Origin of the sequence: Methylobacter sp. BlB1, assembly GCF_015476545.1 — a bacterium.
Taxonomy (GTDB): domain Bacteria; phylum Pseudomonadota; class Gammaproteobacteria; order Methylococcales; family Methylomonadaceae; genus Methylobacter.
Map to the genome: position 1 here is coordinate 1 of NZ_JADMKV010000015.1, position 85,764 is coordinate 85,764.

Consider the following 85,764-nt stretch of genomic DNA (forward strand, 5'->3'; position numbering starts at 1 on the left):
TGGTGAGCCCTTCGGCTGCGCTCAGGACAGGCTTGTCGAACCATGAATGGCTTAATGACTTGGCATTGGCTGTTGGAATGCCCGGATAGCGCAAAGTCTGATAATTGAGCCTGCATTTTTGGAATGAACCGAATGCAGGGATAGAATTTTCCGTACAGACAATTAACGCTTTATCCTGACTGTGCCGCGTCAATGAGCCGCAACATTGGCAGAGCGGTTATAACAGTGCAATTCCGCAGTGATGACGTTAAAATGAGCATCAATATAGTCACTAACGCTTATCCGCAGCGAATTTCTACCTTAAGATTAAAGAATGAAAATAATCCCAACAAAAATTCCCGATGTATTTATCCTGGAACCTAAAGTATTCGGCGACCAACGCGGCTTTTTTCTGGAGAGCTACAACCAGCAGAAATTTCAGAATGCAACTGGCATAAAAGCGGCTTTTGTGCAGGATAATCATTCCTGCTCGGGCAAAAACGTCTTAAGAGGGTTGCATTATCAGGTAAAGCACCCGCAGGATAAGCTGGTGCGCGTGGTGCGGGGCAGCGTATTTGACGTGGCCGTCGATTTGAGAAAATCATCATCGACATTCGGCCATTGGGTCGGCGTCGAGTTAAGCGAAGAAAATCACCGGCAATTGTGGGTGCCCGCAGGTTTTGCCCATGGCTTTCTAGTGCTGTCCGAACAGGCGGACTTCCTGTATAAAACCACCGATTACTACGCGCCGGAATATGAGCGCTGCATCCGCTGGGATGATCCCGACATCGGCATCGCATGGCCGGAAGACTGTGTGCCCAGTCTTTCCGCCAAGGATCAGCAAGGCGTCTCGTTCCGTGAAGCCGAGGTGTTTGCATGAAAATCCTGCTGACAGGCTGCAGCGGTCAGGTAGGCTGGGAGCTGGCCAGAGCCTTATTGCCTCTTGGCGAGGTCATTGCCGTCAATCGCTCGCAGGCCGATCTTTCCGATCCTGACGGGTTGCGCCGTACTGTTCAGAAGCTTAATCCGGATGTTATTGTCAACCCGGCCGCTTATACGGCTGTCGATAAAGCGGAATCAGAACGGGATCTGGCATTCCTGATCAATGCGGAAGCGCCCCGCGTGTTAGCCGAAGAAGCGGCGAAAAATGCATCGCTGCTGATTCATTATTCCACCGACTATGTCTTTGATGGCACCAAGCATGCGCCTTATACGGAAGACGATGCCGTTCATCCCGTCAACGTCTATGGCCAGAGCAAGCTGGCCGGCGAACAGGCGATTCAGGCAACCGGAGCGGATCATCTGATTCTCCGCACATCCTGGGTCTATGCGGCCAGAGGGCAGAATTTCCTGAAAACCATTTTGCGCCTGGCGGCGGAGCGCGAAGAATTGAATATCGTGGCCGATCAGATCGGCTCGCCCACTTGGGCGCGCCTGATCGCCGAAACCACGGCGCATGTGCTCAGGCAGTCCCTGCTTGAAAGACAGCAAGGCGGCTTCAGCTCAGGCATTTACAATCTGACCTCGGCGGGTGAAACGTCCTGGCATGGCTTTGCTCAGGCGATCGTTGAGATCGCCCGTCAGCAAGGAACGCAGCCATTAAAAAACCGCATCATCAATCCGATACCGACGACGGATTATCCAGTACCGGCCAAACGCCCGCTCAACTCGCGGCTATCAACAAACCGCCTGGAGCAGCGTTTCGGTTTGAAAATGCCAACCTGGGACAATGCGCTGAGGCTTTGCATGGCTGATATGGTTTAAAAGCAGAAACTGTAACTTGAATATTGATGTCAGTAGTAGGGTGGAGTTTAAGCTGTAGGGTCGAATTCATTCGACCTGGGACGTGCGTTAGGTTTTCCTGAAGGCGGTAGGTTTTTGTCGAGTGCGAATACCCGCAAGGGGCACAAGTGAATTCGCACATACGCGTGCATAGCATCGCTTTCATGTGAAACGAAGACCGGCTTTAAAACGTGTTGCTAGTAAGTACGGTAAAAAGCGGGAAAAAATACGGCCCGAACGCAACACAGTTAAGTAAAAAAATTAAGATCACGGTAAGTTCACCATGAGATATTTGCCGTGAGTTGACTTTGGAACAGAGCAATTAAACATAACATATGAAAATATTAGTCACTGGAGGTGCCGGGTTTATAGGCTCGGCTCTGGTTCGTTATCTGATCAATGACACCGAACACAGCGTTATCAATGTCGACAAGCTCACCTATGCGGGCAATCTCGAATCGCTCAAATCGATAGAAGCCAATGCGCGCTACCATTTTGAACAGGTCGATATCTGCGATGCCGCCAAAATGGAGCAGCTATTCCAGCACTATCAGCCCGATGCGGTCATGCATCTGGCGGCCGAATCCCATGTAGACCGCTCCATCGATGGTCCGGCCGCCTTCATACAAGCCAATATCGTCGGCACTTATACGTTGCTGGAAGCCGCACGCCAATACTGGCAGGCAATGGCTGACGCGCAAAGGCAAGCGTTTCGTTTTCACCATATCTCGACCGACGAAGTCTACGGTGCCTTGGGCGAGACCGGGCTTTTTACCGAAGAAACCGCCTATGATCCAAGCTCGCCCTATTCGGCCAGCAAGGCCTCATCGGACCATTTAGTCAGAGCCTGGCATCGGACTTATGGCCTGCCGGTGATCGTCACCAACTGCTCAAACAATTACGGGCCTTTCCACTTCCCCGAAAAACTCATACCGCTGGTGATTCTGAATGCCATGGAAGGCAAGCCGCTGCCTGTCTACGGCAAGGGTGATCAGATACGCGACTGGCTTTATGTCGAGGATCATGCGCGGGCGCTTTATAAGGTCGTGACCGAAGGCAGCGTAGGGCAGACCTACAATATCGGTGGTCACAACGAAAAAACCAATCTTGAAGTCGTCAAGACCATCTGTGGCATTCTGGATGACTTAATGCCCGATCACCCCGGAAACATAACGCGCTATGAAGAATTGATCACGCATGTAACGGACCGTCCCGGACATGATAAGCGCTATGCCATCGATGCGAGTAAAATCAATAAGGAGCTCAATTGGGCGCCGAAAGAAACCTTTGAAACCGGCATCAGGAAAACCGTGCAATGGTATATCGATAATCCAGCCTGGTGGCAAAGCGTGCAGGATGGCAGTTATCGGCGCGAACGGTTAGGCTTGGGTACAAAGTAAAAAAACAGACAACTCTGAATCACTACCGACAGGAAACATAGACCATGAAAGGAATAATATTGGCAGGTGGCTCGGGAACGCGCTTGCATCCCGTTACCTTAGGCATCTCAAAACAACTCTTGCCGGTTTACGACAAGCCCATGATTTATTACCCGCTGAGCATTTTCATGCTGGCGGGCATACAGGAAGTGCTCATCATCTCAACGCCGCAGGATATCGGCCGGTTTGAGCAGCTATTAGGCGACGGCAGCCAATGGGGCATGCAGCTTGAATATGCTGTCCAGCCCTCGCCGGACGGCTTGGCCCAGGCTTTCATTATCGGCGAGAAATTTATAGGGAATGATCCATGCGCATTAATACTGGGAGACAACCTGTTTTATGGGCATGATTTGGAGAAACTGCTGAAACGCTCGGTGCAAAAGACAAAGGGCGCAACCGTTTTCGCTTATCCCGTGCAGGATCCGGAACGTTATGGCGTTGTTGAGTTTGACGGTGAAGGAACCGCCGTCTCGCTGGAAGAAAAGCCGCTTAAGCCCAAATCCCGCTATGCGGTGACTGGCCTTTATTTTTACGACAATCAGGTCGTGGAGATTGCCAAATCGATAAAGCCTTCGGCCCGCGGCGAGCTGGAAATCACCGATGTCAACCGCTGCTATCTGGAGCAGAACACCTTGTCCGTGGAGCTGATGGGCCGCGGCATGGCCTGGCTGGATACCGGCACGCATGAGTCCCTGCTGGATGCATCGCAATTCATACAGACCATTGAAAAACGGCAGGGGCTGAAAATAGCTTGTCTGGAAGAAATTGCTTGGCGCAATGGCTGGATTGATGATGACAAGCTCAGGCAGTTAATGAAGCCGTTGCTGAAGAGCGAGTATGGTAATTATCTGATGAGGCTGCTTGAGAAGTGAGTTTGTTGATGGCAATGTTTAAAGACGTTGCTGTTACTGAGCTTGCTAATCCTGCGAAATATCCGGAGTTCAAACTTTTATAGTTGAATTTCCGGAAATTCGTAGAATTTGGTTTGGACGCTACGGTTAGCGCAACCGTCAATTCAAAGGATTATGCTCAAGTGAAGCTGAATGGTCTTCGGTTTCCACGGGCACGAGTTCATAACCTTCAAGTGTTACGTCATCTTCTGCGCCAACATACACACGGATTTCGATGTCTTCTACGGGCGCATCAAGCTGAACCTGCCCTTCTGCCAGTAATCCACCGTCATGTATGGTCGGGTGCAATGTAAATTTTCCATATTCAATTGTGCCCTTGCCTGATACCACATCAACCCAGGTGGAAGATGTCATATTTCCTTTTCCGCGAACAAGAAGCTTATAGTTTCCAGCCTCCATCGAAACACGAGGGCCAAAATGAAGGAAACCAGCCCTACCAGTACTTACTAGTTTACCTTTTTGCACTGTCCCAACATGCGAAGGCGTTGTTGAAACGAAGCTCATTCGCTTTAAACATTCAGGCAACAGACACAACTTTTTATTAATAATAGATTCAAAGACTCCTTGCTGAGCCAAATGAGCAATTTCTGGTTTCAGACGTACTACTACATAAAAATCTCGATTTTCAATGTGAACACCTTCAGAACTGTTGAGCCTCGCCAAGGATGGTCCAAGTGCATCTTTGAACTGAACAAGATATGGCGATTGATGTGATTCCCATAGCATTTCGATATAAGGAAGGAGGATAACAACATCAGCTTCATTTTTAGCGAGTAATAGTAGAACCCGATCAGCAAAGCCATAATCTACGCTCTCCTTTGGAAATTGATGCATTATTTCTGGCCAATGCGATCTTGCTTCTAGCAGATTTTTATCCCCACCAATATTAAACGTAACAATGTTTAATTGAGAAGCAACATAGTTCACCAGAAAATCATTTCTCCAAGGGAGAAAAGCTACTTTTTCGTGTGGAGAAACTATTTTCCGCATCTCTTCTATCAGTTCAGCATCAAGGCTGAGAAACTGCTCACGATGTTTAATATCGCTTTTCAATTTCTGCGGCAAATTGGGAAGGTTAAGAAAGGTAATTACACTAATTACTAAGGCTGCGCCAGCGCTTATCGTTCTTTTGTTATCGCTCGACATTGCGAGGACGATTAACATCCAAGCACTAAAAACGCCCAACGCCCCCCACCGGTAGCTTGCTCTCATGTTCTTGAATCCCGGAAGATACTCTGAAAGCAGAGCCGACCCCGTTGGTGCTATAGAGTATTTCTCTGCCATCATTACACCGACCTCCTCTCCAATGGGTTTTACCGAATTCACTTTAAGAGAAGGTCCAAGCGCCATGTAGAAACCAAAAGCCGCAACAAGAATTAATCCGATAGTAATTTTTTTTTTACCAAAAATATAAAAGGCCGCCCAAATTGAGCCAATAATAACAGGAATTGAAAAAGAGGTTGTCCAAACCGAAGCATCACCGAAAAAAACATCCTCTGAGCGTGGAATGCTCCAACCAATGAGATCAGGCAACCAATGTATACCTTCAGTTGGAATCAGTAGAAAAGTAAGATCGACTCCCCAGCCTCTAAAAAAATCTATTGGCACTTGCTCAAATTGCGTTTTTCCTATATAGAACGTATAAAGCAAATACGCAATAACCAAACTAAAGAAATGAATAGGAAACGAGAACCATATCAGTCTTCGTCTGCTCCCTTTCTCACTTATGAACTGCCAAACGCCCAATAGACTGACCCCAACGGCAAACATCATGAAACTGTAGCCGTCCATGAAGATAGAAATTAAACAAAGTACCAGATAGAAAAACGTTTTATTCACGATATTCCACTTTGTGAGCTTCCCTATCTGATATTTGGGATCAAAGAGATATAGTGCTGCAAGAAAATAGAATGAGAATAAGCTTATTCCGGTAGAAAGCATCGAATAATGAGCATGGGCCCAAATAACCGGCATTGTCATCCAAGAGATTGCTCCTAATATTGATAGCTTGGGGTGGACTGAAAAATATCGACCAATCTTGTATGCTGAGATAAAAGCAATAGATAGCCACAACGCAACCATTAAAGAATAAGCATCGGCTGGGTGAAGACCGAGCTTAATGAATACTGCCACAGGCCAGGCTCCGGCGAGGCCAAATGCAATAGCTGCAGGTTCGGGAGCGCCAAAGTTTCGCGCATAAATATTAAAGATCCCTTCATTCAAGAATGATTGGGAAAATCCAATAACCCAAGCAGCCTGTGCAAAAGTAGGCATTGAAAAAAAAGGTAGAGCCCCTTGCACTAATAAGATAAATAACAAGGCAAAGATAAACAGCAAAACTTCTCCTTTCTTAAACTTACTTTCAATAACTTGACTCATAACTACTAGAGCTTGGTTTTATAAATGTCGCAGTCAAAAAATAAAGAAAATCCCCTGCCACTGTTACTATCCGTCCTAACACTATCGCCAGTAACAAATCAGCCTCTGCCACTGCACCCTTGAGCAGAAACAGCAACACCAGCTCCCGTACTCCCACCCCGGCCGGAGCGCCCGGAGTCACCAGTCCTGCAAGCCAGGCAATCACATAAGAGCCACATAAAACGGAAAAAGTGGAAAAGGTGACGACAGCAGGCGCAACAAGAAATAAAGCTCCCATGAACACTGTGCCTGATATCGTCAGGAAAAAGATTTGCCAGATGAACGTTGCGCTGGCTGCCGGCGATAGCAGCCAGCGCAACGTGATGATGCCCATTACTGTTATCAAGCCAAACGCCTCTGCCGAGACGGGCACGGGTAATGTCGGCCATACCAGCGGCGTGGCAAGGACTCCGAACAGCGCGCCGGCTGCGGCAATCAGTCCCAATTCCCACAGCGTCGACTTGGCCAGCGCGCCGGCCGGCAGACCGGCTGCCATGCCCAGGGCTTGCCGGCCGGCTAGGTGAAAGATGTTGCCGGGTACATACTTGGCAAGCTGCGACAAGCCATAAGTCTTTACGGCCCATTTTCTCTCAACTTCCATATTGAAAAAAGCCAGCAGATGCCACCACGCCTGAGCCAGCAATACATTGGCTGCGCCGTACACGAGTGCAAGCAGGCCGATCAGTGACCAGGCGGTTGTGTCAAAACGGGTGAGATCAATTTGTTCCATATAGGTGTTCAGCCGCATAAAGACGAACACCACGCCGAGCAAACCCAGCGATCCACCTATAATGTGGAGCCAGCGTTTCAGGGAAAAATGCATACAGGGCAGTCTAATGTTTTACTCGGCAGAGCAACATGGTCCAGGGTAGCGGCGTTTTGACTTCGACGATATCGAAGTAATGGCCTACGAGATCAATGAATGTCTTGGCAGACCAGTGCTGAATATGGCCCGGTGTATTGCCCAGGCTCGTCAGATACTTTCCCCTGGCCAAATTGAGAGCACACCAGATCGGTTCGCGAGGCACGCTTAAAATGACATAATCGGTTGCGACTCGCTGAAGTGCGGCCAATCCGGCCTCTGGTCGCTCAAGATGCTCAAGTACCTCGCAGCACACAATCAGGTCGGCGCTATCGTGTCCCGGCTCTATGTCATAAATGCTGCGAGCGGCAAAAATGCTGGGCGATATGCCCCGGTTCTTTGCGTTTTCATGCGCAAGGCCTATAACCTTTTCAGAGAAATCACTGCCGCGCGCCTTGATGCCCTGCTGGTTCCAATCCAAAACCCAGTAACCTTCACCGCATCCGATCTCATGGATGGTTTCTGGCTTCACTTTGATAACCAGACTGGAAAGCGCGTCGGCAAATCCTTTCATGAGCCAGCGCACGACAGGATTTTTTGATCCATACTTATCGTACGCATTGCCTACCACGATTCCGTCTTCTTGCAGTCCGCCGGAAATTTTCATTTTAATGCTCCTTACGAGGATAATGTTCTGTTGTCCGATCGAGTCCCGCGTCAGCTTCTCCTCCTGACTTCAGCCTGAACCGGACATCCTCCAGCAGTTTGCGGTTCGCCGCCAGCAAATCGGCCAGGAACGCCACCAATATGGCTTGAAATCCCATCGCCAGCAAGGCACCGGCCAGAATCAGGGACTGAACGTGTCCTGCGCCCTCTCCGCTCAGGTAATTCAACAGGAACCGCAATCCGATCAGGAAGCCCGCGCCAAATAGTATCGCGCCAATCGTCCCGAAAAACCGGAACGGCCGGTATATGATAAAAATACGAATGATAGTGGCAATGCTGCGCTTGATGTACGAGGGAATGCTTTTTACCAGTCGCGAGGGGCGCAGATCCTCATTCACTCGAACGGGCACCGAGGTGATGGCCATATTCTTCTGGCCGGCCTGGATGATGGTTTCCAATGTATAGGTATAGTTGTTGAACACCATCAGACGTTGTGCGGCGGTGCGGCTTATGGCGCGGAAGCCGCTGGGAGCATCGGGGATGTCGGTATTGCTGGCTACGCGCACCACCCAGCTGCCCAGCTTCTGCAGCATCTTCTTGATGGGTGAGAAATGTTCTATGGTTTCAATCGGGCGCGCGCCGACCACGATATCGGCCCGATGTTCAAGAATGGGTGCGACCAGTGCCGGAATATCGTCGGCGTTGTACTGGTTGTCGGCATCGGTATTGACGATGACATCCGCGCCCAGGCGCAGGCAGGCGTCCAGTCCGGTCATGAAGCCGCGCGCCAGGCCCTGGTTGCGGGTATGGCGTACCACATGATCCACGCCGCACTCACGCGCGACTTTGACGGTATCGTCCTGACTGCCGTCATCGATAATCAGCCATTCGACAGTATCAAAACCAGGGACTGTGCGGGGCAATGCCGATAGCGCTATGGAAAGAGTTTTCGCCTCATTGAAGCACGGGATTTGAATGATTAATTTCAACGGAACTACCTTGGTTTTTTATTGCTTTTGTCAAATACAGCCGTTAATCATAATATACGGGAGAATGTACGTCATTCTTTTCATACGATTTTAATAAAAGGGTATCTTTTGCGAAATAGGCGGCAAATAGCTCCTGGGAGGCAGTAATTATGGGTATTTTAGAATGATGCGTTTTTTATGGTGAGAGTGTAAGGTATTAAAGGTCGCCTGACTTTGGGTGTTTGTTTATGATGAATGCACCGATGCCTGAGCTGTTCAGTGTGACATTTATTAGCTTATTGATCCTGTATATCATTTGGCAAAATTATAAAGATTGCAGATATTGCAGATATTGCAGATATTGCAAACACAGAATCCATAGAACAAATTTATTGCGTATGCCTCTTTGTAATTGTAAAGTTTTTCTAACAAATAATCCGCTCCGTTTTTTAATTGAGGCAATCCTGTTTCACAGCCTCAGGGTTATTGCTCGCTTTCTTCTTCTAAAGGTATAATGCAAGGTCCTATCTGCCGCTGCTTTTGGGTTTCAATATTTCTCAGTCGAATTTCACAGTTAAATTCATTACTTTGGTTGGAAATGCTCGACTTGTAGTATTGATGGAAAATCAATTAGTTAAGCGCCATGTTTTATGTGCCGTGTGGGGTGCAGACATTGCAGAGCCATCTAAAAATTTAGAAAAAAATGGGTTTAAAAATAATACCAACGATACTATGTGGCGGTGCAGGATCACGTCTTTGGCCTGTTTCCCGTGAGTCGCATCCCAAACCCTTCATTCGTCTGGCCGATGGGCAAAGTCTTCTACAGAAGGCTTGGCTGCGCGGAGCAGCGTTGCCGGGAGTGGCCGAAGTGCTTACGGTTACCAATCGCGATCTTTTCTTCAAAACCGAGGACGAGTATCGCCAAGTGGCCGGCAGCACTTATAAACATCTTGGCAATAGCTTCATCCTGGAGCCCTTTGGCCGCAATACGGCTCCGGCTATCGCCGCAGCTGCGCTGCAAGTAGCGAAAACCCATGGGCAAGACGCTCTTTTGCTGGTGTTGGCCGCCGACCATCTGATTGTTGATCAGCCGGCTTTTGCCGAGGCCGTGGCGCAGGCCAAGCAGCTTGCGCAGCAGAGCAAGCTTGTCACTTTCGGCATTCGGCCCGAAGCACCTGAAACCGGCTACGGTTATATTGAAGCCGAAGGCAATGCCGTCCTGCGTTTTGTAGAGAAACCCAGCCTCGATAAAGCCAGGGAATATGTCGAATCAGGTCGCTATTTCTGGAATTCCGGTATGTTCTGCTTTGCCGCCGGTACGCTGATACGTGAAATGGAACAACATTGCCCGGCGATATTGTCCGCTGTCCGCGCCTGCATGGAGCAATCCCGCAGGGCCGAAGGCAAAGGCTTTACGCAGGTCGAGCTCAATCCGGAAGCCTTTGATCCGGTGCCCGACGATTCCATCGATTATGCCGTGATGGAAAAATCCGGCAATGTCGCGGTCGTGCCCTGCAGCATCGGCTGGAGCGACATCGGTTCCTGGAGCGCATTGGGCGATCTGTCCGAGCCCGATGCGCGAGGCAACCGCATTGAAGGCGAAGCGCTGCTGCATGATGTGAGCAACTGCTATATCAAAAGCAACGGGCGCATTATCGGCGCCGTGGGCGTCAACAACCTGATCGTTATCGATACGCCGGACGCGCTGTTGGTTGCGGACCGCGATCGTGCCCAGGATGTCAAACATCTTTATGCCAGCCTTAAAACCCAGGGCCACGAAGCCCATAGACTTCACAGGACCGTATATCGTCCCTGGGGAACTTACACCGTTCTGGAAGAAGGGCCGCGCTTCAAGATCAAGCGCATCGAAGTCAAGCCGGGCGCCAGTCTCAGCTTGCAATTGCATCACCACCGCAGCGAACACTGGATTGTGGTCAGCGGCATGGCGAAAGTGGTCAATAGTGATCAAGAGCTATTGGTCAATACTAACGAGTCTATATGTGTTCCAGCCGGCCACAAACACCGCCTGGAAAATCCGGGAGTAGTCAATCTGATCATGATTGAAGTGCAGAGCGGTGAATATCTGGGCGAGGACGATATCGTCCGTTTCGATGATAAATATGGTCGGGTTGCATCATGAAGTTACCTTGTTTTAAAGCCTACGACATTCGCGGGCGTTTGGGCGAAGAGCTCAATGAAGAAATTGCCTACCGCATTGGCCGCGCCTATGCGCAACATCTAGGCGCCAAGCGGGTTGCTGTCGGAGGCGACATCCGCCTCACCAGCGAGCCTCTCAAGCAGGCTTTGGCCAATGGCTTGATGGATGGCGGCGCCGATGTGATCGATATCGGCATGACCGGCACCGAAGAAGTGTACTTTGCCGCGTTCCATCTGGATGTTGACGGCGGCATCGAAGTGACCGCCAGCCATAACCCCATGGATTATAACGGCATGAAGCTGGTGCGCCGCGATGCTCAGCCTATCAGCGGCGATACGGGGCTGAAGGCTATTCAGGCGCTGGCCGAAGCTAATCAGTTCGAACCGGCAGCTACACGAGGCATGCTGACCCGACAATCCATTCTCGCTCCCTATGTAGAGCATTTGCTGACCTATATCGATACCGCCGCATTGAAACCGCTTAAATTGGTCGTCAATGCCGGCAATGGCGCGGCCGGCCATGTTATTGACGCGATAGAGGCGGTATTCAAGCAGCAAGGCGTGCCGGTCACGTTCATCAAAGTCAATCATCAGCCCGACGGCACTTTTCCGAACGGCATTCCCAATCCCTTGCTGCCGGAAAACCGCGCCGCGACGGCGCAGGCTGTCAAAGCCCATCAAGCCGATATGGGCATTGCCTGGGACGGTGATTTCGACCGCTGCTTCTTGTTCGATGAAAACGGCGAATTTATTGAAGGCTATTACATCGTCGGAATGTTGGCGGCCGCTTTTCTGGCTAAGCACCCCGGCGAAAAAATCATCCATGACCCGCGCCTGACCTGGAATACGATTGACGTTGTGACGTGCGCAGATGGCATTCCCGTCCAGTCCAAAACGGGGCATGCCTTTATTAAAGAACGCATGCGCGCTGAAAATGCCATTTATGGCGGTGAAATGAGCGCTCATCACTATTTCCGTGATTTTGCCTACTGCGACAGCGGTATGATACCCTGGCTGCTGGTAGCCGAATTGATCTGTCATAGCGGCAAACCTTTATCGCAACTGGTGGGTGAACGGATTCAGGCCTATCCGTGCAGTGGCGAAATCAATTACACAGTTGCCAATGCCAATGCGGCGTTGCAGGCAGTACGCGATCACTATGCTGATGCGCGTGCGCTGGTAGACACGACTGACGGGCTCAGTCTGGAATTTGCCGATTGGCGACTTAATTTGCGCAGTTCAAACACTGAACCGCTGCTGCGCTTGAATATTGAAACCCGATCCAATCCATCAGCCGTACAGGAACGGCTTGCTGAAGTTGAATCACTTATCCGGAAAAACGCTTGATGTTCGGAATGCTGTCTGCCGCTTGGCGTTATCGCTTTTTTATTTTTTCATCCATTAAAACCGAATTACAGACTAAATTCATACGCAGTAAATTGGGCGGCCTTTGGATGATTCTGCACCCGCTTTCGCAGGTGCTTATTTTTGCCTTTGTGTTGTCGGCCGTGTTGTCGGCCAAGCTGCCCGGCATCGATAACCAATATGCCTATGCCATCTATCTGATGTCGGGCACTTTGGGCTGGTCTTTGTTTGCTGAAATCGTTAACCGCTGTCTGACGCTGTTTATCGATAACGGCAATCTCCTCAAAAAGTTGGTATTTCCGAAGATTGCCTTGCCGCTTATCGTTACCGGCAGTGCTTTGGTCAACAATACTTTACTCTTTGTCGCCATTTTAGCGATTTTCGGTGCGCTGGGGCACATACCCGGCGTAGAGGTTTTCTGGCTGCCTGTGCTCATGGTAGTCAATATCGCACTGGCGCTCGGGCTGGGGCTGGCCTTGGGCGTGCTCAACGTCTTTATGCGCGATATCGGACAGATCGTGCCCGTCATTATGCAATTTCTGTTCTGGTTCACCCCTATTGTTTACATGGCAAATATTATCCCGGAAGAATACCGGAACTGGCTTGAGTTTAATCCGCTGATCCCCATCATCACGGGCTATCAGAACATACTTTTATATAACCATGCGCCCGATTGGGCCGGTTTAGGCGTAATTGCTCTTATTGCTGCGGGGCTGCTCGCTTTTGCCCTGCTTTTGTTTCGTAAAGCGAGCCCTGAAATGGTGGACCAACTATGAGCGGTGAACTGCACGTACAAAATCTGGGGAAGTCCTACCGCCAGTGGGGCAGCGAATGGCGGCGGATGGCTTCGTGGTTTTTTCCATTCATCGCGCCACGCGAAGAGCACTGGGTTCTCAAAGATGTGAGTTTTTCCATCGATCCCGGCGAAGCCGTAGGCGTCGTCGGTCAGAATGGCGCCGGCAAAAGTACCCTGCTGAAACTCATTACCGGCACCACCAGCCCCACGCAAGGCCAAGTCCAGCTGCGTGGGCGCGTGGCAGCAATCCTGGAATTGGGCATGGGCTTCAGCCCCGACCTGACGGGGCGGCAGAACGCCTATCACTCCGCCGGGCTTATGGGATACAGCCAGGCAGAAATCGAACGTGCAATGCCTGAAATCAAGGCATTTGCCGAAGTAGGCGAATATTTTGACCAGCCTGTGCGCACTTATTCCAGTGGCATGCAAATGCGCGTGGCGTTCAGTGTGGCGACGGCTTTTAAACCTGATCTGCTTATTGTGGATGAGGCGCTGTCAGTGGGCGATAGCTATTTTCAACATAAAAGTTTTGACCGCATGCGTCAATTCAAGGAAGAGGGCGTTTCCATCATGCTCGTCACCCACAGCATGGGGGATATCCGCAGCTTGTGCGATCGTGCCATTCTGCTGGATAAAGGGCGTGTGCTCAAAGACGGTCAGCCTGACGAAGTTGTTGATTATTACAACGCGCTTATCGCCGAAAAAGAAAACGCCAATCTGAATGTCGAGCAGCGCCGTGAAAAAAATGGCTGGCTGCTGACCAAAAGCGGTACGGGCGAGGCACGTGTTAAAAAGCTTCAGTTGCTGGATGCCGTTTCGGGTGACGAGTTAGCCGCTGCCCAAGTCGGGCAAGCCGTGGAACTGCGGTTAGAAGCATCCATTCGTATGGATATACCCAATCTGGTGCTCGGTTATATGATTCGCGATAAACAAGGCCATGTAATATGGGGCACCAATACATGGCACACGCGCCAAATACAACAGGATGTCAAATCTGGCGAGACAATTGTCTTCAGATTGCCTTTTACTTGCACCTTAGGGCCGGGTTCTTACTCTGTATCTCCGGCATTGGTCAGCTCTGATACACATCTAACCGACAACTATGAATGGGTGGATAACCTTCTTGTGTTTGATGTAATCAATGTCAATCAAGAGTATTTCATCGGTAGTAACTGGCTTGATGCTCAGTTTTCCATCTCTCGCCAGCAAGAGGAATATGCTCAATGAGTTTTGTCTCATATGCCCAAAATTTTGAAGACGTGATGCTTTGGCGTGCGCTCAAACACGTGCAAAATGGTGTTTATATTGATGTGGGAGCACAGCATCCCGTGATTGATTCTGTCAGCAAAGCCTTTTATGAGCATGGTTGGCGCGGTATTCACATTGAACCTGTTCCCACCTATGCCGAGCTTTTGCGAAAAGACAGGCCTGACGAAACGGTGTTGCAAGTGGCACTGGCAGATGCCGAAGGTGTGCTTGAGCTTAATGTCATACCCGATACGGGCCTAAGCACCGCCGTGGATGTATATGCACAACGCCATCAGGTTGAGCGGGGGTACGAGTTACAACAGATCCAAGTGCCGGTAATGACGTTGAAAGTAGCAACGAAGTCGGTGGTAGGTAAGGATGTTCATTGGTTGAAAATCGATGTTGAAGGGCTTGAAGAAAAAGTACTCAAAGGCTGGGACAGCAAAACTTTGCGACCTTGGATAATGGTTGTTGAAGCAACCATTCCCAATTCACCAGAGACTGACTATGCAAGTTGGGAGCCTATTCTAACAGCAGCCGACTATCAGTTTGTTTACTTTGACGGGCTCAACCGTTTTTATGTAGCTAAAGAACATGTCGAGCTCATCGAAGCGTTTTCTTGCCCACCCAATATATTCGATGATATTGAACTTACTGGAAATTCAATACTGTGTCATGGTTTGACGGTATCACATCAGACAAGGGAAAAAGAATTAACTGCACAAGCCGATGCAGCTAACGAATACAATACTAAGCTGCAAGCCCATATCCAATGGCAACAAAACCAGTGTGATGCAGCCAACGAATATAATATTCAATTGCAAACTCATGCCCAATGGCTTCAAAACGAATGGAATGCTGCCAAACAACGAATTGAAGATCTTAGCAGGAACACGGGGCAATTAGCAGCAGAGCTCAATACTATTAGGGAACACAATGCGCATGCTGAATGGCTTCAACAAACTGAGCAGGCAAAAGCTGCAAATCTTGCTGCTGAACTTAATGCCGCCAATGAACACAATACTCAACTACAAGCTCGTGCCCAATGGCTACAAAATGAATTAGATGCGGCTAATTCCAAAATCAGTGAGCTTAACCAATTATCTCATCACTGGTGGGTTATAGCTGATCGGCTTAGCCAGGAACAGAAAAGCATTTATGCCAGCACATTCTGGCGCATCACTTGGCCATTGCGCAAAATAATGCAAATCGCCAAGTGGTCACTGACTTTGCCTGTACGTACGATGAAATGGTTCATCCGTTTACCTAAGCGTTTGGGTAAACCACTGATGGTATGGGCCATGCGCAGGATCCTCAATAATTCTGATATGAAAAACCATGTGCTAGATACACTTGCCAAATATCCCTTGATCAAACAACATCTGCGATTATTCGCCATAAGAGCAGGTTTGATAAATGATGAGACTGCTTCTGACGAACAAATTAATATTGAGGTTGTATATTCACTAGACATGGAAGAAGAATTAATAAATAACCTCTCGCCTAGCGCGGCTCGCATTTATGCTGAACTCCTCAAAAGATCTATTGACGCGAGGAAAAACTGATGCGCATCGCAATTGATATGCAAGGTGCTCAAGGAAACAATCAACGGCGTGGTATTGGACGTTATACTCTCTCTCTGGTTCAGGCTATAGTCCGTAATCGTGGTAGTCATGAAATATTTCTCGCACTTAATGGGTTGTTTCCTGAAAGTATTGAACAGATACGGGCCGCATTTGATGGATTACTGCCGCAAAAGAATATTCGCGTCTGGCAAGTGCCAGGCCCAGTGCGCAGTTTGGGTAGCGGAAATGATTGGCGCCGCCGCACTGGCGAGCTGGTACGTGAGGCTTTTTTAACCAGTCTCAAACCGGATCTTGTCCTGATCAGCAGTCTGTTCGAAGGTCCGGCCGATGATACAGTGACCAGCATCGGTACGTTGAGTAGTTCGATACCAACGGCAGTTATCCTGTATGACTTGATTCCACTGATTCAGCGCCAGCCTTATCTGGAAAATCCGGTAGTTGAGGCTTGGTACGAGAATAAGCTTGGCCATCTGCGTCGCGCCAACTTGCTGCTTGCCATTTCAGAATCATCTCGGAAAGAGAGCCTCCATTACCTTGGCTTTCCGGCTGAAGCATGCATCAATATTTCAGCGGCTGCCGACTCGCAATTTCAATCGCAACAAGTCGACTATAAGCGAGAGCAGGAAGTTCGCCAGCGTTACGGATTACATCGATCGTTTGTTATGTATACCGGAGGTATTGATCATCGCAAGAATGTTAAGGAGTTGATTCGAGCTTACGCTAAATTATCTAAGCCATTGCGTGCTAGCCACCAACTAGCGATTGTTTGCGCCAATCTGATGCCCAATAGTCGAGCTGAACTGGAAAAGATAGCTAAAGAGCAGGGACTGAAGAATGATGAGCTGGTGCTGACTGGATTTGTATCCGAAGAAGATTTGCTGACACTCTATAACCTCTGCAGAGCCTTCGTATTTCCTTCATGGCATGAAGGATTTGGCTTGCCTGCGTTGGAAGCTATGTCCTGTGGACGGGCAGTGATCGGTGCCAATACTTCCAGCCTTCCGGAAGTGATTGGCCGGGATGATGCACTGTTTGACCCAATGAGCGATACGGCGATTGCTGACAAACTCACGAAAGTATTGACTGATGACGACTTCCGGGCAGAGCTGGAGCAGCACGGCCTGGAGCAGGCCAAGCGATTTTCCTGGGATATCAGCGCCCAACGGGCAATTGCTGCATTTGAGGCACTACATGCTAGAAACATCAGTCAAGCATTGACTGATGTTACATTCGCTCGCCGACCCAAGCTGGCATATGTCTCGCCATTGCCGCCAGTGCGCAGCGGGATTAGTGACTACAGTGCCGAGCTTTTACCCGAGTTATCACGTTACTATGATATCGACGTGATCGTGGCACAGGATCTCGTATCTGATCCGTGGATAAAAGCCAACTGTACATTGCGCAGTGTGGAATGGTTCAAGGATCATGCAGACCTTTACGGTCGGACGCTCTATCATTTTGGCAACAACTATTTCCACCTGCATATGTTTAACTTGTTGGAGACGGTGCCAGGTGTCGTTGTTCTGCATGATTTCTTCCTATCTGGTGTAGTAGGCCACATGCATTTCAGTGGTCGTGAGTCTGGCTCTTGGATTAAGGCTCTTTATCAAAACCATGGTTATCCAGCTTTGCAACAGCATTTTGATTCCTCAAATACTGCGGAAGTACCTTGGCGCTATCCGTGCAACTTGGATGTGATTCAAAAAGCGCTGGGTATGATGGTACATTCTGAAAATTCTCTACTACTTGCAAAAAATTGGTACGGTGAAGGCGCGGCTGACGATTGGGCCGTTGTTCCGTTGTTGCGCGTTCCCGCTTTTGATATTGATAGAGCCGAAGCTCGCCGCTTGCTGAACTTGGGCAATGATGATTTTGTGATCTGTAGCTTTGGCTTGCTCGGACCTACTAAGCTAAACCATCGCTTGCTCAAGGCATGGTTGGCATCGACTTTGGCGAAAAACTCCAATTGCGTGCTGGTGTTTGTGGGTGAAAATCATGGTGGTGAATATGGTATGGAACTAATTGCCACAATTCGCCAAAGTGGTCTAGATAACCGTATTCGCATCACCGGTTGGACAGATACCACTACTTTCCGTCATTACCTCGAGGCAGCCGATGTGGGAGTGCAATTGCGTACTCTCTCACGTGGCGAAACCTCAGCCACGGTACTGGACTGTATGAATTACGGCCTGCCAACCATCGTTAATGCTAATGGTTCTATGGCTGATCTTCCCGATGATGTTGTGTTCAAGTTGCCAGATGAATTTGAAGATGCTGAGTTTGTTCACGCGTTAGAAAGTTTGTGGAAAAATACGGTCGAACGTAATAGCTTAGGCGCAAGAGCACAAGAGCATATCCGCACTCGGCACGACCCGCGTACCTGTGCAGCCAAGTATGCTAGAGCCATTGAATCCTTTTATTATCGTTCTGCTACCGATAAACATGCTCTAATTCAAGCTATCACTGGTTTAGATGAAAAACCAAAGAATGATGTAGAGTTTATAAAGTTGGCTGATTGCATAGCAAAAAACTTATCACCTACGCCATCACAAAAACAACTTTTTGTAGATGTGTCTGAACTAATTCAGCGTGATGCCAGAAGTGGCATTCAGCGCGTAGTACGTAGTGTTTTAAGAGAACTGTTACAGAATCCACCAGAAGGTTATCGTGTGGAGCCCGTTTATGCTACTTTAGAGCACGGTTACCGTTACGCGCGTCAATTCACATTAAGATTTTTGGAGTGCCCTGATAGCGTTTTATCCGATGGCTTGATCGAATATCAGAATGGGGATATTTTCTTAGGTCTCGATCTTCAGCCACAAGTTATTCCCGCACAAAGGGCATTCTACCAACAATTGCGCCGAGATGGAGTGTTAGTGCAGTTTGTGGTGTATGATCTTTTATGTATTTTATCGCCACAGTTTTTCGGTGAAGGGGCTCTAGAGGGGTATCAACGTTGGCTGGAAGTAGTGGCAGAAAGCGATGGTGCAATTTGCATTTCAAAATCGGTGGCAAACGAGCTGTCCGACTGGCTTGAAGCGCATGGGCAAAAAAGATACCGTCCATTTAATATTTCTTGGTTTCACCTAGGCGCTGATGTAAAAAGTTCTGTTCCCTCAGGCGGTCTGCCTAATAATGCCGATACAGTGTTGAACTCATTGTATAACAAGTCTAATTTTCTGATGGTAGGTACTATTGAGCCGCGTAAAGGTCATGCTCAAGTAGTCTCCGCTTTTGAAAAATTGTGGGTTGAGGGTATGGATATTAACTTGGTCATCGTTGGTAAACAAGGCTGGATGGTAGAAGCTTTAGTAGATAAACTGCGCCATCATGCTGAGTTAGGTAAGCATCTGTTTTGGCTGGAAGGTATCAGTGACGAATATCTTGAAAAAATCTACGCAGCCTCGACTTGCTTGATTGCTGCTAGTGAAGGAGAAGGATTTGGGCTGCCCCTCATTGAAGCTGCGCAACATAAATTGCCTATTATTGCACGGGATATCCCTGTATTTCGTGAGGTAGCTGGCGATCATGCATTCTACTTCAAAGGCCAGAAGGCTGATTCTATTAAAAAGGCACTTGTTTCATGGCTGAGTTTGAATGCCCAAGGCAAATCGTCAAGTGCAGAAGGGATGAAGTGGTTGACTTGGAAAGATAGTGTACAGCAGCTTATGGCCAAGATTTTGCCTACTTTACAGGTCAAGAATTAAACAAGACTCAAAAATATTATTTATACATCCTAATTATCAACAACGGGACGAAACGGATATCGAAATATTGCACGCGATACTCAAACTTGCATCACACAGTGAGCTCGTTTTTACGGATAAAAGTGATTGATTATTAACTCGCTGCGAATGCCAGGAAACATTACTGCACAAAAATCAAGGAGATTAGGAAATATGAGTAATATCGCTACACCATCTTTGAAAATTGCGGTTGTAATACCAGCTTATAAAGTTGGCAGTCACATTTTGGGGGTAATAAATAAAATTGGCCCGGAGGTGAGCCGTATTTATGTTGTCGATGATTGTTGTCCTGAGGGATCTGGGGCGCAGGTTAAGGAAACTTGTACAGACGAGCGAGTTAAGGTCATTCGAAATTCAGAAAATCAAGGGGTAGGTGGTGCGGTAATAATAGGCTACAAAGCCGCGATTGCTGAAGGAATGGATATTATTGTTAAGGTAGATGGTGATGGTCAAATGAATCCAGATCTGATCTCAGATTTTGTGGCGCCGATTGCAGGCGGCGAGGCCGACTATACCAAAGGAAATCGCTTCTTCGATCTGGAAGAAATTCATGTGATGCCGAAAATGCGCTTATTTGGCAATGCAGTATTGTCCTTTATGACCAAGCTTTCGTCTGGCTATTGGGATTTATTTGATCCAACCAATGGCTATACGGCGATTCATAGGGATGTTGCCCGACATCTTCCGTTCAGCAAGATTAGCCACCGCTATTTTTTTGAGACCGACATGCTCTTTCGGCTTAACACGCTACGTGCAGTGGTTGTGGATATACCGATGAATGCGAAGTATGGCGATGAAGTTAGCAATCTAAAAATATCAAAAATTATTGGGGAGTTTTTGTTCAAGCATATTCGAAATTTCGCGAAGCGAATTTTTTATAATTATTACCTCAGGGATATGTCGATAGCGTCGATTGAATTGCCTTTAGGAATAATTATGCTGGTCTTTGGGGTTGTGTTTGGAAGTTATCATTGGATAACCTCTTCGCAAGCGGGAGTAGCAACTCCGGTCGGCACGGTTATGCTTGCGGCACTGCCTGTAATAATAGGCCTTCAATTTATTTTGGCTTTTTTAGCATATGACATTTCTACCACTCCTCGACGCCCTTTACATCGCAATAAAAATCAACAATATCTTTGACAATTAAACAGGTTCTTCAATGTCTTTATTACAGCTTGTGTTCATCCTCTTGACAGTGCTGGCACTGTCTGCTGGTCAGATATTGTTCAAAATGGCTTCAAGCAGTTTTGAATTTTCCATTGCTGGATTAGCTGCTAGTCTTCTAAATATCAAGCTTATTGTTGCGCTAGTAGTGTATTTTTTTGCCACAATTATGTGGCTTCTTGTACTCAAAGTTACCCCACTACGAGTGGCATATCCTTTTGTTGCTTTAGCTTTCTTCATTGTACCGATACTTGCCCATTTTTTGCTGAATGAGAATATAAGCTGGAATACCTTTGTTGGAGCCATTTTGATAGCACTTGGTGTCTGGGTTTCTGTATATCCAGGGCTTCCTCTTCTCATTAAAAAATTTGCCAGACTATGGTTTTTTTGAGTGGAAAGAAGGTAAGCGGTAATGATGGAATCGGAAGAGATGAGCTTTGGGAGTATTTCTTGCGTTGTTTCAATGCAAAAAACATTGAGAGGATGTGTGCTTAAAATAAAATCAAACCTTAGCAGTGAAATTAGAAAAAATTTCCTAACTTTTGCTGTTTGCTTAAGCATAGTATTTGCTGCTCTTTTATTTAGGAACTGGAATATTTATCCTACTGTATTTGCCGATGAATATATCTATAGCAAATTCTCTAGACTTTTACCGCTCTCGGATTCAACAATTCCGGGCTATGTATATTTAGCAATATACAGTATTACCAATACGTGCGGAGATGGTTTTCTCAGTTGTGCGAGAATATTAAATGTCCTATTTTTTGTTGCGGCCGCGCCTTTTATTTATCTAACGGCCAGACGGGCATGCACTAGAGGTATTGCGTCAGTTATTGCATTTCTGTCCCTATTGGGGCCAATTAATAGTTATACGGCGTATTACATGCCAGAAGCGTTATATTTCTTTTCCTTTTGGCTCTTCACATGGTTTGTCTTGCAGTTAGATAATTCGTCTGATTCAATGGCATGGAGCTTGGGGGGAATACTATTAGGCCTTTCTGCACTGGTTAAGCCCCACTCTCTGTTTTTCTTGCCTGCAGTCGTGATATATATCTTATATGTCAGCAGAAAAAATGGAGGTGACTGGATTCTGCAGGCATTCAGGAATGCCTTCTTTTTTATTGCCTTTGTTTTTTTTACGAAATTATTATTTGGTTATTTTCTTGCCGGTAAGTCCGGAATTACTATTTTTGGCCCTATGTATAGTTCAGTAGCGAGCTCTACTACATCAAATTTTCAGCGCTACCTAGAACTATTCAATGTATCAGCTGAAATTCTCAAAGGGCATGTATTGGCAATTTCCTTAATGTTTGCTATGCCGATCGCTTTCGCGATTAATTCCTCATTTAATATGATAAGCTCTAAAGCAGAAGTAAAAACAGATCAAAAAATTACGTTTTATACCCTTGCGATTCTGGCTAGCCTTATTTTAGTTACTTGCCTTTTTACAGCTTCGGTTGCAAATACTGGACCATACGAGACGGCCGCCCGTCTTCATATGCGCTACTATAATTTCATGCTACCCTTGTTACTCATAATTGCTACTTCCCAGTTGTCTTTAGAGCCAATTAATGGCACGCTCAAATGGAGGGCGATTGCTGCTTTTCCAATCGGCGCTACGATTTTATATGCTGTTTATACCCATTTGATGCCCTATACACCGAGCCTTGTTGACAGCCCAGAATTACGTGGTTTTACTTCTAATTCGACTGTCTTTCATGTTTTGAGCGGAATATCTTTTGTCGCCCTTGCTGTATGGATTTACGATGCTCGAGCCGGTGCTAAATTTTTCATCTATTTATTTATGCCGCTTTCGGTGTTTTTTTCAACAACATATGTCAATCAGGAACTTAGACAGAGACTTATCCCTGATGTTTATGACAAGGCGGGAATATTCGCTAAACAGCATTTATCTAATGAGGAAATTTCGAAGCTATTGATTGTTGGTTCAGATCTATCTGGATTGTTCCGCTCACTGTTTTACCTTGATAGTACGCAGGCCTCATTTGAGGTAATTCCTGAAGGAACAAGCTATGAGTTATCGAAAATTCCGGTTGGCAAAGAGTGGGTTTTGGCTATTGGAGATCATTTATCGCGAAAAGAAATGCCCCTCCAATTTCCAATGAATGGTTTTACTCTGGATCGGATAGTTATTGTTGATTTCAAAAAGTCTTCATGGCCAGGCGTTATTACAAAAAGTCGTGGATTGTGCTCTGCAGAGGGATGGGGGCGATGGTCAGCAGGTGAGACTGTAGCTCTTGAGTTTGCAATGCCTTTGCCAGAAAAATTTGCGATTCAACTAGTGGCGCGCGCATTCGGACCTAATGTTGGAAAAGAATTTATGGTCCATGTAGGTGGAATTACAAAAAACTTTAAGTTGAATGCCTCACATGAAAGAAGGGTGATTGAGTTTGTTAACTCTCAAAAAGATAAAACTATTAAATTTGATATTCCATCTCCGGCTTCGCCTAAAGATTTGGGTTTGAGTGCCGATGAGCGAAAATTAGGTATTGCTTTTACTGAATTAAGAATTGTTCCTTTATAAAGTTGGATGTAAAGATGTCTAGTAATAAAAAATTAAAGAAAGCGGTTATTACAGGAATCACCGGTCAAGATGGTGCTTATCTGACGGAGTTACTGTTGGAAAAAGGCTATACCGTCTACGGCACTTACCGCCGCACCAGTTCCGTCAACTTCTGGCGCATAGAAGAACTGGGTATCCAGAACCATCCCAATTTGCATCTGGTGGAATATGATCTGACGGATTTGGGTTCCAGCATCGCGCTGGTGCAGAAGGTGCAGCCGGATGAAATTTACAACCTGGCAGCGCAAAGCTTTGTCGGTGTGAGTTTTGAACAGCCTAGCGCCACGGCCCAGATTACCGGCATTGGTGCATTGAACTTGTTGGAAGCCATTCGTCTGGTTAATCCGAAGATCCGGTTTTATCAAGCGTCCACATCCGAGATGTTCGGTAAGGTTCAGGCCATTCCGCAGGTGGAAGATACCCCGTTTTACCCGCGCAGCCCTTATGGTGTGGCCAAGCTCTATGCGCACTGGATGACGGTCAATTACCGCGAAAGTTATGACATTTTTGGTTCCAGCGGCATTTTGTTCAACCATGAAAGCCCTTTGCGCGGCCGCGAATTCGTCACGCGCAAGATTACCGATTCAGTAGCCAAGATCAGCCTGGGTAAGCTGGATGTTCTGGAACTCGGCAATATGGATGCCAAGCGCGATTGGGGCTTCGCAAAGGAATATGTGGAAGGCATGTGGCGTATATTGCAGGCCAATGAGCCCGATACATTCGTGCTGGCGACCAATCGCACGGAAACCGTGCGTGATTTTGTACGCATGGCGTTTAAGGCGATTAGCGTAGAACTTGAGTTTAAAGGCCAGGGCGATGAGGAATATGCTGTGATTGTAGCTATCAACTCTGACTCCGCTCAAGGCGAGAAGGCGTTACAAGTAGGACAAACGGTGGTGCGCGTTAACCCTAGATTCTATCGCCCTGCCGAAGTGGACTTGCTGATCGGCAATCCGGCCAAGGCCAAAGCCAAGCTGGACTGGACGCCTAAAACCACGCTGGAGCAGTTGTGTCAAATGATGGTGGAGGCTGATCTGCGCCGCAATACACAGGGGTTCTCATTTTGAGGCTGCTGGTCACGGGCGGACAGGGTTTTACCGGGCAGCACTTTGTCAAGGCTGCCCGTGCCTGTGGGCACGAGGTTATTACTCTGCAAGCCGATCTCAAAGATCGCGAAGCAGTACGGCAGCAGGTAGTTGAAGCAGCGCCGGAAGCCGTCGTTCATCTGGCTGCGATCAGCTTCGTCGGGCACGCCGATGCCAGTGCGTTTTACGATGTCAACGTGATTGGCACGCTGAATCTGCTGGAGGCTCTGGCCGCCCTTGCGCAGCCGCTACGCAGTGTCTTGATCGCCAGCAGCGCCAATGTGTACGGTAACTGCGAGCGGTCACCCATTACGGAAGAGCAAGCGCCGGCGCCGGTCAATCATTACGCCATGAGCAAGCTGGCCATGGAGTATATGGCCAGAACTTATCTCGACAGGCTGCCGTTGTTTTTCGCGCGGCCTTTTAACTATACAGGCCCGTTGCAGGCCAAGTCGTTTGTCATTCCCAAGCTGGTCGCGCATTTTGCGCAGAAGGCAGAGGCGGTTGAGCTAGGCAATCTTGATGTGGAGCGCGAGTTTAACGATGTGCGCTTTGTCTGCGAAGCCTATTTGCGATTGCTGCAGAAGGCTACTCCCGGCGAGGTCTATAACATCTGCTCCGGCAAGCCGGTAACGCTCAAATCCGTGATTGAGCTGTTGGGCCAGATCACGGGTCATCAATTGCAGATCAACGTAAACCCGGCCTTTGTACGCAGCAATGAGATTCACCGCTTATGCGGCAGCCCGGCAAAGCTGGTCAGTGTTGTAGGCGATATTTCATCGCCGGCCTTGGTTGATACGCTGCGCTGGATGTTGGTCGAAAGTTGATGAAGGTTATTGTATCGATTGACCCGGTACGATTCCCTCTGACAGGCATTGGGCGTTATACTTTTGAATTAGTGCGCCACCTTGCTAAGCTGGACGATGTCGGTGATCTGAGGCTGCTGTCCGGATCCGGTTTTGTGCCGTCTCTGCCAGCGGCGGCAGCGTGTGTTGACGATGGCAGAACGTCGCTGGTCAGGCAGTTAAAAAAACATCTGCTGAAAAGCCACACAGTAGTGGATCTGGCCAGTGGTTTCAGGAACTGGAGAAGGCAGCGCGCTTTGCTTGGGCTTGAGGATTTTGTCTTTCATGGGCCTAATTACTATCTGCCCAGGTTTGCCGGCGTCAATGTCAGCACTTTTCATGATCTGTCGGTGTATAGTTGGTCTCACTGCCATCCGCCGGAGCGTGTACGGTTCATGCAAAAACAGATTGCGATTTCATTGCGGAGGGCCGACATGTTAATTACGGACTCGGAATTTACCCGGCAGGAAGTCGCGCAGCATTTCTCCTGGCCGCTCGATAAAATTCGCAGCGTATCGTTGGCCAGCAGTCCGGAGTTTTATCCTCGCAGTCAGACCGAATGGTCTGCAACAGGTGCTCGCTATGGTTTAACCATGGGTGGATATACGCTTTTTGCAGGGACCATAGAGCCCCGTAAGAATCTGGATGTCCTGCTCGATGCTTATGGGTTACTGCCTCTGAACTTGCGGCAGCGATGGCCGTTGGTTATGACGGGCTATCAAGGCTGGCAAAGCGAAAAACTGCATGAACGCATCAAGGCGGCTAGCCGTGAGGGCTGGGTACGTTACTTAGGCTATGTGCCTGCCGAGGATTTGCCCTTGCTTTATGCCGGCGCCCGTCTGTTTGCATTTCCTTCGCTGTATGAGGGTTTTGGCTTGCCGATACTGGAGGCGATGGCTTCCGGAGTGCCGGTGGTCTGCTCAAATGCTTCTTCCTTGCCCGAGGTCGCGGGCGATGCGGCCGGCATGTGCGAAGCAATGGATGTGGATAGTCTGTCGGGACTGATCGCGGCAGGGCTGGAAGACGACATCTGGCGTAACAGTTCGATTGAAAAAGGACTGGCCCGGGCCGATGGATTCAGTTGGCAGCGTTGCGCCGAAGAAACGGTTGCAGTTTACCGTGAAGCAATCAGTGCCAGATCTTAGCTTCTAAAATAACGTAGGAACAGTTGCTGAAATACCGTAATGAAAAAAGCAGTTGCTGATCTGGCACAGGGATGTGATAGGCTATGACCATATAGCATTGGCTATCTGCACTACATTTACATAGATAGCTGTCACCGGTTTCTATTTTTGCGAGTTAATCGATTGCAACAGGCGTTTTAATGAAAGTTCTTCATGTTTATAGAACTTATTTTCCCGATACCCAGGGCGGTCTGGAAGAAGTTATTCGGCAGATCTGCCGTAATACCAAATGCCATAATGTGGAAAGCAGGGTTTTTACCCTAAGTCCGCAATCGGGGCAATCTGTCATATCGAGAAAAGAGGCCGATGTTTACCGTTTTAACCGGACCTTTGAAATTGCTTCATGCAGTGTGTCTATCAGTGCATTGTCAGGCTTCAAGCAATTGGTGGAATGGGCGGATATTGTGCATTATCATTTTCCCTGGCCTTTTGCCGACTTGCTTCATTTGTTAGGGCAAGTCAAGAAGCCCTCGATTGTTACTTATCATTCCGATATTGTCAGGCAGAAGGGTTGGTTAACGTTATACCGTCCCTTAAAGCAGTATTTTCTTACGCACGTTGACTGTATCGTTTCAACCTCGCCCAATTACTTTGCAACGAGCGATGTCCTGGGGACTTTTTCCGAAAAAGTGGAGATTATTCCTATCGGATTGGATGACGCCAGCTATCCGGTTGTAGATGCCGAACAGATGGAATCCGTTCGGGCGCAATGCGGGGAAGGTTTCTTTCTATTTATAGGCGTGCTTCGTTATTACAAAGGACTGCGTATTCTGCTTGAAGCCATTAAAAATACGGCATTGCGGGTCGTCATCGTCGGTTCGGGACCGATAGAGAATGAATTGCGGCAGCAGGCCAATGAACTGGGTTTAGAAAATGTCCAGTTTCTGGGCTACGTCAGCGATGAAGAAAAAGTCGCACTGATTCGATTATCAAGAGCAATTGTTTTTCCTTCTTATCTACGCTCGGAAGCCTTTGGCGTCACTTTGCTGGAAGGCGCCATGTTTGGCAAGCCCCTGATTTCTGCGGAAATCGGCACAGGCACCAGCTATGTCAATAGTGACAAGGAAACGGGTTTTGTAGTGCCGCCATCCGATTCAAGACGGTTACGCGAAGCCATGGAAAAACTGGATCAGGATGAGCAGCTGGCTAAACGCATGGGACAAGCGGCACGAGAAAGATATGAAAAATTGTTTACTGGGAAAAGAATGGGTGAACAATATGTGCAGTTGTATAAGAAATTGCTGGCCGAAGTGGTTTACGCCAAACCAGAGGCACAATCTAAAATAATCTAGGCAGGGTAAGTGTCAGACATCCACCAAGAGAACTACATGTCATTTTATCAAGGTTTCAACCACAATACCGGCAGTCAGGCGGCGGATCTGGGTATTGAATTTACAATCAACGGTATCATCTGCTTGATTCAGGCTATACCTTTGAAACAAACCGGGACATGCCCATGAATCCATATGCCGTGCAATCCGCATCACCCAAGGCGCTGGCACGAAGCCTATGGTGTAACCGGCAGCTTATCAGGCAAATGACCGTGCGCGAAGTAGTCGGGCGCTATAAAGGTTCTGTCATGGGACTGTTTTGGTCGTTTCTCAATCCCGTGTTCATGCTGGTGGTATATACCTTTGTTTTCTCGGTTGTCTTTAAAGCCCGTTGGGGCGTGGGAGGCGCGGAGGAAACCAAAACCCAGTTTGCCGTGGTGTTGTTTGTCGGCATGATTGTGCATGGGCTGTTTGCCGAAGTGCTCAATCGCGCGCCTGGCTTGATTCTGGCCAATGCCAATTATGTCAAAAAGGTGGTGTTTCCGCTGGAGATATTGCCTATTGTCAGCATGGGAGGGGCGCTGTTTCACAGTTTGGTCAGTTTGAGCGTGCTGCTTGCCGCGTTTGTTATATTTAACGGCTATCTGCATTGGACGGTAATTTTCATTCCATTCGTATTGCTGCCTCTGGTTATCCTCGCCCTGGGCCTTGCCTGGATGCTCGCTTCTCTGGGGGTATTCCTTCGGGATGTCGGGCAAACCATCGGCATCATTACCACGGTAATGATGTTTTTATCGCCGGTGTTTTTTCCTGTTACGGCCTTGCCGGAACAATACCGTCCCGTCATCATGGCCAATCCGCTCACTTTTATTATCGAGCAGTCGCGTGATGTGCTCATTTGGGGACGATTGCCTGATTGGACCAGCTTGGGTGTGTATATGTTAGTCGCTAGTGTTATAGCCTGGGCAGGTTATATCTGGTTTCAAAGGACCAGAAAGGGTTTTGCCGATGTGCTCTGATCTGCGGGATGTCGTTTATTCACTGACGCTACACAACGGTAGGGGTAGGCATTCCGGCGGGGCAAAATGCATAAGTCCTGATAGTCTCTAATTTAATGGCAGTGATATACTTCACAATTGCACAGATAGGGCAAAGTTATTCTGTGGGTAAAGTGGCTACTATTTGAATAATGGTGGCACTCTAATCAATCGAAGCTCACTGCATCAGTGAGCAAGATTTGACAATTAATTAAATAATCAAATTATTCCTGCAAGACAATGCAGCGGAGAGAAGTTCGAGGTCGATGAGTAACCAACTTGATGCTGTGACCCTGGTGACTGTCAATTATAATGCGGGCGATATGCTTTTGAGCTGTATTCGTTCCGCGGCAGGTCAAGTCGGGGAAATCATTGTTGTGGATAATGCTTCCTCCGACCAAAGCCTGGCGAACTTGAGCGCCCAGGATGAGTTGTTGGGAACCGTCAAAATTATCCGGAATTCACGAAATCTGGGATTTGCCGCAGCTTGCAATATCGGAATGCAGGCTGCCAAAGGCGACTACATATTGTTTCTTAATCCGGACTGTGAGCTTAATCCCGATGCCATTCAAGCCATGCTGGACGTGTTCCATGAGTGTGCCGAGGCCGGCATGGCAGGCGGATTGCTGATTGGTCCCGATGGCAGGGAGCAGGGCGGCGGAAGGCGGGCCATTCCCACACCTTGGCGCTCTTTTGTAAGAGCCTTCGGTTTATCTCGATTTGAGCACCGCTGGCCAAAACTGTTTTTTGATTTTCATCTGAATAAGCAGCCGTTGCCGGTTCATCCTGTCGAAATAGAAGCTATCTCCGGGGCTTGCATGCTGGTCAAACGCAAAGCGATTGAAGATGTCGGGTTGTGGGATGAGGCATATTTCCTGCATTGCGAAGATCTGGACTGGTGCATGCGCTTTCGTCAGAAAAAATGGAAGATTCTATTTGTGCCGGATGCGCACGTGGTTCATCACAAGGGCATGTGTAGTCGCTCGCGTCCCATATTTGTGGAATGGCACAAGCATAAAGGCATGATGCGCTTTTACCGTAAGTTTTTCAGCCATCAATATCCAAGGCCTTTAATGTGGCTGGTCGGCGCGGGTATCGGCCTGCGGTTCAGCATGCTGGTTGTTTATTTTACCAGTTGTCATATTGTGCATCGTCTGAGGTTGTTGAATGGATAAGCAGCAAGTAGGGATTATTGGTGCGACCAGCTTTGTCGGAGAATGTCTCCTGGATAGATTGGCAGGGCTGGATGTCGAGATGACGGCATTTTCGCGCAAACCTCAGAAAATCACCCCTGATCGTCATGCATCAAAACTAAGTTGGCGTGTTTTAGATGAGAACGCGGCCGATCCGGTGGCCACGCCTTATTCTGTTGAAACGCGAGCAATTGAAAATTGGGTCAGCCTGGGACCTATCTGGGTTTTGCCAGCGTTGTTTCCGATGCTGGAAGCCTATGGTATTCGCCGTATCGTGGCGTTGAGTTCAACCAGTCGCTTTACCAAAAAGACATCCAGGGATGCATCGGAGCAGGCGCTGGCCGAGCATCTGATCAGTGGTGAAGAAAGCTTGAAAGCTTGGGCTGAAAAACAAGGCGTGGAATGGGTCATTATCCAGCCGACCATGATCTATGGCTATGGCAAGGACAGGAACATTGCCAGGATAGCGCATTTTATCGAGCGCTTCGGCTTTTTTCCCTTGCTTGGCAAAGCTACAGGCAAGCGGCAGCCGGTGCATGTTGAGGATGTCGTTGATGCCTGCTGTTCGGCGCTTTTTTCAGAGCGGGCGCTAAACCGCGCTTATGTTGTGTCGGGTAAAGAACGGCTGACTTACCGGGCAATGGTTGAGCGCATATTTTTATCAATCGGAAAACCGCCTGTTTTGTTGTCGCTGCCATTAGGCGTGTTTCAATATGCCGTCATGTGTTTGCGGGTCCTGCCCCGATTCAAGTCGCTGACCGTTGAAATGGCGTCTCGCATGAATCAGGATATGGTTTTCGATCATGAAGAGGCGGCACAGGATCTGGGGTTTAAGCCTAGAGGTTTTTTAGACAGCAAAGGCTGACGGCTCAACGGGTTATCAACCCAAGGTTGCGCTTGCTCTGGATCCTTGGCTTTGCCAAACTTCGGCGTACCCATAGCCGCTATTCGGGCCAGGCATGGCAGTCATCAAACGAATGGATGTTGTCCATTCAGCCTGAAAATAGTCCAATTTTTGATATAACATCTTAAATAGCAATGAAATTTGTCTTTTCGCTGGGTGGATTGACCGCTCTGAATCTGGCTATTGCCATGGCCATCCAGTGGCTGGTTTTGGTCTATATCGGCCCAGGCGCCGATACCGATGCTTATTTTTCGGCGCAGATGCTGACCTTAATTCCTCTGACAATTTTCAGCGATATCCTGATCAGGGTATTGGTGCCTTTGTTGATAGGGTTAGCCGGGGAAAATTTGACCGCGAACGTAACATCTTTGTTGTTACAGTCATTTTTTGCCTTTGCGGTTATAGCTGCCATGTTGAGCTTGTCGGCTTATCTGTGGGTTCCGCTATTGTCGCCGGGACTTTCGAAGCAAGCGCTCGATCGGGCGATTGAAATGGCTGAGGTGATGTCAGCTACTCTGGTTTTTGGCGGACTGACGACGGTGTTGACATCGGCTTATCATGCCGAGCAGCGGTTTATTTATCCGGAATTGTCACAATTTATTGCCGGTATGGTCGTGCTGGCCGGCGTATTTTATGCAATGCCCGTTTATGGCATCGTATCGGTCGCTTGGGGCGTTGTCATACGTTGGGGATTATGGGCTGTTATGTTGTTCCAATGGGTCGATTGGCGCGCTCACTCGAGGTACGACCGGACGCTGACCAAAATGGTCTGGCAACGCATGCGCGCTTTGCTGTATGGCGAATTAATCAACAAAAGCGGTCCGGTCGTTGATCGTTACTTGGCCTCATTCGGCTCCGCAGGCAGTATCAGCTTGCTGACCTTCGGCAACCAGCTCTACGGGATATTTTTGGCGCTTACGAATACAGTATTCGCCATGCCTTTGCTGGCATTTGCGGCAAGGAGCATGAAGTCAAACGATACGTCCCGGCTTAGGCAAAATTATCGACAGAAGCTGCTGCTGACCGGAACAATGGCGCTGGCTGTATGGGGTATTTTCGCCTTGTGCGGGAAATGGGCGCTGACTTTGCTGGTCGGCTATGGGAAATTCGGCGCCGGGCAAATCGATGTGCTGTGGCAGCTTATGATGGTGATGGGCGGCATGCTGGTCGCAGGCGTAGCCGGCCAAATGGCGGTCAGTTGCCTTTACGCATTGGGCCGGACGAGCGTGGTAGTCAGGCTTGCGATGGTCAATTTTTTCATTTGTGCAGGCATAAAAGCGCTGGCGTTCAATGCAATCGGTATTGTCGGCATCGCAATCGGAATCGTCGCTTATCAATTATTGAACGCTGTTGGATTGCATATTGCGCTGCTGCGCGCATTGAAACAGGCTGACTGAAAGAGCGCAAAAAAACGCCAATAACGCACAATAACGGTGATAGCCATGCCTTATCACGACTCGCGAACAGGAAAAAAACCGTGAATACGACTATGAACGAAGTCTATGTTATTCTCTCGACCTATAATGGCGAGCGATTTCTATCCGAACAGCTTGAATCCATTCTTGCGCAGCAGTCAGTATCAATCAAACTCTATATACGCGATGACGGATCAAGCGATGGAACCAGGGCCATACTGGCATCCTTTGCCCAAAGCCATGCTCATATCGAAGTTGAGTATGGCGACAACATCGGCGTTATCAACAGTTTTTTTGCCTTGCTCAGGAAAATTCCGCCGGATGCCGAGTTTGTCGCTTTCGCCGACCAGGACGACATCTGGTTGCCGGACAAGCTTATACGGGCAGTTGACCGGCTAAAGGACGCATCAGAACCGGTCATGTACTGTTCCTGTTATAAGGCCGTTGATGAAAATGGAGATTTTCTCTGGCAATCTTTGCCGCCTGAAAAAGAGATAAGCTTCAAAAACGCTATTGTGCAAAATATCACGACTGGCTGCACTGTAGTTATGAACGGGAGCCTATTGACCGCCCTAAAAATACACCAGGTCAATACAAAAAATTTGATCATGCATGACTGGTGGGTCTATCTGGTGGCCGTCTGCTTCGGGCAAGTTATTTATGACCGGGAACCCTCTATGCTGTACAGGCAGCATGGCGGCAATGTGGTCGGCGCAAAAAACGGCTTCGCTTTGTGGCTGGGTAGAATTAAACGGTTTTTTTTGTATCGGAAGAAAAATTCCAGAATTGCCCAGGCCAGGGAATTTCTTGAACGCTATAAAAGCGACTTAAGCACTGAAGACTCGCATTTGATTTCGGCGTTTCTAGCTTATCGGCAGGCCGGATTATTGAAGAGAATACGTTACGCGATTGAAATGCCCTTATACATGCAAAAAAAATCCGACAACCTCATTCTAAAATTGCAATTGATCTTAAACAGCGTGCACTGACATCTGTGGCATCGTTATGGTCATGTGAAAATCCTGGTGCCGGCCTGGTTTCCTGACCAGCCAGCTCTGCCTGGTCATTCTTTGGCAAAAAATATAGCGTCAGGGTTTTGATTGTTGTCAATCAAAAAGCCTGTAATTTGTTGATTAAACGACTGCCTATCCTTGATAATATTCTGATGCCTGACTGTGACGGCTGAATTTTATTATTCAGTATGCAGTACGGAGTTATTTTTCGACAGAGGTCTTTTTGACAGCCGCTGTATGGAATTTTATTAGCAGCTTGGAGCGCTGGAAAGGCCAATAAAAACGTTTTTAGCCGGAAATAATCCGGCATAAAGTGCAAAAAAAACAGGTATTAAACTTGTTAAAGGCTTTTGGCGGCTTATTGAATGATACAGCTAAAATAAGTTAATAACCCATGTTTCTGATAACGGCAACTCTAATGGCAAAAATTAAAATGCTATTTTTAAATGAATCGATTTGCAATCAGCGCCCGAGGGATTTTTTCTCTATCAGTTTATTGCTGATGATGGGGGTTGATCATGTTATTGTTTTTATCCGCGAGCGCTGCAGTACGCATGAATGCTGAAAACCTGCGGTTTTATCAGGCATGCGCCTATAACTGAGATCTGTCTTGCATAGTCTTAAGAAAGCCCCCGTCTTCGTCTACGTTATTAACGTAGACTGGTATTTTGAGCTGCACTGGCTCCAGCGCGCGCTTGCGACTTTAAACGCCGGGGCTGAGGTGCATCTGGTGATGGGCATGACGGACCCTCGGTTGATTGACAGCTTCAGCCAATACGGATTTACTTGCCATCAATGGAATATCGACCGTAAGTCATTGAATCCTTTTTTTAATTTACAAGGGCTGATCGAGCTTTACCGACTACTTAAATCCATTTCCCCTGACGTCATTCATGCCATTACCATCAAGCCCAATATTTATGTCGGCTTGATTTTTTATCTGTTAAAAGTTCCTTATCTGTTAAGCATTACCGGAACCGGCATTATTTTTTCAGGCAAATCCTTATCGACCAAATTGATAAAGCCTATTATCAGGCTGCTTTATAAAGTGTCAAAAAGAAAAGACGTCAATCGCAGGATAGTGTTTGAAAACAGTGAGGACAGGGCCTATTTCATCAATACCGGGCTATGCGACAGTCACGAAGCCGTAACCATTCTCGGGGCCGGCGTGGATCCGGATATTTATGAGCCGGTCGCTGAACGTGAAACCGACGCGCCCGTTATTTTGTTCGCAGCCCGGCTATTATGGGATAAAGGGCTGGGCGATTTGGTTGAGGCGGCAAGACGCTTGCGCAGTCAGGGCTTGAATTTTGTGATACAGGTCGCCGGCATTATTGATAATTCAACGGTCAATGCTATTGATGAGCAGACGTTGAAAGCCTGGAACCGGGAAGGGGCAATACAATGGTTGGGCACGGAAAAAAATATGCCCAATCTGCTTGCGCAAGCCAATATTGTGGTGCTGCCGACTTTTTACGGTGAAGGCGTGCCGCGCATTTTGATCGAAGCCGCTTCCTGCGAAAGAGCGATTGTGGCGACTGATATGCCCGGGTGCCGCGAAATAGTAAAACACGGCATTAACGGATTGCTGGTGCCGGCCCGCGACATAGAAGCGCTGGCAGAGGCGCTTGCGCGATTAATCCAAAATCCGGAGATCAGAAAAAGAATGGGAAAACAAGGCCGAAAAATTGTCGAGCGCGACTTTTCCGAGCAACAAGTGATTTCTGAAACACTGTCTTTATATAAAGAATTATTGTCATGAACAAAGTGTTAGTTACGGGCGCCAATGGCTTCATAGGCAAGATCCTGTTGGCGGAGCTTATTGCCGCCGGCTTTGACGCGAAAGGCGCAGTTCGCTCATCCGCATCCATCTCCGGCCAGTCGGCCGCCATTGCGGTCGGCGATATCAATGCCGGAACATCATGGCAGGATGCTCTGCAGGGCGTTGATGTTGTAGTGCATCTGGCCGCGCGCGTGCATGTCATGAAGGAAACGGTGCTTGATTCACTAAGGGCTTTTCGCGAAGTCAATGTGGCGGGCACCGAAAACCTTGCCCGGCAGGCTGCGGCGCATGGCGTCAGGCGCTTCATTTATTTGAGTTCGATTAAAGTAAACGGTGATCAGACTGACAGGGCCTTTTCTGCCGATGACAATGCGATTCCTCGGGACTCCTACGGCTTGTCCAAATGGGAAGCCGAGCAGGTATTAAGAAAAGTCAGTGCGGAGACCGGTTTGGAAATCGTTATTATCCGCCCGCCTTTGGCCTATGGGCCTGGCGTTAAAGGCAATTTTTTGCGTTTATTGAAACTGGTCAATTCAGGATGTCCTTTACCACTGGGCAAAGTCAGCAACAAGCGCAGCATGGTCAGCGTCGATAATCTGTGTGATTTGATAAAGACTTGTATTGATCATCCCGGCGCTGATGGCCAGGTCTTCCTGGTCTCCGATGGTCATGATCTGTCTACGCTTGATCTGATCAGAATGATGGCGGCTCATATGCGGCAGTCGGCGCGATTGTTCTCGCTGCCGCTAGGCTGGTTATACGGATTAGGCAAGATAGTCGGTAAAAAGCCTGAGATAGATCGGCTCTGCGATTCGTTGCAAGTTGATATTCAGCAAACCTGTAATAAATTGCAATGGATGCCGCCGTATTCAGTGGATGAAGAAGTCAGAAAAACGGTAGCCTGGTTCATGGCGCAAAAGCAATAAAACACTGCATGCTTATTATCTTACTGTCAATTGGCGTATTATCGCTGTCGTGGCTGAGCGTTTATTTCATCAAAGCTTATGCGTTGAAGAATCTTCTGGATATTCCGAACCAGCGCAGTTCTCACCAGATGCCTACTCCCAGAGGCGGCGGTTTAGGCATCGTTGTGGCCTTTACCGCGGCTTCCTTGATGTTGTTTCTTGGCGGCAGTCTTGATCTGGCTGGTTTTCTGGCTTTAATGGCGGCTCTGTTGGTGGCCGGCATCGGTTTTTGGGATGATCACAGGCACATACCGGCCCGCTGGCGCTTTCTGGTCCATCTGGCCGCGGCGGTAATCGCGCTTGGATTGGTACAGGGATTTCCGCTATTAGTCATGGGCGACTGGCGCATCGAACTGGGTGTTATCGGTTATGCGTTGGGCATGGCTTATCTGGTCTGGCTGCTTAATCTGTTCAATTTTATGGATGGCATTGACGGGATCGCCGCTTCTGAAGCCGTATTTATATCAGGGGCTCTGGCCGGCTTTCTGGGCTTTATCGATAATGAGCTTGCGCTTATTGCCCTTTCGTTGTGTTTCGCTTCTCTGGGTTTCTTGTTGTGGAACTGGCCGCGGGCGAAAATCTTCATGGGCGATGTCGGCAGCGGTTTTCTGGGGTTTGTATTGGGGTTGTTGACTTTAATGGCCGGACACCAGGAGCCCATCTATGTTTATGTCGGGCTGATTCTGTTCGCGGTGTTTATAACGGATGCCACCGTTACCCTGGTGCGCCGTTATATCGGAGGGCAGAAATGGTATGAGGCGCATTGTTCTCATGCCTATCAGCATGCTGCAAGACGCTATGGCCATTTGAAAGTGATTCTGGCTGTCTGGGCCATTAATTTGTTCTGGCTGCTGCCGGTTGCGTCAGTCGTGTTCAGATATCCGGCCTATGCATTGCCAGGACTAATAATGGCCTATTTGCCGCTGATTTATGTTACTGTTAAGTTTGAAGCAGGCAACGCATGAACCAACGTTATTTGGGTATACTGCAACGTTTGCATGATGTTTCTTTTCTTCATGACAGGCCTATTCCAATTCGTGAAATTTAAATTCCGCTCCCGCACGACTATTTTCATCCATGATCTGGCCATGGTGGCCTTGGCCTGGTTTGGCGCGTACTGGCTGCGTTTTAACCTGGATGTCATTCCCGATAGGTACTGGCAGGATATCAAGCAGGATTTGCCTTACATTATTGCCATCCAGGGCGTTGTCTTCTGGTTTCTAGGCTTGTATCGTGGCGTTTGGCGTTTTGCCTCCATGCCGGATTTAATCCGGATCACGAAAGCGGTCATGATCGGCATAGGCCTGATTGCCTTGAGTTTCTTTTTGTACAATCGCGTCGAAGGCGTGCCGCGCGCCGTACTGCCGCTGTATTTGTTTTTATTGTTGCTGCTGTTGAGCGTGCCCCGCTTCTGCTATCGATTCTGGAAAGAGAATATCCTGATGGAGCGCTCAGGCAAGAGGGCCTTGATTGTCGGCGCCGGCGCGGCAGGAGAAATGCTGGTCAGGGATTTATTGGGTGAAACCAATTCCGGCTATGTACCGGTCGCCTTTGTCGATGATGACCGTCATAAGTGGAAAAGGGAAATTAGGGGCATCCGGGTTGTCGGCGATATCGAACAATTGCCGTTATTTGTCAAGAAACTGGATATTGAAACGGTACTGATCGCCATTCCTTCCGCAACAGACAGTCAAATGCGGCGCATTATCGAGACATGCGAACTGTGCGAGCTGCCTTTTCAAACCTTGCCGTCGGTTAAGGATTTGTTGTCAGGCAGGATTTCGCGCGACAGCCTGCGCGATGTTTCGATTGAGGATATTTTAGGCCGCGATCCGATTCATCTGGATTGGCAGTTGATTGCCGACAATCTTTGCGGTAAAAGCATCATGGTGACCGGCGGCGGCGGATCGATCGGCTCGGAACTTTGCAAGCAGCTGGCCAGAGTCAATCCGGCCAGACTTATTGTTTTCGATCAGTCGGAATTTAATTTGTACAAAATAGACGCTGACTTAAGGGCGTCCCACCCTGAAATAAGGCTTAAAGCTGTTTTAGGGGATGTTACCGACAGGTTGGCGGTGCGCCGCATTATTCAGAAATTAAAGCCCGATGTTATTTTCCATGCCGCCGCTTATAAGCATGTGCCGCTGCTGGAAAATCAGGTGCGAGAGGCTGTGCATAATAACGTCATCGGCACCAAGACGGTTGCCGAAGAGGCGATCGCGGCCGGTATCGAGCGCTTTGTTCTGATCTCCACCGACAAGGCCGTGAATCCGACCAATGTCATGGGCGCGACCAAAAGGGCGGCTGAGATACTCTGCCAGAATCTGAACATCCGCGGCGGCACGCGCTTCATGACTGTGCGCTTCGGCAACGTACTGGATTCCGCCGGCAGTGTCGTGCCCTTGTTCAGGGCGCAAATCAAAGCCGGCGGGCCGGTCACGGTCACTCATCCTGATATTACGCGTTATTTCATGACGATTCCGGAAGCCTGCCAGTTGATTATGCAGGCTGAAGTCGCCGGCAAAGGCGGCGAGGTTTTTGTCCTGGATATGGGCGAGCCTATAAAGATTGCCTATCTGGCCGAGCAAATGATTCGCTTGAGCGGCAAGCGGGTCGGAGAGGATATAGCAATTAAATATGTCGGTTTAAGACCCGGTGAGAAATTGCACGAGGAATTATTTCATGAGCACGAGCGGCTCAGATCAACGGGTTATGAAAAACTATTATTGGCTAATGCGCGGCTATATGACGAAACCTTGTGGACAACGCATATTGAAAAGCTGGTTCAGGCCTGTCAGCAGGATAATGAAACTGAGATTTTAAGGGTTTTGCGAAGCCTTGTGCCCGAATACCAAGCCGAGGCTCCGGATTATCAAGCCAGGGAAGATATTGTGCTGCATGATTTGATGCCGGCTAATCCATAGGCAAAAAAAACCTCCCTTCGCGTTAACGAAGGGAGGCAAAAAATCAAGCAGAGTGTTATGAGGAGGATCTGCTTGTAGGTATAACACTAGGAGTGTGTAGTTAATCCTGCCGAGCTTAACTGTTCAGTTTGACTTTTATTGCAATATTTCTGCAAGTTGCAGCAATTACAAAAAGATAAGAAGGATGACCGGGGTCGGCAGCTTTACCGCTCAGGCTTTTTATTGAAAGCCAAAATAATGAGCTTAAGCATGACCGATTTATCTATCTGTCAGTTGATGCGCACTATACAGAGGATATTTATTGGATACAATATGACAAATAATAAATTTATTGTTTTATAATAAGAAACAATTATGACATCTTATTTTTTGAATTATTGTCAACCATTAATATTCAGGAAAAGTGACAGCGTATTTCAATAGTAAAAACAGAACCTGAAATTGGCTATTTTTTAAGATGAAGAGGAGATGCAGTGGATAAATTAACCAGCATGAATGTCTTTGTTCGCGTGGCAAAGGCAGGAAGTTTCGCTGGCGGTGCGCGTGATCTGGGAATTTCTCGGGCGATGGCAACTAAACACATCATGCAGCTGGAGAGTAATCTGGGCACGCGCTTATTCAACCGGACTACGCGCAGTTTGAGCCTGACTGAGGTGGGGGCTCAATATCTGGAACGATGCCAGCAGGTGCTCGGTGATGTTGAAGAGATGGAAGCGGCTGTAACGCATCTACAGACTGAGCCGCGAGGTGTCTTAAAAATCAGTGCGCCGCCAGTGATTGGCGCAACACATATTTCCCGCGCCTTGGCTGAGTTTCTTAAAATACATCCGGAATTAAACGTCGACATGATTTTGCAAGGCAGTCCGGGTGATTTAATCGACGAAGGGATTGATCTTGCTGTCCATCTTGGCGACTTGGAGGATACCAGCATGGTGGCCCGGAAGCTGGCCAGTTCGTCCTTAGTGGTTTGCGGTTCGCCCGAATACTTGGAACAGTACGGCATCCCGCAGACGCCGGAAGATTTGGCGCATCACAGCTGTCTGGTCAACTGGGCAATCCCGCCAAGAGATAAATGGGAATTTAAGGATGAAGGCGGCTATAAGACCATACATGTGTCCGGGCGGATGCAAGCCAATGCCGCGCATCCGATTCGTATCGCTGCCATTAATGGACTGGGTTTGGTTATGCTGCCCACTTATATCGTAGGGAGTGATTTAGAAAAAGGTAAGCTTAAGCTGGTGCTGGAGAATTACGTATTGCCGCCGTTGGATATCCATGCGGTCTATCCCCATAGAAAATATTTGTCGGCCAAGGTCAGAAGTTTTATGGATTTCCTGCAGGAGTGGCTGGAGCACAGAGTCAGTATGCCTGGAACGGAATAATGGATACGTTAGTCAATAAATGGAATCGTATTTATAGTCAGTCGGAGCATGAATCCTATGTGCCGGCTCAGGTCCTGACCGACAATGAATTTTTGCTGCCTGAAGCCGGAACTGCTCTGGATCTAGCTAGCGGATTGGGCGCCAATGCTGTTTTCTTAGCGCAACAAGGGTTGACCGTGACGGCATTGGATATCTCTTCTGTTGCGATTGAAAAACTAACAGCATACGCGGCTCAGCAGGGGCTAAATATCGAAGCCCGCCAGCAAAAAATCGATCATTACAGCTTGGCAGATCTGAAATTTGATGTTATCGTCGTGAGCCGATTTCTTGATCGCGCTTTGAGTGATGCGATAATAGATGCACTTAACCCGGCCGGATTGCTTTTTTATCAGACGTATACGCGAGAAAAAGCTGGCCGGCACGGCCCCAATAATCCTGATTATCTGTTGGAAGAAAACGAGCTGCTGGACTTATTTTCACCGTTGCGTGTAATTTTTTACAGAGACAATGGTCGAATTGGCAATAAAAATCTGGGATTAAGGGGCGAGGCTCAGTTTATCGGCCAGAAATACATAGAGATTTAGTTAAACGATGATAGAAAATTTAGATCCCAGACAATGCTGGGATTTCTTGCAAAAGAATGCTCATGCAGTATTAGTGGATGTAAGAACCAAGATGGAACATACATTTGTTGGTCATCCGCCAGGTGCCGTGCATATTCCCTGGAAAGAGACGCCTGATTGGCAAGTTAATCCACAATTCGTTGCCGAGGTCGAAAAGGCTGTGCCTGACAGACAGGCGCCGGTTTTACTGCTTTGCCGCAGCGGCCAGCGCTCGCTGGATGCGGCCAAAGCGCTGGAAGAGGCGGGTTATCAGCATCTAATCAATATTGTCGACGGTTTCGAGGGTGCTTTGGATGAGGACAAGCATCGCGGTAACTTGGGCGGTTGGCGCTTCCATGGGCTGCCTTGGGAGCAAAGTTAATCTCCTTTCCTTGTCTAGGTTGGGCTAGCCGGGCGTGTCCGACATCCTCTTAAACTGCCGTTATGATGGCGCTCCGCCATCTTTTCCCTGCCCGATTTTTTAACCGGAGCGTGCTCGATTCCGCGCGCCTGTTCATTTAAACATTAGAGTATATTTAAAAGTGATCCAGAAATTAAGAAACATTGCTATTATTGCCCACGTAGACCACGGTAAAACGACGCTGGTTGACAAACTGCTACAACAATCAGGAACTTTCGCCGCGCATGCCAAGGTTTCAGAGCGGATTATGGACTCTAATGATCTTGAAAAAGAGCGTGGCATCACGATTTTGGCCAAGAACACAGCGCTGGACTGGAACGATTATCACATCAACATCGTTGATACGCCGGGCCACGCCGATTTTGGCGGCGAAGTCGAGCGCGTCTTGTCCATGGTTGATTCGGTATTATTGCTGGTTGATGCTGTCGACGGACCGATGCCGCAGACGCGATTCGTTACTCAAAAGGCTTTTGCCTTAGGTCTAAAGCCGATTGTGGTCATCAACAAGATTGACCGCCCGGGCGCGCGTCCGGATTGGGTGGTTGACCAGACATTTGATTTGTTTGACCGCTTGGGCGCAACGGATGAGCAACTGGATTTTCCGATTGTTTATGCTTCGGCATTGAACGGCTATGCCGGCCTTGATGTATCGGTTTCAGGCGGCGATATGACGCCGTTGTTCGAGACGATTGTTGAAAAAGTCAGTCCGCCGGCCGTTGATCTGGACGGGCCTTTCCAAATGCAGGTCACGACGCTCGATTACAACACCTACGTCGGCGTCATCGGCATCGGCCGTATCCAGCGCGGCACGATCAAGCCAAATATGCCTGTTACTATCCTTAATCGCGAAGGCGTGGAGCGTAAAGGCCGCATGCTGCAGGTTTTCGGTTTTCACGGATTAGAGCGGGTCGAAGTATCTGAGGCGCGCGCCGGCGACATTATTGCCTTTACCGGCATCGAAAAGCTGGAAATATCCGACACGATCTGCCATCCGGAGGCGGTAGAAGCATTGCCGCCGTTGACGGTCGATGAGCCGACTGTGACCATGACTTTTCAGGTCAACAACTCGCCTTTTGCCGGCAAGGAAGGCAAATTCGTCACTTCAAGGCAGATCCGCGATCGCCTGGAAAAAGAATTGCAGCATAACGTGGCGCTGAGAGTTGAAGATACCACTGATCCTGATAAGTTTAAGGTATCCGGGCGCGGCGAATTGCATTTATCGGTCCTGATTGAAAATATGCGCCGCGAAGGCTTCGAGCTGGGTGTTTCCCGGCCTGAAGTGATTATGAAAGAAATCGACGGCGAACTGTGCGAGCCTTTTGAAATGGTGACGATTGAGGTGGAGGAAATCCATCAGGGTTCCATCATGGAAAAAATGGGTGAGCGTAAAGGCGACTTGCTGAACATGGTGCCGGACGGTAAAGGCCGTATTCGTTTGGAATACATGATACCGTCGCGCGGGCTGATCGGTTTCCAAACCGAGTTTATGACGGCTACCTCAGGTTCAGGTTTGTTGTACCACGTGTTTGACCACTACGGTCTAGTGAAAAAAGGCGAACTGGGCACGCGCAAGCGCGGTGTGATGGTTTCCATGACACAGGGCAAGGCATTGGCTTATGGGTTGTTCGCTTTGCAGGAGCGCGGCGAGCTGTTCCTGGTCCATGCCGATGAAGTGTATGAAGGCATGCTGGTGGGCATCCATTCGCGCGCTAATGATCTGGTTGTTAACCCGACCAAGGCTAAGCAGCTGACGAATATTCGCGCCGCCGGTACGGATGAAAACCTGATTTTAACACCGATTCAAAAAATGACTTTAGAGCAGGCGCTGGAGTTTATTGATGAGGATGAGCTGGTAGAAGTAACGCCAAAATCAATCCGCCTGCGCAAGAAGCATTTAACCGAGAATGAGCGTAAACGGGCTGCAAAAGGCTAAGCAGCGTATATAAGCGGTACGGGTGGGCGGGTATTGTCCGCCTGTATCAAAATTGCAGTTCGGCAGAGAGTTGAATCCAATAAAAAACCCCGGGGCACTGATGTACCCCGGGGTCTAAAATCGCCAGCTTGGTTGGCATTTCCATCCATGGCAACATCCTATTGAAAATTCCTTGAAATCCTTATCCTGTTTTGGCGATGTGTATATTCTCTCAAAAAGTTCCAAGAAAAAAAGCCGGCTAAGGCGGAAATTCATGTAGGTTAAAGATTACGCATAGAATTGCCGTTTTTTAAGGTCGGCTTCGTTTGTATTTTGGCTAAAAAAGTATATCTGATTCAAGCGGCAATGATTTAACAATCACTGCGAAATCTGTTAATTCATAGTAAAATGGCGATAGACACTAATTCAGCTCTTGAAATCATGAATCAACGCACTGCCGAAGTAGAGCGCAATACGCTTGAAACTCAAATTAATATCAAAATCAACCTGGATGGATCAGGAAAAGCCTCGTTTCTGACAGGCGTGCCTTTTCTTGAGCATATGCTGGATCAGGTCGCCAGACATGGATTGATCGACATCGAAATCGATGCCAAAGGCGACTTGGAAATTGATGATCATCATACGGTGGAAGACATCGGCATTACCTTGGGTCAGGCTTTTGCTGCAGCCATCGGCGATAAAAAAGGCATTTATCGCTACGGCCATGCCTATGTGCCTCTGGATGAAGCGTTGTCCAGGGTGGTGGTTGATTTCTCGGGCCGCCCGGGCCTGTTTTACGAGGTGAAATTCCCGAAAGCCATGATCGGCAGTTTTGATGTGGATTTGTTCCGCGAGTTTTTCCAGGGCTTCGTCAACCATGCCGGCGTCACGCTTCATATTGATAATTTGAAGGGCGCTAATTCTCATCACATTGCCGAAACGATCTTCAAAGCCATGGGGCGCGCAATACGCATGGCCATCGCTGCCGATTCGAGAATGGCAGGCATGATGCCTTCCACCAAAGGCAGTCTTTAGTTTCAAATCCGCTTTCAATTTTTACTCTTGAGTTATATGTCTTCTGTTGCCGTTATTGATTATGGAATGGGCAATCTGCATTCGATTGCAAAAGCCCTGCAGCATGCTGCGCCGCAAGTGGATGTGCGAATAGTATCCGACGCCGACGCAATTTTGCGCGCTGACCGGGTGGTTTTTCCCGGCGTCGGCGGCATACGCGATTGTATGCAGGCGCTGAACCAGTCGGGTTTGTCCGATGTGATAAAAAGCGTCGCTGCAACTAAGCCGCTGCTGGGCATTTGTCTAGGCATGCAGGCTTTACTGACTGATAGCGAGGAAAACGGCAATACCCCATGCCTGAATATTTTTCCGGGCCATGTCGTGCATTTTCCTGAGCCATTGCAAGACAGCGGCGGCAATCGCCTGAAAATTCCTCATATGGGCTGGAATCAGGTTCATTTTGCGCCCCATCCGCTATGGGACGGTATCGTGCAGGACAGCCGATTCTATTTTGTGCACAGTTATTACGCACGCCCCGATGAGGCTTCCGTCACTGCAGCGACTGCAAATTACCCCGACCCATTTGCTTGTGCCTTGGCAAGGGATAACGTTTTTGCCGTACAATTTCACCCCGAAAAAAGTCAGGCAGCCGGTTTGCAACTGCTGAAAAACTTTTTGCATTGGAATGGACAGGTTTAAATTTACCATTGAGGTTTTACGTGTATGTTGCTAATACCAGCAATTGATTTGAAAGAAGGGAAATGCGTCCGTTTGCGGCAGGGGCGTATGGAGGATGACACGGTGTTTTCGGACGATCCTGTCGCCGTCGCGGGCAAATGGGTAGCGGCCGGCGCCAAAAGAATCCATCTGGTCGATTTAGATGGCGCTTTTGCAGGGAAACCTAAAAATGCGGCTGTGATTCATGCCATTGTCAATGCGTATCCCGACGTGCCCGTGCAGATTGGCGGGGGCATTCGTGATGAAGACACCATTCAAGGCTATCTCGATGCCGGCGTTCAATACGTCATTATCGGCACCAAGGCCGTCAGCGAGCCGCACTTTGTCAGAGATGTTGCGCTGGAATTTCCAGGCCATATCATTGTCGGACTGGATGCCAAAGACGGCAAGGTCGCCGTGGACGGCTGGTCCAAGCTGTCGCGTCATGACGTGATCGATCTGGCCCAACACTTTGAGGAAGACGGCGTCGAAGCGATCATTTATACCGATATCTCCAGAGACGGCATGATGTCCGGCGTCAATGTCGAAGCTACTGCGAAGCTGGCGCGAGCGATCCGTATTCCGGTCATCGCTTCCGGCGGCATTACTAACATGGACGATATCAGAGCCTTGGGTGCTGTGGCCGATGACGGCATTATCGGTGCAATTACCGGCAGGGCTATTTATGAAGGTACGCTGGATTTTGCCGAAGCGGAAAAACTGGCCGAGTCATTCTAAAGAAAATCATGAGCTTAGCTAAACGTATTATTCCCTGTCTCGATGTCGACAATGGCCGCGTCGTGAAAGGCGTAAAATTTGTCGATATCCGCGATGCCGGCGATCCGGTTGAAATTGCCAGGCGCTACGACCGTGAAGGTGCCGACGAAATCACGTTTCTGGATATTACCGCGACCCATCATGATCGCGACACTATCGTACATGTGGTCGAGCAGGTCGCTAGCGAAGTCTTCATCCCGCTGACCGTAGGTGGCGGTATCAGAACGCTGGACGATATTCGGCGCATGCTCAATGCCGGCGCCGATAAAGTGGGTATCAACAGCGCGGCGGTTTTCAATCCCGAATTCGTGCGTGATGCCGCAGAGCGTTTCGGCTCTCAGTGCATCGTGGTCGCCATTGACGCCAAGAAAGTCAGTCTGCCAGGCGAAGAAAACCGCTGGGAAATTTTTACGCACGGCGGCCGTAAAGCCACGGGCATCAACGCCGTAGAATGGGCTAAGAAAATGGTAGCCTACGGCGCGGGTGAGATTTTGTTGACCAGCATGGACCGGGACGGCACCCGGGAAGGCTTTGATTTGCCGTTAACGCGCGCTATCAGCGAAGCAGTGGCCGTGCCGGTGATTGCCTCTGGCGGCGTCGGCAATCTCGACCACCTGGCCGAAGGCGTGATTGAGGGCAAAGCCGACGCAGTATTGGCGGCCAGTATCTTTCACTTTGCCGAATACAGTATTCAACAGGCAAAAAAACATATGGCATCGCGCGGGATAGAGGTGCGTCTGACATGAGTTCTTCCTGGCTTGATGAGATTCGCTGGACCGCAGATGGTCTGGTGCCGGTGATTGCGCAGCAGGCGGATACCGGAAAAATACTGATGTTTGCCTGGATGAATCGCGAATCGTTAGCTTTGACGGCCCAGGAAGGTTATGCCGTTTACTGGTCAAGGTCGCGCAATAAACTATGGCGCAAGGGCGAAGAATCAGGACACAGGCAGAAAGTCGCGGGCTTGTTTCTGGACTGCGATGAGGACGTTATCCTGCTTAAAATTGAACAGGAGGGCGGTATCGCTTGTCATACCGGCCGCGAAAGCTGTTTTTACCGTAGTCTGGTTGATGGGCAATGGCAGCCTGTCGAGCCGGTGTTGAAAGATCCTGATGCCATTTATGGAAAGCAATGAACGACGTATTAACTCAACTGGCGCAGATTCTGGAGCAGCGTAAGCAGGAGTCGGCCGACAAGTCTTATGTGGCCAGTCTTTATGCGAAAGGTCTGGACACCATACTGAAGAAAATCGGCGAAGAAGCCACAGAAACAGTCATTGCGGCTAAAGGCGGCGATAAAAAGCAGATTGTTTATGAAACGGCCGACCTTTGGTTTCATTGCATGGTGTTATTAGCCGATCAAGGACTGGGACCGGACGATGTGTTGCAGGAATTGCAGCGGCGTTTCGGCTTGTCCGGACTGGAAGAAAAAGCCCGGCGTAATCAACAAATTGAGTAAGGCCGATCTTGAGTCGGCATTTGGAGTTGTAAATGGGTATAAGTGTCACTCAACTATTAATTGTACTGGCCATTGTCATTATTGTCTTTGGCACCAAACGCCTGCGCAATCTGGGCACTGATTTGGGCGAAACCATTAGAAATTTTCGCGCTGCCGTTAAAGGCGGAGAAGATGAAAAAAACGTCGTCGAAGAAAAAGGGATAACCATTGACGGCGAAGTCGTTTCCAAGAAAACTGAAGAGATCTGATTATGTTTGATATCGGTTTTTCAGAGCTTTGTATGGTCGGATTGGTTACTTTATTGGTCGTCGGTCCTGAACGCTTGCCCAAAGTTGCGCGGCTTGCGGGATTCTGGATTGGCAAGACCCGGCATATGATCGCTTCCGTTAAGGCAGAGATCAGGGAAGAATTGCAAGCCGAAGAAATGCGTCAGGTATTTAAAGAGCAGTCGGAATTGAAAGAGATTCAGCGCATGCTCGACGATGCTTCCGATGCGGCCAATGCCATAAAATCTTCTATTGAGCAGCCGCAGCAAGTGAATGTAACACAGGTTAAACAGCCGCATGAGTCAGAATAATTTCGAAGAAGAGTCGGTCGAGCAGCCTTTTATCAGCCATTTGATTGAACTGCGCAGCCGTCTGTTGCGAGTAGTGCTGTTTGTGTTGGTCGTTTTTGGCGGATTGTCTTTCTATGCCAATGAGATCTATACGATTCTGGCTGGGCCTTTGATGCGCTACATGCCGGCCAATAGCTCGATGATTGCTATTGATGTCGCTTCGCCTTTTTTCACGCCATTCAAGCTGGCGCTTGTTTTGGCCACATTTATTTCCGTCCCATTCATTCTTTATCAATTCTGGGCTTTTGTCGCGCCGGGATTATACAAGCGCGAGCGGCGCATGATCCTGCCGCTGCTGATTGCCAGCACGTTTCTGTTTTATTTGGGCGTGGCTTTTGCTTATTTTGTTGTTTTCCCTCTGATGTTCCAGTTCCTGACGGCGGCGGCTCCTGTTGGCGTTGCGGTTATGACTGATATCACCAAGTATCTGGATTTCGTCTTGACGATTTTCTTTGCGTTTGGCGTTTGTTTTGAAGTGCCGATCTTTACGATCGTCATGGTCTGGACGGGGCTGACTTCGCCGGAAAGCCTGGCTGAGAAGCGGCCTTATGTCATTGTTGGTGCATTTATTGTCGGCATGGTATTAACGCCCCCCGATGCGATTTCGCAAACGTTATTGGCAATTCCTATGTGGATGCTGTTTGAGGTGGGGTTGCTGTTTTCGCGCTTATTCGTGCGCAAGCACGACGATGCGGATGATATGGTATTGGAAGCCAAGCTGGATGCGCTCGAGAAGCAGGAAGATGAGTAGGGGCGACAGAAGGCTTATAATGCTCCGGCTTTCTGAAGTAATTTGAAGATATTGTCGGCCATCAGTCGATAGCCGGCATCATTGGGGTGGATCATGTCGGATTTTAAACCATTGTCCCCCAGAATGTCGGGTAAGGTATTGAGATCGACAGGAATATCCCGGTCTTCTGCAATGCGCTGATAAAAATCTGCGCTGGTCAATGTCCATAAGCTGGGCTGGGGTACGCCAAGCATAACTACATCGATATGGCGATTGGCGGCCTCTTCAATCATCCTGTTCAGATTATCGGCGGTTTGCTTAGGCGGAATTTTTCTTAACATGTCATTGCCGCCGTGTATCAGGATCAACAGTTTCGGCTGGTATTCATCAAGCAAGGCCGGCAATCTTTTCAAGCCTTCGCTGCTAATCTCGCCGGGCACGCCTTCATTGATCACTTCAAGCGCAGTCAATTCGGCAAGAATATTGGGATAATCCTTGAGATTGGATGCGCCTGTACCATACGTCAGACTATCACCAAAGGCTAAAACGACGGCGTCATCGGGCAGCTTAGTCAGACTTTTGGGCGAATCATTGCAGGCTGTAAGCGAAAGGAAGATCAGAGATAATAATTTCTTTCTCATAATTCAGCAGGACAAAGGAAATGCAAAAAAATATTCTGATTACCGGTGCAGCAAAGCGCATAGGCGCTGCTTGTGCGCGTTTACTGCATAGTGAAGGCAGCAATATTATTTTACATTATAGATCGTCAAGAGAGGATGCGCTGCAGCTTTGCGATGAATTAAATCAAAAACGTCCCGATTCGGCAAAAACGATCCAGGCCGATTTGCTGAACATGCATGAACTGGCAGCGGTTGCCGGAGAGGCGGCCTCGGCCTGGGGCGGCATACATGTGCTGGTCAATAATGCCTCGGCGTTTTATCCGACGGCGGTTACGGATGTGACCGAACAGCAATGGGATGATCTGCTGGGCAGTAATTTGAAGGCGCCTTTTTTTCTGGCAAAAGCCTTGGCCGAAACCTTATCCGATCATAACGGCTGTATTGTCAATATTGTCGATATTCATGCGGAGCGCGGTTTGAGGGGGTATCCCGTTTATAGCATTGCAAAAGCCGGGTTGGCGGCCATGACTCACGTTTTGGCCAAGGAGTTGGGGCCGGACGTTAGGGTAAATGCAGTTTCACCTGGCGCCATATTATGGCCTGAGAGCGAGTTGTCCGAGCAAGACAAAGCCGAGATTCTGCAGCGGATTATATTAAAGCGACGCGGGGAGCCGCTCGATATTGCCAAGGCGGTGCTTTTTTTAATTAAGGATGCTGATTATATGACTGGGCAGATTCTGACTGTGGATGGCGGAAGAACTTTATTTTGTTAGCATCCAGGAAGGCGTGATGCGCTTTTGCTTGAGGTTGGCCTTATCGAATCTATCCCACAGTTCGGCATAACTTATATGGCTGATAGGATGCTCCAGGGTCGGTGCAATTTCCGCTAAAGGCTCAAGCACGAAAGCATAACGCTCAATTTCATCGCGAGGTATCTGTAACTGCTCATCTCGGAGCACGAGATCGCCATAGAGAATCAGGTCCAGATCCAGTGTTCGGGCAGTAAATTTTTTACAACCACGGGCACGGCCATGATCCAGTTCAATTTGTCTGAGTTGTCGGGCGACTTCTTTTGCACTCAGATCAGAATCAAAACCTACGACCAGATTGTAGAATGGATCACCTGAAAAACCGACCGGCTCGGTTTCATAAATGCTTGAGGCAATCAATTCGCCGAAGCAATGCTCAAGAGCCTGTAGGCTGGCAGGAATATTGTGATCCCTGTCTATATTGCTGCCAATACTGATATAGCCGCGCGGCATAGCTTACTTTGTGCCTCGCTCGATTATGATGCCTACATCTCTGGCGCTACTGATAGCGCCCCTCTTGTTCAGCCTAATTTTAACCCAAGGCACATTAAACTCATTGCGGATGATGGCAGCGATTTCTTCAATGAGTTTTTCGACCAGAAAGAAACTGCTTTGTTCGACAAAGGAAATAATGCGTTGCGAAACAGCTTTGTAATCAAGCGCATATTGAATATCATCAGTTTCAGCGGCTTTTTTGATGTCATAAGCCATTTCAATATCAAGAACGACGGCTTGTTTGATTTCTCTTTCCCAATCGTAAATGCCGATAACAGTCTGAATTTCAAGTCCGCCTAAAAATATGATGTCCATAGTGATTTCCGGTTATGATGTGCGATTTAAAATCGGCTAAGTATCGGGGAAACGCTCCCGGCTTACAAGTTCTGAATGACAAAAGGTATAGAATGTTTGAATGGTTGTTTGTTCCGGCTGCCTATCTGATAGGCTCGATTTCCAGTGCAATTATTATTTGCCGCTTGATGGGATTGCCCGATCCCCGCGAGCAAGGGTCTGGTAATCCAGGCGCTACTAATGTCATGCGCATCGGTGGAAAAAAGGCGGCTGGCATTACCTTGCTGGGTGATTTGCTGAAAGGTTTGATCCCAGTCTATATAGCTAAGCTATTGGGGGTGCCCGCGGAATTGCAGGCTGCTACAGGTTTGGCCGCGTTTTTTGGGCATCTTTATCCGGTGTTTTTCGGTTTCAAGGGCGGCAAGGGTGTTGCGACATCAGTCGGCGTATTGCTCGGGTTTTCTTGGTGGCTGGGACTGTCATTCATGGGCACCTGGATCCTGATTTACAAGCTGGGCAGAATATCTTCCCTATCAGCATTGATAGCCTCAATCTTATCTCCGATTTATGCTTGGTTTATTGTTGGAGATGCGGCAATAGTCGCAGCTTCAGCGGGCATGATGGTGTTCTTGTTGTGGCGGCATGAAAGCAATATCCAGCGCTTGATATCCGGCGAAGAAGGCAAATTAAAGACCTGACAATTCGCTGATTGGCCAGCGAGGCCGGGCAAAAATTTCAAGTTCCTGCTGCTGGCCGGCCAGTAGCCGCTGGCAGCCGGCATAAGCGATCATGGCGCCATTGTCGGTGCAGAATTCCGGCCGAGGAAAGTAGATTGCCGCATTTTCACGGCCGGCCATTTCGGTCAGACAGGCGCGTATGTGCTTATTGGCGCTGACGCCGCCTGCCACGACTAGCCTCTTTAGTCCGGTCTGTTTCAGGGCGCGCCTGCATTTGATGCTGAGCGTGTCGGCAACGGCATTTTGAAAGGCCATAGCGATATCGGCTTTGTCCTGTTCTGTTTTTTGCGAACCGTTAAGCGTATTCATGGTATAAGTTTTCAAACCGCTAAAACTGAAATCCAATCCCGGCCTATCGGTCATCGGGCGTGGAAACTGAAAAACCGGCCGGCCATTTTCGGCGAGTTTGGACAGCTTGGGGCCACCAGGGTAACCGAGGCCCAGCATTTTTGCAGTTTTGTCAAACGCTTCACCGGCGGCATCATCGAGCGATTCGCCTAATAGCCGATAATGACCGATCCCATCGACTTGCACCAATAGCGTATGTCCTCCGGAAATCAGCAGGGCCACAAAAGGAAAGGCTGGGGGGGGGGCTTCCAGCATGGGCGCCAATAGATGCCCTTCCATGTGGTGAACAGCAACTGCGGGAATCTGCCATGACCAGGCCAGACTGCGGGCTGTGGCTGCGCCGACTAGCAGAGCGCCCATAAGCCCAGGGCCTGCCGTATAGGCGATGCCATTAATATCGGCGCTTGACAGCTGGCTTTCTTGCAGAGATTGCTTGATTAGAGGCACTAATTTCCGGATGTGGTCCCGCGAAGCCAGTTCCGGGACAACGCCGCCATATTCGCTGTGCATTTCGATCTGGCTGTACAATAAATGATTGCACAGTCCGCGTTTAGAGTGATAAATGGCGACGCCGGTTTCATCGCATGATGTTTCTATGCCTAGAACGTACATTGAGTTTTTGAAAATTGTAAAAGTAAACGGTATAATTAAGGGTTCTGTTTATTCAGTGGGCCGCAAGGCTTTTAATTTTTAGATACTAACACATTTGGGTCATTAATATGCCGTCAGTTAAAGTTAAAGAAAACGAACCTTTCGATATCGCGATTCGTCGCTTCAAACGTGCTTGTGAAAAAGCGGGTGTCTTGTCAGAAGTGCGTCGCCGCGAATTTTATGAAAAACCAACGGCAGAACGTAAACGCAAAGGCGCGGCCGCTGTTAAGCGTCATTTGAAAAAGCTGGCTCGTGAACGTTATGCGTTGAAAAATTTACGTCGCGGCCGTCCTCAGATGTAAAATGGGGTTAATGAGATGGATTTGATATTAGATCGTATCAAGGATGATATGAAAGCCTCCATGAAAGGCGGCAATAAATCCAGATTGGCAGTGATTCGTTTGATTCTGGCTGCAGTCAAGCAGGTTGAGGTCGATGAGCGGATTGAGCTGGATAATGATCGCGTTATCCAGGTTCTCGATAAGATGCTGAAGCAGCGCCGCGAATCTATCCGTCAGTACACCGATGCCGGTCGAAGCGATCTGGCAGAGATTGAAGAGGCTGAGATTTTGGTGATTCAGGATTTTCTGCCTCAGCCTTTCACCGAAGCCGAAATTGACGCCATGATTAAGGAAGCGGTAGCTGAATCTGGCGCGGCGTCAGTTAAGGATATGGGCAAGGTCATGGGGCTGCTTAAGGCAAAAATGCAAGGTCGTGCCGATATGGCGGTTGTTGGTGCGAAAATTAAGGCTGTCCTGGCTGGCTAGTTTGCTTGTGCCGATTTTGTCCGGGTAGATCATGTCCGGTAGGATTCCTCGCGATTTTATTGATGAGCTTTTAGTGCGGGTTGATATCGTCGATTTAATCGATTCGCACGTTCCTCTAAAAAAAACGGGTGCTAATTATGTCGCCCGCTGTCCTTTTCATACTGAAAAAACGCCCAGTTTTTCTGTAAATCGCAAAAAGCAATTTTTTCATTGCTTTGGCTGCGGAGCCAGTGGTAATGCCATCAGTTTTTTGATGGATTTTAATCATCTTAATTTTGTCGAAGCAGTTGAGGATTTGGCGACCTTTGTCGGTGTCGATGTGCCGCGGGAGTCGGTAGCCTCTCAATCTGGGCAAAAGCAGAATAAAGAAGATTTACGCAGTTTGTACCAGGTTATGGAGGATGTGGCGGCTTTTTATGTGGAGCAGCTGCGCATTCATGCTCAGGGGAAAAAAGCGGTTGACTATTTAAAGGCGCGTGGAGTCAGTGGTCAGGTTGCCCGTGATTTTATGCTTGGTTATGCGCCCGACGAATGGGCGGCCTTGACTGATCGGTTTAATCAGAAGTTGCTATTGGAGGCCGGTTTACTGGTCAGTAACGAGAGCGGGCAGATTTATGATCGGTTTCGTGATCGGGTTATGTTTCCCATCCGAGACAGGCGAGGCCGCATTGTCGGTTTTGGTGGGCGGGTGCTTGATGATTCTTTGCCCAAGTACTTGAATTCTCCGGAAACATCCCTATTTCATAAAAGCCGGGAAGTTTATGGTCTGTACGAGCTTCTGAAAAAGAATTCGAAACCAGAACGGATTTTGATTGTCGAGGGTTATATGGATGTTATCGCCTTGGCTCAGTTTGGAATTAATTACGCAGTGGCAGCGCTAGGGACGGCGGCATCGCAAGCGCATTTTGATCTGTTGTTTCGGTTTTCTTCGGAGTTGGTATTTTGCTTCGACGGTGATAAAGCGGGGCGTCAGGCGGCGTGGCGCGCCATGGAGCCGGCTTTTTCCGGTTTGAAGGATGGACGATTGATACGCATCATGTTGTTGCCGCAGGGTCAAGATCCCGATTCATTAGTCCGTCAGGAGGGGGTGGATAAATTTTCAGAACGTGTGCAGATGGCTGCGACTTTATCGGATTATTTTTTTGGGCATTTTGCAGAAGAGTTGAATTTATCCGAAATGGAAGGGCGTGCGCAATTGGTCGGCAAGGCTAAGCCGTATCTGGAGAGGTTGCCGGAAGGTGTGTTTCGGGAAATGATGTTTGCGCGGCTTAAGCAATTATCGGGCTTTTTGGTGCTGGACGTTTCAACAAATGCGACTACACTTAGACCAGCAAAGGAAAATGGTAAGCGCCAAGAGCGTGGCCGACTATCATTGGCGCGCGTGGCAATAGCTTTGTTGATTCAGAATCCTAGATTGGCTGAACTTGTTGAGCAAAGGGAGATTGATTGGTGTGGATTGGAATTTCCCGGTATTGATCTGTTCAAGAGTGTGCTGCGCATGATTCTTGATAAGCAACCGGCGAATGCTGCTGTTTTGGTTGAGTCCTATCGTGATGCTGCCGAAGAGAAATCAGTGAAGGCGCTGGCGTTCTTGGATTTGCTGGTTTCGGATGAAGGTGTGGAGGCGGTGTTTTGTGATGCGCTGGATCGGTTGCTTGATCAGGCGCGAAAAGCAAATATAGATAGATTGCTAGCCAAAGCGAAAGTCAATGGATTGAATGCGCAGGAAAAAGAGGTGTTGCGTAAGATGTTGGCAGGTAAATAATTTAATGCCAAACAGCAAAGTTTATAGTACAATTTCCGGTTCAGCGTAGTCGTGCTGAACCGAGCATTCAGTGAGTAAATATGAATCAAGAACAGCAACAATCCCAACTTAAACAATTGATAGCCAAAGGCAAGATTCAGGGGTACCTGACCTATGCCGAGGTTAATGATCACTTGCCTAGCGATATTGTCGATCCGGAACAGATTGAAGATATCATTGGCATGATTAATGATATGGGGATTCAAGTTTACGAAGTTGCGCCGGATGAAGATTCCCTGATCACCGATTCTGCAGCTGTTACTACCGATGACGAGGATGCCGAAGAGGTTGCGGCTTTAGCATCCGTTGACAGCGAGTTTGGCAGAACTACGGACCCGGTGCGCATGTACATGCGTGAAATGGGCTCAGTTGAGCTGTTGACGCGTGATGATGAGTTAAAAATCGCCAAGCGGATTGAAGAAGGCCAGCAGCAGGTTGTTAAGGCTATTGCCAGGTCTTGCGTTGTTGTTGATCACTTTTTGCAGTCATTTGACGCTATTTCCGGAGAAGAGGGCGGGATCAGGCTGGCTGATTTGCTTTCAGGCTTTGTCGATTTAAGCGAGTCGGAGCCTTTGGTCAGCGCATCATCTGCAACTGATGATGAAGAAACGGCAGTTGAAGACGAAGCCAAAGGTCTCGACTATGAAGAGGTCAAGTTAAAAGTAGAAGAGCTCCGGAAACAACTTAAAACGGCTTCATCGGCAATCAAAAAATACGGCTATTCCAGTGATAAAACAGAACAGGCCTTCGAAGCATTGGCTGACCTGTTCATGGAATTCAAGTGGACTCCGCAATACTTGAAAAAATTGACGGCTATTATTCCTGACGGCGTCGCCACTGTCCGCGAACAGGAAAAAGTGATTATGGATATTTGCGTCAGGCATGCCAAAATGCCGCGCAAAGAGTTTATTGCTTTATTTACCGAAAGTGAAGTGAATGCGGAATGGTTTGACCGGTTATTGAGCGACGACAATAAATATTCGGCAACTCTGAAAGAGCACGAAAAAGACTTAAGAAAGGTCCAAAAAGTGCTGGCAGATATTGAGGCTGAGTATGGTCTGACTATTAACGGGTTGAAAGATATCAATCGGCGCATGTCTATTGGCGAAGCCAAAGCCAGGCGCGCGAAAAAAGAAATGATCGAAGCGAATTTAAGGCTGGTTATTTCGATCGCTAAAAAATATACTAATCGCGGCCTGCAATTCCTGGATTTGATTCAGGAAGGTAATATCGGTTTGATGAAGGCGGTCGATAAATTCGAATACCGCCGCGGCTACAAGTTTTCAACCTATGCAACCTGGTGGATCAGGCAGGCGATTACCCGCTCCATCGCGGATCAAGCCAGAACGATCCGTATTCCAGTGCATATGATCGAAACGATCAATAAATTAAACCGTATTTCCAGGCAGATTCTGCAGGAAATGGGGCGCGAAGCGACGCCGGAAGAGTTGGCGGAGCGCATGGAAATGCCGGAAGATAAAGTTCGTAAGGTATTGAAAATAGCCAAAGAACCTATTTCCATGGAAACGCCCATAGGGGATGATGAAGATTCTCATTTGGGAGATTTCATAGAAGATGCTAAAGTATTGTCCCCGGTTGAGTCTGCTACAATTGCGGGATTGCGTGAATCAACACAAAATGTGCTGGCTGGATTGACGGCAAGAGAAGCCAAAGTTCTGCGCATGCGTTTTGGCATCAATATGAATACCGATCATACGCTGGAAGAAGTCGGCAAGCAGTTTGATGTGACGCGTGAAAGAATTCGTCAGATTGAAGCCAAGGCGTTGAGAAAGCTCAGGCATCCATCAAGGTCAGAGCAATTGAGATGCTTTTTGGATGGCGAATAGTTAACAGTTAGAGGGCCCTTAGCTCAGTTGGTCAGAGCTTCCGACTCATAATCGGCAGGTCGTAGGTTCAAGTCCTACAGGGCCCACCACAAATGTAAAAGGCTGCCTCGGCAGCCTTTTGTCTATCTGGGTTTTATATTTTTAGAAGGCAGCATCGTGAGCAATAATTTCATTTTTACATCAGAGTCAGTTTCAGAAGGGCATCCGGATAAGGTTGCGGATCAAATTTCAGATGCGATATTGGATGCAATATTAGCGCAGGATCCTAAGGCTCGGGTTGCTTGTGAAACATTGGTAAAAACCGGCATGGTCGTTTTGGCCGGTGAAGTTACCACGGATGCCTGGGTTGATACCGAAGAGCTGGTGCGTAAAGTGGTTTGCGGAATCGGTTATGATCACGGCGATATCGGCTTTGATGGTCAAAGCTGTGCTGTTCTGAATGCGATCGGCAAACAGTCTCCTGATATCGCGATGGGCGTTGATGAGTCCGGCGATCATGAACAGGGTGCGGGCGATCAGGGCTTGATGTTCGGTTATGCCAGCAATGAAACTGATGTTTTGATGCCGGCGCCTATTACTTATGCGCATCTGCTGGTAAAACGCCAGGCTGAAGTCCGTAAAAACAAAACATTGCCTTGGCTGCGCCCCGATGCAAAAAGCCAGATTACATTCCGCTACGAAAATAACAAGCCGGTTGCCATAGACGCGGTTGTCTTGTCGACTCAGCATTCACCTGAAATCGGTGCAAAACAACTGCATGAAGCGGTCATGGATGAAATCATCCTGCACACGTTGCCTAAGGAATGGCTGCATAAAGACACCAAATATTTTATCAATCCAACCGGACAGTTCATTATCGGCGGTCCTGTCGGCGATTGCGGTCTGACAGGTCGTAAAATTATTGTTGATACCTATGGCGGTATGGCGAGACACGGCGGCGGTGCGTTCTCAGGTAAAGATCCGTCAAAAGTTGACCGTTCTGCAGCTTATATGGGCCGGTACGTGGCAAAGAACATCGTCGCGGCTGAGTTGGCCGATCGTTGCGAAATTCAGGTATCTTATGCGATTGGCGTGGCCGAGCCGACTTCTATCAGTGTTGAAACATTCGGCACTGGCAAAATCAGTGAAGATCGATTGGTACAGATTATCCGCGACAATTTCGACCTGAGACCGAAAGGTTTGATTGCCCAGCTCGACCTGATGCGTCCTATTTATCAACCGACCGCGTCCTATGGACACTTTGGTCGCACGGAAGAGAGTTTTACTTGGGAAAGAACCGATAAAGTGGACGCTTTGAGAGAAGCGGCCGGCCTTTAATCTTATAAAATACAGGCAGGAAACGATGAGCTTACCAGATTATAAAGTTGCCGATATCGCTTTGGCTGAATGGGGTCGCAAAGAAATCAACATTGCTGAAACGGAAATGCCGGGTTTGATGGCATTGCGGGAAGAATACGGTCTGGAGCAACCGCTAAAAGGTGCGCGTATCGCCGGCTGTTTGCATATGACCATTCAAACGGCGGTGTTAATTGAAACCTTGACCGCATTAGGCGCAGAAGTGCGCTGGTCGTCATGCAATATTTTTTCAACCCAGGATCATGCCGCAGCGGCAATGGCCGTGGCCGGTATTCCTGTTTTTGCCTGGAAAGGCGAAACGGAAGCCGAAGCTGAGTGGTGTATTGCCCAGACTATTGAAGGTCCTAATGGTTGGCGTCCGAATATGATTTTGGATGACGGCGGTGATTTGACTCTCATGATGCACGAAAAATACCCTGAATTAATGTCAGGCGTGAAAGGCCTATCGGAAGAGACGACAACCGGTGTTTTGCGGCTTTATGAAATGGTATCCAAAGGCACGCTGAAAGTGCCGGCATTCAATGTCAATGATTCGGTGACCAAGTCAAAATTCGACAACCTGTACGGTTGCCGCGAATCATTGGTCGATGGCATCAAGCGCGCCACGGATGTGATGGTGGCTGGCAAAATCGCCGTTGTTTGCGGTTATGGCGATGTCGGCAAAGGCTGTGCGCAATCGCTGCGCGGCTTGGGCGCGACGGTCTGGGTAACTGAAATTGACCCGATTTGTGCATTGCAAGCGGCAATGGAAGGCTACCGTGTCGTAACCATGGAAGACGCCGCGTCTGTTGCCAATATTTTTGTGACCGCAACTGGTAACGTCAATGTTATTACGCATAGTCATATGGCCGCGATGAAAGACCAGGCTATCGTCTGTAATATTGGCCATTTCGATTCCGAGATTGATATCGCTTCATTGCGCCAATACACATGGGAAAATATTAAGCCACAGGTTGATCATGTCATTTTTCCTGATAGCAAACGGTTGATCGTGCTGGCGGAAGGGCGATTGGTGAACCTGGGCTGCGCGACGGGTCATCCGAGCTTTGTGATGTCCAATTCATTCTGCAACCAGGTTCTGGCTCAGATAGAACTTTGGAAGAACGCAGATCAGTATGAAAACAAGGTTTATATTCTGCCCAAGAAACTCGATGAAAAAGTGGCGGCTGCGCATCTGAAGCAGCTGGGCGTCAAACTGACCCGCTTGACTGACGAGCAGGCCAGATATATCAGCGTCTCCGTTGACGGCCCGTATAAAGCCGATCATTACCGTTACTGATCAAGTAGACGGGTTTGTCAGTATTGGCAAACCCGTTCCGCTATAGTATAAGTACCGGAACATGCAGAGCAGGTTTTTACATTTCCCTTTCAAATAAAAATGCAATCACAGAAAAAGCATCCACAGCTGTTCAGTTTTGAGTTTTATCCGCCCAAATCAGAAGAAGGCGCCGCAAACCTACAGGTGGTGCACAGCAAGCTGGCCAAGCTCAATCCGGACTTTTTTTCAGTCACCTTCGGCGCTGGCGGTTCAACTCGCGAAAAAACCTTCGAGTCAGTTATCGAGATTCAATCTAAAGGAATCGCTGCAGCCCCACATTTATCCTGTGTGGCATCGACCAAAGAGAATATCCGCGAAATTCTCAAACGTTACCAGGATCATGGCATATCAAAAATCGTGGCTTTAAGAGGCGATCTGCCATCCGGCATGTTGTCAGCCGGTGAATTCCGATATGCTAACGAACTGGTGGAATTTATCCGGCAGGAAACCGGGGATCATTTTCAAATTCATGTGGCCGCGTATCCTGAAGTGCATCCTCAGGCTGTGAACGGCGACCAGGATTTCAAGAATTTCAAGCGCAAAGTCGAAGCCGGCGCCAATGCCGCTATTACGCAGTATTTTTATAACGCCGAAGCCTATTTTTATTTTATTGATCAGTGCGAAAAAAGCGGTATCGATATTCCGATCGTGCCCGGCATCATGCCGATTACCAATTATTCGCAATTATTCAGGTTTTCAGAGATGTGCGGTGCCGATATTCCGCGCTGGATGAGAAAGCGGCTGGAATGTTTCGGCGATGATCGCAAGGCCATACAGGCTTTCGGCATTGATGTGGTGACGGCGCTTTGCGGGCGCTTGCTTGAAAGTGGTGCGCCGGGACTGCATTTTTATACCATGAATCAGGCCGGACCGACATTGGCCATCTGCGAAAATCTGCATATTGGGCAGCGGGCTGAATAAGACTCTGCCTGCCTCCGTTCATGACTAACCGAGTAGTTTCCGATCGCGATTTGTCGGTTTTGTGGCATCCTTGCACCCAAATGAAAGACCATGAAGCGTTCCCGATTATCCCGATAAAAAAGGGCAGCGGCGTCTGGCTGGAAGATTTTGAAGGCAATCGTTACCTGGATGCGATCAGTTCCTGGTGGGTCAATCTATTCGGGCATGCCAATCCTGCCATCAATGGCGCGATAAAAGAGCAGCTTGATACGCTGGAGCATGTGATTCTTGCAGGCTTCACGCATGAAGCGGCTGTCAGTCTGGCGGAAAGACTGGTCGAGATCACGCCCCGGGGACTTAGCCGGTGTTTCTATGCCGATAACGGTTCTTCAGCCGTAGAAGTAGCGCTCAAAATGAGCTTCCACTACTGGCGCAATCTCGGGCAGACTCAAAAGACTAAATTCATCACGCTGGAAAACAGTTATCACGGCGAAACCCTGGGCGCTTTGGCTGTCGGTAATGTAGCACTCTATAAGGAAACGTATGGCCCATTGCTGATGGACGTCATTACGGTTCCGGGACCGGATTGCTATTATCGGGAGCCAGGCGAATCCTGGGAGAATTACTGCATACGCCGGTTCTCGCTCATGGAGGCGACATTCGCACGGCATGCCGATACAACTTGTGCAGTCATTGTCGAGCCCTTGGTGCAGTGCGCCGGCAACATGCGCATGTACGATCCCATCTATCTGAAATTGCTGCGCGAAGCCTGCAATAAATACAATGTGCATCTGATTGCCGATGAAATAGCGGTCGGATTTGGCCGGACCGGCTCGCTGTTCGCCTGTGAACAGGCGGCAATCACGCCGGACTTTATCTGTCTGTCCAAGGGCTTGACCGGCGGATATCTGCCCTTGTCGGCCGTTTTGACTACCGATCAGATCTATCAGGCCTTTTATGATGATTATCAGAAATTGACGGCTTTTTTGCATTCCCATAGTTATACCGGCAATGCCCTGGCATGCGCGGCCAGCTTGGCAACCATAGCGATTTTCCAGCAGCAAAATATCATAGAGAAAAATAAAAAACTGGCTGAGGCAATGGCTAAGGCGGCGGTGCGCTTTAACGAGCATCCGCAGGTGGCGGAAGTCAGGCAGGCCGGCATGATACTGGCTATCGAACTGGTCAAAAACAAGCAAACGCGAGAGCCCTATCCCTGGCAGGAGCGCCGCGGCTTACGGGTTTATCAATATGCCTTATCCAAAGGCGTCTTATTGAGGCCGCTGGGCAATGTCATCTATTTTATGCCGCCTTATGTGGTGACCGAGGATGAAATTCGGCTGATAGCGGATGTGGCCTGGGCTGGCATACAACTAGCTGTTCAGGATTAAACATGCGTATTTCACGATTATATGTGCCCGCAGATCTGGCCGAAGGCCGGCAAATAATACTTGATGAGGATAGTGCTCATTACGTCAGGACGGTTCTGCGGCTGAAAAAAGATTTGCAGATCATTTTGTTTAACGGCAACGGCGGCGATTATATATGCACGCTGGTCGAAGTCAGCCGCAAGCAGGTGCTGATCGATGTGCAGCAATGGCTGGATCGCACTGTCGAATCGCCGTTAACGATAACGTTCGGATTAGGCATTTCGCGCGGCGATAGAATGGACCTTGCGGTACAAAAGGCCGTTGAACTCGGCGTTAGTGCCATGACGCCGCTGCTGACCGAACGTTGCGTCGTACAGTTTAAAGGCGAGAAAAAACAGCAGCGCTTACAGCATTGGCAAAAAATAGTGCAGCATGCTGCCGAGCAAAGCGGCAGAACATTGCTGCCTGAGTTGGCTGAGATCGAGCATTTATCGAATTGGGCGGATCAACAGAGCGGTTTGAAGGTTTTTCTGGATCCTTACGCCGAAGCATCTTTAGCTGATTTAAAACCCGAAGACATGAAGGTCACGCTGCTGTCCGGACCCGAAGGGGGCTTTTCTGATCAGGAGCGGGAGTTTGCGAAAACGGCGGGCTTTATCCCGGTGCGCTTAGGCAGTCGGATACTAAGAACAGAAACGGCTTCATTGGCTGCATTATCGGCCGTGCAGATGCTGTGGGGCGATTTCGGTAGCTGGAAATGATCAAGTCTATTTATTACGCCCTTGTGCCGCTGCTGGTTCTGCTAGGGGCTATTTTTATAGCCTGCCTGGCTGGTTATTTTATCGCTCTGGGCATCGGCGATCAGTTCCCGTTAAGCAAAATAATCAAGAAGTCGGCACAACTCTTTCTGGTGCTGAGTATTTTTCCGGTCATGGCCTATTTCAGATTCAAAAAAGCAGATATCGGTTTCGCCGGCAAGGCTGTTTTTTTTAAGCAGGTGCTGCAGGGCTTCGGGCTCGGCTTTGTAACCTTAATGCCGGTTGTTATTGTGCTGTATGGACTCGGCGTCAATGTTGTCGATCAGAGTCATGTTTGGACAGTCTCGCTGCTGGCAAAAAAAATGGCGCTGTCATTGTTGTTGGCGCTGATTATCTCCTGGGTTGAGGAGCCTTTGTTTCGAGGCGTACTGTTAACGGGGCTGAAGCGCAAAATGTCTGTTATAGCTGCCATTGTGATCAGCGCCATTTATTACGCGGTCCTGCATTTTCTAGACAGCGACATTAATATTCCGCATCAGGAAATAACACCATTGAGCGGATTCAAACTGCTTGGTGAAGCGTTTTTCAATCTATTGAATCCGGATATTCTGTCGGCGTTCTGGGCTCTGGTTATGGTCGGTATTTTCTTGGGTATCCTCCGGACGGAGTTCAAAGCCAGCCTAGGGTTGTGTATCGGTTGTCATACCAGCTGGGTCTGGCAGATAAAGATGAGCAAGAGCCTGTTCAATACCAATTTCAGCTCGGAGTATCTTTATTTGGTCAACAGGTACTATGATGGCTTGATCGGGCCCCTGGTGATAGGCTGGCTCGGCCTGGCAATATCCGGATATCTTGTTTACCGCTGGATTAACAAGCCCGCATTCATCAATCCCTGAAATTGGTGAATTGCAGCGGCATGTCGATTTTCTCATCCCTGATCATCTGAATTACTTCCTGCAGGTCATCCCTTTTCTTGCCGGTCACTCTGACCTGATCACCCTGAATGGCGGCCTGGACTTTCAGTTTTTTGTCCTTGATCAATTTAACGATCTTTTTTGCTAAAGCCGAATCAAGTCCTTGCTTCATCGTAATCTCCTGGCGCATGCCCTTGCCGCTGGGCTTGGGATCGGCGACATCCATGCAGGCAATGTCTATGCCGCGTCGGGTGAGTTTGGAGCAGATGATGCTGAACATTTGCTGCAACTGAAACGAGGATTCAGAAATCATGGATATCTTGTCATCATTCAATTCAAAGCTTGAATTTGTGCCTTTGAAATCAAAACGCGTGCTGATTTCTTTATTGGCCTGGTCAACGGCATTTGTAACTTCGTGTTTGTCAAATTCGGAAACGATGTCAAATGAAGGCATGGCGTATGATTAAGTCAGTAAAATTTTTACTATAGTTCGATTGAGTGCATTATTCAACCGCAATAAATTCGGCAACGGCCCTAATTCTTAGGCGGCGTATGGCTTCGCCGATTTCCGCGCCTTGAAGTTTGCTCTTTAATATTGCCGAGGTATCCACCGAGGCGGCGGCTTTGGCGGCGCCTTTTATATAGTCTGCCTGAGGATAAGGATTGTTCTCATGATTTATGCGGCCTTTGGCATCGGCGGCGCAGGCCAGCAGGAAATGGTCCAAAGTATTATTGGTCGGTTTAAAGACGCCCAAAGTCATCAGCATGTCCGTTAAAGTCGATGGGCGCAATTCAAAGGCTCGATGACAGTGCGTATGATGGCGCATAACCAGCATGGCCAGCGATTTGAATGAATTAGGCACACGCAGGCGAGCACATAAATTTTCTAATATGGGCAGGCCGTTTTTTTCGTGATTATAATGATGCGGCCAATTTTCCTTGGGCGATACGGCCTTGCCGAGATCATGCATCAGAGCCGCAAATCTGACTTCAGGGCTCGAAGATAACGCTGCGGCTTGTTCCAGGCAGAGCATGACGTGCACGCCGGTATCGATTTCAGGGTGATGCTTTTCCGGTTGCGGTACGCCGAACAGGTTATGAATTTCAGGAAAAATTCTCTCCAGAGCGGAGCAGTCTTTTAGCGTATAGAAAAAAGCGGACGGTGATTTTTCGTTAAGCGCTTTGAATAACTCCGCCCAGACACGTTCCGGCACGAGGTGATCGACTTCGCCGGCCGTCACCATTTGCCGCATCAGCACCCGGGTTTCTTCAGCCAGCCTGAAGCCGAGATGACTGTATCGGGCTGCAAAGCGGGCCACGCGCAGTATGCGTACAGGGTCTTCGGCAAAAGCCGGCGAGATATGGCGGAAAATGCGATTTTCAATATCGTTTTTGCCGCCATACGGATCGATGATTTCGCCTTGCGGCGTCATCGCGATCGCATTAATCGTCAAATCACGGCGCATTAGGTCCTGTTTCAGAGTTACATCAGGAGAGGCATGCACGACAAATCCTTTATAACCTGGAGCGGTTTTTCTTTCGGTTCTGGCTAACGCATATTCCTCACCGTTTTCCGGATGCAGAAACACCGGAAAATCCTTGCCTACCGGACGAAAGCCTTTTTTTACCATTGATTCAGGTGTCTCGCCGATGACAACCCAATCCTTTTCCTTGACTGGATAGTTGAGTAGTTTGTCACGTACGGCACCACCTACCAGAAATGTTTTCATCGAGTTATACGGGCGCTTTATTAGTGTCGGACTTAGAATAACATAATCGGTGGCTGCCGCGCGTTAGCGGTTATTTATAGAGGGCAATAATGATATTTTTTTTGTTGAGCGTGATATTGGGGATGGTTTCAGGATTGCTGGCCGGTCTTTTCGGCATTGGCGGAGGGGTAGTCATTGTGCCTGTTCTGGTTTTGCTATTTACAATGTACGGTATGGCTTCTGATCTGGTTATGATAATGTCAGTGGCAACCTCGCTGGCGACGATAATTGTTACCTCAATGGCTTCTGTGCTGGCGCATCATCGCTTAGGATCTGTGATGTGGAGAAAAGTGCTCAGGCTTGCGCCAGGCATTATGGTCGGGGCAACGCTCGGAGCTGTAGTAGCAAATCATATAGACGCTGATGTATTGCGTTACATCTTTATCGTTTTTTTACTTTATGTCGGTGTGCAGATGGCTTTTCAGATAATGCCAGAACCCGGAGCGGTCAAGGAGTCTAAGGTATTGGATTTTATCGTGGCGAACCTGATCGGCTTGATGTCGTCCATAGTGGGAATAGGCGGGGGGACGCTAACCGTGCCTTATCTTGTGCGCTGCCGATATGCCATGCGTAATGCGGTGGCGATATCAAGCGCCTGTGGTTTGCCGATAGCTGTGGCGGGTACGATCAGTTATGCGGTATTGGGCTGGAATCAAGTTCAGTTGCCGGAATGGAGTCTGGGCTATGTCTATCTGCCTGCTTTTTTAGGCATCAGCCTGGGCAGTTCCCTTACGGCTCCGATTGGCGCCAAACTGGCTCATCGGCTGCCGGCGCAGAAGCTAAAGCGCTATTTTTCCATCTTGATTTTTTTAATGGCAGTCAAACTTATTTTAACTTAAACGATAGAATTGCTAAGTCAAAGGATTGCGGCAGCCTTTTTGCTAGAGGTTATTCATCAATTTCCATATTTCATTTATTGTATGAAAAAAGCCGCTGGAAGGCGGCTTTTTTGCGTATGGAACGACGCTTGTTTTAGGAGCCTGAACCTGCTTTGGCAAAGCCTTCGGCGATTGTTTTGGCTGCATTGCTGCAAGAAGGATGGCCCCAGCCGTCTTTGCTCTTGGAAGTGGTGGGATCAATGTCGTAAATGATATTGTCATCCTTGTTTGCAGTTACGCCTCCTGGAACATGGTCCATGTTAGCGTCTTGGCGCATGCGCCAAGCGATGTTGTGATCCGCGCATGAGGAGTCGCCACTTACGCCAACTGCGCCTAAGAGCGCTCCGTTGACATCATACAGTGGTAAGCCGCCGCCAAATACATTGACGCCGCCAATTTTCTTACCGACCATAGGATCATTGGCTGTGCCGTAAGCTGCAGCATCTCCAGCATAGGCGACGCTTGTGTCGACTGGATTGCTTTCTTGCAAGCCAAATAGAGTACCTCCTGGTTGTACAGCAGAATACAAATTGGCTGTTGATAAGGCAAAGTCAGGGAGACTGAAGCTGTTGGCTGTATTAGCTTTTTGTGCCGAAATGACACGGCTGCCCGGCCATTGTTCACCACTATCGGCGCCGGATTTAGCCACCGCGCAGACTACACCGGCCCGATTGACAACCGTTGCCCACATATTGAAACCGAAGCCACCATTCTTATCAGATGACGCTTGAACTTGTTTTAATAATGTTTCTAATTGATTGTGAATAAATGTTCTGGATGCCGCATCCGGACAAATGTCCACTGGCTCTGCCGCATTGGTGGCAATAGAAGTGAGTGCAATTGCGCAGCCTAGCAGTAAACTTTTAGATTGAGTTAATATTTTCATAAAAATGTAAAGATAATTATTGTTGGTATTGATGTGTTTTGACTTAAATTACATTGTCTTATGTTTTATAGACGTCAATAAATTAAGACTATGTAAAAATAGCTTAAGTGTAGGAATCAATCAATAGCCTAGCTACAGAAAGAAATCATATGGATTCCAGTCTATATGCAGAGAATAAATGCGTCTGTTCTATTAAGTAACTCTGCTTAGGCATCTATTCAATTAGTTCTTGTCCTAGTTTTATGCCTTTAGGTGTTTCTTAGAAGACAAGTTGAGAGCCACAGGAGCTACACTTTTGTGAGAATATGTCAAGAAATTAAATTATAATATGGCGATTATTGGCAGTTAGTGCTATAGTGTCATGTTAATTAAGGCTTTTAGGTGTGGTTTATGCAAATTATTCAGGAAGCGCTCACGTTTGATGACGTTTTATTAGTGCCCGCGCACTCGACTGTGCTGCCACGAGATGTAGAAATGAAAACGCAATTGACACGTGGCATTGCGCTGAATATTCCTCTGGTTGCCGCGGCTATGGATACCGTAACAGAGGCACGACTTGCGATTGCCATTGCTCAGGAAGGCGGTATAGGCATCATTCATAAAAATATGACTGCCGAGCAGCAGGCGCTGGAAGTTAGTAACGTTAAAAAGTACGAGAGCGGAGTAATCAAAAATCCGATTACCGTTTCGCCTGATACCAGTATTCGGGATGTTATTAACTTAACGCGGGCTAAAAATATTTCCGGTGTACCGGTAGTCGATGGCGATAAGCTGGTCGGTATTGTAACGAGCCGTGATTTGCGTTTTGAAACTCGTTTTGACGAACCGGTAACCAAAGTCATGACGCCCAAAGAACGTTTAGTTACGGTTAGTGAAAATGCCGATCGTAAAGAAGCGATTGCGTTGCTGCATGAGCATCGCATAGAAAAAGTACTGGTCGTAAATGATGCCTTTCATTTACGGGGTATGATTACCGTAAAAGATATTCAGAAAGCCAAGGATTACCCATTGGCCTGTAAAGATGAACATGAAAGGCTGCGAGTCGGTGCAGCGGTTGGCACCGGGCATGGCACTGAAGAACGCGTGGCTGCGCTGGTGGCGGCTGGTGTCGACGTTATTGTCGTCGATACGGCGCATGGCCATTCGCAAGGCGTTTTGGACAGGGTTCGCTGGGTTAAGCAGCATTATCCCGGGGTTCAGGTCATCGGCGGCAATATCGCTACTGCGGAAGCGGCGCGCGCATTGGTTGAGGCTGGCGCCGACGGCGTCAAGGTCGGTATTGGGCCGGGTTCCATTTGCACAACGCGCATTATTGCCGGTGTCGGTGTTCCGCAAATCACAGCAGTCAGTAATGTGGCCGATGCATTGAAAGGTACTGGCGTGCCTTTAATTGCAGATGGCGGTATCCGTTATTCCGGTGATGTCGCTAAAGCACTGGCTGCGGGTGCGCATGCCGTGATGTTAGGCGGATTATTTGCCGGCACTGAAGAGGCGCCAGGTGAAATTGAGCTGTTTCAGGGCCGTTCCTACAAATCATATCGTGGCATGGGCTCTTTGGGGGCCATGTCGCAGCAGCAAGGTTCCAGCGACCGCTATTTTCAGGAAGAAACCGAACTGGTCGAAAAGTTGGTGCCGGAAGGCATTGAAGGTCGAGTGCCTTATAAAGGCAGCTTGCTGGCCGTCATTCATCAATTGCTGGGCGGTGTTCGCGCCAGCATGGGCTACACTGGCAGTCAAACTATCGCCGCACTGCATGAAAGGGCTCAATTTGTGCGTGTGACCAGTGCGGGTATGAGGGAAAGTCATGTACATGACGTGACCATTACAAAAGAAGCGCCCAATTACCGCCTCGATTAAATGCCGGCGACATAAAGATACATTGTTGGGGCTCTCAGGAGCCCCTTGTTTTTTTAAACGAATATAACTGTCGAGTTTTACCGTGAAGCAGCAACAGTCCGCGAATATCCATTCGCACAAAATCCTTATTTTAGATTTCGGCTCGCAATATACTCAATTAATCGCGCGGCGAATTCGCGAAATCGGCGTTTACTGCGAAATTTACTCCTGCGAATGCAGTGCGGAAGATGTTGAACAATTCGCGCCCAACGGCATTATCTTGTCGGGCGGTCCTGAAACGGTAACCAGCGGCGATACGCCGAGAGCGCCGCAAATTGTGTTTGATCTGGGCGTGCCTGTATTGGGTATTTGTTACGGATTGCAGACTATGACTGCACAGCTGGGTGGCAAGGTCGAGTCTTCCGATCACAGGGAATTCGGTTATGCGCAGATCAGGGCGCGCGGCCATTCCAAATTACTGGCCGGTATAGAGGATCATGTTTCTGAGGAAGGCTATGGATTGTTGGATGTTTGGATGAGCCATGGCGACCGTGTTGTTGACATGCCTGATGGTTTTATGCTGATTGCCAGCTCGGATGGAGCGCCTATTGCCGGTATCGCCAATGAAGAAAAAGCGTTTTACGGCCTGCAGTTTCATCCGGAAGTCACTCACACCAAACAGGGCGGACGCATATTGTCCCGCTTTGTGTTGGATATTTGTGGCTGCGAGGCGTTATGGACAGCCAGCAATATCATAGAAGACAGCATTCAGTCCGTGCGCGCGATGGTCGGTAGCGATCAGGTGATTTTAGGCTTGTCCGGCGGGGTGGATTCATCTGTTGTGGCGGCGTTGCTGCATAAGGCCATAGGCGATCAGTTGACCTGCGTTTTTGTCGATACCGGTCTGCTGCGTTTACACGAAGGCGATCAAGTCATGGCGACATTTGCTGAGCACATGGGGGTTAAAGTCATCAGAGTCAATGCGGAGCAGCGCTATCTGGACGCCTTGAACGGTGTCAGCGATCCCGAGCAGAAACGCAAGATTATCGGCAATTTGTTCATTGAAATCTTTGATGAAGAAGCGGCGAAATTAACCGATGCAAAATGGTTGGCGCAGGGCACGATTTATCCCGATGTGATCGAGTCTGCGGGATCGAAAAGCGGCAAGGCGCATCTGATCAAATCTCATCACAACGTCGGCGGATTGCCTGAAGATATGGCCTTGAAATTGGTCGAGCCTTTACGGGAATTGTTCAAGGATGAGGTTAGAAAGCTGGGTCTGGAACTGGGACTGCCCTCAGAAATGATATTTCGCCATCCGTTCCCTGGGCCCGGTTTAGGCGTCAGGATTTTAGGTGAAGTCAAAAAACAGTATGCGGACTTGTTGCGTCAGGCTGATGCCGTTTTCATTGAAGAGCTGTACCGACATGAGCTTTATGACAAAGTCAGCCAGGCCTTTGCCGTATTCCTGCCAGTCAAATCGGTCGGTGTTATGGGCGATGGTCGTCGCTACGATTATGTCATCGCTTTGCGGGCTGTTGAAACGATTGATTTCATGACGGCGCGCTGGGCACATTTGCCTTATGAATTTCTTGATGTGGTTTCTCGTCGTATTATTAATGAAGTGCCAGGCATCTCGCGTGTGGCTTATGATATATCCGGCAAGCCGCCCGCAACCATTGAATGGGAATAATACAATCACAGGATGAAGCATGGATGCGCTATGCCATCAGGCTGGCGCAACGTGCCGAGCAACAAGGAGAGGTTCCGATCGGTGCTGTCCTTGTTAAGGATGATCAATGTATTGCCGAAGGCTGGAACATGCCGATAGTTACTCATGATCCGACTGCTCATGCCGAGATCATAGCTGTCCGCAGGGCTGGTATTGCGCTGGAAAATTATCGGCTTTGTGACGCTACGTTATACGTTACGTTGGAGCCTTGTGTGATGTGTATGGGCGCTATCAGTCATGCGCGCATTAAGCGGCTGGTTTTCGGAGCCTTCGATCCCAAACGGGGCGCTGTTTGCAACGCCTTGTCACTGAGCGATGCAAGCTTTTTAAATCACCGGGTCAATTGGACCGGTGGCGTGTTGGAAGAAGAATGCGGGGAATTGTTAAAGGATTTTTTTCGCGCTAGGCGTTGATATCGTTTCTGATTGATGTGCTCGCAGTCATTATCGCAGCATGCTAAGCGCGATTAGTTGCCTGAATCTGACCTGATGCTGTCAGTATTGTGATTGAAATATCGCCAAGGCTTTGAGCTGGCGTTGCATGATGCCGCAACTCAACTAGAGTTGCGGCATCACCATTTGCTTCGTCGGTTATTTGAATGATGCTCAGATATTTTAATGCGTTAACCTGGGGGCGGCCATTATCGGTATTGTTTATAAGTGTTGATCAGCGCATTAGTAGAGCCATCATGGCTTTTGATAATTTCTTCATTCTGAAGCTCGGGAAGTATAGCTTTGGCTAATACTTTTCCCAATTCCACGCCCATCTGGTCAAAAGAATTGATGTTCCAGATCACGCCTTGAACGAAAATTTTATGTTCATACAATGCGATCAATGAGCCCAATGTTTTGGGCGTCAGTTTCTTGAATAAAAATGCATTGGATGGTTTGTTGCCTTCAAATACTTTTGAAGCGACCAGCACCGGGTCGGCCTGTTCGGACGGTGTCAGTTCCCGTTTGACTTCTTCGGTCGTTTTGCCTTTCATCAAAGCTTCAGGCTGCGCCAGGAAGTTTGAGATCAAAATGTCATGATGTTCAGGCAAATGGTAATGGCTTTGTGCAGGGGCCAGAAAGTCACAAGGAATCAGTTTGGTGCCCTGGTGTATGAGCTGATAAAAAGCGTGCTGTCCATTAGTGCCGGGCTGGCCCCAGATAATCTGGCCGGTGCTGTAGTCAACCTTTTCGCCATTCATATCGATACTTTTGCCGTTGCTTTCCATGTCGCCCTGCTGAAAGTAATCGGCTAAATAGCGTAGGGATTGGTCATAGGGCAAAATGGCGTGCGATTCGGCATTAAAGAAGTTGTTATACCAGATGCCTAACAGCCCCATGATGACAGGGATATTTTTTTCAAAAGGCGTGCTGCGGAAGTGTTCGTCAACTTCATGAGCGCCCTGCAACAACTGCTCAAAATTGTCCATGCCGACATACAAGGCAATGGATAGGCCTATGCTTGACCAAAGTGAGTAACGGCCGCCTACCCAATCCCAGAATTCAAACATATTGTTGGCGTCTATTCCGAACTCGGCAATTTTGTCGATATCGGTCGAAATGGCGACAAAATGCTTGGCAACGGCTTTTTGATCTTTCGCGCTGTCCAGAAACCAGTTTCTTGCAGACTTTGCATTAGTCATGGTTTCGTGCGTGTTGAATTTTTTGGATGCGATAAGAAACAGTGTTGTTTCAGGGGACAAGCATTTTAAAGTTTCTATAAGATCGGCCTGGTCCACATTGGAGACAAAATGAACTTTTAATGCATCTGTGGCATAAGGCGTCAAAGCAGTCGAGGCCATCTTCGGGCCTAAGTCAGAACCTCCGATACCAATATTGACGATGTCGGTGATGGCTTTGCCGGTATAACCCTTCCATTCGCCCGAGCGAACACTATCGCAGAAGGCGCGCATTTTAGCGAGCACCTTATTGATTTGCGGCATGACGTCTTGCTCGTCCACATAAACCGGCTTATTGCTCCGGTTACGCAGAGCGGTATGCAGAACGGCTCTGCGTTCGGTATTGTTAATAATCGCTCCGGAGAGCATGGCATGGATTTTTGATTCAAGCCCAGCGTGTCTGGCAAGATCTATGAGAAGAGGCAGTGTTTCCTCAGTTATTCTGTTCTTGGAATAGTCAAAAAGAATATCGTTAAAAGTAAGGGAGAACTTATCGAAACGATGACTGTCACTTTCAAAGCTGTCGCGCAGTGAATGCTTGTGTATTTGATGATAATGGTTTTGTAAGGCTTTCCAGGCTTCTGAGGTGGTCAGAGATGACATTGTGCTGAGTTCCGGCTGAATAAAATTTAGTGTAAGTCTACGAAAAGGGCCCAATGATGGCAATAGCGCTATAAGGGCATTATCATTTGGCAACATTATACTTTTATAGCACATGACTTTCCATCAATTCCTTTATTTGTATGGGGCGATATGCTAGAGTTGCAAGTTGCTATGAGCCAAGATAGAGAGCAAATACAGTTTTTATGAGCTCAAGCTATGTAAATAGGGGCGGTTGCATTTTTCCTAATAATAATAATTATTTATTTAGCAAAACTGGAAGGTAGTATGAATAGAGCACAGATATTAAGAAGAGTTGGCCTAGGATTCCTGGGGTTGTTTTTTTCTGCCTCGTTGTGGGCACACGGTGGAGCAGCTGGTACCGATACCGATCAATGTAAATTTGAATTGGAAAAGGATCATTGGATTCACTATACCGCTTATCAACCGAAAGATTTCCCGGCCGAAGATTTTTGCGGCAACATTCCCAATACCAATACATTAACTCAGCTTGTATTTGATTATCAGGACGTCAGATACAGAAATATGGCGGTTGAGTTTGAAGTAACAAAAGAACCTGAAGGCAATCGGGTATTTTTCCAAGAAGCTAATAAGCATAAATCCGGTACTGTAGTTTTATCTTTACCTAACGGTGTGCCAGAAGCGGGCAAATATCTGATCCATATTACATTGGTTCCAGATCAAGGCGATAGACTGGATGCCCACATGAGCTTCATGGCAGGCAAAGGGCAAGAGGTAAAAAGCGGCAGCATACTCTTATACGCATTCTTTGCATTTGCAGGCTTATACGTACTGTATCTGTCACATGCAGGCTTCAAGCGTCTGATCGATGGAATATTGGCTAAGGTTAAAGGTTTTTGATCAATGACTGATAGCCAAGATTAACAGTTAGTTATTTAAAAGCCAGACCTTAAATTATCGGAACTTCCTTGATGTTTTAGGGTCTGGCTATGATGTTAATGCAATTTATGGCATGGCTATCATGGATTTGCCCAAGACGGGATCAACAAAATTAAGATGCAGATAAAATTTTTTGAATGCAGAATGCCAGTCTGGCAAGATTTGATCTACCGCCTAATCTAGGTGAAGTAGATGCAGTAGTTTATGTTGAACCGAAGCCAAGGCTGTCATAAAAAAACAGCATGCAGGATCTTTGGCAAGGGATATGCATTCAGAAATTTTTCTGATCAGTTTTTATTATTCTTTAATAAAAACTTTTGTTGATTTTTTCCAGTAAAGAGGAAACTTAGAATGGTGAAGTTGTTATCAGTGGCGATAATAAGCTTTCTTTTTTCCGTACCGGCGGCTATGGCGGCGGAAGAGTATGAAGAGCATAACTCGCTTATGAGTCATGGCGATGGCCACTTAATGGATATGGGTGGCGGCATGGTGATGGGGCAGAATGCCGATACCTTGCCAGGCGGCTGCGAAGAAATATCTGAAACCAAGGAAATTACTGTCCGCGCCGGCCATAAATACGCTGAAAAGTTTCCAGGAAGAATGTTCGCGTTTGATACTCAGGAATTTAATTTCAAGCCCTGTACCAAGCTGACGGTTCATTTTATCAATGACGATAACATCCGCCACCAATGGATGATGCATGGCCTGCCCAAGTATTTGTATCCGAAAGGCATGTTCCATCTGGAAGTAACAGGTCCTGCAAAAATTTCCGGTACATTGATTCTTCCTCCCGGCGATAAAACTTATCTGGTGCACTGCGATATCGCTCAGCATATGGAAAAAGGTATGAAAGCCCAGTTGAAAGTTGGTAAAGGCGACGGAGATCTGCCTAGTATTCCAGGTGTGACTGATTATGCTATTCAAGATGATTACTCAGGCATTCAGTCGATAACAGCCGCGGCTGTTGCCGGCAATGCGGGGGCTCAGACTGCTGCTCCAGTTGCTGCAACAAAAAGTGTGCCTGCAGTCGCACCAGAGCAAAAAGACGAATCGATGATTTCGGGAATGACCGTAATTGGATTAGCGATCGGCTTACTGCTGGCGCCATTTTTGGCTCGCAAATTCAAAGGAATGAGCGCATCGGAAATAGTGGCTTATATTTTCGATTTATTGAGATCGGCTATCGAATTGATTGTAAAATTTTTGTCTGATCTGGTTAAGTTGGTCATTTCCAGCAAGAACAAGACATTACCCGGAAGTTAAATTCTGGCAATATAAAAACCCCTGTGCTTTTTGGGCTACAGGGGTTTTTTTTTGGGAGAAATTAAGTGCAAGAGATGCTGGTTGGAATAGAGGGATTATTTATTAGTGCCTTTATATCATCAACGATTGCCCCAGGTGGATCTGAGGCGGTACTGGCTTATATGGTAGCGGAAGGCTGTTATCAGATTGAGCAATTAGTCATTGTTGCCACTATAGGCAATACGCTGGGCGCAATGACGACGTGGATTTTAGGCCTTCTGGCCGCTAAAAAATTTCCTATGGCTACGCTATTGCCGGAAAAGAAGCAGAAAGCGCTCGATATAGTCAGAAAAAGAGGCGTTTGGGCATTATTTTTTTCATGGTTGCCATTGGTTGGGGATGCTTTGTGTTTTGCTGGTGGTTGGTTGAGGCTTCCTTTATTGCCGGCTTGTTTAATCATTTTGTCAGGTAAATTTGCAAGGTATGCCGCAATTGCTTGGGTATTTATATAAGGCCATGTCATAGAAGACTTTATGACGGAGCCGAAGTTAATTTGACGAGGTAAAAAATGTTACGCCATTTCCCACCTGTTGATGGTGCTTATGCGCATAAAAAACGGGATTATTTTATAGCAGCCTTTACTTTTTTTTGCGTAGCGGTCTGTTTAACGGCTGACGCTAATGCTACGCTGGAGAAACAAAATGCGCTAGGCGTCTGCGGATGGGTGTTTTTAACAGGTTTACTGCTCGGCGAAAACAAAGAAGTCAGAATGCAGGTAATTATTGCCATCATTTTTGCCACTATAGGGGAACATTTTGCCTCGCCTTTTATGGGCGGGTATACCTATCGTTTTGGCAATGTGCCGGCTTATGTGCCGCCGGGGCATGGCATGGTTTATTTGACGGCTGTGGCGTTGGGGCGCTCAGGACTGTTTTTAAGATATGCCAGAGAAATCGCCACATTTGTAGTGCTCGTGTGTGGCGCCTGGTCTGCCTGGGGTATCAGCGGCTATGCGGAGCAGGGTGATTATGTAGGTGCTTTGCTGTTTTGCGTTTTTCTGATTTATCTTTTCAAGGGGCGTTCACCCATGGTTTATCTTGCAGCCTTTTTTATTACGACATGGTTGGAAATTATTGGCACCGCGGTTGGGACCTGGAAGTGGGCGGCTATCGATCCGGTGTTGCATTTGCCGCAAGGCAATCCGCCAAGCGGCGTTGCTGCCTGGTATTGCTTAGTCGATGCGGTAGCGATGGGTGGAGCTGCACCGCTATTACGAGCGTTGAAAACGGTCAGTATGCGTATTAAATCGGATAAATCGCGAGAAAGTGCATATCAAGGAGCCAGCAACGAGTAATAAATTAGAGAGATGCTGATTGAGGAAATAAACGAATAGTTTTCGACTTGATACAATCAGCAACTAATAAAAAAGGGCTGGTTCAAATGTATTGATCCAGTCCTTTTTCCGCCTGAATGAACTCCCGTTCATTCAGGCGCTCCATAAGCCGCTGAAAGTTTTTATCATGCTGGCTTTGATCGTTTTGCCGGTGCCACAGGTGCAAGACAGGTACAGCAAATCGGCCTTCCTTGCGTTTAATGCCGTTATGTATCAGACGAATCACCAGATCAGAATCTTCATAACCCCAGCCTTGGAAAAGTTCGTCAAAACCGTTAACCGCCATAAAATCATTTTTCCACATGGCCAAGTTACAGGTCATGGCTTTTTGCCAGCGGAGCGGATGTATCAGGCGTAACGGCCCCATGGGCAAGGATATGAGCGGAGTGATTCTGTTTATTTTGCCAGTCAGCCAGCGGAAAATAAAATAAGCTTTTGATTGACTATGAAGGGGAATTTTCTCGCTCAGGACTGTTTGAGTGAAGTTTTCGGTTAAAAGCATGCGATTGCCGGGGACAAAGTAGCCTTTAGCGGCTAAGCGGCGATGGACTTTTATAAAATCTGGAAAAACTACGCAGTCGCCATCGAGAAAAATCAGATAGTCACCTTGGCTGCGGGCAACTGCTCTGTTTCGAATAGTGCCGGCCCTGAAGCCTTGGTCTTCATGATAAACATGTTTGACCGGTATTGAACTACCCGAGTACCGATTCTTTATCAATTCCCGAGTTTCAAACGTTGAGCCATCATCAGCAACAAGAACTTCAAAATTCTGATCTTGCTGATTTAACAGACTTTGCAGACTGGCATCCAATGCTTCCGGCCAGTTATAGGTCGTGACAATGACAGAAATCAAACTCACGTCTTTGACTCCTTGTTCCGTTGCATATCCAGCAATTTCAGATATTTATAATAAGTGCCTTCAGCATTGGATATGGCGAGCATGAGTCCTTGCTGTCCATCCAGAAAAGCGGCCTTTAAACAGTAAGTGCGAAAAAAAGTCCAGAATCCTTTAGCTATCGCCTGGAATAATGTGGTTTTTTTGCCAGCCTGGTGCAGTTTTTCAGCGCCCAGTGACGAATAACTGTTGATTTTGTGCAGGACTTCTTCAGGGTTTATAAACGCTTCATGAATCAGCGGTGTTTTTAAGCGCTGGATAGTGCCGTCGACAATAATACGTTCATGAACGAGATCTTCGGTGAAATGCCCGTGTTCACGTTGAAATAAACGCAAAACATAATCGGGCCACCATCCGCCATGCCTGATCTGTTTGCCGCAATAGCTTGAAAGACGCGGTATTTCAAAGCCACTGATATGGGCTTGGCTCATGGCCTGCTCAATTTCTTCTCTCAATTCGGGTATCACTTGTTCGTCGGCATCGATAGACAAGATCCACGGCTGGGTTGCCTTGCTGACGGCGCGCTGTTTTTGAATGCCGAAACCCGGCCAGTCAGTCATAAACACCTTGTCAGTGTAGCGCCGGCAGATGTCGACCGTATTGTCTTCGCTGCCTGAATCCAGAACAATGATTTCATCCGCCCACGCGATAGATTCCAGGCAGCGGGCAATATGCGCGGATTCGTTCTTGGTGATAATAACTACGCTGAGCATGGTTTTGTATGGGTCGGCAACGTTGCAAAGCATAGGGCTATCATAGTGATAAACCAGTGCCCTTCGGTAAAGTCGAGAATTGTGGAGTTAAAAAGACTATTGGTGGCAAGCGCCACCAATATGCCTTGCGCCAGCCATTTATATTTATTTGCCAGTTTTAACGAACATTGATATTGACTGAACAAAAAGGCTAAAAACAGCAACAGACCGGCTATGCCGGTCTGTACGGTAATCATTAAATATTCATTATGGGGATTGTTGGACGCAATATCGGTTTTTGCCGCCACTCTACCGTACTCAACAGGATAACTGCCTGTGCCATGGCCTAGCCAAGGGTTTTCAGCAATGAGCGTCAGCGAATGTTTCCAGAAAGTTAGTCTTTGTCCCTCGGATGAGTTGGTTCCACCGTTTTCAGAATGCAGATAATTTTGGGTTTGTGAAAAGCCCTCGTTGATGCGATTGGCTCTATCGGAACAGGTTATGAAGACTAAAAGTAGCGTGACGGTAGCAGTAATTAGCAATACTGCCTTTTTTGCAGGGAACCGCTGAATATAAAAAAGCATCATTAATAGCAGAAAGATCAATTGTCCGGTGCGGCCGGAGACGAGGAAGAATAAATTGTGAATACATAAAATAATCAAAGCAATATAGAGCAACCTGTATTTGCCTGCTTGCAAGGATTTGTGTGCGCAGAAAAAGGCAAAGAAAGCCACTAAAAGGCTGTGAGTAATGCGGTTTTTAATGCAGGGGTCCATTGTCGGCTGCATATAATCGATGAAGCCGAAATAAATGGCATAAGAGCCTAATAGCGTCATAACAGACGCAATAATAAAAGCATTCCATGCCCATTGTCTGGTGGATTCGGACTGAAAAAATGGCGGCAGGATGATCAGCAACAAAAGCTCACGATATTTGCTGAGCGTGGAAAAGGCACTTTCAAGCGAGTTTGTGCTGTAAGTGACGCCAAAAGCTAAATAAAAAAACAGTAATAATGCAAACAGAGCCAGCGGATTTTGCGTTACAAAGATTGGCAAGGATACAAATTGAGCCGAGCTGATCCACAACAGCAACAATGCCGCGGAAAATACAACAGTTAAGGCGGTAGAAAAAGGCAGGGTTAAAATCAGCAGAACGACGATATAGCTGCCAATGCCGATCATTAATGGCTGAGATTGGATATACTGTTTTTTAAAGGGCATGGGTTGTTTTCTGCTGTTGGCTTTGCTCTTGCTCTTGATTCAATATTAGCCGGATGGTTTTCTTGATGGCTTCCGGCCTGATATTTTCCAGGCATGCGCTGCGGCTTTGTCGATTTCGGTCACAGCCTTCCTGATGGCAGGGCACGCAATCGGCAGTGCCTTGAATTAAATAAATATTGTTGACTTGCTGATCGCCTTGTTTCCGGAATGGATTTTCGTCACTATCATAATTGGTGGGCCAAGGTGCCCATTTGACAGGATTGGTTGGGCCGTATAATGCAATGACCGGAACGCCCATGGCCGCGGCCAGATGGGTTATGCCCGTGTCGGGACCGATGTATAATTTTGCCCTACTGATAATATCAGCAAGCTGCGATATAGAGGTTTTACCGGCTAAGTTTAAGACCTCAGGCGGTAATTGCCGATGAATTTCGTTTATGTAATCAATTTCTTCCGGCGCGGGGCCGCCTGACAGCACTACCTTTAAACCTGAATCCTGAAGAAATTGCGCAGTTTCAATCCAGCCATTGATCGTCCATCGTTTATAATGCCACATCGGATAGGCATGAAGAACGGCATAGGCCGAACTGCCAGAGAAAGCGGGAAGCGTTTGATAGTCAGTCGGTTGCGGAGAAACCAGCGTATAGTTTCTGGCGATGCCTAAGAGATCCGTCAGTTTTAAGAGTTGTAGCACGGTGTGCGTATTTTCATCATCAAATTCAGTCCAATATTGAACCAAATAGCGTTTCCATGCTCCTTTTTGATCTTTTTTCGGCACCACAGCAACACGCGTAGATGCAGCTAATAATCCATAAATGAAAGGGCGATCCCCTGTCTGTGTAATGACTGCCAGGCCGTATCTCCTAAATAATTGCGAAACAAGATGTCGGTAATCAGCGTGTGTTGGACGTAAAGGCGTGGTTATTATCCGGTTGATATCTGGGTTTCCTTCTAAGATAGCGGCGGTGTTGTCAAATACCAAAACATCTATTTGTGCCTGCGGATAGGCTTTATGAAGTGAGCGTACTAAGGGCGTTATCAGCAAGACATCGCCAAGATGGCGTAAGGCAATGACCAATATTCTGGAAGGAGGAGCTAGCGATGGATGTTTCTTCATTCAGTGTATGCAATTTTTAATCTCATAACAATACCGCGATATTTTACAGTCTTGCTATGGAATGTATAGCTTGTGTTCCAGAGGCGAAACAGTCTGATAAAAGCATCAGATGGAAGGCTATTACAGTCTTTTTCGTTAAAGAATGGTAATATTTTACTCATTTAAACATGAGTTACTACTGCCAAAGCATGTGAGTGGCATGAATTATATAAAAGTATGAAAAAAGAATCTGAAGCGAGTATACAAATATACAAGCGATTATTGACTTATGTAAAACCGCATCGTGGTTTTTTTGCAATCAGTATTCTGGGTTTTCTGATTTACTCGGCTACTCAGCCATTATTCGCGTCATTGATCAAGCATATTATTGACACGCTGCAAACCGAAGTGCGTGAGGGCATGTATTATTTGCCGTTGCTGTTTAGCGGCTTGATTGTGGTGCGAGGATTGGGAGCTTATCTGGGCAATTATTTTCTGGCCAAAGTATCCTGTAACGTCGTGCATGCACTAAGATGCGAAATTTTTGATCATTACACTCGTTTGCCGACTACATATTTTGACGCGAACAATAGCGGTTATATGATTGCGAGAATCTCTAATAATGTAGGCGAAGTTACTAAGGCGACTACCGATGCAGTGCGCACTTTTGTCAGGGAAGGTTTGACCGCTATAGGTTTACTAGGCTACCTATTCTATTCAAACTGGATGTTATCGATGGTCTTTGTTGCCATAACGCCGATTATTGCGGTGCTGGTGAGCTATGTCAGTAAGCGGTTGCGAAACATCAGCAAGAAAATCCAGCAATCAGTAGGCGATATAACGCATATCACGTCCGAGCTGGTAGGCGGCCATCGAATCGTGCGCAGCTATGGCGGCGAGGATTATGAGCGTCGGCGGTTTATGGAGAGCAGCCTGGATAATCGGCGGCAATCGCTAAAGCTCGCCACGACACAGGCCGTGCATAATCCGATCATACAGCTCATCATTGCTGTAGCATTGTCTGGTTTGATGTATATGGCGCTGTTTTTTATGGAGCAGTCCAGCACGGGTGAGTTTGTAGGCTATCTGACCGCGGCATTTCTGTTGCCCAGACCTGTCAGACAGTTAACGGAGGTTAATGGCGATATTCAAAAAGGTATTGCGGCGGCTGAATCCCTGTTCGATGTTCTGGATGAGCCAACAGAGCAGAATGATGGCACTTATCAAATAGATAAATGCAAAGGCAAGCTGGAGTTCAAGAACGTATCTTTTAAATATCCCGGAGCTACTGAGCTTGCTCTAAGAAACATCAGTTTCAAAGCGGATCCGGGGCAGACTATAGCGCTAGTCGGCGCTTCCGGCGGCGGCAAAAGCACGCTGGCTAATCTGGTTTCCCGTTTTTATACGCTTAAGACAGGCGAAATATTGCTCGATGGCGTTGAAATCAATACCTATGAACTAGCGAATTTAAGAAAACACCTGGCATTGGTTAATCAACAAGTCACCTTATTCAATGATACGATAGCCAATAATATAGCTTACGGCGCGCTGGCAAACGCTGACAGAAAAGACATTATTGCCGCTGCAACCGATGCTTATGCAATGGAATTCATCAGCAAGCTGGAGCTGGGGCTTGATACCGAAATAGGAGAAAACGGCGTCAAATTGTCGGGTGGACAAAGGCAACGATTAGCATTGGCAAGAGCGCTGCTGAAAGATGCGCCAGTCTTGATACTAGATGAGGCAACGTCGGCGCTGGATACCGAGTCGGAACGCTTTATACAGGCGGCCTTGCAAATAGTTATGCGCAATCGGACAACACTGGTGATAGCTCATAGACTATCAACCATAGAAAATGCGGATATGATTCTGGTTATCGATCATGGTCAAATTGTGGAAAGAGGTACGCATCAGGAACTCATTAAAAAAAATGGGGCTTATGCTCGCTTGCATCAGATGCAGCACAGGAATGACCTGAAACAAGCGGTTGTCAATTAATTGCCTATCTATTCGTTTTTAATAAAAACACTTTGTTTTAGCATGGCTAAAAAAGCCTTTTGAAACTATGGGGATACTATTTTGAAAGCATTTATTTCTGAGCTTGAAGAGCACAGAGAAATGATGACGCGCTTGGCCGACTGCTCCGAGAAAATAGAAGCGGCCGGAGAGCTATTGATCACGATCCTGAAGCAGGGCGGAAAAATATTATTATGCGGCAATGGCGGCAGTGCTGCAGATTGTCAGCATATTGCAGCAGAACTGGTTGTCAGGTATGAGAAAAAACGGCGGGCGCTGGCAGCGATCGCCTTGACGACAGACAGTTCTATTTTAACGGCTCATACCAATGACTTTGAGTTTGAAACGGTTTTCTCGCGTCAGGTGGAAGCTCTTGCCAATGAAAAAGATTGTTTGGTAGCTATCTCCACATCGGGGCGAAGCAAGAATATTCTAAAAGCAGTTGAGGTTGCTAAGTCGAAAGGCATGGCAGTGGTCGGTTTAACGGGCGGTGAAGGCGGAGAGTTGCATCATCAGGCTACGCTCTCAATCATTGTGCCTTCCGCGGTAACGGCAAGAATTCAAGAAGCGCATATATTGATAGGCCACTGGTGGTGCAGTGTGATTGAGGAGGCAGCCGATGTTGGTAGCGGCGTCTGAGTTCAAACAGGCTCATATTGTTGTCGTAGGCGATGTCATGCTGGATCGCTACTGGTCAGGGCTGGCCGGCCGGATTTCGCCGGAAGCGCCTGTGCCGGTGGTTCGGGTCAAAGATATTGAAGATCGTATTGGTGGAGCCGGTAACGTAGCGTTGAATATCGCCAAACTGGGTGGTCGAGTGACATTATTGGGCGTCATTGGTGATGATGCCGAGGGCCAGATTCTTCAGAAATTGTTGGAGGCAGAAGGCGTTGCATGCGACTTCGTTGTTGAGCCTAATATGCGTAGCATCTGTAAATTGCGGATTATGGCCCAGCATCAGCAACTGCTCCGGCTTGATTTCGAAGAAACGCCGTTGCCGGTTAATAAAGAAGCCTTGCTAGCACGGCTTGCGCAGTATCTGCCTAAAAGTGATGCGGTCGTTTTCTCCGATTACGGCAAAGGTACATTGGCCCATGTTTCGGAATACATAGCTCATGCCAGACAGGCTGGAGTTAAGGTTCTGGTCGATCCCAAAGGGGTTGATTATGGACGTTATGCTCAGGCCGATATCATAACGCCAAATCTTTCTGAATTGCAGGCCGTAGTGGGGGCTTGCGGAGACGAAAACAGCCTGATTGAAAGAGGTCGATTGCTGTTGCAGCAATATCAAATCGAGACGCTATTGCTGACACGCGGTGAAGCCGGCATGACGTTGATACAAGATGCGCATGTGCATTCCCTTCCGGCTCAAGCCAAGGATGTGTTTGATGTAACTGGCGCAGGCGATACGGTTATTGCGGTAATGGCTTTAGGCGTAGCGATTGGTAAAACCCTGCGCGATGCGATGTATTTGGCCAATTTGGCTGGCGGCATTGTAGTCGGTAAGCTCGGTACGTCGACTGTCTCTCTGCTCGAATTAATGCAGGCTACGCATAGCGATCGGGATTCACAATACGGTGTCGTTTCTGAAGACGAATTAGCTCAAATTATCGTCAAGGCAAAAGCCAATGGCGAGCGAATCATTATGACTAACGGCTGCTTCGATTTACTGCATGCCGGGCATGTCACTTATCTGGAGCAGGCCAGGGCTTTGGGTGACAGGTTGATTGTCGCGGTTAATTCTGATGCGTCAGTCAGACAGCTTAAAGGTAATTCACGTCCGATTAATGGTCTTCAGCAACGTATGCTGGTGCTTGCGGCATTGGCCTGTGTGGATTGGGTAGTGTCGTTCGAAGAGGAAACGCCAGAGCGCTTATATTGCAGATTATTACCTGATGTCATCGTCAAAGGTGGCGATTATCGGCTCGAGCAAATCGCCGGCAGTGATTGCGTTATACAAGCGGGGGGCGAAGTGAAAATTTTACAGTTTGTTGATGGTCAGTCGACAACGTCCATGATCAAGAAAGCGAGGGGAGAAGAATGATTGTTGTTACCGGAGGCGCGGGATTTATCGGCAGTAATATTGTTCGAGCCTTAAACGAGCGCGGTGAGCGCAATATATTGCTGGTCGATCATCTGGTTAACGGCCGGAAAGTGCATAATATTGCTGATCTGGATATCGCCGATTACATGGATAAAGCTCAATTCATAGAAAAAATTGAATCGCCGGCTTTTCTAAACGATGTGCGCGCCGTTTTTCATCAAGGGGCCTGTTCTTCGACAACAGAGTGGGACGGGCAATTCGTCATGATGAATAATTACGATTATTCAAAACGCTTGTTGCATTGGTGTATCGCAAAAAATGCAGCGTTTATATATGCATCATCTGCTTCGGTTTATGGTAATGGCAAGCACGGCTTTCGCGTCGATCGCAAATGCGAACATCCCATCAATATGTATGCCTATTCAAAATTTCAATTTGATCAATATGTTCGTCAGCTATTGCCAAGTACGAAGAGCCAGATTGTCGGATTTCGGTACTTCAATGTTTATGGCCCAAGAGAACAGCATAAAGGCTCAATGAGCAGCACGGCATTTCATTTTAATCGTCAGATTATAGAGCAAAAGCGAGCCAAGCTATTTGCCGGTTGTGATGGCCTGGCTGACGGCGAGCAAAAACGAGACTTTGTCTACGTCGATGATGTGGTAGATGTTAACTTATGGTTCTTGGATCATCCTGATCAGCATGGTATTTATAATATCGGAACCGGGCAGGCCGAAACCTTCAACACCGTTGCTCGAGCGGTTATCGATTGGCATAAAGAAGGTGGTATTGAATATATTCCTTTTCCTGAACATTTAAAAGGCGCTTATCAAAGTTATACCCAGGCGGATATTTCAGGCTTAAGACGGGTTGGTTATACCAAGGAATTTGTTAGCGTTAAAGAAGGTGTTGCCAGATATTTAAACTGGTTAAATTCTGCAGACAATAAAATACCTGTCTGAAGAAAATTATTGCTTGACGAATGAAAAAAAGCCGGTAGAATACGCCTCTTCCTTCGGGGCAGGCGC

The 85,764-nt window shown here is 48.0% G+C and carries 81 protein-coding genes and 1 tRNA gene; 65 read left to right on the forward strand and 17 right to left on the reverse strand.

Annotation, left to right across the window (positions count from 1 at the left end):
* On the reverse strand, positions 1 to 193 hold a 193-nt coding region (locus tag IT781_RS22265), incomplete at its 3' end, for a hypothetical protein (RefSeq protein ID WP_228779000.1).
* Between the two features lie 120 nt (positions 194 to 313).
* Between IT781_RS22265 and rfbC the strand changes: the two genes are divergently transcribed.
* The 4 genes from rfbC to rfbA all read left to right on the forward strand — a co-directional run bounded on the left by rfbC (position 314) and on the right by rfbA (position 4,072).
* Entirely contained in the window at positions 314 to 859 is a 546-nt protein-coding gene (rfbC, locus tag IT781_RS07795) for a dTDP-4-dehydrorhamnose 3,5-epimerase (protein ID WP_194969584.1), read from the forward strand.
* Positions 856 to 1,743 carry a dTDP-4-dehydrorhamnose reductase gene (gene rfbD / locus IT781_RS07800; protein ID WP_194969585.1) on the forward strand — a complete coding sequence of 296 codons (888 nt, stop codon included), beginning with the start codon at positions 856 to 858 and terminating at the stop codon, positions 1,741 to 1,743. The genes rfbC and rfbD overlap by 4 nt, the downstream gene beginning before the upstream one ends.
* 353 nt (positions 1,744 to 2,096) lie before the next feature.
* A complete protein-coding gene (rfbB, locus tag IT781_RS07805) occupies positions 2,097 to 3,161 on the forward strand; it encodes a dTDP-glucose 4,6-dehydratase (RefSeq protein WP_194969586.1) in 1,065 nt (354 codons plus the stop codon).
* A 44-nt stretch (positions 3,162 to 3,205) separates the two neighbouring features.
* The gene (gene rfbA / locus IT781_RS07810; RefSeq protein WP_194969587.1) at positions 3,206 to 4,072 is read left to right on the forward strand and encodes a glucose-1-phosphate thymidylyltransferase RfbA; all 867 of its coding nucleotides are present in this window, start codon (positions 3,206 to 3,208) and stop codon (positions 4,070 to 4,072) included.
* 138 nt (positions 4,073 to 4,210) lie between these two features.
* Here the strand turns inward: rfbA and IT781_RS07815 are convergent, their stop codons facing one another.
* The 4 genes from IT781_RS07815 to IT781_RS07830 are packed head-to-tail and all read right to left on the reverse strand — an operon-like array spanning position 4,211 to position 8,986.
* On the reverse strand, positions 4,211 to 6,490 hold the full coding sequence (locus IT781_RS07815) for a hypothetical protein (protein ID WP_194969588.1): 2,280 nt from the start codon (positions 6,488 to 6,490) through the stop codon (positions 4,211 to 4,213).
* Positions 6,474 to 7,352, reverse strand: a complete 879-nt coding sequence (locus tag IT781_RS07820; RefSeq protein WP_194969589.1) for a hypothetical protein — start codon at positions 7,350 to 7,352, stop codon at positions 6,474 to 6,476. Before IT781_RS07820 ends, IT781_RS07815 begins: the two co-directional genes overlap by 17 nt.
* 10 nt (positions 7,353 to 7,362) lie before the next feature.
* Positions 7,363 to 7,998 carry a bifunctional 2-polyprenyl-6-hydroxyphenol methylase/3-demethylubiquinol 3-O-methyltransferase UbiG gene (locus IT781_RS07825; RefSeq protein WP_194969590.1) on the reverse strand — a complete coding sequence of 212 codons (636 nt, stop codon included), beginning with the start codon at positions 7,996 to 7,998 and terminating at the stop codon, positions 7,363 to 7,365.
* Position 7,999: 1 nt separating this feature from the next.
* Entirely contained in the window at positions 8,000 to 8,986 is a 987-nt protein-coding gene (locus IT781_RS07830) for a glycosyltransferase family 2 protein (protein WP_194969591.1), read from the reverse strand.
* A gap of 682 nt (positions 8,987 to 9,668) precedes the next feature.
* Here IT781_RS07830 and IT781_RS07835 point away from each other — a divergent pair.
* The 36 genes from IT781_RS07835 to tatC all read left to right on the forward strand — a co-directional run bounded on the left by IT781_RS07835 (position 9,669) and on the right by tatC (position 48,880).
* Positions 9,669 to 11,105, forward strand: coding sequence for a mannose-1-phosphate guanylyltransferase/mannose-6-phosphate isomerase (locus IT781_RS07835; protein WP_194969592.1), 1,437 nt, complete (start codon positions 9,669 to 9,671; stop codon positions 11,103 to 11,105).
* Complete coding sequence (locus tag IT781_RS07840; RefSeq protein ID WP_228779001.1) at positions 11,102 to 12,469, forward strand: phosphomannomutase CpsG; 1,368 nt, start codon at positions 11,102 to 11,104, stop codon at positions 12,467 to 12,469. The genes IT781_RS07835 and IT781_RS07840 overlap by 4 nt, the downstream gene beginning before the upstream one ends.
* Entirely contained in the window at positions 12,469 to 13,263 is a 795-nt protein-coding gene (locus tag IT781_RS07845) for an ABC transporter permease (protein WP_194969593.1), read from the forward strand. The genes IT781_RS07840 and IT781_RS07845 overlap by 1 nt, the downstream gene beginning before the upstream one ends.
* Positions 13,260 to 14,510 carry an ABC transporter ATP-binding protein gene (locus tag IT781_RS07850; protein ID WP_194969594.1) on the forward strand — a complete coding sequence of 417 codons (1,251 nt, stop codon included), beginning with the start codon at positions 13,260 to 13,262 and terminating at the stop codon, positions 14,508 to 14,510. The genes IT781_RS07845 and IT781_RS07850 overlap by 4 nt, the downstream gene beginning before the upstream one ends.
* Positions 14,507 to 16,096 carry an FkbM family methyltransferase gene (locus tag IT781_RS07855; protein WP_194969595.1) on the forward strand — a complete coding sequence of 530 codons (1,590 nt, stop codon included), beginning with the start codon at positions 14,507 to 14,509 and terminating at the stop codon, positions 16,094 to 16,096. Before IT781_RS07850 ends, IT781_RS07855 begins: the two co-directional genes overlap by 4 nt.
* The gene (locus IT781_RS07860; RefSeq protein ID WP_194969596.1) at positions 16,096 to 19,824 is read left to right on the forward strand and encodes a glycosyltransferase; all 3,729 of its coding nucleotides are present in this window, start codon (positions 16,096 to 16,098) and stop codon (positions 19,822 to 19,824) included. Before IT781_RS07855 ends, IT781_RS07860 begins: the two co-directional genes overlap by 1 nt.
* Positions 19,825 to 20,016: 192 nt before the next feature.
* Positions 20,017 to 21,003: a glycosyltransferase gene (locus IT781_RS07865; protein ID WP_194969597.1), complete on the forward strand. Its 987-nt coding sequence runs from the start codon at positions 20,017 to 20,019 to the stop codon at positions 21,001 to 21,003.
* A gap of 19 nt (positions 21,004 to 21,022) precedes the next feature.
* A complete protein-coding gene (locus IT781_RS07870; RefSeq protein WP_228779002.1) occupies positions 21,023 to 21,418 on the forward strand; it encodes a hypothetical protein in 396 nt (131 codons plus the stop codon).
* Between the two features lie 21 nt (positions 21,419 to 21,439).
* On the forward strand, positions 21,440 to 23,572 hold the full coding sequence (locus tag IT781_RS07875) for a glycosyltransferase family 39 protein (RefSeq protein ID WP_194969598.1): 2,133 nt from the start codon (positions 21,440 to 21,442) through the stop codon (positions 23,570 to 23,572).
* Positions 23,573 to 23,586: 14 nt separating this feature from the next.
* Complete coding sequence (gene gmd / locus IT781_RS07880; RefSeq protein WP_194969599.1) at positions 23,587 to 24,678, forward strand: GDP-mannose 4,6-dehydratase; 1,092 nt, start codon at positions 23,587 to 23,589, stop codon at positions 24,676 to 24,678.
* Positions 24,675 to 25,523: a GDP-mannose 4,6-dehydratase gene (locus tag IT781_RS07885; RefSeq protein ID WP_194969600.1), complete on the forward strand. Its 849-nt coding sequence runs from the start codon at positions 24,675 to 24,677 to the stop codon at positions 25,521 to 25,523. The genes gmd and IT781_RS07885 overlap by 4 nt, the downstream gene beginning before the upstream one ends.
* Positions 25,523 to 26,686, forward strand: a complete 1,164-nt coding sequence (locus IT781_RS07890; RefSeq protein ID WP_194969601.1) for a glycosyltransferase family 1 protein — start codon at positions 25,523 to 25,525, stop codon at positions 26,684 to 26,686. The genes IT781_RS07885 and IT781_RS07890 overlap by 1 nt, the downstream gene beginning before the upstream one ends.
* 179 nt (positions 26,687 to 26,865) lie before the next feature.
* On the forward strand, positions 26,866 to 28,017 hold the full coding sequence (locus IT781_RS07895; protein WP_194969602.1) for a glycosyltransferase: 1,152 nt from the start codon (positions 26,866 to 26,868) through the stop codon (positions 28,015 to 28,017).
* A gap of 36 nt (positions 28,018 to 28,053) precedes the next feature.
* Positions 28,054 to 28,185, forward strand: coding sequence for a hypothetical protein (locus tag IT781_RS22585; RefSeq protein ID WP_255528667.1), 132 nt, complete (start codon positions 28,054 to 28,056; stop codon positions 28,183 to 28,185).
* Entirely contained in the window at positions 28,182 to 29,015 is an 834-nt protein-coding gene (locus tag IT781_RS07900) for an ABC transporter permease (RefSeq protein ID WP_194969603.1), read from the forward strand. The genes IT781_RS22585 and IT781_RS07900 overlap by 4 nt, the downstream gene beginning before the upstream one ends.
* A 284-nt stretch (positions 29,016 to 29,299) precedes the next feature.
* Positions 29,300 to 30,208: a glycosyltransferase family 2 protein gene (locus tag IT781_RS07905; protein ID WP_194969604.1), complete on the forward strand. Its 909-nt coding sequence runs from the start codon at positions 29,300 to 29,302 to the stop codon at positions 30,206 to 30,208.
* Positions 30,201 to 31,091: an NAD(P)-dependent oxidoreductase gene (locus IT781_RS07910; RefSeq protein ID WP_194969605.1), complete on the forward strand. Its 891-nt coding sequence runs from the start codon at positions 30,201 to 30,203 to the stop codon at positions 31,089 to 31,091. The genes IT781_RS07905 and IT781_RS07910 overlap by 8 nt, the downstream gene beginning before the upstream one ends.
* Positions 31,092 to 31,264: 173 nt before the next feature.
* Positions 31,265 to 32,527 carry a lipid II flippase MurJ gene (locus IT781_RS07915; protein WP_194969606.1) on the forward strand — a complete coding sequence of 421 codons (1,263 nt, stop codon included), beginning with the start codon at positions 31,265 to 31,267 and terminating at the stop codon, positions 32,525 to 32,527.
* 80 nt (positions 32,528 to 32,607) lie between these two features.
* Positions 32,608 to 33,534: a glycosyltransferase family 2 protein gene (locus tag IT781_RS07920; RefSeq protein ID WP_194969607.1), complete on the forward strand. Its 927-nt coding sequence runs from the start codon at positions 32,608 to 32,610 to the stop codon at positions 33,532 to 33,534.
* A 634-nt stretch (positions 33,535 to 34,168) separates the two neighbouring features.
* A complete protein-coding gene (locus IT781_RS07925; RefSeq protein ID WP_194969608.1) occupies positions 34,169 to 35,320 on the forward strand; it encodes a glycosyltransferase family 4 protein in 1,152 nt (383 codons plus the stop codon).
* Positions 35,317 to 36,267, forward strand: coding sequence for an SDR family oxidoreductase (locus IT781_RS07930; RefSeq protein ID WP_194969609.1), 951 nt, complete (start codon positions 35,317 to 35,319; stop codon positions 36,265 to 36,267). Before IT781_RS07925 ends, IT781_RS07930 begins: the two co-directional genes overlap by 4 nt.
* 8 nt (positions 36,268 to 36,275) lie before the next feature.
* Positions 36,276 to 37,271 (forward strand): glycosyltransferase family 4 protein, encoded by a 996-nt coding sequence (locus tag IT781_RS07935; RefSeq protein ID WP_194969610.1) that lies wholly within the window; start codon positions 36,276 to 36,278, stop codon positions 37,269 to 37,271.
* Positions 37,272 to 37,343: 72 nt separating this feature from the next.
* The gene (locus tag IT781_RS07940; protein WP_194969611.1) at positions 37,344 to 39,230 is read left to right on the forward strand and encodes a nucleoside-diphosphate sugar epimerase/dehydratase; all 1,887 of its coding nucleotides are present in this window, start codon (positions 37,344 to 37,346) and stop codon (positions 39,228 to 39,230) included.
* 473 nt (positions 39,231 to 39,703) lie between these two features.
* Positions 39,704 to 40,612, forward strand: a complete 909-nt coding sequence (locus tag IT781_RS07945; protein WP_194969612.1) for a LysR family transcriptional regulator — start codon at positions 39,704 to 39,706, stop codon at positions 40,610 to 40,612.
* A 92-nt stretch (positions 40,613 to 40,704) separates the two neighbouring features.
* Entirely contained in the window at positions 40,705 to 41,196 is a 492-nt protein-coding gene (locus IT781_RS07950; protein WP_228779003.1) for a bifunctional 2-polyprenyl-6-hydroxyphenol methylase/3-demethylubiquinol 3-O-methyltransferase UbiG, read from the forward strand.
* Positions 41,197 to 41,203: 7 nt separating this feature from the next.
* Complete coding sequence (locus IT781_RS07955; RefSeq protein WP_194969614.1) at positions 41,204 to 41,596, forward strand: rhodanese-like domain-containing protein; 393 nt, start codon at positions 41,204 to 41,206, stop codon at positions 41,594 to 41,596.
* 160 nt (positions 41,597 to 41,756) lie between these two features.
* A complete protein-coding gene (gene typA / locus IT781_RS07960) occupies positions 41,757 to 43,568 on the forward strand; it encodes a translational GTPase TypA (RefSeq protein WP_194969615.1) in 1,812 nt (603 codons plus the stop codon).
* Positions 43,569 to 43,988: 420 nt separating this feature from the next.
* Positions 43,989 to 44,582 carry an imidazoleglycerol-phosphate dehydratase HisB gene (gene hisB / locus IT781_RS07965; RefSeq protein WP_194969616.1) on the forward strand — a complete coding sequence of 198 codons (594 nt, stop codon included), beginning with the start codon at positions 43,989 to 43,991 and terminating at the stop codon, positions 44,580 to 44,582.
* A 36-nt stretch (positions 44,583 to 44,618) separates the two neighbouring features.
* Entirely contained in the window at positions 44,619 to 45,260 is a 642-nt protein-coding gene (gene hisH, locus IT781_RS07970) for an imidazole glycerol phosphate synthase subunit HisH (RefSeq protein WP_194969617.1), read from the forward strand.
* Positions 45,261 to 45,284: 24 nt separating this feature from the next.
* On the forward strand, positions 45,285 to 46,016 hold the full coding sequence (hisA, locus tag IT781_RS07975) for a 1-(5-phosphoribosyl)-5-[(5-phosphoribosylamino)methylideneamino]imidazole-4-carboxamide isomerase (protein WP_194969618.1): 732 nt from the start codon (positions 45,285 to 45,287) through the stop codon (positions 46,014 to 46,016).
* Between the two features lie 8 nt (positions 46,017 to 46,024).
* The gene (hisF, locus tag IT781_RS07980; RefSeq protein ID WP_194969619.1) at positions 46,025 to 46,801 is read left to right on the forward strand and encodes an imidazole glycerol phosphate synthase subunit HisF; all 777 of its coding nucleotides are present in this window, start codon (positions 46,025 to 46,027) and stop codon (positions 46,799 to 46,801) included.
* On the forward strand, positions 46,798 to 47,190 hold the full coding sequence (gene hisI, locus IT781_RS07985) for a phosphoribosyl-AMP cyclohydrolase (protein ID WP_194969620.1): 393 nt from the start codon (positions 46,798 to 46,800) through the stop codon (positions 47,188 to 47,190). The genes hisF and hisI overlap by 4 nt, the downstream gene beginning before the upstream one ends.
* Positions 47,187 to 47,513, forward strand: coding sequence for a phosphoribosyl-ATP diphosphatase (locus IT781_RS07990; RefSeq protein WP_194969621.1), 327 nt, complete (start codon positions 47,187 to 47,189; stop codon positions 47,511 to 47,513). The genes hisI and IT781_RS07990 overlap by 4 nt, the downstream gene beginning before the upstream one ends.
* 32 nt (positions 47,514 to 47,545) lie before the next feature.
* A complete protein-coding gene (locus IT781_RS07995; protein ID WP_194969622.1) occupies positions 47,546 to 47,761 on the forward strand; it encodes a Sec-independent protein translocase subunit TatA in 216 nt (71 codons plus the stop codon).
* A gap of 2 nt (positions 47,762 to 47,763) precedes the next feature.
* The gene (tatB, locus tag IT781_RS08000; RefSeq protein ID WP_194969623.1) at positions 47,764 to 48,090 is read left to right on the forward strand and encodes a Sec-independent protein translocase protein TatB; all 327 of its coding nucleotides are present in this window, start codon (positions 47,764 to 47,766) and stop codon (positions 48,088 to 48,090) included.
* The gene (gene tatC / locus IT781_RS08005) at positions 48,077 to 48,880 is read left to right on the forward strand and encodes a twin-arginine translocase subunit TatC (protein WP_194969624.1); all 804 of its coding nucleotides are present in this window, start codon (positions 48,077 to 48,079) and stop codon (positions 48,878 to 48,880) included. The genes tatB and tatC overlap by 14 nt, the downstream gene beginning before the upstream one ends.
* 14 nt (positions 48,881 to 48,894) lie before the next feature.
* Here the strand turns inward: tatC and IT781_RS08010 are convergent, their stop codons facing one another.
* Positions 48,895 to 49,500, reverse strand: a complete 606-nt coding sequence (locus tag IT781_RS08010; protein ID WP_194969625.1) for an arylesterase — start codon at positions 49,498 to 49,500, stop codon at positions 48,895 to 48,897.
* A 20-nt stretch (positions 49,501 to 49,520) separates the two neighbouring features.
* Between IT781_RS08010 and IT781_RS08015 the strand changes: the two genes are divergently transcribed.
* On the forward strand, positions 49,521 to 50,252 hold the full coding sequence (locus tag IT781_RS08015; RefSeq protein WP_194969626.1) for a pteridine reductase: 732 nt from the start codon (positions 49,521 to 49,523) through the stop codon (positions 50,250 to 50,252).
* Here IT781_RS08015 and folK read toward each other — a convergent pair.
* Positions 50,241 to 50,741 (reverse strand): 2-amino-4-hydroxy-6-hydroxymethyldihydropteridine diphosphokinase, encoded by a 501-nt coding sequence (gene folK, locus IT781_RS08020; protein ID WP_194969627.1) that lies wholly within the window; start codon positions 50,739 to 50,741, stop codon positions 50,241 to 50,243. The genes IT781_RS08015 and folK overlap by 12 nt on opposite strands.
* 3 nt (positions 50,742 to 50,744) lie before the next feature.
* The gene (gene folB / locus IT781_RS08025) at positions 50,745 to 51,098 is read right to left on the reverse strand and encodes a dihydroneopterin aldolase (protein WP_194969628.1); all 354 of its coding nucleotides are present in this window, start codon (positions 51,096 to 51,098) and stop codon (positions 50,745 to 50,747) included.
* A 92-nt stretch (positions 51,099 to 51,190) separates the two neighbouring features.
* Between folB and plsY the strand changes: the two genes are divergently transcribed.
* Entirely contained in the window at positions 51,191 to 51,775 is a 585-nt protein-coding gene (gene plsY / locus IT781_RS08030) for a glycerol-3-phosphate 1-O-acyltransferase PlsY (protein ID WP_194969629.1), read from the forward strand.
* Here plsY and tsaD read toward each other — a convergent pair.
* A complete protein-coding gene (gene tsaD, locus IT781_RS08035) occupies positions 51,764 to 52,774 on the reverse strand; it encodes a tRNA (adenosine(37)-N6)-threonylcarbamoyltransferase complex transferase subunit TsaD (RefSeq protein WP_194969630.1) in 1,011 nt (336 codons plus the stop codon). The genes plsY and tsaD overlap by 12 nt on opposite strands.
* A 107-nt stretch (positions 52,775 to 52,881) precedes the next feature.
* Here tsaD and rpsU point away from each other — a divergent pair, with 107 nt between their 5' ends.
* From rpsU to IT781_RS08090, 11 genes are all read left to right on the forward strand, one after another.
* Positions 52,882 to 53,115, forward strand: coding sequence for a 30S ribosomal protein S21 (gene rpsU, locus IT781_RS08040; RefSeq protein ID WP_194969631.1), 234 nt, complete (start codon positions 52,882 to 52,884; stop codon positions 53,113 to 53,115).
* Between the two features lie 15 nt (positions 53,116 to 53,130).
* Entirely contained in the window at positions 53,131 to 53,580 is a 450-nt protein-coding gene (locus IT781_RS08045) for a GatB/YqeY domain-containing protein (RefSeq protein ID WP_194969632.1), read from the forward strand.
* Between the two features lie 31 nt (positions 53,581 to 53,611).
* Complete coding sequence (gene dnaG / locus IT781_RS08050; RefSeq protein WP_194969633.1) at positions 53,612 to 55,345, forward strand: DNA primase; 1,734 nt, start codon at positions 53,612 to 53,614, stop codon at positions 55,343 to 55,345.
* Positions 55,346 to 55,425: 80 nt separating this feature from the next.
* Entirely contained in the window at positions 55,426 to 57,231 is a 1,806-nt protein-coding gene (gene rpoD / locus IT781_RS08055; RefSeq protein ID WP_194969634.1) for an RNA polymerase sigma factor RpoD, read from the forward strand.
* Positions 57,232 to 57,243: 12 nt separating this feature from the next.
* Positions 57,244 to 57,320: transfer RNA gene (locus tag IT781_RS08060), tRNA-Ile, on the forward strand.
* Positions 57,321 to 57,387: 67 nt separating this feature from the next.
* Positions 57,388 to 58,548 carry a methionine adenosyltransferase gene (gene metK, locus IT781_RS08065; RefSeq protein ID WP_194969635.1) on the forward strand — a complete coding sequence of 387 codons (1,161 nt, stop codon included), beginning with the start codon at positions 57,388 to 57,390 and terminating at the stop codon, positions 58,546 to 58,548.
* 25 nt (positions 58,549 to 58,573) lie between these two features.
* Positions 58,574 to 59,866, forward strand: a complete 1,293-nt coding sequence (gene ahcY / locus IT781_RS08070; protein WP_194969636.1) for an adenosylhomocysteinase — start codon at positions 58,574 to 58,576, stop codon at positions 59,864 to 59,866.
* Positions 59,867 to 59,965: 99 nt separating this feature from the next.
* Positions 59,966 to 60,826 carry a methylenetetrahydrofolate reductase [NAD(P)H] gene (metF, locus tag IT781_RS08075; protein WP_194969637.1) on the forward strand — a complete coding sequence of 287 codons (861 nt, stop codon included), beginning with the start codon at positions 59,966 to 59,968 and terminating at the stop codon, positions 60,824 to 60,826.
* Between the two features lie 20 nt (positions 60,827 to 60,846).
* Positions 60,847 to 62,196: an adenosylmethionine--8-amino-7-oxononanoate transaminase gene (locus IT781_RS08080; RefSeq protein ID WP_194969638.1), complete on the forward strand. Its 1,350-nt coding sequence runs from the start codon at positions 60,847 to 60,849 to the stop codon at positions 62,194 to 62,196.
* Positions 62,197 to 62,198: 2 nt separating this feature from the next.
* A complete protein-coding gene (locus tag IT781_RS08085; protein ID WP_194969639.1) occupies positions 62,199 to 62,936 on the forward strand; it encodes a 16S rRNA (uracil(1498)-N(3))-methyltransferase in 738 nt (245 codons plus the stop codon).
* The gene (locus tag IT781_RS08090; RefSeq protein ID WP_194969640.1) at positions 62,933 to 63,829 is read left to right on the forward strand and encodes a CPBP family intramembrane glutamic endopeptidase; all 897 of its coding nucleotides are present in this window, start codon (positions 62,933 to 62,935) and stop codon (positions 63,827 to 63,829) included. Before IT781_RS08085 ends, IT781_RS08090 begins: the two co-directional genes overlap by 4 nt.
* Here IT781_RS08090 and IT781_RS08095 read toward each other — a convergent pair.
* Positions 63,819 to 64,301: a YajQ family cyclic di-GMP-binding protein gene (locus IT781_RS08095; protein WP_194969641.1), complete on the reverse strand. Its 483-nt coding sequence runs from the start codon at positions 64,299 to 64,301 to the stop codon at positions 63,819 to 63,821. The genes IT781_RS08090 and IT781_RS08095 overlap by 11 nt on opposite strands.
* Before the next feature lie 49 nt (positions 64,302 to 64,350).
* A complete protein-coding gene (locus tag IT781_RS08100) occupies positions 64,351 to 65,577 on the reverse strand; it encodes a multifunctional CCA addition/repair protein (RefSeq protein ID WP_194969642.1) in 1,227 nt (408 codons plus the stop codon).
* 89 nt (positions 65,578 to 65,666) lie between these two features.
* On the opposite strand from IT781_RS08100, the gene IT781_RS08105 reads away from it, so the two are divergent.
* Positions 65,667 to 66,455 (forward strand): sulfite exporter TauE/SafE family protein, encoded by a 789-nt coding sequence (locus IT781_RS08105; RefSeq protein WP_194969643.1) that lies wholly within the window; start codon positions 65,667 to 65,669, stop codon positions 66,453 to 66,455.
* 133 nt (positions 66,456 to 66,588) lie between these two features.
* Here the strand turns inward: IT781_RS08105 and IT781_RS08110 are convergent, their stop codons facing one another.
* On the reverse strand, positions 66,589 to 67,380 hold the full coding sequence (locus tag IT781_RS08110; RefSeq protein ID WP_194969644.1) for a heme-binding protein: 792 nt from the start codon (positions 67,378 to 67,380) through the stop codon (positions 66,589 to 66,591).
* A 390-nt stretch (positions 67,381 to 67,770) separates the two neighbouring features.
* Here IT781_RS08110 and guaB point away from each other — a divergent pair, with 390 nt between their 5' ends.
* The 3 genes from guaB to tadA all read left to right on the forward strand — a co-directional run bounded on the left by guaB (position 67,771) and on the right by tadA (position 71,361).
* Positions 67,771 to 69,237 carry an IMP dehydrogenase gene (gene guaB / locus IT781_RS08115; RefSeq protein WP_194969645.1) on the forward strand — a complete coding sequence of 489 codons (1,467 nt, stop codon included), beginning with the start codon at positions 67,771 to 67,773 and terminating at the stop codon, positions 69,235 to 69,237.
* 82 nt (positions 69,238 to 69,319) lie between these two features.
* Entirely contained in the window at positions 69,320 to 70,909 is a 1,590-nt protein-coding gene (guaA, locus tag IT781_RS08120) for a glutamine-hydrolyzing GMP synthase (RefSeq protein ID WP_194969646.1), read from the forward strand.
* Positions 70,900 to 71,361 (forward strand): tRNA adenosine(34) deaminase TadA, encoded by a 462-nt coding sequence (gene tadA, locus IT781_RS08125; protein WP_194969647.1) that lies wholly within the window; start codon positions 70,900 to 70,902, stop codon positions 71,359 to 71,361. The genes guaA and tadA overlap by 10 nt, the downstream gene beginning before the upstream one ends.
* A gap of 227 nt (positions 71,362 to 71,588) precedes the next feature.
* Here tadA and pgi read toward each other — a convergent pair whose 3' ends face one another.
* Positions 71,589 to 73,220, reverse strand: coding sequence for a glucose-6-phosphate isomerase (gene pgi / locus IT781_RS08130; RefSeq protein ID WP_194969648.1), 1,632 nt, complete (start codon positions 73,218 to 73,220; stop codon positions 71,589 to 71,591).
* Between the two features lie 285 nt (positions 73,221 to 73,505).
* On the opposite strand from pgi, the gene IT781_RS08135 reads away from it, so the two are divergent.
* The 4 genes from IT781_RS08135 to IT781_RS08150 all read left to right on the forward strand — a co-directional run bounded on the left by IT781_RS08135 (position 73,506) and on the right by IT781_RS08150 (position 76,734).
* Entirely contained in the window at positions 73,506 to 74,099 is a 594-nt protein-coding gene (locus IT781_RS08135; protein ID WP_194969649.1) for a hypothetical protein, read from the forward strand.
* Between the two features lie 390 nt (positions 74,100 to 74,489).
* Positions 74,490 to 75,401: a copper oxidase gene (locus IT781_RS08140; protein ID WP_194969650.1), complete on the forward strand. Its 912-nt coding sequence runs from the start codon at positions 74,490 to 74,492 to the stop codon at positions 75,399 to 75,401.
* Between the two features lie 74 nt (positions 75,402 to 75,475).
* A complete protein-coding gene (locus IT781_RS08145) occupies positions 75,476 to 75,892 on the forward strand; it encodes a YqaA family protein (protein ID WP_228779011.1) in 417 nt (138 codons plus the stop codon).
* Between the two features lie 56 nt (positions 75,893 to 75,948).
* Positions 75,949 to 76,734, forward strand: coding sequence for a hypothetical protein (locus IT781_RS08150; RefSeq protein ID WP_194969652.1), 786 nt, complete (start codon positions 75,949 to 75,951; stop codon positions 76,732 to 76,734).
* A gap of 82 nt (positions 76,735 to 76,816) precedes the next feature.
* On the opposite strand, the gene IT781_RS08155 is transcribed toward IT781_RS08150, so the two are convergent.
* Genes IT781_RS08155 through rfaQ form a run of 4 tightly spaced genes read right to left on the reverse strand, consistent with a single transcriptional unit; the run spans position 76,817 to position 80,697 of the window.
* On the reverse strand, positions 76,817 to 77,632 hold the full coding sequence (locus IT781_RS08155; RefSeq protein WP_194969653.1) for a glycosyltransferase family 2 protein: 816 nt from the start codon (positions 77,630 to 77,632) through the stop codon (positions 76,817 to 76,819).
* Positions 77,629 to 78,414, reverse strand: a complete 786-nt coding sequence (locus tag IT781_RS08160; RefSeq protein WP_370526965.1) for a glycosyltransferase family 2 protein — start codon at positions 78,412 to 78,414, stop codon at positions 77,629 to 77,631. The genes IT781_RS08155 and IT781_RS08160 overlap by 4 nt, the downstream gene beginning before the upstream one ends.
* Positions 78,369 to 79,580, reverse strand: a complete 1,212-nt coding sequence (locus IT781_RS08165) for an O-antigen ligase (RefSeq protein ID WP_194969654.1) — start codon at positions 79,578 to 79,580, stop codon at positions 78,369 to 78,371. The genes IT781_RS08160 and IT781_RS08165 overlap by 46 nt, the downstream gene beginning before the upstream one ends.
* Positions 79,570 to 80,697 carry a putative lipopolysaccharide heptosyltransferase III gene (rfaQ, locus tag IT781_RS08170; protein WP_194969655.1) on the reverse strand — a complete coding sequence of 376 codons (1,128 nt, stop codon included), beginning with the start codon at positions 80,695 to 80,697 and terminating at the stop codon, positions 79,570 to 79,572. Before rfaQ ends, IT781_RS08165 begins: the two co-directional genes overlap by 11 nt.
* 216 nt (positions 80,698 to 80,913) lie before the next feature.
* Between rfaQ and msbA the strand changes: the two genes are divergently transcribed.
* The 4 genes from msbA (at position 80,914) to rfaD (ending at position 85,698) form a co-directional block, all read left to right on the forward strand.
* Positions 80,914 to 82,674, forward strand: coding sequence for a lipid A export permease/ATP-binding protein MsbA (gene msbA, locus IT781_RS08175; protein ID WP_194969656.1), 1,761 nt, complete (start codon positions 80,914 to 80,916; stop codon positions 82,672 to 82,674).
* 81 nt (positions 82,675 to 82,755) lie between these two features.
* Positions 82,756 to 83,331, forward strand: a complete 576-nt coding sequence (locus IT781_RS08180; protein ID WP_228779004.1) for an SIS domain-containing protein — start codon at positions 82,756 to 82,758, stop codon at positions 83,329 to 83,331.
* A complete protein-coding gene (gene hldE, locus IT781_RS08185; protein ID WP_194969657.1) occupies positions 83,312 to 84,736 on the forward strand; it encodes a bifunctional D-glycero-beta-D-manno-heptose-7-phosphate kinase/D-glycero-beta-D-manno-heptose 1-phosphate adenylyltransferase HldE in 1,425 nt (474 codons plus the stop codon). The genes IT781_RS08180 and hldE overlap by 20 nt, the downstream gene beginning before the upstream one ends.
* Positions 84,733 to 85,698, forward strand: a complete 966-nt coding sequence (gene rfaD / locus IT781_RS08190; RefSeq protein WP_194969658.1) for an ADP-glyceromanno-heptose 6-epimerase — start codon at positions 84,733 to 84,735, stop codon at positions 85,696 to 85,698. The genes hldE and rfaD overlap by 4 nt, the downstream gene beginning before the upstream one ends.
* The last annotated feature ends 66 nt before the right edge of the window (positions 85,699 to 85,764 follow it).

Coding starts and splice junctions, on each gene's coding strand:
- ahcY (WP_194969636.1), top strand. CDS start 58,574: ATGAGCTTACCAGATTATAAAGTTGCCGATATCGCTTTGGCTGAATGG.
- IT781_RS07815 (WP_194969588.1), bottom strand. CDS start 6,490: ATGAGTCAAGTTATTGAAAGTAAGTTTAAGAAAGGAGAAGTTTTGCTG.
- rfaQ (WP_194969655.1), bottom strand. CDS start 80,697: ATGAAGAAACATCCATCGCTAGCTCCTCCTTCCAGAATATTGGTCATT.
- tsaD (WP_194969630.1), bottom strand. CDS start 52,774: ATGTACGTTCTAGGCATAGAAACATCATGCGATGAAACCGGCGTCGCC.
- rfbA (WP_194969587.1), top strand. CDS start 3,206: ATGAAAGGAATAATATTGGCAGGTGGCTCGGGAACGCGCTTGCATCCC.
- rfbD (WP_194969585.1), top strand. CDS start 856: ATGAAAATCCTGCTGACAGGCTGCAGCGGTCAGGTAGGCTGGGAGCTG.
- IT781_RS08010 (WP_194969625.1), bottom strand. CDS start 49,500: ATGAGAAAGAAATTATTATCTCTGATCTTCCTTTCGCTTACAGCCTGC.
- IT781_RS08080 (WP_194969638.1), top strand. CDS start 60,847: ATGACTAACCGAGTAGTTTCCGATCGCGATTTGTCGGTTTTGTGGCAT.
- hisI (WP_194969620.1), top strand. CDS start 46,798: ATGAGTTCTTCCTGGCTTGATGAGATTCGCTGGACCGCAGATGGTCTG.
- hldE (WP_194969657.1), top strand. CDS start 83,312: ATGTTGGTAGCGGCGTCTGAGTTCAAACAGGCTCATATTGTTGTCGTA.
- IT781_RS08145 (WP_228779011.1), top strand. CDS start 75,476: ATGCTGGTTGGAATAGAGGGATTATTTATTAGTGCCTTTATATCATCA.
- tatC (WP_194969624.1), top strand. CDS start 48,077: ATGAGTCAGAATAATTTCGAAGAAGAGTCGGTCGAGCAGCCTTTTATC.
- IT781_RS07845 (WP_194969593.1), top strand. CDS start 12,469: ATGTTCGGAATGCTGTCTGCCGCTTGGCGTTATCGCTTTTTTATTTTT.
- IT781_RS08150 (WP_194969652.1), top strand. CDS start 75,949: ATGTTACGCCATTTCCCACCTGTTGATGGTGCTTATGCGCATAAAAAA.
- tatB (WP_194969623.1), top strand. CDS start 47,764: ATGTTTGATATCGGTTTTTCAGAGCTTTGTATGGTCGGATTGGTTACT.
- folK (WP_194969627.1), bottom strand. CDS start 50,741: ATGCCGCGCGGCTATATCAGTATTGGCAGCAATATAGACAGGGATCAC.
- rfbC (WP_194969584.1), top strand. CDS start 314: ATGAAAATAATCCCAACAAAAATTCCCGATGTATTTATCCTGGAACCT.
- metF (WP_194969637.1), top strand. CDS start 59,966: ATGCAATCACAGAAAAAGCATCCACAGCTGTTCAGTTTTGAGTTTTAT.
- IT781_RS07825 (WP_194969590.1), bottom strand. CDS start 7,998: ATGAAAATTTCCGGCGGACTGCAAGAAGACGGAATCGTGGTAGGCAAT.
- IT781_RS08090 (WP_194969640.1), top strand. CDS start 62,933: ATGATCAAGTCTATTTATTACGCCCTTGTGCCGCTGCTGGTTCTGCTA.
- IT781_RS07890 (WP_194969601.1), top strand. CDS start 25,523: ATGAAGGTTATTGTATCGATTGACCCGGTACGATTCCCTCTGACAGGC.
- IT781_RS07840 (WP_228779001.1), top strand. CDS start 11,102: ATGAAGTTACCTTGTTTTAAAGCCTACGACATTCGCGGGCGTTTGGGC.
- guaB (WP_194969645.1), top strand. CDS start 67,771: ATGCAAATTATTCAGGAAGCGCTCACGTTTGATGACGTTTTATTAGTG.
- rpoD (WP_194969634.1), top strand. CDS start 55,426: ATGAATCAAGAACAGCAACAATCCCAACTTAAACAATTGATAGCCAAA.
- IT781_RS07820 (WP_194969589.1), bottom strand. CDS start 7,352: ATGCATTTTTCCCTGAAACGCTGGCTCCACATTATAGGTGGATCGCTG.
- IT781_RS08085 (WP_194969639.1), top strand. CDS start 62,199: ATGCGTATTTCACGATTATATGTGCCCGCAGATCTGGCCGAAGGCCGG.
- IT781_RS22585 (WP_255528667.1), top strand. CDS start 28,054: ATGTCATTTTATCAAGGTTTCAACCACAATACCGGCAGTCAGGCGGCG.
- hisH (WP_194969617.1), top strand. CDS start 44,619: ATGTCTTCTGTTGCCGTTATTGATTATGGAATGGGCAATCTGCATTCG.
- pgi (WP_194969648.1), bottom strand. CDS start 73,220: ATGTCATCTCTGACCACCTCAGAAGCCTGGAAAGCCTTACAAAACCAT.
- IT781_RS07990 (WP_194969621.1), top strand. CDS start 47,187: ATGAACGACGTATTAACTCAACTGGCGCAGATTCTGGAGCAGCGTAAG.
- IT781_RS07930 (WP_194969609.1), top strand. CDS start 35,317: ATGAACAAAGTGTTAGTTACGGGCGCCAATGGCTTCATAGGCAAGATC.
- IT781_RS07955 (WP_194969614.1), top strand. CDS start 41,204: ATGATAGAAAATTTAGATCCCAGACAATGCTGGGATTTCTTGCAAAAG.
- msbA (WP_194969656.1), top strand. CDS start 80,914: ATGAAAAAAGAATCTGAAGCGAGTATACAAATATACAAGCGATTATTG.
- IT781_RS08100 (WP_194969642.1), bottom strand. CDS start 65,577: ATGAAAACATTTCTGGTAGGTGGTGCCGTACGTGACAAACTACTCAAC.
- IT781_RS08140 (WP_194969650.1), top strand. CDS start 74,490: ATGGTGAAGTTGTTATCAGTGGCGATAATAAGCTTTCTTTTTTCCGTA.
- IT781_RS07855 (WP_194969595.1), top strand. CDS start 14,507: ATGAGTTTTGTCTCATATGCCCAAAATTTTGAAGACGTGATGCTTTGG.
- IT781_RS08135 (WP_194969649.1), top strand. CDS start 73,506: ATGAATAGAGCACAGATATTAAGAAGAGTTGGCCTAGGATTCCTGGGG.
- IT781_RS07850 (WP_194969594.1), top strand. CDS start 13,260: ATGAGCGGTGAACTGCACGTACAAAATCTGGGGAAGTCCTACCGCCAG.
- IT781_RS08045 (WP_194969632.1), top strand. CDS start 53,131: ATGGATTTGATATTAGATCGTATCAAGGATGATATGAAAGCCTCCATG.
- dnaG (WP_194969633.1), top strand. CDS start 53,612: ATGTCCGGTAGGATTCCTCGCGATTTTATTGATGAGCTTTTAGTGCGG.
- IT781_RS08160 (WP_370526965.1), bottom strand. CDS start 78,414: ATGCTTTGCAACGTTGCCGACCCATACAAAACCATGCTCAGCGTAGTT.
- IT781_RS07935 (WP_194969610.1), top strand. CDS start 36,276: ATGCTTATTATCTTACTGTCAATTGGCGTATTATCGCTGTCGTGGCTG.
- IT781_RS07865 (WP_194969597.1), top strand. CDS start 20,017: ATGAGTAATATCGCTACACCATCTTTGAAAATTGCGGTTGTAATACCA.
- IT781_RS08110 (WP_194969644.1), bottom strand. CDS start 67,380: ATGAAAATATTAACTCAATCTAAAAGTTTACTGCTAGGCTGCGCAATT.
- IT781_RS07900 (WP_194969603.1), top strand. CDS start 28,182: ATGAATCCATATGCCGTGCAATCCGCATCACCCAAGGCGCTGGCACGA.
- IT781_RS08095 (WP_194969641.1), bottom strand. CDS start 64,301: ATGCCTTCATTTGACATCGTTTCCGAATTTGACAAACACGAAGTTACA.
- hisB (WP_194969616.1), top strand. CDS start 43,989: ATGAATCAACGCACTGCCGAAGTAGAGCGCAATACGCTTGAAACTCAA.
- IT781_RS07895 (WP_194969602.1), top strand. CDS start 26,866: ATGAAAGTTCTTCATGTTTATAGAACTTATTTTCCCGATACCCAGGGC.
- plsY (WP_194969629.1), top strand. CDS start 51,191: ATGTTTGAATGGTTGTTTGTTCCGGCTGCCTATCTGATAGGCTCGATT.
- rfbB (WP_194969586.1), top strand. CDS start 2,097: ATGAAAATATTAGTCACTGGAGGTGCCGGGTTTATAGGCTCGGCTCTG.
- tadA (WP_194969647.1), top strand. CDS start 70,900: ATGGGAATAATACAATCACAGGATGAAGCATGGATGCGCTATGCCATC.
- folB (WP_194969628.1), bottom strand. CDS start 51,098: ATGGACATCATATTTTTAGGCGGACTTGAAATTCAGACTGTTATCGGC.
- IT781_RS08165 (WP_194969654.1), bottom strand. CDS start 79,580: ATGCCCTTTAAAAAACAGTATATCCAATCTCAGCCATTAATGATCGGC.
- hisF (WP_194969619.1), top strand. CDS start 46,025: ATGAGCTTAGCTAAACGTATTATTCCCTGTCTCGATGTCGACAATGGC.
- IT781_RS07835 (WP_194969592.1), top strand. CDS start 9,669: ATGGGTTTAAAAATAATACCAACGATACTATGTGGCGGTGCAGGATCA.
- rpsU (WP_194969631.1), top strand. CDS start 52,882: ATGCCGTCAGTTAAAGTTAAAGAAAACGAACCTTTCGATATCGCGATT.
- hisA (WP_194969618.1), top strand. CDS start 45,285: ATGTTGCTAATACCAGCAATTGATTTGAAAGAAGGGAAATGCGTCCGT.
- IT781_RS07995 (WP_194969622.1), top strand. CDS start 47,546: ATGGGTATAAGTGTCACTCAACTATTAATTGTACTGGCCATTGTCATT.
- IT781_RS07870 (WP_228779002.1), top strand. CDS start 21,023: ATGTCTTTATTACAGCTTGTGTTCATCCTCTTGACAGTGCTGGCACTG.
- IT781_RS08105 (WP_194969643.1), top strand. CDS start 65,667: ATGATATTTTTTTTGTTGAGCGTGATATTGGGGATGGTTTCAGGATTG.
- rfaD (WP_194969658.1), top strand. CDS start 84,733: ATGATTGTTGTTACCGGAGGCGCGGGATTTATCGGCAGTAATATTGTT.
- IT781_RS07860 (WP_194969596.1), top strand. CDS start 16,096: ATGCGCATCGCAATTGATATGCAAGGTGCTCAAGGAAACAATCAACGG.
- IT781_RS07875 (WP_194969598.1), top strand. CDS start 21,440: ATGATGGAATCGGAAGAGATGAGCTTTGGGAGTATTTCTTGCGTTGTT.
- IT781_RS08015 (WP_194969626.1), top strand. CDS start 49,521: ATGCAAAAAAATATTCTGATTACCGGTGCAGCAAAGCGCATAGGCGCT.
- IT781_RS07915 (WP_194969606.1), top strand. CDS start 31,265: ATGAAATTTGTCTTTTCGCTGGGTGGATTGACCGCTCTGAATCTGGCT.
- gmd (WP_194969599.1), top strand. CDS start 23,587: ATGTCTAGTAATAAAAAATTAAAGAAAGCGGTTATTACAGGAATCACC.
- IT781_RS07910 (WP_194969605.1), top strand. CDS start 30,201: ATGGATAAGCAGCAAGTAGGGATTATTGGTGCGACCAGCTTTGTCGGA.
- IT781_RS07905 (WP_194969604.1), top strand. CDS start 29,300: ATGAGTAACCAACTTGATGCTGTGACCCTGGTGACTGTCAATTATAAT.